117 protein-coding genes, 1 tRNA gene, 1 other RNA gene and 1 riboswitch (1 of these 120 cut by a window edge) are annotated in these 111,928 nt (G+C 59.0%); of the genes, 57 read left to right on the forward strand and 62 right to left on the reverse strand.

Going from position 1 to position 111,928, the window contains the following annotated elements:
• The coding region (locus AC0TOF_RS03915; protein WP_473767295.1) for a hypothetical protein at positions 1–299 on the forward strand (299 nt) is incomplete at its 5' end.
• Positions 300–313: 14 nt separating this feature from the next.
• Here the strand turns inward: AC0TOF_RS03915 and AC0TOF_RS03920 are convergent.
• Entirely contained in the window at positions 314–1,159 is an 846-nt protein-coding gene (locus tag AC0TOF_RS03920; RefSeq protein ID WP_473767296.1) for an IclR family transcriptional regulator, read from the reverse strand.
• A gap of 129 nt (positions 1,160–1,288) precedes the next feature.
• Here AC0TOF_RS03920 and AC0TOF_RS03925 point away from each other — a divergent pair, with 129 nt between their 5' ends.
• The 3 genes from AC0TOF_RS03925 to AC0TOF_RS03935 all read left to right on the forward strand — a co-directional run bounded on the left by AC0TOF_RS03925 (position 1,289) and on the right by AC0TOF_RS03935 (position 4,077).
• Positions 1,289–2,740, forward strand: a complete 1,452-nt coding sequence (locus AC0TOF_RS03925; RefSeq protein WP_122000388.1) for an NAD-dependent succinate-semialdehyde dehydrogenase — start codon at positions 1,289–1,291, stop codon at positions 2,738–2,740.
• A 133-nt stretch (positions 2,741–2,873) separates the two neighbouring features.
• Positions 2,874–3,464, forward strand: coding sequence for a YqaA family protein (locus AC0TOF_RS03930; RefSeq protein WP_473767297.1), 591 nt, complete (start codon positions 2,874–2,876; stop codon positions 3,462–3,464).
• Positions 3,465–3,555: 91 nt separating this feature from the next.
• Positions 3,556–4,077: a disulfide bond formation protein B gene (locus AC0TOF_RS03935; protein ID WP_122000386.1), complete on the forward strand. Its 522-nt coding sequence runs from the start codon at positions 3,556–3,558 to the stop codon at positions 4,075–4,077.
• 82 nt (positions 4,078–4,159) lie between these two features.
• Here AC0TOF_RS03935 and AC0TOF_RS03940 read toward each other — a convergent pair whose 3' ends face one another.
• Complete coding sequence (locus AC0TOF_RS03940) at positions 4,160–4,732, reverse strand: HNH endonuclease (protein WP_010661320.1); 573 nt, start codon at positions 4,730–4,732, stop codon at positions 4,160–4,162.
• 258 nt (positions 4,733–4,990) lie between these two features.
• The gene (locus AC0TOF_RS03945) at positions 4,991–5,635 is read right to left on the reverse strand and encodes a DNA-3-methyladenine glycosylase family protein (protein ID WP_473767399.1); all 645 of its coding nucleotides are present in this window, start codon (positions 5,633–5,635) and stop codon (positions 4,991–4,993) included.
• 74 nt (positions 5,636–5,709) lie between these two features.
• Here AC0TOF_RS03945 and gluQRS point away from each other — a divergent pair, with 74 nt between their 5' ends.
• The 5 genes from gluQRS (at position 5,710) to AC0TOF_RS03970 (ending at position 10,664) form a co-directional block, all read left to right on the forward strand.
• Positions 5,710–6,603: a tRNA glutamyl-Q(34) synthetase GluQRS gene (gene gluQRS, locus AC0TOF_RS03950; protein ID WP_473767298.1), complete on the forward strand. Its 894-nt coding sequence runs from the start codon at positions 5,710–5,712 to the stop codon at positions 6,601–6,603.
• Between the two features lie 139 nt (positions 6,604–6,742).
• Complete coding sequence (locus AC0TOF_RS03955) at positions 6,743–8,914, forward strand: malate synthase G (protein WP_473767299.1); 2,172 nt, start codon at positions 6,743–6,745, stop codon at positions 8,912–8,914.
• Positions 8,915–9,064: 150 nt separating this feature from the next.
• Positions 9,065–9,646 carry a helix-turn-helix domain-containing protein gene (locus AC0TOF_RS03960; protein WP_473767300.1) on the forward strand — a complete coding sequence of 194 codons (582 nt, stop codon included), beginning with the start codon at positions 9,065–9,067 and terminating at the stop codon, positions 9,644–9,646.
• Between the two features lie 11 nt (positions 9,647–9,657).
• The gene (locus AC0TOF_RS03965; protein WP_473767301.1) at positions 9,658–10,173 is read left to right on the forward strand and encodes a GNAT family N-acetyltransferase; all 516 of its coding nucleotides are present in this window, start codon (positions 9,658–9,660) and stop codon (positions 10,171–10,173) included.
• The gene (locus AC0TOF_RS03970; RefSeq protein WP_122000381.1) at positions 10,170–10,664 is read left to right on the forward strand and encodes a GNAT family N-acetyltransferase; all 495 of its coding nucleotides are present in this window, start codon (positions 10,170–10,172) and stop codon (positions 10,662–10,664) included. The genes AC0TOF_RS03965 and AC0TOF_RS03970 overlap by 4 nt, the downstream gene beginning before the upstream one ends.
• Positions 10,665–10,699: 35 nt before the next feature.
• Here AC0TOF_RS03970 and AC0TOF_RS03975 read toward each other — a convergent pair whose 3' ends face one another.
• Positions 10,700–12,052 carry an MFS transporter gene (locus AC0TOF_RS03975; protein ID WP_473767302.1) on the reverse strand — a complete coding sequence of 451 codons (1,353 nt, stop codon included), beginning with the start codon at positions 12,050–12,052 and terminating at the stop codon, positions 10,700–10,702.
• 243 nt (positions 12,053–12,295) lie between these two features.
• Here AC0TOF_RS03975 and mbfA point away from each other — a divergent pair, with 243 nt between their 5' ends.
• Entirely contained in the window at positions 12,296–13,279 is a 984-nt protein-coding gene (gene mbfA, locus AC0TOF_RS03980) for an iron exporter MbfA (protein WP_122000379.1), read from the forward strand.
• Positions 13,280–13,300: 21 nt separating this feature from the next.
• On the opposite strand, the gene AC0TOF_RS03985 is transcribed toward mbfA, so the two are convergent.
• A complete protein-coding gene (locus AC0TOF_RS03985) occupies positions 13,301–14,113 on the reverse strand; it encodes a class II glutamine amidotransferase (RefSeq protein WP_122000378.1) in 813 nt (270 codons plus the stop codon).
• Between the two features lie 14 nt (positions 14,114–14,127).
• Entirely contained in the window at positions 14,128–14,343 is a 216-nt protein-coding gene (locus AC0TOF_RS03990; protein ID WP_122000377.1) for a DUF6356 family protein, read from the reverse strand.
• 143 nt (positions 14,344–14,486) lie between these two features.
• Between AC0TOF_RS03990 and AC0TOF_RS03995 the strand changes: the two genes are divergently transcribed.
• The 3 genes from AC0TOF_RS03995 (at position 14,487) to dut (ending at position 16,321) form a co-directional block, all read left to right on the forward strand.
• Positions 14,487–14,957, forward strand: a complete 471-nt coding sequence (locus AC0TOF_RS03995; protein ID WP_473767400.1) for an Lrp/AsnC family transcriptional regulator — start codon at positions 14,487–14,489, stop codon at positions 14,955–14,957.
• Between the two features lie 38 nt (positions 14,958–14,995).
• Positions 14,996–15,736 (forward strand): SDR family oxidoreductase, encoded by a 741-nt coding sequence (locus AC0TOF_RS04000; protein WP_473767303.1) that lies wholly within the window; start codon positions 14,996–14,998, stop codon positions 15,734–15,736.
• Positions 15,737–15,862: 126 nt separating this feature from the next.
• Positions 15,863–16,321, forward strand: a complete 459-nt coding sequence (gene dut / locus AC0TOF_RS04005) for a dUTP diphosphatase (protein ID WP_473767304.1) — start codon at positions 15,863–15,865, stop codon at positions 16,319–16,321.
• A gap of 53 nt (positions 16,322–16,374) precedes the next feature.
• On the opposite strand, the gene AC0TOF_RS04010 is transcribed toward dut, so the two are convergent.
• The gene (locus tag AC0TOF_RS04010) at positions 16,375–18,105 is read right to left on the reverse strand and encodes a pilus assembly protein TadG-related protein (RefSeq protein ID WP_473767305.1); all 1,731 of its coding nucleotides are present in this window, start codon (positions 18,103–18,105) and stop codon (positions 16,375–16,377) included.
• A gap of 20 nt (positions 18,106–18,125) precedes the next feature.
• On the reverse strand, positions 18,126–18,611 hold the full coding sequence (locus AC0TOF_RS04015; protein ID WP_473767306.1) for a TadE/TadG family type IV pilus assembly protein: 486 nt from the start codon (positions 18,609–18,611) through the stop codon (positions 18,126–18,128).
• 501 nt (positions 18,612–19,112) lie between these two features.
• On the opposite strand from AC0TOF_RS04015, the gene AC0TOF_RS04020 reads away from it, so the two are divergent.
• Genes AC0TOF_RS04020 through AC0TOF_RS04030 form a run of 3 tightly spaced genes read left to right on the forward strand, consistent with a single transcriptional unit; the run spans position 19,113 to position 23,144 of the window.
• Positions 19,113–20,375 carry an efflux RND transporter periplasmic adaptor subunit gene (locus tag AC0TOF_RS04020; RefSeq protein ID WP_473767401.1) on the forward strand — a complete coding sequence of 421 codons (1,263 nt, stop codon included), beginning with the start codon at positions 19,113–19,115 and terminating at the stop codon, positions 20,373–20,375.
• Entirely contained in the window at positions 20,375–22,345 is a 1,971-nt protein-coding gene (locus AC0TOF_RS04025) for a MacB family efflux pump subunit (RefSeq protein WP_473767307.1), read from the forward strand. Before AC0TOF_RS04020 ends, AC0TOF_RS04025 begins: the two co-directional genes overlap by 1 nt.
• Positions 22,346–22,373: 28 nt before the next feature.
• Entirely contained in the window at positions 22,374–23,144 is a 771-nt protein-coding gene (locus AC0TOF_RS04030) for a phosphodiester glycosidase family protein (protein ID WP_473767308.1), read from the forward strand.
• Between the two features lie 52 nt (positions 23,145–23,196).
• On the opposite strand, the gene AC0TOF_RS04035 is transcribed toward AC0TOF_RS04030, so the two are convergent.
• From AC0TOF_RS04035 to exbB, 3 genes are read right to left on the reverse strand one after another with little or no spacing between them, the layout of a single operon-like run.
• Complete coding sequence (locus AC0TOF_RS04035; RefSeq protein WP_473767309.1) at positions 23,197–24,171, reverse strand: energy transducer TonB; 975 nt, start codon at positions 24,169–24,171, stop codon at positions 23,197–23,199.
• Entirely contained in the window at positions 24,168–24,671 is a 504-nt protein-coding gene (gene exbD, locus AC0TOF_RS04040) for a TonB system transport protein ExbD (RefSeq protein WP_473767310.1), read from the reverse strand. Before exbD ends, AC0TOF_RS04035 begins: the two co-directional genes overlap by 4 nt.
• A gap of 5 nt (positions 24,672–24,676) precedes the next feature.
• A complete protein-coding gene (exbB, locus tag AC0TOF_RS04045) occupies positions 24,677–25,645 on the reverse strand; it encodes a tonB-system energizer ExbB (protein ID WP_473767311.1) in 969 nt (322 codons plus the stop codon).
• A gap of 295 nt (positions 25,646–25,940) precedes the next feature.
• Here exbB and AC0TOF_RS04050 point away from each other — a divergent pair, with 295 nt between their 5' ends.
• The 4 genes from AC0TOF_RS04050 to AC0TOF_RS04065 all read left to right on the forward strand — a co-directional run bounded on the left by AC0TOF_RS04050 (position 25,941) and on the right by AC0TOF_RS04065 (position 28,118).
• Positions 25,941–26,099: a hypothetical protein gene (locus tag AC0TOF_RS04050; RefSeq protein WP_473767312.1), complete on the forward strand. Its 159-nt coding sequence runs from the start codon at positions 25,941–25,943 to the stop codon at positions 26,097–26,099.
• Between the two features lie 194 nt (positions 26,100–26,293).
• Positions 26,294–27,148, forward strand: coding sequence for a PRC-barrel domain-containing protein (locus AC0TOF_RS04055; protein ID WP_473767313.1), 855 nt, complete (start codon positions 26,294–26,296; stop codon positions 27,146–27,148).
• A gap of 176 nt (positions 27,149–27,324) precedes the next feature.
• Entirely contained in the window at positions 27,325–27,678 is a 354-nt protein-coding gene (locus AC0TOF_RS04060) for an ElaB/YgaM/YqjD family protein (protein ID WP_473767314.1), read from the forward strand.
• An 8-nt stretch (positions 27,679–27,686) separates the two neighbouring features.
• On the forward strand, positions 27,687–28,118 hold the full coding sequence (locus AC0TOF_RS04065; protein ID WP_122000364.1) for a hypothetical protein: 432 nt from the start codon (positions 27,687–27,689) through the stop codon (positions 28,116–28,118).
• Between the two features lie 80 nt (positions 28,119–28,198).
• On the opposite strand, the gene AC0TOF_RS04070 is transcribed toward AC0TOF_RS04065, so the two are convergent.
• The gene (locus AC0TOF_RS04070; protein WP_473767315.1) at positions 28,199–29,401 is read right to left on the reverse strand and encodes an MFS transporter; all 1,203 of its coding nucleotides are present in this window, start codon (positions 29,399–29,401) and stop codon (positions 28,199–28,201) included.
• Positions 29,402–29,406: 5 nt separating this feature from the next.
• Positions 29,407–29,763 (reverse strand): antibiotic biosynthesis monooxygenase, encoded by a 357-nt coding sequence (locus tag AC0TOF_RS04075; protein WP_122000363.1) that lies wholly within the window; start codon positions 29,761–29,763, stop codon positions 29,407–29,409.
• Positions 29,764–29,886: 123 nt separating this feature from the next.
• Between AC0TOF_RS04075 and AC0TOF_RS04080 the strand changes: the two genes are divergently transcribed.
• Positions 29,887–30,807 (forward strand): LysR family transcriptional regulator, encoded by a 921-nt coding sequence (locus tag AC0TOF_RS04080; RefSeq protein WP_473767316.1) that lies wholly within the window; start codon positions 29,887–29,889, stop codon positions 30,805–30,807.
• A gap of 66 nt (positions 30,808–30,873) precedes the next feature.
• Here AC0TOF_RS04080 and AC0TOF_RS04085 read toward each other — a convergent pair whose 3' ends face one another.
• From AC0TOF_RS04085 to AC0TOF_RS04095, 3 genes are all read right to left on the reverse strand, one after another.
• The gene (locus tag AC0TOF_RS04085; RefSeq protein ID WP_473767402.1) at positions 30,874–32,280 is read right to left on the reverse strand and encodes a sensor histidine kinase; all 1,407 of its coding nucleotides are present in this window, start codon (positions 32,278–32,280) and stop codon (positions 30,874–30,876) included.
• A 167-nt stretch (positions 32,281–32,447) separates the two neighbouring features.
• Positions 32,448–33,020 carry an RNA polymerase sigma factor gene (locus AC0TOF_RS04090; RefSeq protein ID WP_006467673.1) on the reverse strand — a complete coding sequence of 191 codons (573 nt, stop codon included), beginning with the start codon at positions 33,018–33,020 and terminating at the stop codon, positions 32,448–32,450.
• Positions 32,992–33,219, reverse strand: a complete 228-nt coding sequence (locus AC0TOF_RS04095; protein ID WP_122000361.1) for a NepR family anti-sigma factor — start codon at positions 33,217–33,219, stop codon at positions 32,992–32,994. The genes AC0TOF_RS04090 and AC0TOF_RS04095 overlap by 29 nt, the downstream gene beginning before the upstream one ends.
• A gap of 236 nt (positions 33,220–33,455) precedes the next feature.
• Between AC0TOF_RS04095 and AC0TOF_RS04100 the strand changes: the two genes are divergently transcribed.
• The 3 genes from AC0TOF_RS04100 (at position 33,456) to AC0TOF_RS04110 (ending at position 35,943) form a co-directional block, all read left to right on the forward strand.
• Positions 33,456–34,250: a response regulator gene (locus AC0TOF_RS04100; RefSeq protein ID WP_122000360.1), complete on the forward strand. Its 795-nt coding sequence runs from the start codon at positions 33,456–33,458 to the stop codon at positions 34,248–34,250.
• A gap of 229 nt (positions 34,251–34,479) precedes the next feature.
• Complete coding sequence (locus tag AC0TOF_RS04105) at positions 34,480–34,644, forward strand: DUF1328 domain-containing protein (protein ID WP_006473348.1); 165 nt, start codon at positions 34,480–34,482, stop codon at positions 34,642–34,644.
• Between the two features lie 288 nt (positions 34,645–34,932).
• Complete coding sequence (locus AC0TOF_RS04110) at positions 34,933–35,943, forward strand: PAS domain-containing sensor histidine kinase (RefSeq protein WP_162997273.1); 1,011 nt, start codon at positions 34,933–34,935, stop codon at positions 35,941–35,943.
• A 227-nt stretch (positions 35,944–36,170) separates the two neighbouring features.
• On the opposite strand, the gene AC0TOF_RS04115 is transcribed toward AC0TOF_RS04110, so the two are convergent.
• From AC0TOF_RS04115 to AC0TOF_RS04130, 4 genes are all read right to left on the reverse strand, one after another.
• Positions 36,171–36,596, reverse strand: a complete 426-nt coding sequence (locus tag AC0TOF_RS04115; RefSeq protein ID WP_122000405.1) for a ferric uptake regulation protein — start codon at positions 36,594–36,596, stop codon at positions 36,171–36,173.
• Positions 36,597–36,668: 72 nt separating this feature from the next.
• Positions 36,669–36,935 (reverse strand): hypothetical protein, encoded by a 267-nt coding sequence (locus tag AC0TOF_RS04120; protein ID WP_122000359.1) that lies wholly within the window; start codon positions 36,933–36,935, stop codon positions 36,669–36,671.
• Positions 36,936–37,022: 87 nt separating this feature from the next.
• Positions 37,023–37,097, reverse strand: a tRNA-Glu gene (locus tag AC0TOF_RS04125).
• Between the two features lie 198 nt (positions 37,098–37,295).
• Complete coding sequence (locus AC0TOF_RS04130; protein ID WP_122000358.1) at positions 37,296–37,772, reverse strand: hypothetical protein; 477 nt, start codon at positions 37,770–37,772, stop codon at positions 37,296–37,298.
• 167 nt (positions 37,773–37,939) lie between these two features.
• Here AC0TOF_RS04130 and AC0TOF_RS04135 point away from each other — a divergent pair, with 167 nt between their 5' ends.
• From AC0TOF_RS04135 to AC0TOF_RS04145, 3 genes are all read left to right on the forward strand, one after another.
• Positions 37,940–38,944, forward strand: a complete 1,005-nt coding sequence (locus AC0TOF_RS04135; protein WP_473767317.1) for an RluA family pseudouridine synthase — start codon at positions 37,940–37,942, stop codon at positions 38,942–38,944.
• A gap of 311 nt (positions 38,945–39,255) precedes the next feature.
• Positions 39,256–40,167, forward strand: a complete 912-nt coding sequence (gene rpoH / locus AC0TOF_RS04140) for an RNA polymerase sigma factor RpoH (protein ID WP_122000356.1) — start codon at positions 39,256–39,258, stop codon at positions 40,165–40,167.
• Between the two features lie 239 nt (positions 40,168–40,406).
• Complete coding sequence (locus tag AC0TOF_RS04145; RefSeq protein ID WP_122000355.1) at positions 40,407–41,009, forward strand: inorganic diphosphatase; 603 nt, start codon at positions 40,407–40,409, stop codon at positions 41,007–41,009.
• 161 nt (positions 41,010–41,170) lie between these two features.
• Here AC0TOF_RS04145 and AC0TOF_RS04150 read toward each other — a convergent pair whose 3' ends face one another.
• The 23 genes from AC0TOF_RS04150 to AC0TOF_RS04260 form a co-directional block, all read right to left on the reverse strand.
• Positions 41,171–42,598 carry a transcriptional regulator gene (locus tag AC0TOF_RS04150; protein WP_473767318.1) on the reverse strand — a complete coding sequence of 476 codons (1,428 nt, stop codon included), beginning with the start codon at positions 42,596–42,598 and terminating at the stop codon, positions 41,171–41,173.
• A 268-nt stretch (positions 42,599–42,866) separates the two neighbouring features.
• Complete coding sequence (locus AC0TOF_RS04155; RefSeq protein ID WP_122000353.1) at positions 42,867–44,156, reverse strand: adenylosuccinate synthase; 1,290 nt, start codon at positions 44,154–44,156, stop codon at positions 42,867–42,869.
• A gap of 410 nt (positions 44,157–44,566) precedes the next feature.
• Entirely contained in the window at positions 44,567–45,076 is a 510-nt protein-coding gene (locus tag AC0TOF_RS04160) for a GNAT family N-acetyltransferase (protein ID WP_473767319.1), read from the reverse strand.
• A 4-nt stretch (positions 45,077–45,080) separates the two neighbouring features.
• Positions 45,081–46,682, reverse strand: coding sequence for a phosphoglycerate dehydrogenase (gene serA / locus AC0TOF_RS04165; protein ID WP_122000350.1), 1,602 nt, complete (start codon positions 46,680–46,682; stop codon positions 45,081–45,083).
• Positions 46,683–46,820: 138 nt separating this feature from the next.
• Positions 46,821–47,996, reverse strand: a complete 1,176-nt coding sequence (locus AC0TOF_RS04170; protein ID WP_473767320.1) for a phosphoserine transaminase — start codon at positions 47,994–47,996, stop codon at positions 46,821–46,823.
• A 150-nt stretch (positions 47,997–48,146) separates the two neighbouring features.
• On the reverse strand, positions 48,147–49,103 hold the full coding sequence (locus AC0TOF_RS04175) for a bile acid:sodium symporter family protein (RefSeq protein WP_473767321.1): 957 nt from the start codon (positions 49,101–49,103) through the stop codon (positions 48,147–48,149).
• A gap of 142 nt (positions 49,104–49,245) precedes the next feature.
• A complete protein-coding gene (locus AC0TOF_RS04180; protein WP_473767322.1) occupies positions 49,246–49,935 on the reverse strand; it encodes an outer membrane protein in 690 nt (229 codons plus the stop codon).
• 142 nt (positions 49,936–50,077) lie between these two features.
• On the reverse strand, positions 50,078–50,896 hold the full coding sequence (locus AC0TOF_RS04185) for an outer membrane protein (RefSeq protein WP_473767323.1): 819 nt from the start codon (positions 50,894–50,896) through the stop codon (positions 50,078–50,080).
• Positions 50,897–51,096: 200 nt separating this feature from the next.
• Positions 51,097–52,452, reverse strand: coding sequence for a phosphoglucosamine mutase (gene glmM / locus AC0TOF_RS04190; protein ID WP_473767403.1), 1,356 nt, complete (start codon positions 52,450–52,452; stop codon positions 51,097–51,099).
• A gap of 307 nt (positions 52,453–52,759) precedes the next feature.
• The gene (gene ftsH, locus AC0TOF_RS04195) at positions 52,760–54,688 is read right to left on the reverse strand and encodes an ATP-dependent zinc metalloprotease FtsH (protein WP_122000345.1); all 1,929 of its coding nucleotides are present in this window, start codon (positions 54,686–54,688) and stop codon (positions 52,760–52,762) included.
• A 279-nt stretch (positions 54,689–54,967) separates the two neighbouring features.
• Complete coding sequence (gene tilS, locus AC0TOF_RS04200) at positions 54,968–56,338, reverse strand: tRNA lysidine(34) synthetase TilS (protein WP_473767324.1); 1,371 nt, start codon at positions 56,336–56,338, stop codon at positions 54,968–54,970.
• A gap of 213 nt (positions 56,339–56,551) precedes the next feature.
• Positions 56,552–58,030, reverse strand: a complete 1,479-nt coding sequence (ybgF, locus tag AC0TOF_RS04205) for a tol-pal system protein YbgF (protein ID WP_473767325.1) — start codon at positions 58,028–58,030, stop codon at positions 56,552–56,554.
• A gap of 293 nt (positions 58,031–58,323) precedes the next feature.
• Positions 58,324–58,833, reverse strand: coding sequence for a peptidoglycan-associated lipoprotein Pal (gene pal / locus AC0TOF_RS04210; RefSeq protein ID WP_122000341.1), 510 nt, complete (start codon positions 58,831–58,833; stop codon positions 58,324–58,326).
• A gap of 368 nt (positions 58,834–59,201) precedes the next feature.
• Entirely contained in the window at positions 59,202–60,533 is a 1,332-nt protein-coding gene (tolB, locus tag AC0TOF_RS04215; RefSeq protein WP_122000339.1) for a Tol-Pal system beta propeller repeat protein TolB, read from the reverse strand.
• A gap of 58 nt (positions 60,534–60,591) precedes the next feature.
• Positions 60,592–61,662 (reverse strand): hypothetical protein, encoded by a 1,071-nt coding sequence (locus AC0TOF_RS04220; protein WP_473767326.1) that lies wholly within the window; start codon positions 61,660–61,662, stop codon positions 60,592–60,594.
• Positions 61,663–61,669: 7 nt separating this feature from the next.
• Complete coding sequence (gene tolR, locus AC0TOF_RS04225; RefSeq protein WP_006467713.1) at positions 61,670–62,122, reverse strand: protein TolR; 453 nt, start codon at positions 62,120–62,122, stop codon at positions 61,670–61,672.
• 46 nt (positions 62,123–62,168) lie between these two features.
• Positions 62,169–62,879: a protein TolQ gene (gene tolQ, locus AC0TOF_RS04230; RefSeq protein ID WP_121983322.1), complete on the reverse strand. Its 711-nt coding sequence runs from the start codon at positions 62,877–62,879 to the stop codon at positions 62,169–62,171.
• Between the two features lie 332 nt (positions 62,880–63,211).
• A complete protein-coding gene (locus tag AC0TOF_RS04235) occupies positions 63,212–63,661 on the reverse strand; it encodes a YbgC/FadM family acyl-CoA thioesterase (protein WP_473767327.1) in 450 nt (149 codons plus the stop codon).
• Positions 63,658–64,698 (reverse strand): Holliday junction branch migration DNA helicase RuvB, encoded by a 1,041-nt coding sequence (gene ruvB, locus AC0TOF_RS04240; protein ID WP_411505937.1) that lies wholly within the window; start codon positions 64,696–64,698, stop codon positions 63,658–63,660. Before ruvB ends, AC0TOF_RS04235 begins: the two co-directional genes overlap by 4 nt.
• A 55-nt stretch (positions 64,699–64,753) precedes the next feature.
• A complete protein-coding gene (gene ruvA, locus AC0TOF_RS04245) occupies positions 64,754–65,371 on the reverse strand; it encodes a Holliday junction branch migration protein RuvA (RefSeq protein ID WP_473767328.1) in 618 nt (205 codons plus the stop codon).
• 6 nt (positions 65,372–65,377) lie between these two features.
• Positions 65,378–65,896 (reverse strand): crossover junction endodeoxyribonuclease RuvC, encoded by a 519-nt coding sequence (gene ruvC, locus AC0TOF_RS04250; protein WP_010661380.1) that lies wholly within the window; start codon positions 65,894–65,896, stop codon positions 65,378–65,380.
• A 91-nt stretch (positions 65,897–65,987) separates the two neighbouring features.
• Positions 65,988–66,494, reverse strand: coding sequence for a protease adaptor protein RcdA (gene rcdA / locus AC0TOF_RS04255; RefSeq protein WP_473767404.1), 507 nt, complete (start codon positions 66,492–66,494; stop codon positions 65,988–65,990).
• 493 nt (positions 66,495–66,987) lie between these two features.
• A complete protein-coding gene (locus tag AC0TOF_RS04260) occupies positions 66,988–68,184 on the reverse strand; it encodes an OpgC family protein (protein ID WP_473767405.1) in 1,197 nt (398 codons plus the stop codon).
• 415 nt (positions 68,185–68,599) lie between these two features.
• Here AC0TOF_RS04260 and AC0TOF_RS04265 point away from each other — a divergent pair, with 415 nt between their 5' ends.
• From AC0TOF_RS04265 to AC0TOF_RS04290, 6 genes are all read left to right on the forward strand, one after another.
• Positions 68,600–69,265, forward strand: a complete 666-nt coding sequence (locus AC0TOF_RS04265; RefSeq protein WP_122000335.1) for a thiamine phosphate synthase — start codon at positions 68,600–68,602, stop codon at positions 69,263–69,265.
• 28 nt (positions 69,266–69,293) lie between these two features.
• On the forward strand, positions 69,294–70,328 hold the full coding sequence (locus tag AC0TOF_RS04270) for a tetratricopeptide repeat protein (protein ID WP_473767406.1): 1,035 nt from the start codon (positions 69,294–69,296) through the stop codon (positions 70,326–70,328).
• 188 nt (positions 70,329–70,516) lie between these two features.
• Positions 70,517–71,077: an elongation factor P gene (gene efp, locus AC0TOF_RS04275; protein ID WP_122000334.1), complete on the forward strand. Its 561-nt coding sequence runs from the start codon at positions 70,517–70,519 to the stop codon at positions 71,075–71,077.
• Positions 71,078–71,269: 192 nt separating this feature from the next.
• Complete coding sequence (locus tag AC0TOF_RS04280; RefSeq protein ID WP_473767329.1) at positions 71,270–72,061, forward strand: inositol monophosphatase family protein; 792 nt, start codon at positions 71,270–71,272, stop codon at positions 72,059–72,061.
• A gap of 157 nt (positions 72,062–72,218) precedes the next feature.
• Entirely contained in the window at positions 72,219–73,256 is a 1,038-nt protein-coding gene (locus AC0TOF_RS04285; RefSeq protein ID WP_473767330.1) for a flagellar motor protein MotA, read from the forward strand.
• Between the two features lie 6 nt (positions 73,257–73,262).
• Positions 73,263–74,294 (forward strand): peptidoglycan -binding protein, encoded by a 1,032-nt coding sequence (locus tag AC0TOF_RS04290; RefSeq protein ID WP_122000331.1) that lies wholly within the window; start codon positions 73,263–73,265, stop codon positions 74,292–74,294.
• A 30-nt stretch (positions 74,295–74,324) separates the two neighbouring features.
• Here AC0TOF_RS04290 and AC0TOF_RS04295 read toward each other — a convergent pair whose 3' ends face one another.
• Positions 74,325–76,253, reverse strand: coding sequence for an ABC transporter transmembrane domain-containing protein (locus tag AC0TOF_RS04295; protein ID WP_473767331.1), 1,929 nt, complete (start codon positions 76,251–76,253; stop codon positions 74,325–74,327).
• Between the two features lie 69 nt (positions 76,254–76,322).
• Between AC0TOF_RS04295 and rpmE the strand changes: the two genes are divergently transcribed.
• Complete coding sequence (rpmE, locus tag AC0TOF_RS04300; protein ID WP_002964804.1) at positions 76,323–76,544, forward strand: 50S ribosomal protein L31; 222 nt, start codon at positions 76,323–76,325, stop codon at positions 76,542–76,544.
• Between the two features lie 124 nt (positions 76,545–76,668).
• Here the strand turns inward: rpmE and AC0TOF_RS04305 are convergent, their stop codons facing one another.
• Complete coding sequence (locus AC0TOF_RS04305; RefSeq protein WP_122000329.1) at positions 76,669–77,415, reverse strand: YebC/PmpR family DNA-binding transcriptional regulator; 747 nt, start codon at positions 77,413–77,415, stop codon at positions 76,669–76,671.
• A gap of 226 nt (positions 77,416–77,641) precedes the next feature.
• Between AC0TOF_RS04305 and AC0TOF_RS04310 the strand changes: the two genes are divergently transcribed.
• The 3 genes from AC0TOF_RS04310 to AC0TOF_RS04320 all read left to right on the forward strand — a co-directional run bounded on the left by AC0TOF_RS04310 (position 77,642) and on the right by AC0TOF_RS04320 (position 79,531).
• Positions 77,642–78,322: a GntR family transcriptional regulator gene (locus AC0TOF_RS04310; protein ID WP_122000328.1), complete on the forward strand. Its 681-nt coding sequence runs from the start codon at positions 77,642–77,644 to the stop codon at positions 78,320–78,322.
• Positions 78,323–78,515: 193 nt separating this feature from the next.
• A complete protein-coding gene (locus tag AC0TOF_RS04315; RefSeq protein WP_473767332.1) occupies positions 78,516–79,085 on the forward strand; it encodes a biotin transporter BioY in 570 nt (189 codons plus the stop codon).
• The gene (locus AC0TOF_RS04320) at positions 79,082–79,531 is read left to right on the forward strand and encodes a DUF1284 domain-containing protein (protein WP_473767333.1); all 450 of its coding nucleotides are present in this window, start codon (positions 79,082–79,084) and stop codon (positions 79,529–79,531) included. The genes AC0TOF_RS04315 and AC0TOF_RS04320 overlap by 4 nt, the downstream gene beginning before the upstream one ends.
• Before the next feature lie 24 nt (positions 79,532–79,555).
• Here the strand turns inward: AC0TOF_RS04320 and AC0TOF_RS04325 are convergent, their stop codons facing one another.
• The 7 genes from AC0TOF_RS04325 to AC0TOF_RS04355 form a co-directional block, all read right to left on the reverse strand.
• A complete protein-coding gene (locus AC0TOF_RS04325; protein WP_473767334.1) occupies positions 79,556–80,302 on the reverse strand; it encodes a TerC family protein in 747 nt (248 codons plus the stop codon).
• 137 nt (positions 80,303–80,439) lie between these two features.
• Positions 80,440–81,264 carry a TIGR00282 family metallophosphoesterase gene (locus AC0TOF_RS04330; RefSeq protein ID WP_122000324.1) on the reverse strand — a complete coding sequence of 275 codons (825 nt, stop codon included), beginning with the start codon at positions 81,262–81,264 and terminating at the stop codon, positions 80,440–80,442.
• Positions 81,265–81,273: 9 nt separating this feature from the next.
• Positions 81,274–81,870 (reverse strand): 5-formyltetrahydrofolate cyclo-ligase, encoded by a 597-nt coding sequence (locus AC0TOF_RS04335; RefSeq protein ID WP_473767335.1) that lies wholly within the window; start codon positions 81,868–81,870, stop codon positions 81,274–81,276.
• Between the two features lie 60 nt (positions 81,871–81,930).
• A complete protein-coding gene (locus tag AC0TOF_RS04340) occupies positions 81,931–82,926 on the reverse strand; it encodes an SRPBCC family protein (RefSeq protein WP_473767336.1) in 996 nt (331 codons plus the stop codon).
• Positions 82,927–83,023: 97 nt separating this feature from the next.
• A non-coding RNA gene (gene ssrS, locus AC0TOF_RS04345) (6S RNA) lies at positions 83,024–83,182 on the reverse strand.
• 113 nt (positions 83,183–83,295) lie between these two features.
• Positions 83,296–83,661: a cell division protein ZapA gene (locus tag AC0TOF_RS04350; RefSeq protein ID WP_121983340.1), complete on the reverse strand. Its 366-nt coding sequence runs from the start codon at positions 83,659–83,661 to the stop codon at positions 83,296–83,298.
• A gap of 9 nt (positions 83,662–83,670) precedes the next feature.
• Positions 83,671–83,943 (reverse strand): DUF4164 domain-containing protein, encoded by a 273-nt coding sequence (locus AC0TOF_RS04355; protein ID WP_006473231.1) that lies wholly within the window; start codon positions 83,941–83,943, stop codon positions 83,671–83,673.
• A 393-nt stretch (positions 83,944–84,336) separates the two neighbouring features.
• Here AC0TOF_RS04355 and tkt point away from each other — a divergent pair, with 393 nt between their 5' ends.
• The 4 genes from tkt (at position 84,337) to AC0TOF_RS04375 (ending at position 89,265) form a co-directional block, all read left to right on the forward strand.
• Positions 84,337–86,328, forward strand: coding sequence for a transketolase (gene tkt, locus AC0TOF_RS04360; protein ID WP_473767337.1), 1,992 nt, complete (start codon positions 84,337–84,339; stop codon positions 86,326–86,328).
• A 110-nt stretch (positions 86,329–86,438) separates the two neighbouring features.
• On the forward strand, positions 86,439–87,446 hold the full coding sequence (gene gap, locus AC0TOF_RS04365) for a type I glyceraldehyde-3-phosphate dehydrogenase (RefSeq protein WP_021588015.1): 1,008 nt from the start codon (positions 86,439–86,441) through the stop codon (positions 87,444–87,446).
• Between the two features lie 9 nt (positions 87,447–87,455).
• Complete coding sequence (locus tag AC0TOF_RS04370; RefSeq protein WP_473767338.1) at positions 87,456–88,025, forward strand: putative glycolipid-binding domain-containing protein; 570 nt, start codon at positions 87,456–87,458, stop codon at positions 88,023–88,025.
• Positions 88,026–88,074: 49 nt separating this feature from the next.
• Positions 88,075–89,265, forward strand: a complete 1,191-nt coding sequence (locus tag AC0TOF_RS04375) for a phosphoglycerate kinase (protein ID WP_473767339.1) — start codon at positions 88,075–88,077, stop codon at positions 89,263–89,265.
• 41 nt (positions 89,266–89,306) lie between these two features.
• Here the strand turns inward: AC0TOF_RS04375 and AC0TOF_RS04380 are convergent, their stop codons facing one another.
• Positions 89,307–90,455: a PQQ-dependent sugar dehydrogenase gene (locus AC0TOF_RS04380; RefSeq protein ID WP_473767340.1), complete on the reverse strand. Its 1,149-nt coding sequence runs from the start codon at positions 90,453–90,455 to the stop codon at positions 89,307–89,309.
• 223 nt (positions 90,456–90,678) lie between these two features.
• Here AC0TOF_RS04380 and AC0TOF_RS04385 point away from each other — a divergent pair, with 223 nt between their 5' ends.
• Positions 90,679–91,704 (forward strand): class I fructose-bisphosphate aldolase, encoded by a 1,026-nt coding sequence (locus AC0TOF_RS04385; RefSeq protein WP_473767341.1) that lies wholly within the window; start codon positions 90,679–90,681, stop codon positions 91,702–91,704.
• A 9-nt stretch (positions 91,705–91,713) separates the two neighbouring features.
• On the opposite strand, the gene AC0TOF_RS04390 is transcribed toward AC0TOF_RS04385, so the two are convergent.
• The gene (locus AC0TOF_RS04390; RefSeq protein WP_286167637.1) at positions 91,714–91,908 is read right to left on the reverse strand and encodes a hypothetical protein; all 195 of its coding nucleotides are present in this window, start codon (positions 91,906–91,908) and stop codon (positions 91,714–91,716) included.
• A 230-nt stretch (positions 91,909–92,138) separates the two neighbouring features.
• Here AC0TOF_RS04390 and AC0TOF_RS04395 point away from each other — a divergent pair, with 230 nt between their 5' ends.
• The 4 genes from AC0TOF_RS04395 (at position 92,139) to AC0TOF_RS04410 (ending at position 95,916) form a co-directional block, all read left to right on the forward strand.
• The gene (locus tag AC0TOF_RS04395; RefSeq protein WP_473767342.1) at positions 92,139–94,049 is read left to right on the forward strand and encodes a propionyl-CoA synthetase; all 1,911 of its coding nucleotides are present in this window, start codon (positions 92,139–92,141) and stop codon (positions 94,047–94,049) included.
• A gap of 68 nt (positions 94,050–94,117) precedes the next feature.
• Complete coding sequence (locus tag AC0TOF_RS04400; RefSeq protein WP_473767343.1) at positions 94,118–94,909, forward strand: SDR family NAD(P)-dependent oxidoreductase; 792 nt, start codon at positions 94,118–94,120, stop codon at positions 94,907–94,909.
• Positions 94,910–95,021: 112 nt separating this feature from the next.
• On the forward strand, positions 95,022–95,207 hold the full coding sequence (locus AC0TOF_RS04405) for a hypothetical protein (RefSeq protein ID WP_473767344.1): 186 nt from the start codon (positions 95,022–95,024) through the stop codon (positions 95,205–95,207).
• A 7-nt stretch (positions 95,208–95,214) separates the two neighbouring features.
• Positions 95,215–95,916, forward strand: a complete 702-nt coding sequence (locus tag AC0TOF_RS04410; RefSeq protein ID WP_006467756.1) for a helix-turn-helix transcriptional regulator — start codon at positions 95,215–95,217, stop codon at positions 95,914–95,916.
• Between the two features lie 82 nt (positions 95,917–95,998).
• Here AC0TOF_RS04410 and AC0TOF_RS04415 read toward each other — a convergent pair whose 3' ends face one another.
• Together AC0TOF_RS04415 and AC0TOF_RS04420 are read right to left on the reverse strand one after the other, a co-directional pair.
• On the reverse strand, positions 95,999–96,688 hold the full coding sequence (locus AC0TOF_RS04415) for a DUF1013 domain-containing protein (RefSeq protein WP_122000313.1): 690 nt from the start codon (positions 96,686–96,688) through the stop codon (positions 95,999–96,001).
• 121 nt (positions 96,689–96,809) lie between these two features.
• On the reverse strand, positions 96,810–97,814 hold the full coding sequence (locus tag AC0TOF_RS04420) for an NAD(P)H-quinone oxidoreductase (RefSeq protein WP_473767345.1): 1,005 nt from the start codon (positions 97,812–97,814) through the stop codon (positions 96,810–96,812).
• 168 nt (positions 97,815–97,982) lie between these two features.
• On the opposite strand from AC0TOF_RS04420, the gene AC0TOF_RS04425 reads away from it, so the two are divergent.
• Both AC0TOF_RS04425 and AC0TOF_RS04430 read left to right on the forward strand, forming a co-directional pair.
• The gene (locus tag AC0TOF_RS04425) at positions 97,983–98,174 is read left to right on the forward strand and encodes a DUF1192 family protein (RefSeq protein ID WP_473767346.1); all 192 of its coding nucleotides are present in this window, start codon (positions 97,983–97,985) and stop codon (positions 98,172–98,174) included.
• Positions 98,175–98,323: 149 nt separating this feature from the next.
• A complete protein-coding gene (locus AC0TOF_RS04430) occupies positions 98,324–99,562 on the forward strand; it encodes an MFS transporter (protein ID WP_122000310.1) in 1,239 nt (412 codons plus the stop codon).
• 301 nt (positions 99,563–99,863) lie between these two features.
• Here the strand turns inward: AC0TOF_RS04430 and AC0TOF_RS04435 are convergent, their stop codons facing one another.
• Complete coding sequence (locus AC0TOF_RS04435) at positions 99,864–100,046, reverse strand: YdcH family protein (protein ID WP_180350104.1); 183 nt, start codon at positions 100,044–100,046, stop codon at positions 99,864–99,866.
• Positions 100,047–100,388: 342 nt separating this feature from the next.
• On the opposite strand from AC0TOF_RS04435, the gene AC0TOF_RS04440 reads away from it, so the two are divergent.
• The 5 genes from AC0TOF_RS04440 to AC0TOF_RS04460 all read left to right on the forward strand — a co-directional run bounded on the left by AC0TOF_RS04440 (position 100,389) and on the right by AC0TOF_RS04460 (position 103,351).
• Positions 100,389–100,592, forward strand: a complete 204-nt coding sequence (locus tag AC0TOF_RS04440; protein ID WP_122000309.1) for a DUF465 domain-containing protein — start codon at positions 100,389–100,391, stop codon at positions 100,590–100,592.
• Positions 100,593–100,678: 86 nt separating this feature from the next.
• Positions 100,679–101,173: a 5-(carboxyamino)imidazole ribonucleotide mutase gene (purE, locus tag AC0TOF_RS04445; RefSeq protein WP_140021971.1), complete on the forward strand. Its 495-nt coding sequence runs from the start codon at positions 100,679–100,681 to the stop codon at positions 101,171–101,173.
• A 1-nt stretch (position 101,174) separates the two neighbouring features.
• Positions 101,175–102,263, forward strand: a complete 1,089-nt coding sequence (locus tag AC0TOF_RS04450; RefSeq protein ID WP_473767347.1) for a 5-(carboxyamino)imidazole ribonucleotide synthase — start codon at positions 101,175–101,177, stop codon at positions 102,261–102,263.
• 235 nt (positions 102,264–102,498) lie between these two features.
• A complete protein-coding gene (ykgO, locus tag AC0TOF_RS04455; RefSeq protein ID WP_010661422.1) occupies positions 102,499–102,624 on the forward strand; it encodes a type B 50S ribosomal protein L36 in 126 nt (41 codons plus the stop codon).
• A 37-nt stretch (positions 102,625–102,661) separates the two neighbouring features.
• Positions 102,662–103,351 (forward strand): tetratricopeptide repeat protein, encoded by a 690-nt coding sequence (locus AC0TOF_RS04460; protein ID WP_473767348.1) that lies wholly within the window; start codon positions 102,662–102,664, stop codon positions 103,349–103,351.
• Between the two features lie 338 nt (positions 103,352–103,689).
• On the opposite strand, the gene pyk is transcribed toward AC0TOF_RS04460, so the two are convergent.
• Positions 103,690–105,126: a pyruvate kinase gene (gene pyk, locus AC0TOF_RS04465; RefSeq protein ID WP_121983356.1), complete on the reverse strand. Its 1,437-nt coding sequence runs from the start codon at positions 105,124–105,126 to the stop codon at positions 103,690–103,692.
• On the reverse strand, positions 105,123–105,584 hold the full coding sequence (locus AC0TOF_RS04470) for a DUF1036 domain-containing protein (RefSeq protein ID WP_122000305.1): 462 nt from the start codon (positions 105,582–105,584) through the stop codon (positions 105,123–105,125). Before AC0TOF_RS04470 ends, pyk begins: the two co-directional genes overlap by 4 nt.
• A gap of 256 nt (positions 105,585–105,840) precedes the next feature.
• Between AC0TOF_RS04470 and AC0TOF_RS04475 the strand changes: the two genes are divergently transcribed.
• The 3 genes from AC0TOF_RS04475 to AC0TOF_RS04485 all read left to right on the forward strand — a co-directional run bounded on the left by AC0TOF_RS04475 (position 105,841) and on the right by AC0TOF_RS04485 (position 108,138).
• Positions 105,841–106,659, forward strand: coding sequence for an N-formylglutamate amidohydrolase (locus AC0TOF_RS04475; protein ID WP_122000304.1), 819 nt, complete (start codon positions 105,841–105,843; stop codon positions 106,657–106,659).
• A 183-nt stretch (positions 106,660–106,842) separates the two neighbouring features.
• A complete protein-coding gene (locus AC0TOF_RS04480; RefSeq protein WP_002964837.1) occupies positions 106,843–107,103 on the forward strand; it encodes a DUF2312 domain-containing protein in 261 nt (86 codons plus the stop codon).
• Between the two features lie 87 nt (positions 107,104–107,190).
• A complete protein-coding gene (locus tag AC0TOF_RS04485) occupies positions 107,191–108,138 on the forward strand; it encodes an aldo/keto reductase (RefSeq protein ID WP_473767349.1) in 948 nt (315 codons plus the stop codon).
• 24 nt (positions 108,139–108,162) lie between these two features.
• Here the strand turns inward: AC0TOF_RS04485 and AC0TOF_RS04490 are convergent, their stop codons facing one another.
• The 3 genes from AC0TOF_RS04490 to AC0TOF_RS04500 form a co-directional block, all read right to left on the reverse strand.
• The gene (locus AC0TOF_RS04490) at positions 108,163–109,980 is read right to left on the reverse strand and encodes an ABC-F family ATP-binding cassette domain-containing protein (RefSeq protein ID WP_473767350.1); all 1,818 of its coding nucleotides are present in this window, start codon (positions 109,978–109,980) and stop codon (positions 108,163–108,165) included.
• A 160-nt stretch (positions 109,981–110,140) separates the two neighbouring features.
• The gene (locus AC0TOF_RS04495) at positions 110,141–110,425 is read right to left on the reverse strand and encodes a glycine zipper domain-containing protein (protein ID WP_121983360.1); all 285 of its coding nucleotides are present in this window, start codon (positions 110,423–110,425) and stop codon (positions 110,141–110,143) included.
• A gap of 143 nt (positions 110,426–110,568) precedes the next feature.
• Positions 110,569–111,216 carry a thiamine diphosphokinase gene (locus AC0TOF_RS04500; protein ID WP_122000301.1) on the reverse strand — a complete coding sequence of 216 codons (648 nt, stop codon included), beginning with the start codon at positions 111,214–111,216 and terminating at the stop codon, positions 110,569–110,571.
• Between the two features lie 95 nt (positions 111,217–111,311).
• Positions 111,312–111,475, forward strand: a riboswitch (TPP riboswitch).
• 41 nt (positions 111,476–111,516) lie between these two features.
• Here AC0TOF_RS04500 and thiB point away from each other — a divergent pair.
• Positions 111,517–111,928: the 5' end (the start) of a thiamine ABC transporter substrate binding subunit gene (thiB, locus tag AC0TOF_RS04505; protein WP_473767351.1), read on the forward strand. 593 nt of this gene lie beyond the right edge of the window; only the first 412 of its 1,005 coding nucleotides appear in the window; it begins with the start codon at positions 111,517–111,519; its stop codon lies beyond the right edge, outside the window.

Raw genomic sequence — 111,928 nt, forward strand, 5'->3', positions numbered from 1 at the left:
CCTGTCAACCACTTTTTTCGAAGAAAATCACAAACTTAATCGAAGCTCTTTTCTTCCTACATCAACAAGACTTCCGTCCCGTCAACGCCGCCAGCCTACTCAAATCAAACATCGCTGCCCAACTCTTTCAACCAACTCCAAAGACGCATCAGCCTGCCGCTTGCGGCGCCGCCGCCCTCGTTGTGGCGCCATATAGACCCCACCAAGCAAAACTGTCAACGACCAATCATAACTTTTTTCAAAATTTCTTTCCACAGGCACCAAGTCAAAAGGACCGATCAAAGCGGCCCTATATATAAGCGTCGCTCCGGCTTCACGCAGAGAGCCATCCCATACGGTCCGCGACATCATTGGCAAGTGCCCGCACACGCCTTCCCATGTCTTCTACAATGTCGGGGCGAGCCTCCGCCGCCATCATCGACAGGGCAATACCGGCGGTTGGATGAAACGGCCGGTCGCAGATCGCAGCCCCTATGCAGAACATGCCTTCGCGCAACTGGCCATTATCCAGTGAATAGCCTCTTGCCTTCACTTCTGCCATTTCCGCTTCCAGAACTTTGAATGAAGGCGCGCTGGCCGGGGTGACCAGTTCCGGCCATTCGGACGGCAGATGACGGGCCAGTTCCTGCGGGGACATCGCGGCCAGCATGGCCTTGCCGGTCGCGGTAAAGACAGCCGGAACCCGCATGCCGATGCGAAATGTGATTCCGAGCGGCGCCGTCGAGTTGCGGCAGGAAAGATAAATGACATCCGGACCTTCCAGATGCGAAAGCGTCAATGTGTGCGCGCCCAGCCCATCGGCCTCCGCTACAGCTTCATGAAACGCATCGACAATGTCGCTGCCTGCCATGAACACATTGGCCCAGCGCACCGATTGCGATCCCATGGTGAAGCTTCCGTCGCTGTTGAGCTTTAAAAGCTTGAGATGCACCAGCGTCTGGCAAAGTCCGTGCACACTGCTTTTCGGCAAGCCGGTCCGGCGCGCAAGATCGGAAAGCTTGAGTCCGTCCCCAGTCCCCTTGCCCCCAGTCCCTTTGCCCGCAGTCCCCTTGCCGCCTTCCTGCGCGCATTTCGCGATCTGATCGAGAATTTGCGCCGCGCGCATGACTGCCGGAACCAGTTTCTGGGAACTCTCTTCGTCGCTCGCCGTTTTCGTCATAGCTTCACCTGATCGACCGCCTGATTAACCGTTTGACTTTGGATGTTGCGGCCTGTTTAATTCGAAATATCGTAAGCTGTTCAATATACTGAACAAGCTTTCTCTGCAAGACCGGGATGGAAAACCACTATGCTCGCTTTGAAAGACCCTTCGCTGCTCAAATCGCAATGCCTTGTTGACGGGCGCTGGATAGACGCCACGGACGGCGCCAAGATCGACGTGACCAACCCGGCAGACGGTTCGGTCATCGGCACGGTTCCCTCCCTTTCTGTCGCGACCATCAAGGAAGCCATCGACGCTTCCGCCAAGGCTTTTCCGGCATGGGCCGCCAAGACCGCCAAGGAGCGCGCGGCTACCTTGCGCAAATGGTTCGATCTCATCGTTGCCAATGCCGACGACATTGCTCTTATCATGACATCCGAACAGGGCAAGCCGCTTGCTGAGGCGCGCGGCGAGGTTCTCTATGCGGCATCCTTCATCGAGTGGTTCGCCGAAGAAGCAAAGCGCGTCTATGGCGACACCATTCCTGCCCCGCAGGCCGGGCAGCGCCTGACCGTCATCCGCCAGCCGGTCGGCGTCACGGCAGCAATCACGCCATGGAACTTCCCGGCTGCGATGATCACCCGCAAGGCGGCACCTGCCCTCGCCGCCGGTTGCACCATGATCGTCCGCCCCGCAGACCTCACGCCGCTGACGGCGCTGGCGCTCGGTGTTCTCGCTGAAAAGGCCGGCATCCCGGCAGGCGTCCTGCAGATCGTAACCGGCAAGGCGCGCGAAATCGGCGCCGAGCTGACGAGCAATGAAACGGTGCGCAAGCTCTCCTTCACCGGGTCGACGGAAGTTGGCCGCCTGCTGATGGCGCAGTGTGCCCCGACGATCAAGCGCATTTCGCTGGAACTGGGCGGCAATGCGCCGTTCATCGTCTTTGATGATGCCGATCTCGATGCCGCCGTTGATGGCGCCATGATTTCCAAATACCGCAATGCGGGCCAGACCTGCGTCTGCGCCAACCGCATCTATGTGCAGCGCGGGATTTACGACAAGTTCGCCGAAAAGCTCGCGGCCAAGGTCAAGGAGCTCAAGGTCGGCAATGGCACCGAACCGGGCGTCGTCATCGGCCCGATGATCGAGCCGAAAGCCATTACCAAGGTCAAGGCGCATATTGACGATGCCGTTTCCAAGGGTGCGAAGCTCATCACCGGCGGCAAGGAACTGGGCGGCCTGTTCTTTGAACCCGGCGTGCTGACGGGCGTAACCACCGACATGATCGTGGCCAGGGAAGAAACTTTTGGCCCGCTGGCTCCGCTCTTTGCCTTCGATACGGAAGAAGAAGTCATTGCCATGGCCAATGACACGATCTTCGGTCTGGCCGCTTATTTCTATACGGAGAATTTCAGCCGCGCGATTCGTGTCAGCGAAGGGCTGGAATACGGCATGGTCGGGCACAATACCGGCCTCATTTCCAACGAAGTCGCGCCGTTTGGCGGCGTGAAGCAGTCGGGCCTTGGCCGTGAGGGTTCGAAATACGGCATCGAGGAATATCTCGAAACCAAATACATTTGCAGCGCCTACAAGCGCTAGCAAACACTGCTTTCCATACCGTTCCCCTGAAAGCAGTATCAAAGAAGATGGCGCGCATTGTTCGCGCCATCTTTTTTATCTATAGACGGTGCGATCACTAATATGGCTTCGGCCAAGGAATTCCGGAAAATATATGCTGCGCCGCCTTTACGACTGGACGATTTCGCTTGCCGCAAGAAAATCCGCCGAATGGTGGCTTGCCATCATCGCCTTTGTGGAAAGCTCGGTCTTTCTTGTTCCCGCCGATGTCCTGTTCCTGCCCATGGCGCTTGCCCGCCCGGAGCGCGCCTGGCGCTATGCCTTCATCGCAACGGTTGCCTCCGTCCTCGGCGGCATTGCGGGCTGGTATCTCGGCTATCATGCCTATGAGCAGATCGCCAAGCCGGTACTCGAAATGTACGGCAAGCTTGACTCGTTCGAGCATTTGCGCGGCACGACCAGCGCCGACGCCATCCTGCTGATGCTGATCACCTCCGGCCTGGCGCATCTGCCGCCGATCAAGGTGGTGACAATCCTGTCAGGTGCGGCCGGGATCAATATCTGGCTCTTTATCGCATCCGCAATCGTTGCCCGCGGCGCGCGTTTCTATTTTCTGGCCTGGCTGCTGCGCCGTTATGGCGAGCCGATCCGCGATTTCATCGAAAAGCGCCTCGGCCTGATTGCAAGTCTCGTCGCGGTGGTCTTGATCGCGCTCTTCTTTGCTGTGAAATATCTTCATGCCTGAGCGGTTCGCCCAATCCCGGTCAAAATAAATTGCTTGGAGACAAGCTGGCAGTTTGCCTTAAGAATAAGAGAGCCTTTGCAAGGAAACCCATATGGCGTTTGCACTCAATAATCCGGTCGGCAAGGTACAGGCATGGACCGCAGGCATAATGACCATCGGCCTTGCCGCGACTGTCGGCACGGCGCTGGGTTTCGAACATCTGGCTGGCTTCATGCCCTGCAAGCTCTGCCTCGAACAGCGCACGCCTTATTATATCGGCGTCCCGGTTCTGGCGGCGGCGTGGGTGTCCTACGGCCTGAAATGGCCACCGATCCTGACGCGCGGCCTGATCCTGATCGGCGCGCTGCTGATGACCTTTGGGCTGGCGCTCGCCATCTACCACACCGGCGTTGAACTGAAATACTGGCCGGGGCCGATTGATTGCAGCGCGGCGACGATGAAGGTCACGCTTGATGCGGGCAATCTCCTGAACGAGCTCAACACGCATCCGCCTGCATGCGACAGTGCGCCGGGGCACTTCCTCGGCCTGTCCTTTGCCGGATGGAACGTCTTGGCAAGCCTGCTCTTTGCAGCCATCGGCTACTACGGCGCTTTTGCGAAAAGTGGGAAATAGGAGCGGAAAACTGTAGGGGCTGTTTCTTCTTTTATCGCATGTTGTTATCGCAAAACCGCTGCGCATTTTTGCGCAACATGCTTTACGGCTCCAGTTCGACATCCCAATAGAGAAAATCGAGCCAGCTATCGTGCAGATGGTTGGGCGGGAAAAGGCGGCCATTATTGTGCAGATCCTGCACGGTCGGCATGGCCGGCTTCTGGCGCGGCCACATATGCGCGACGGCAGGCATCATGCCGCCCTTGCGCAGATTGCATGGTGAACAAGCGGCGACCACATTTTCCCACGTCGTCTCGCCGCCATGGCAACGCGGGGTAACGTGATCGAAGGTCAGGTCATGCGGCGAGCCGCAATACTGGCACTCGAAACGATCACGCAGGAAAACATTGAAGCGCGTGAACGCGGGGTAGCGCGGCGGCTTCACATAATCCTTCAGGCAGATGACGCTCGGAACGCGCATGGAAAACGATGGCGAGGATACGATGTGATCGTATTCCGCCACGATATTCACGCGTTCGAGAAACACCGCCTTGATCGCATCCTGCCAGGACCAGAGCGACAGGGGATAATAGCTGAGCGGGCGGTAATCCGCATTCAGCACCAGCGCGGGCAAGCCACTGGTCGAGACGGTTCTGGGCGAGACGGCAACAGTCAAGGGCGCACCTCCTTCAGAGCAACTCCGAAAAAGGGCGAAATGGCTCTCCATGCGGAATTGCGCTTTTCATCGAAGCGCCGCGCGTCCATTCTGGGCGCAACAACGACGCTCCAATCTCGTGAGGACGGGACTGCAATCAGCAGAAAATCAAGCTTCTGCGAATCGAAATTCCATCATCAGCCGATGCGGATAATGTAAGCCCGACGTGACAGGATTGTGAAGCGGAAACGCAATTGTGATTCGGGAAACACGCAACATTTACAGAAGCGGCGCCGCCTCGCGTCCCTTGATGGCCGCATAATAGGCCCAGAACAGCCGCGCCGCCACGCCACGCCATGGCGCCCAGTCTTCCGCCAGCTTGCGAAGGGCAACGGCATCGGGGCGGATTTCATGGGCGAAGGCATGGCCAACAGCCGTCTGCAAGGCCACATCGCCCGCCGGAAATACATCCGGATGACCGGCAGCAAACAGAAGATAGACCTCCGCCGTCCACGGGCCGATTCCCTTGATCGCCGTAAGCCGGGCAATCGCCTCCCCGGCAGGAAGATCGCAAAGCCCGTGCAGGTCGAGGCCATCTTGGGCAAGCGCTTGCGCGACCGCCAGAAGCGTTCTCTGCTTGGGCCGCGAGAGACCGGCAAAACGCCAGGCCTCCTCCCCGCCCGCAATATAGGCTTCCGGCGTCAGCGGATCGATGGCCTGTTTCAGCCGCGCCCAGATTGCGGCAGCGCTGGCTGTCGAAACCTGCTGCGCGACAATGATGGAGGCCAGACTTTCAAATCCGGGTTCGGACCGGCGCAGCGGCACCGCATGGGAGCGGCTGCGAATATCGGCGAGCCGCGTATCAGCAAGGATCAAAGCCTCCAGCCCCGCCTCAATATCGCTCAATGTATCGATCCGCCGCATCCCTTGGCCTTTCATTCTCTTGGCGCACAACGTACCAATGGAATCAGATGACATTCAACTGACAACAAGCTGCCATGACCGTACCTGTGTTCCGCTTCGCTCCCAGCCCCAATGGCCAGTTGCATCTCGGCCATGCCTATTCCGCGCTTTTGAACGCGGATATGGCCAAACAAAGCGGCGGCCGCTTCCTGCTGCGCATGGAAGACATCGACACGGCGCGCTGCACGCCTGCACTGGAACAGGGCATTTATGACGACCTGCGCTGGCTTGGCCTCACATGGGAGACCCCTGTGCGCCGCCAGTCGGAACATTTCGGCGAATATCGCAACGCCCTCACCAAACTTGCCGACAAGGGGCTTGTCTATCCGGCCTTCCTCAGCCGGGGGGAGGTGCGCGAGCGTATCGGCGAAGCTTTCGCCAAGGGGGATGACTGGCCGTCCGACCCGGACGGCACGCCGCTCTATCCGCAGGGCGAACGCGATCTGACCGAAAAGGAACAGATGGAGCGCATCGCCTCGGGCGTCCCCTATGCCTGGCGGCTCAATATGGACAAGGCGCTTGCCACCGCTGGCGAGCCGCTGTTCTGGAGCGAAAGCGGCGCAGGCCCGGATAGCGAGAGCCTGAATCAAAAAACGCCAGGGCGCATTGCCGCCGACCCCGCCCGCTGGGGCGACGTGGTGATTGCGCGCAAGGACACGCCGACCAGCTATCATCTTTCAGTGGTGGTGGACGACGCATTGCAAGGCATTACCCATGTCGTGCGCGGGCGTGATCTGTTTCACGCGACCTCCGTGCACCGGCTCTTGCAGAAACTGCTCAACCTGCCGGAACCGCTCTACCATCATCATGATCTGGTGCTGGGCGACGACGGGTTGAAACTGTCGAAAAGCCGCCAGGATACGGCGCTCGCATCCTTGCGCGAACAGGGCGTGACGCCTGCCGATATCCGCGCCAGACTGTCGTTATAAGCACTATTTTCGCCGCAGCGTCACAGATGATGTGCCCGCGCACTGATTGACGGGAGCACGGCAAAAGGGTTGAAAGACCGCATGGAGCCGCATTGAAAAATGCGGCAATGTATTCGTTTATTCTGAAGGAGGCCAAGCAATGAGCAATTACGTCGAGATCGAAGGTCTGCGTGTTGCCCCTGAACTCGTGGAGTTTCTGGCCAGGGAAGCCGCGCCCGGTACCGGCGTGGAGCCGGAAAAGTTCTGGAAGGGCCTCGCCGCCATCATCCGCGATCTGGCACCGAAGAACCGCGCCCTCCTTGCCAAGCGCGACGACCTGCAAGCCAAGATCGATGCCTGGTACAAGCAGAACCGTGACAAGGGCTACAGCCAGGCCGATTACCAGCAGTTCCTGAAGGATATCGGCTATCTCCTGCCGGAAGGCGGGGAGTTTTCGGTTTCGACCACCAATGTCGACCCGGAAATCACCCATATTGCCGGTCCGCAGCTCGTCGTCCCGGTCATGAACGCCCGCTATGCACTCAATGCCGCCAATGCGCGCTGGGGTTCGCTCTACGATGCGCTCTACGGCACCGATGCCATTTCGGAAGCCGATGGCGCGGAAAAGGGCAAGGGCTACAATCCGAAGCGCGGCGAGAAGGTCATTGCCTGGGCAAAGAACTTCCTCGACGAAAGCGCGCCGCTCGCGGCTGGCAAATGGGCCAATGTCGCCGGTCTCGCCGTCAAGGACGGCAAGCTTGAAATCAGGCTGACCGACGGATCGGCAACCGCATTGAGGGATGAAAGCCAGTTCAAGGGTTATAATGGCGATGCCGCTGCCCCGACGAATGTGCTTCTCGCCAAGAACAATATGCATGTCGACATCGTCGTCAATGCGGATCACCCGATCGGCAAGACCGATCCGGCGCACATCGCCGATGTGGTTCTGGAATCGGCTGTCAGCACGATCCAGGATTGCGAGGATTCCATTGCCGCCGTCGATGCCGAAGACAAGGTTGCCGTCTATCGCAACTGGCTCGGCCTGATGAACGGCAAGCTGGAAGATACGTTCGAGAAGAACGGCAAGCAGATGACGCGCCGCCTCAACGGCGATCGCACCTACAAGGCTGCCGACGGTTCCGATCTGACGCTCAAGGGCCGTTCACTCATGCTGGTGCGCAATGTCGGCCACCTGATGACCAACCCGGCCATTCTCGATGCCGAAGGCAATGAAGTGCCGGAAGGCATCATGGATGCGGCCTTCACCAGCCTGATCGCGCTGCACGACATCGGCCCCAATGGCCGCCACATGAATTCGCGCGAAGGCTCCGTCTATATCGTCAAGCCGAAGATGCACGGTCCGGAAGAAGTGGCTTTCGCCAACGAGCTTTTCACCCGCACGGAAGAAATGCTCGGCATGAAGCCCAACACCCTCAAGATGGGTGTGATGGACGAGGAACGCCGCACGACCGTCAATCTCAAGGAGGCGATCCGCGCCGCCAAGGATCGCGTGGTCTTCATCAATACCGGCTTCCTCGACCGCACCGGCGACGAAATCCATACCTCCATGGAAGCAGGCCCGATGATCCGCAAGGGCGACATGAAGCAGGCCGCATGGATCGGCGCTTACGAGCAGTGGAACGTCGATATCGGTCTGGAATGCGGCCTTTCCGGCCATGCGCAGATCGGCAAGGGCATGTGGGCCATGCCTGACATGATGGCCGCGATGCTGGAACAGAAGATCGCGCATCCGAAGGCTGGCGCCAACACCGCCTGGGTGCCGTCGCCGACCGCCGCCACCCTGCATGCGACCCACTATCACCAGATCGACGTTGCCGCCGTTCAGGAAAAGCTGAAGAGCCGCCCGCGCGCCAAGCTCGACGATATCCTGTCGGTGCCGGTTGCCGTGCGCCCGAACTGGACGCCGGAAGACATCCAGAAGGAAATCGACAACAACGCGCAAGGCATTCTGGGCTATGTCGTGCGCTGGGTCGATCAGGGCGTCGGCTGCTCCAAGGTGCCGGACATCAACAATGTCGGCCTGATGGAAGACCGCGCAACGCTGCGCATCTCGGCACAGCACATCGCAAACTGGCTTTATCACGGCGTTGTCACGGAAGCGCAGGTGATGGAAACCATGAAGCGCATGGCAGCCGTCGTCGACAAGCAGAACGAAGGCGACCCGCTTTATCGCCCGATGGCTGCCGACTTCGACAAGTCGATTGCGTTTCAGGCGGCCTGCGATCTGGTCTTCAAGGGCCGCGAACAGCCGAACGGCTATACCGAGCCGGTCCTGCATCGCCGCCGCCTGGAGCTGAAGGCGCAAGGCTGATCGGTTTGGAGCGCAAAGGACGGGGGAAGAGGCCGCGGCCAAAGCTTCAGACTTTATTGTGCAGAGAGATTGATTGCGGCGGGAGAAATCCCGCCGTTTTCGTTTCCGAAATCGCTTGACTCCATTATAATAGATATTATTTCTAACATAATGGAAAAAGCAATCGAGCAGCTCGATAACGCCATTGGCGAAAACCTGCGCCGCCTGCGTCTGGCGCAAGGCATGACGCTGGATGCCCTGGGCGATGCGTCCGGGGTCAGCCGCGCCATGATCTCGCGGATCGAACGCGGCGAGACAAGTCCGACCGCCCAGCTTCTGGCGCGCATTTGCGCTGCCCTTGGCACATCACTTTCAGCCTTTTTCAGCGATGCGGAAGCGCCCCCCTCGCCACTGCTTGTCCGCGACCGCCAGCCAATTTGGCGCGATCCCGACACCGGCTATGTGCGCCGGTCAGTTTCTCCGCCCGGCACCGGTTCAAATGTCGATCTGATCGAGGTCGAGTTTCCGGCGGGCGCCAAAGTGGCTTTCGCCCCGCAGACTGCCAATGCCGGTATCACCCAGCATATGTGGCTGTTTGCTGGTGAGATGGAAATGACTGTCGGTGACACGCGATACAACCTCCATCCCGGCGACTGCCTCTATATGCCCGTCATGGCGGGCATCACCTTTCACAATCCCGGCTCGACCCCTGCGCGCTACGCCATTGTGCTCGAACGCCGCGGCGCTCTCTGAAAGACAGACCGATGATCCACGTTCTTGATGCCGAAGAAGCAAGGCGCGCCATTTCCGCGCTCGCCGAAATCCTGGCCGATTGTGTCATGGGTGGCGCATCGGTCGGTTTTATGGCGCCGTGCGAACCGCAGGATTTCACCCCTTACTGGACCCGCATTGCTCATGAAATCGAGAGCGGCGACACGCTGCTCCTCGTTGCCGAACATGACGGCGAAATCGTCGGAACGGTGCAGCTTGGCCTCGCCCAAATGCCCAATCAGCCGCATCGCGCCGACCTGAAAAAACTGCTCATCCACCGCAAGGCGCGCGGCCTCGGCCTCGCGCGCAAGCTGATGGATGCGGCGGAAGCGCAGGCCCGCATGCATGGCAAAACGCTGATCTGCCTCGATACCGCCACCGGAAGTCCCGCCGAAGCGATCTATACGCATCTCGGGTGGCAACGTGTCGGCACCATTCCCAATTATGCGCTCTTTCCCGACGGCAGCCCCTGTGCCACCACGCTCTTTTACAAAGGCCTCTCACAATGACCCTCCTCATCCGCCACGCGACGGAAGCCGATCTTCCTGCCCTGCTCGCCATTTATAATGACGCGGTGGAGAACACGCTTGCCATCTGGAACGAAACGCTCGTCGATTTGGAGAACCGCCGCCAGTGGCTGAAAGCCCGAAACCGCGACGGCTTTCCGGTACTTGTTGCCGAGCGTGACGGCGCTGTACAGGGATATGCGAGCTATGGCCCCTTCCGCCCGTTCGAGGGGTTCCGCCATTCCTCCGAGCTTTCGATCTATGTGGCGAGCGATGCGCGCGGCGGCGGCATCGGGCGCGCCCTTCTGGCCGAGCTGGTGGAGGAAGCACGCGAACGCCAGGTACATGTGCTGATTGCCGGCATCGAGGCTGGCAATGCCGCCTCCATCGCGCTGCATCAATCGCAGGGTTTTGAGGATTGCGGCACCTTGAAGCAAGTCGGCCAGAAATTCGGGCGCTGGCTCGATCTCACATTCATGCAGAAGATACTCTGATCGATATGAGAAGAGCCGCTTTCGCGGCCCTTTCATCAGTTTGCCTGTGGAACAGCGGTTCCGGTCGGTAGTGCCGTCAGGCCGATCTCGCCTTCGAGCTGGTCGCTGCGGGCCATCAGGTAAAGGCCAAGCCCGCAGGTCAGCGCGGCGATGAATACAAGATACCACGCATGGGCCATCGGATTGACCGCCAGAAACGAGGTCACGATCACCGGCGTCAGCCCGCCAAAAACCGCGTAGGAAACATTGTAGGAAAACGACAGGCCCGAGAAGCGCACCGGGGCCGGAAAAGCGCGTACCATCACGTAAGGCACCGCGCCAACCATGCCGACCGAAAGCCCCATCACCGCATAAAGCGTGAAGAGGATGGGCAAGGAAACCGCCGCATAAGTGTAGAACACGAAGGTCGCAACACCGAAGAAAATACCGGCAACGGCAAAGAAGCGCCCGCTGCCGATGCGGTCCACGATGGCGCCTGCGGCAACCGTGCCGAACATCAGGAACAGCGTGCCGAAGCTTGTCGCGGCAAGCGATTGCAGCGGCGTGTAGCCGTAGAGCTTCTGCAGGAAGGTTGCCGTCATCAGCGTGGTAACGACGATGCCTGCCGACAATATCCATGTCAGCAGCACGGAAATGACGACGCCGTGCATGTGGTTGCGCAGCACCGTGCCGAGCGGCAGCTTGTCCTTCAGCAGATGGCTGTTCTTCATTTCGGTGAAGATCGGCGTTTCCGCCAGCCAGCGGCGCAGATAAACGGCGAGCAGGCCAAATATGCCGCCGATGAAGAACGGAATGCGCCACGCATAGGCAGACAATTCTTCCGGCGTGAAAATCCAGTTGATGGCAGTCGCGATCAGCGAGCCGATCATGATGCCGAGTGTCAGGCCCGAGCAAAGAAAGCCGCACGCCATGCCGACCCGGTTGGCCGGAACGTGTTCGGCCACAAAGGTCCACGCGCCCGGAACCTCGCCGCCAATGGCAGCCCCCTGCAACATGCGGAAGACAATCAGCAGGATCGGCGCGCCGACACCCAGCGTCGCATAGGTCGGCAGGCAGGCCATGGCCAGCGTCGAGATGGACATGAGAAAGACGGAGAAGGCGAAGACCCGCTTGCGCCCGAACTTGTCGCCGAAATGCGCCAGCACGATGCCGCCCACCGGACGCACCAGATAGCCCGCCGCAAAGATGCCGAAAGTCTGGATCGTCACCAGCCAGTCCGGCATATCCGGCGGGAAAAACAGATGGCCGATGACGCTCGCAAAGAACACGAAGATGATGAAATCATAAAACTCCAGCGCGCCGCCAAGGGCCGACAGGCCGAGCGTGCGGAAATCCTGCCGGTTGAGCGGACGCGGACTATTATTTGCGTGGAGATTCGTCGATGCCATCGATCCGATTCTTTCTATCGCATCGGCCGCAAATCATCGTCGATTTTCGGAAAGCGCGATGCGTGGTTTAGATGTTCAGAGCGCCCCTTGCATCCCGCCGGGGGCACGGCGCTCCAGTCGTCTGTCTGCGTTCCCCAATCTTTGGGGTGCGTTTTAATGCGCCAAATGCGCCAGTTCTGCAAGACTTGACTTCCGGGCGTCAAAGCATATCTTAGAATTATTCTAAACTAATGGATTTGATAAATGTTGAGCCGATTCTTCCGCAACGACCGCCGCCCATTCGATTCGCTTTCCGAACAGGAAATCCTGGCCCTTGCCATATCCTCCGAGGAGGATGACGCGCGCATCTATCTCGCCTACGCCGATGGCCTGCGCGATGAATTCCCGCAATCGGCGAAAATCTTCGAGCAGATGGCGGCGGAAGAACACGGCCACCGCGATGCGCTGATCGAACGGCACAAGGCCCGCTTCGGCGACCGGATTCCGCTGATCCGCCGCGAGCATGTCAGCGGCTATTACGACCGCAAGCCGGACTGGCTGGTGCGTCCGCTTGGCATCGACAAGGTGCGCGAAGCCGCATCGGAAATGGAAGAACAGGCCTATCGGTTCTATATCGAGGCCGCAAAGCGCGTCAGCGATGCCGACACGCGCAAGCTTTTGGGCGATCTTGCCCAGCAGGAAAAGCAGCACGAAGCAAAAGCCGAATCGCTGGAAAATACGCTGACCCCGAACCACGTGCAGGATGAGGAACGCGCGCTGGAGCGCAAGCAATTCATCCTCACCTATGTCCAGCCCGGCCTTGCCGGCCTGATGGACGGCTCTGTCTCTACGCTTGCCCCGATCTTCGCCGCCGCCTTCGCGACACAGGATACATGGCAGACCTTTCTGGTCGGCCTGTCCGCCTCGGTCGGCGCCGGTATCTCGATGGGTTTCACCGAAGCAATCCACGATGACGGCAAGCTGTCGGGCCGCGGATCGCCGGTCAAGCGCGGCCTGTCCTGCGGCATCATGACGACGCTGGGCGGTCTCGGCCACACCCTGCCCTATCTGATCCAGGATTTCTGGACTGCAACCAGCATCGCCGCGATCTTGGTCTTCTTCGAACTCTGGGCCATCGCCTTCATCCAGAACCGTTATATGGAAACCCCGTTTTTCCGTTCGGTGCTACAGGTGGTGCTTGGCGGCGGGCTGGTTCTGGCGGCAGGCATATTGATCGGCAGCGCCTGACACCGCTTCGCTTTTTCAAATTCACGCCCGCACGACAGCTTCCTGCGGGCGCGATACCGGTTCCTCGAAAGTCTCGATCGCGATGCGTCCCCGCCGCGAGACGGTGACGAAACTGTTGGCGGGAACGGCCATCCAGTTGGCAGATTCGCCGTCCAGCGGCTCCGACACCACGCATATACCCGAGGACCCGCCCAGCGTCGCCGTATAAAGCGTCGGCGCGAAGGCATCGGTCGCATAGCGGATGGCGTAAAGCTGGTCTCCATCGGAGAAGGCGGCGGTCAGCCGCAGAAATGGCGGCACGCTGGCGCAAACCGCTTCCTCGACAACCGTTGCCACCATGCGCTTCATCGCCAGAACCGGATCACTGTCGAGACCAAATTCCAGCAGCAGCAGAAAAATCAGTTCCGAATCGGTTGCGCCGTGTTTCTGGCCATAGATCGCATCGCTCAAATGGCTTTCCAGCCTGCGGCGCAGCCGGTCGAAATGACCGATCTGGCCGTTATGCATGAAGCTCCAGCGACCGGAAACGAAGGGATGGCAGTTGGAACGGCTGGTAAGCCCGCCGGTGGAGGCGCGCACATGCGCGAGAAAAAGGCGCGAGCGTATCTGCCGCGCCAGACTGCGGAGGTTCTGGTCCGACCATGCGGGAAGTATGTCCCGATAGAGGCCCGGCTCATCGCGATGCCCATACCAGGCAACGCCGAATCCGTCGCCATTGGTGCGCGTTTTGGCTTCATGCGCATCGTGGCTTTGCGCCACGAGCGAATGGCAGGGAGACGATATGATGTCTTCCAGATAGGTTTCAGGTCCGAGATAGGCGGCCCAACGACACATTTTTGATCCGGTTTTTACCGGCCCCGGTTATGCGTCCGCTCATAAAGCTGGCGAACGATCGTGCTCGCCGTCTTCTCGAATAAAAATGGCAAAATTGCATGGATCAGCGCGGCAAGCGCCGCTCCAAGCAATTTTGCCGAAAAACGTGATGCAAAAAGCATATGCTCAAAATAGGTTTCATCGACCGAAGAAGGATGGTCGGTGAAGAGGCGGGTAATACGTGTCGTCATCAAAAAACTCCCATATTGAGCAAATCGTTCCCGTTTATCGGACGCAGAAGCATCTTTCTGAAAAATCATTTTAACAAAACCCGCGGAGATGAAATCTCAAATTATCCTTGCATTCCGCCCAACATTGGGACAATCATCCCATGATGAGCGCAAATATGGATGATATGGACCGGAAAATTCTTGCCGAGCTGCAAAGTGACGGCACCCTGTCGGTCGATTCCCTTTCCGAAAAGGTCAATCTCTCGCGCAACGCCTGCTGGCGACGCGTGAAGCGCATGGAAGACGAAGGGATCATCAAGGGCCGCGTCGCCCTGGTCGACGCGGAACTTGCCGGATGCGGCCTTTCCGTCTTCATTCTCGTGCGCACGTCGAGCCACGATCCCGATTGGCTTGGCAAGTTTCGCAGCGCCATGGCGCGATTTCCGGAAATCGTCGGCGTTTATCGCATGACGGGCGATCTGGATTATGTGCTGAAAGCCCGCGTTTCGGACGTCAAGGCCTATGACCGCCTTTACCAGCGGCTGATTGCCAGCGTGCCGCTCTCGGACGTTTCGGCCTCTTTCGTGATGGAAGAGATCAAGGAAACGACAGCCGTGCCGCTCGATACGGTTTGAGTGCTGCGCGACCGCCACGCAACAGCAAGGACATCCAGATGAGCAGATTTCACAATAAACGCATTTTGATCACAGGCGGAACGAGCGGCATGGGCTTAGCGGGTGCCCGCAGGATCATTGCTGAAGGCGGTCATGTTGTTCTGACCGGTATGAACAATGAACGAATTCACTCAGTCCGTCAGACGCTCGGTGAGAAGGCTAAAGTCATTCGCAATGACGCTGCCGATCCTGATGCAGCAAACAGTCTCGCTGAAGCGGTGAAAGCCATTGGTCCGCTTGATGGGCTTTGGCTGAATGCAGCCTTTGCTTCGCTGGGAGCGCCTGAAGAAATCACGGCTGCGGATTTCGATGCCATGATGGCAACCAATGTTCGCGGGCCAATGCTCCAACTGGCCAGCCTTTCGCCATATCTCAATCAGGGCAGCTCGGTCGTCGTCACATCGTCCAGCTCAACCTATGAAGGCACTGCGGCCACCAGCCTTTATGCTGCAACCAAAGGTGCGGTCATTGCCATGACACGCTCTTGGGCGTCCGCGCTCGCACCCCGTGGCATCAGGGCCAACGTCATCGTGCCCGGACCAATAGAAACGAACTTCCGGCATTTTCTGCCCGATGAGGCCCGAAGCGGATTTGAACGTTTTGTCGTCGATCAAGTGCCACTCGGACGTGCAGGTACGGCTGATGAAGCGGCAGCCGTGGCTCTTTTCCTGCTTTCTGATGACGCATCCTATGTTACCGGCAGCCAGTATGCTGTGGATGGCGGGCTCATTAAATACTGATCCATCAGCAAAAAGCATGATCCTGTGCCGCACTATCATTGCAAAACCGAAAATAGGCGGTACACCTTTCATGTGTTTTCACGTATGAGCGTCGCCAATTTAACTTCGCGTAGGAAAGGCCCCCTCATGACAGCACCAACGCTCGGCATCATTCGCCTTGAACATGCGGAAGGCCTTGAACTCCCCGCTTACGAAACGTCCGGTTCCGCTGGCATGGATCTTCGAGCCGCCGTTGCCGAAGACCGTCAGATTGTTCTCCTGCCGGGACGCCGCACACTGGTGCCGACCGGATTGATCTTCGAGATTCCGGCAGGCTTCGAGGTGCAGATTCGCCCGCGCTCCGGCCTTGCCTTCAAGAACGGCATCACCTGCCTCAATACGCCCGGCACCATCGATTCCGACTATCGTGGCGAGGTGAAGGTGCTGCTTATCAATCTCGGCGACGACGATTTCCGCATCGAACGCGGCATGCGCATCGCACAGGCCGTCTTCGCGCCGGTCGTCCAGCCGAAGATTGAAGAGCGCGCTGAAGTGACCGATACGGCGCGCGGCGCCGGCGGCTTCGGTTCGACCGGCACGGCATAAGCCCCATATCGCAGGAAAAGCCCGGTTCGCCGGGCTTTTTATTGCGGTTTTTCTCACTGTGTAAGAACGGCGCGCTGGCAGAGGACACCGGTGACCTGAACGTCGGCTTGTCCGATCTTGACGCCGAGCAGATCCAGCACTCCGAAAAGCAAGCCATCCACCGTCGGGCCCAAAGGGGTGAGCAATGTGCCCAAAAGCTGGGTCAACCCACTCAGGGGTAGAGGCAAGGGCAAGAATCCGAGCAGAACAACCTCAAGATCGAGCCCCTTTACCAGCCCGACAAAAAGCGATCCGGCAAGTTGGTTGGTCCCCACGGTTTTGATCCGTTTGGCGGCAATATCGGCAGGCGTGAAGGTCACAATTTCCTGCTTGGGGTTGCCGAGCGGCAATTCGACACGACCGCGAAGCTCGGCGATGTCTGCGACCAGCAATTTCACTGTAGCGATCGCTGTCTTCCTGACAACCGGCGTTTTGCTGAAATTCTTCATCAGATTTATATCGGTATCGCCAAGATAAACACCGGCCAGGCCCGGTTTGACGGCGAGTTTCACCGTGGCACTTCCAGGGCCCTGCGGACAGCTTATGCTTTTCAGTTCAGCCTCGCCGCTCGCCACGTCGATGAAGATCGGCACGTGAACATTGGCCAGATAGGAAACAAGCCCGTCATTGCCGACCTCAAGCGTCAAAAGCAGGCGTATCTGCGCAGTGCGCACCAAGGTACCTGCTCCGCCCACGGTAAAGAACGGGGTCTTTTGCACGGGCTCTCCAACTGCGACATCCAGTTTGAATGCCAGCACTCCCGGCAGTTTCAGCCCGGTGCCAAGTTGAAGTTGATGATCGCCTCCCAGCATCGCTGCCGCTGAAATCAATTGCAGGACATTGGCCGTGATATTGTAATTACTGGCCGATCCAAGCGATGCATCGGCGATCGACCCAAGCCCGAGCAATTTTCCAACCGGCAGTTTCGCAGCAAGGGCTGCTGCATCCTTGCCCAGAATACCGAGTGCTGCCTTGGCTGTCGGATTGTTCGTCACCACCTCGGCCAGCACAGTCGCCAACATGCCGACTGAAACATCCGTATTCAACAACTGGTCATAGGTTCCAGCCGTCAGCCCTACTTTCGGAGCAAGCTTGTCCAGAAAGCCGAGCAGGTTGATATCGGTCGCAGCCAGGGCATTGTAGTCAACAAGCTTCAGGTTGAGGGAGGTTCCCAGAAGCCCACCCAGAAGGCCATTCAGCACGCTCTGGTCGGTGTTCAGGCTCAACAATCGCGAACCGATCGAAAATGCCGCTTCCGCTTTCGTCGCGGCCATGCCGGTTGCGCCAAGCGCGGGCCGGTCGATGAAGGACTGGCCGAAATAGAGATTGCCGGGGCGCGCCAGCCGGACGCGAACCGCATCCGGGTTTGCACCGCCCGCCACGAAACGGTTTTCCACCGCGCGGTTCTTGTCGGGAAAATAGTTGCCCTTCTCTACCCAGACCCGCGTTTTGTCGTCGGTCTTTCCGTCGACAACGGACGGGTCGTAGCTGCCGCTCATCAGCACCGGATCGACGCCATTTGCCCGCAATTGCCGCAGCACCGCATCATCGGCCTGCGAAAGAGAGGAAGCACCGGCGACGGCCGCAAGATCGGCCATGTTCTGCAACTGGCGCCGCTCCAGAAACAGTGAACTCGTGTCCACGCAAAATGCCGCCACTGCCAGGAACAGCGGGGAGACCAGCGCCGCCATCGTCGCCAGATTGCCGCCCCGCGCCCGCAGGAAACGCGATACAAAACCCCGCATGACTTATCCCCCGCCCCGTCTCAGATTCCGCCGAGCCTGATTGTCGATGCCCTTGTGATGGTCGTGTCCGGAAGCGGCAGGCCCGTCATCAGGTTCCAGATCGGCAGGTTCTCCGCATTATATTGGATCGTCACGGTAAACTGGTTCGGGTCGGACTGGGCATTGTCGACATTCACCTGCATCTTTTCAGGATCGATCAGCGAATATTTCGCTGCGTTTTTCTGGATATAGCTGGTCGCCAGCGCGAGCCGCTCCGGCGGATCGATGCCTGCCAACGCCGTCCGTGTTGCGTCAGCCGCAAGCTGCTGCACGGCGTTCGCCACGCCCAGATAAAGGCCGAACGCAATCATGCCCATCAGGATCAGAAGAAAAACCGGCGCCAATATTGCGAACTCGACCGCCGCAGTACCGCTTTTATTTCGATTTAAAAACAACAATAATGGTATTCTTCGAAACCTGTTCGTTACGAATGAAAACCTTTTTCGCCCCATAATAAGGTAAGCCATTTGCCCTCCCGTCCAAGAGCATCGAAACCTTATTCCCATGCCATTTCCAAGCAACATGCATCATGCATGCGCCGACCACCCGCCTTTGCGGACAGATCACGTTCCGGATTATTATTTCTACTTTTAGATTGTGCTTTTCCGGCCTTATTTAACCGATAGATAATTTAAGAACACTTAATTTGACTAATAATTGGGCTGCATCCGTCAAAACTGAAAAGAATAACCGCAAGTTGTATCTTGACGTCAGCTTTTCTTCACTGCATCGCCTGCGTGGAGTGAATTGGCAATGGCGCTGGCGAACCTCCAGCCACTGTGCCGACGGCAATTATTGCATGACAAATAATTAAGATGAAATCCTGAGCCGGGAAGCATAGATATCCGGATGCACTGTGCCATCCGAGCGCGCGCTGTCCCGCTTTGGTTGCATGGGGCAAAAATTATGCGGGACACAGTTATGAATCTCCGATGAGCGGCGGTTCTGAAAGTTTTGAGGGTTTGACGGTGCTTACATCTTCCGATTCGTCCAAAACCGGGCAGCGCAAGGCACCGTCGCCGAAAAGCGCGCGCCGCTGGTGGCTCTGGCTTGCGCTGGCGGCAATCGCTGCGGGCGCGGGCTGGTATTTTTACGGCTCGGGCGAAGCAGGCGGCCAGAAGACGAACTATCTCGCCGAAACGGTCACGCGCGGCGACATCGAAAACGCCATTACCGCCGTCGGCACGCTCAGCGCGCTGCGCAGCATCAATGTCGGCGCACAGGTTTCCGGCCAGCTTAAAAGCGTGAAGGTCGAGGTGGGCGATCAGGTCAAGCAGGGCCAGTTGATCGCGGAAATCGACCCGTCGCCCTTCGAGAAGAAAGTGGAAATCGCCAGCGCCCAGCTCGACAATCTCAAGGCGCAGCTTTTGAGCAAACAGGCGCAGCTCACGCTCAAGAAAGCCAATGCGGCGCGCCAGCGCTCGCTTCTGGCCACGCGCGGCGTGTCGCAAGCCACCGTCGATCAGGCCGATGCCGATCTTGCCATGGCCGAGGCCGACGTGAAGGCGCTCGGCGCGCAGATCCGCCAGCAGGAAGCCCAGCTTGCCAGCGACAAGGTCGATCTCGGCTACACCAAGATTTACAGCCCCATGGAAGGCACGGTCGTCGACCAGGCCGCCAAGGAAGGCGAAACGCTGAATGCCGTGCAGAGCGCGCCGACCATCGTCACCGTGGCCGACCTCAAGGTGATGACCGTGGAAGCGCAGGTTTCGGAGGCTGATATCGGCAGGCTCAAGCCCGGAATGCCGGTCTATTTCACCTTGCTCGGCCAGCCGGAAAAACGTTTCGCCGGCACGCTGCGCCAGATCAAGCCGACGCCCGCGACCGAGAACAATGTTGTTCTCTATTATGCGCTGTTCGACGTTCCGAACCCGACCGGCGAACTGATGATCAATATGAGCACGCAGGTCTATTTCATTCTCGACGAGGCAAAGGACGTGCTAATCGTCCCCTCCTCGGCGCTGAACTACAAGCGTGCCGACCAGAACCCGAAAGGCCAGAACCAGAAAGGCCAGAACCAGAAAGCCAAGCCACAGATTTCGGTCAAGGTCGTGAGCGACAGTGGCGCGGTCACCGAACGTCAAGTCGAAATCGGCGTGCGCAATCGCGTGCAGACCGAGATCAAAAGCGGCCTTGAGGAAGGCGACAAGGTCATCGTCACCAGCGCTTCCAGCGGTGCCGAAGCCGCCGCAGGGCAGCGCGGCCGCAGGCCCGGCATGCGCCTGTTCTGATGAGCCGCCCCATGACCGACAATCTCAAGTCCGGCACGCCGCTCATAAGACTGGATGATATCCGCAAGACCTACCACAATGGCGATCTCGCCGTTGAGGTGCTGCACGGCATCACGCTCGACATTCAGGCTGGCGAATTCGTCGCGATCATGGGCGCGTCTGGCTCCGGCAAATCAACGCTGATGAATATTCTGGGCTGTCTCGACAGTCCGAGCGGCGGGCAATATCTGCTCGATGGCGAGGATGTGTCGACACTGGATGCCGATGCGCTTGCCGCATTGCGCCGCCGCACTTTCGGCTTCGTCTTCCAGAGCTACAACCTCATCTCGACCTCGACAGCACAGGAAAACGTCGAGGTTCCGGCGATCTATGCGGGCCTGCCCGCATCCGAACGCCATGCACGCGCCGCCGAACTGCTCAACCAGCTGAAACTCGGCGACCGCCTCGACCATCGCCCGAACCAGCTTTCCGGCGGCCAGCAGCAGCGCGTTTCCATCGCCCGCGCGCTCATGAATGGCGGGCGCATCATCCTTGCGGATGAGCCGACCGGCGCGCTCGACAGCCAGAGCGGAGAAGACGTGATGGAACTGCTCCGCTCCATGCACCAGCAGGGTCACACGGTCATCGTCATCACCCATGCCCGCGAAGTGGCCGAACGCGCCGACCGGCTGATCGAAATCCGCGACGGGCAGATTCTTTCCGACACGGTCAAGCGCGCCATCCCCGATACGCAGGCTCCCTTCCGGCTGCAGGAGAGCCTTGAAGGCAATTCCGCCCGCATCGCCGATGTTTCGGAAGCGGTGAAGATGGCGATGCGCGCGCTGAAGGCCAACATCTTCCGCACCATCCTCACCCTGCTCGGCATCATCATCGGCGTCAGTTCCGTGGTGACGATGCTCGCCATCGGCACCGGCGCGCAGAATTCCATTCTCGACCGTATCAATGCCATGGGCACCGATCTCATTCTGGTTCGCCCCTCCATGGCTGGTTTCCGTGGAACAGGCTCGATAGTGACACTGGTCCCCGAAGACGCCACCGCAATTCTGGAACTGCCGAACATCAAGACCGCCGTCCCGGAAGTCACCGGCACGGTGACGCTGCGGCGCGGCAATGTCGATTACCAGTCGCAGGCAAATGGCACTGTTCCCGCCTTTTCCGAAGCCAAATCGTGGAAGGTGGCGACCGGCGATTTCATCAGCCAGAGCGATATCAACAATTACGCGCCCGTTGCCGTGCTCGGCAAAACCGTCGTCAACACCTTGTTCCCGGACGGCAGCAATCCTATCGGCCAATATATCCTGATCCAGAAAATTCCGTTTCAGGTGATCGGAACCTTGGAGCCGAAGGGCGCCGGCTTTGGCGGTTCGGATCAGGACGATGTGGTGGTCGTGCCGCTTTCGACCGGCAATCTGCGGCTGTTCGGCCAAAAATATGTGCGCACCATCACCGTGCAGGTGAAGGATTCCGATCTCATCAACACGACGCAGGAACAGATTCAGGACCTGCTCGACCAGCGCCACAAGAAGCGCGACACGATGATAACCAACATGTCCTCCATCCGCGAGGACGCGACGGCGATGGGCAACACGATGACCCTGTTTTTGGGGTCCGTGGCGGCGATCTCGCTTCTGGTCGGCGGCATCGGCGTCATGAACATCATGCTGGTGAGCGTGACCGAGCGCACCCGCGAGATTGGCGTGCGGATGGCAACCGGCGCAAGGCGGCGCGATATCCTGCTGCAATTCATCACCGAGGCGCTGACCGTCTCGGCCATTGGCGGCGCATTTGGCGTCGTGATCGGGCTCGGCGCTGCGGCCATCGCGGGCTGGGCCGGTCTTTCGGTCGGCTACAGCGTCGGGCCGGTCCTGCTGGCCTTCGCCTGCGCTTTCGCCACCGGCCTGATCTTCGGCTTCCTGCCGGCGCGCAAGGCTTCCCGCCTGCTTCCCGCTGTGGCACTGTCGTCCGAATAGCAAAACACTGACGGGAGGCAGCACAGCGATGATTCGCTTCAAGAGACACCTGTCCGCAGCTGCCCTGACATTTGCTGCAACGCTCGCCCTGGCACAATCTGTCCGGGCTGAAGCATGCAACAGCCAAACCTTTGAAAACACGAACTATATCATCTGCGAGGCAAAGGCGGATGGCTTGCGCCTGTTCTGGAAGAATGCGGATGGCGAGCCCTATCGCAATTTTTCAAAACTGGCCGATGCTGCCGCAAGCCGGGGCAAAAATCTGGTTTTCGCGCTCAATGCCGGAATGTATCAGCCTGATTTCGCGCCGATGGGCCTTTATGTCGAGGATGGCCGCGAGCTTCGCCCCGTCAGCAAGGCCACACCGCCGCGCGGCTCCGGCCCTGTGCCGAACTTCTACAAGAAGCCGAACGGCGTCTTCTATCTCGACGACAAGGGCGCTGGAATCCTGCCGACGGACCGTTTCGTGAAACAGCGGATGAAGCCGCGTCTGGCAACCCAGTCCGGCCCGATGCTGGTCATCGGCAACCGGATCAATCCGATTTTTATTCTTGGCTCAACGGACAAGACCCGACGCAGCGGCGTCGGCGTTTGCGATGGCGGCGCGATCCGCTTCGCGGTCAGCGAGGACGCGGTCAACTTCCACGACTTTGCAAGATTGTTTCGAGACCATCTTGAATGCCCGAACGCGCTGTTTCTGGATGGCGGCGGCGGCGCAGGCATCTACGTCCCGGCGCTGGAGCGCAACGATATATCCTGGCATGGCGGCTATGGCCCGATGTTCGGATTTGTGGAGTAATCGCTGACAATGAAAAGGCCGGTTTCGTGACCGGCCTCCTTTAAACTATACACTATTCAAACTTCATAGGCACCAAGACTGGGTTCCGGGGCTGAGCCAAAGCAGCGGGAGGTGCGGGCAAAGGGGAAGCGCGTTTTGTCGCCTCTAGGGCAAGCTGGTCCAATTTTGGATTGCCCGATGATGCCGCCAGCTTCGCGGAAAGGATGTTTCCCGAAGGATCTACGACAACGTGAAGCTGCAAGACGCCCTTGGCGTCCCTTCCCAATTGTCGTTTCAGGTAACGAGTACGCCTTAAGATGTGCGAATAAAGTTTGGACTTCCATTTGTCGGAACTCACTCCCTGTACCGCAGCATTCTGTCCGCGCCGGCTTGCAGTCGTTTTTGCCCCGCTGTCAGCATCCATCTGCGGCGCAGCGGCCTGACGGGTTTCCGGTGCCTTTTCAGCCTTCTTTGGCTTCGGCTTTTCGGCCTTGGGCTGCTTGGGCTTTTCCGGCTTTGGCTTCTCGACCTTTTTCGGTTCCGGCTTCGGCTCGCGTTTGGGCTCCGGCTTCACTTCCGGCTTTTCAACCGGCATGGGCACCGCAACTTCCGGCTTTTCGGCCTCGACCACATCCGGGATAACTTCTTCCGGTTCCTGAACCGCCTGCGGTTCCGGCGCAGGCTCGGGCGGCGTCACCTCTTCCGGTTCGGGCGGCGTCGGTTCTTCCTGCACGGGTTCCGGCTGCGGGGCAGGTTCCGCCTGTTCCTGCGGCGCTTCAGCGGTTTCCGGCTGGGCTTCTTCCGCAATCTGCTCTTCCATCGGCGCTTCCGGCTCCGGCGCAAGTTCCACCACCATGGCGGCAACCTGCGTGCCATCGGGCTGGTCTTCCTCCTGTGCCATGTGGACGGCATAGGCACCGGCGGCATGAACGGTCAGAACAAGAATGCCCGCGCCGAGCCAGCGCCCTGCATCATGCCAGAAGGAATGATGGTGAACGTCGGCTGAAGCCACCTTTATCGGGGGATGCTCGGGCGGGAGTGCATTCATTGCGCGGCTCCCTGCGGTGCCCGCGAGGAAGGTGCCGTTCCCGGTGTCGCAGCCGCCGGAGCCGTTCCGGTGGCGTTTGCGCCGACGGTTTCAAGCCCCACCAGCGCGATCTTCAGATAGCCCGCTTCACGCAGAAGGTTCATCACCCGCATCAGCTCGCCGTAACCGACATTCTTGTCGGCACGCAGGAAGATGCGCGCTTCCTTGTTTTTTTCCGACAGGACGTCGAGCGCTCCGCCGAGGCGCTCGCGCTCCACCACATCGTTGCCGACACTGACGCTGAGGTCTTCCTTCAGGGTCACATAAAGCGGCTTGTCGGGACGCGGCGCAGGCGCTGCCGTCGAGGCAGGCAGGTCCACCTTCACGTCAACCGTGGCCAGTGGTGCCGCCACCATGAAAATGATGAGCAGAACCAGCATGACGTCGATGAACGGCGTCACATTGATCTCGTGGTTCAGCTCGAGATCGTCGCCGCCGCCTTCGCGAAATTTACCAGCCATGGCGCCTACTCCGCTGCGTGCAGCGTGCCTTCACGCACACCGGCCGTTCTGAAGTCGAGATCGCGGCTGACAAGGCGCTCCACACCTGCCGAAGCATCGGCCAGCAGCGCACGGTAGCCGGTGATCGAACGTGCGAACACGTTATAGATCACCACAGCGGGAATAGCCGCGACGAGGCCAACGGCCGTTGCAAGCAGGGCTTCCGCGATACCCGGCGCCACGACAGCGAGGTTGGTCGTCTGCGCCTGGCTGATATTGATGAACGAGTTCATGATGCCCCAGACCGTGCCGAACAGGCCGACAAAAGGCGCGACCGAGCCGATGGTCGCCAGAATGCCAGTGCCCTTGGAGAGGCTGCGTCCAGCCTTGGCTTCGATGCGCGACAAGCGCGAGGAAACGCGTTCCTTGAGGCCTTCGCCGCCAGCGCGGGCAAGCGCCGGACCCGAAAGCCGAACCTCGTCTTCCGCGGCGCGGACCAGAACCGCACCCGGTCCCTTGGCATCTTCCAGCGCGCGGGCAGCTTCGGCAAGCGTCGCCGAATGGCCGATGATTTTCAATGCCTTGCGGGCACGGCTGCGCGCTCCGGCCAGCTCCAGCGACTTGGCGACCCAGACCGTCCATGTGGCAAGCGAAGCCAGCGCCAGACCGATCATCACCGCTTTCACGACCCAGTCGGCAGCCATGAACATGCCCCATGGCGACAGGTCGTGCGGGAGGATCAGGCCATTGTCGCTCTCAACAGATGCAGCCGTCTGCGACTGGACCAGTTCAGGCGAAGGCGATGCAGCCGGAGCGGGACCGGAAGGCGCTTCAACAGCCGAGGCATTCGTCGGAGAGGATGCATCTTGCGCCGTGTTTTGCGCCAATGCGGAAGTTGCGCCCAGCAAGCCGATGACCATAGCCGCAGCCATGAAGCCTTTTCGCCAGAAACCAGTCATTTTGTTCGCCTTTTGATTGTTCAAATCCGCGCGCACATGACCAAACCTTCATGCAGGCCGTCGCGCCGCCTGTTGGGTTTCTTCTTAACTCCCAATAACATGATGACGCAAGTCATGTTTTTGTTTTGGAGGCATTTTCATCATGCCAAATTGGGGTCCGGGAAGATTTTTCGGCTCCCGCCCTTTTGCCAGTTGCACATTCGCGTCAAATCAGACCTGATAGGGTGACCGAAGCGCTTCGGGATTGGTTTTAAAAACAAATTCCGGCGCGGGGGAGGATATGCAGTTCCGCGCGAAGTGGAATTGAGCCGGAATCTGGAGGGACATGCCAATGATGCTCAAGGATATCCAGACGCTTGAACATGCGGCGCGCACTGCCATGGCAGGAAATGACGATCCGCTGCCGGTACAGCCGCGCTCGCTGAAGCCGAAGCATGTCGGACTGGCCTTCATCATGCTGGCTGGAGCGGCCTATCTATTGCTCGCCTGAATAAAGGCAAAATATCAATCATAGGTTGCTGTCGTCACATTTTTGCCATGAAAAAGACGGTAGATTCATAATTTTGACGCTCGAATAACACGGAATTTGAGCGGAACTGTATACGTTTCCCCTCGTTTTTTCTCCTGTTGACGGCGAGATTGGCTCTCGCCTTCGGTTTGCCTTAATTACCGACAGGAGTTTTCATGAAACGATTTCTCGCCTCCACGGCTCTTGCCGCGCTGATCGCCCTGCCCGCTTTTGCCCAGGACCGTTCGCCGATTTTCTCCAATGAGAAACAGGAAAAGCCGATCGCCAGCGAGAATGGATATTTCGTTGCATCGCCGGGCCAGCTTCTTGTGTCGGGCTTCATCGGGCAGGCGGTCTATAACGGTCCCTCGGACAATGCCGCCAATATCGGCACGGTCAATGACGTGATTCTCGGCGCGGATGGCAGCCCGCAGGCGGTGGTGATCGGGGTCGGCGGTTTTCTGGGCGTGGGCGAAAAGGATGTCGCCATCGGCTTCGACCATCTGTCCTGGGTGGTCCGTGGCGACGGCGAGCGCTGGCTGATCGTGGATGCCACCAAGGAACAGCTCGAAAAGGCACCGGCCTTCGACCGCAATGCGGCTTTCGCAGCAGATGGCGCGCCGCGTGCCGAACCGCCCGCCGCCGAAAAGACGATTACGACGCAAAAGGCCGACAGGCTCATGCCCGAGGGCATGAAGCCGGTGCCGTCGGAAGGGCTGAGCGCCGACAAGCTGATTGGCGCGACGGTTTTCGGCGCGGATGAAACAAAGATCGGAACGGTGGGCGATGTGCTGATGTCCGCCGACGGCCAGACCGAGGCTTTCGTGGTCGACGTGGGTGGTTTCCTTGGCATCAATTCCAAGCCTGTGGCCGTTTCCATCGCCAATCTCGACGTGGCGACCGGCAAGGACGACAAGGTGAATGTCTTCACGCAGTTCACCAAGGAACAGTTGCAGGCGCAGCCCGCCTATTCGGAAGCAGCCTACAAGAAGGACCCCGAAAGCACGATCCTGCACGGCGAAGCGGAGTGACACCCCGATTTAGTCCCCCTGATTTACGCCGTGATTTACCCCCTGATTTACCATGACTTGCAACAGGCGGCTGGCCGTGTTGCCGCCACTGGCTTCGCATGCAACCATTAGGCCAGCCGCACGTTATCCGGACAACCCATCCGAACGATAACCCGAGAATGAACAGGAGAGCCCATATGGCGCGTGCATCCGCGAAAACGAGCAGGATCGAAGACAAGATCGAGGAAGCGCTGACCGATGCCAGCGCGCAAGACCTTCAGGCGCAGGTCGAGCAACTGAAGGAAGATATTGCCGCCATCGCGGCGACACTTGCCAATCTCGGTTCACAGACGGTCCGCGACGCCAAACGCAGCGCGAAGGAAACCTACAAGAGCGCTTATATCCAGGGCGAAGACGCAATCGATGATCTGCGCAACAAGGCGCAGGATCTCGAAGCCCAGCTGACGGCAACGGTGCGTGAGCGCCCGATCACCTCGCTCGCCACCGCACTCGGCATCGGCTATCTGCTGGCCCTGCTCTCCCGCCGCTGAGGCGCGCCATGCTGAAAGCCCTGATGCCCCTGTTGTCTGCTATGGCAGGCGAAGAACTGAAATTCGTCGCGGGTCAAACGAAACGCGCGGCGATTTTCGGCGCAGCCATCGCGATCTTCGCGATCATCGCAATCACCTTTTTCTGTGTTGCCGCTTTTCTGGCGCTTGCGCAAAGCTATGGCGGACCGCTGGCCGCGCTCATTCTCGCTGGCCTGTCGCTGATCGTGGCGCTGCTCATCCTCGCGGTGCTGAAAATTCAGGCGGCTGCCGAGGCGAAAAAGCGCAAGCAGAAAATGGAAGCGGACAAGTCGGCCATGATGGCGGCGGCGGCAATCGCAACCGTACCCGCCATCCTCAAGCGGCCCATACTGGCCGCCGCCTTGCCGCTTGCGGGCATCGCTCTGGTTTCGCTGCTGTCGGACAAGAAGAAGCGGGATTAGAAATCAGTCCAGTGGACTGATTTCCCCGCATAGGCGTTTCCCACTTTTGGCTCGGAAACGCCCTCGGCGCATCACAGGGCTCAGTTGCCCGGCGGGAAGGCCGTGTCTTTTGCCGCGAAAGCGATCCAACAGGCGGGCAGCAACAATGCCAAAACCGACCAGGGGAGCCAACCGATATCGGCGTGCTCGAGCAACAGGCCGCCGACGATGCCTCCACCCGCAATCGCCAGATTCCAGACTGTGACGATCATCGACTGCGCTACATCAGAAGCCCGCCCCGAAGTATTGGCGGCTGCCGTCTGAAACAGGGTGGCGGCGCCTCCGAACGCCAATCCCCACACGCCCGCCGCCAGCCACAACAGTGCGGGCACCTCGCCCCCGATGCCAAATATGAATGCGGCGGCGGCGAACAGCATGATGCTGGCAAGCACCAGCGCCCGCAGCCATCGGCCGACCAGATAACCGACAATAACGATCCCTGCGATTGCCGCCAGCCCAAACATCAGCAGAACGACGTCGAGTTTCCGCTCCAGCCCGGCAGGAACCACGAGCGGGGCGATGTAGGTATAAAGGATGTTGTGGGCCAAGACGAACAGCAGGGTAACCATCAGCACCGACTTGATTCCACCGATTGCCAAAGTGCCCCTGATGGAAGACCGGTCATTGATCGCCGTGCCCGGATAAGCGAGCACCTTTGCCTGGACCCACCCTATCAGAACCGCGGTGAGCGCGGTCATCAGCAAAAATGTACTGCGCCACCCGATGACGGACCCCATCAGGGTTCCTGCCGGAATTCCCAGAGACAAGGCCAGTGGCGTACCCACCATCGCAACTGCGATGGCGCGCCCTTTTTGCTGGTCTGGAACCATGCGCGCCGCATATCCGGCGATCATCGCCCACAACAGCCCGGCGCAAACGCCTGCAAAGAAACGTGCCAGGAGCATGATAACGAAGCTCCCGGTGATCGCCGTTATCGTGTTGACCACCGCAAAGCCCGCAATGGCGCAAAGGAGAAGCGGCTTGCGCGGGAAATGCTGGGTAGCCGCGGTTAGCGGCATGGCCGCCACTAGCGAGCCGATGGCGTATACCGTGATGAGTTGGCCGGCAACGGAGGGGGTGACGCCCAGCTCCGCGCTCATTTGCGGAAGAAGCCCCGCTGGCAGGGCCTCTGTCAGGATGGTGATGAAACCAGCCATGGCAAGGGCAAGAAGAGCTGACATCGGAAAGCGAGCATCGTCCGCCCCTTCGCTCACCGTGCGGTGGTCCAGAGTCGAATGGGCCATGGCGTTCAACCCTTCTGCCCGCGTTTGGGCAGAACCAGATCGCCGACGCTATAGGTATGAAATTCGCTGGTTGAGACGGCATCCAGCTTACGGAATTTTTCAACGAAAACCGGATCGGAAAAGAACTCGTCTACATTGCCCGCACCCTGAATTGCTTCAATGTTGACCACGGTCAGCCCGTCGGTGCTCTTGGCAAGATTGCTCCAGAGAAACCCCGACTTTCTCTCCGCCACGTAGTGGACCACGTCCTGAATGATTTGAAACGCTTCATCCTGCTTGCCCGGATGGGCATGAATGACGTTGACGATAAAAGTGGTTGGTTCGGGTGAGGCGCAAAATCCGGCGGCGAACTTCATATCCATGTGTCTTCCTCTGATGAAAACCGGCATTGGCTGCCGTGAGAGGCTTGATATGGACTGTGCGATACGGGATAAATGGTCTGGTATTCCAGTAAGAGCGGAAAATTATTCCTTAATAGGATAGACATGGACAAGCTTGGTGCGTTGGGCATTTTCGTTCAGGCGGCGGAAGGCGGCAGCTTTGTCGCGGCCTCACAGCGGCTGGGTCTCTCCAGCTCGGCGGTTGGCAAGGCAATCGCGCGTCTTGAACAGGAGATGGGGGTGCGCCTCTTCCATCGCTCGACGCGCAGCATGACGCTGACGGAGGAAGGCAGCTTTTTTCTTGATACCTGCCGGCGTATTCTGTCTGAACTGGATGTGGCGCAGGCGCAGCTTTCACGGTCCCGCAGCAAGCCTCATGGCCTGTTGCGCGTGAGTTTTCCGCTGACGGGCGTGCTGCTGATGCCGGCGATATCGGCATTCATGAAAGCCTACCCCGAAATCACCCTCGACCTCGATTTCACCGACCGGCTGGTCGATGTGATCGAAGAAGGTTTCGATGCCGTTGTCCGCACCGGTGAAATGCGTGACACGCGATTGATGAGCCGCAAACTTGGCTCCTTCCGGCACCGGATAGTGGCCTCGCCTGAATATCTACAAAGAGAAGGCGTGCCGCTGGCGCCTGAAGACCTGCGACGTCATCGCTGCATGCACCACCGATATGCCAATTCGGGCAAGCTGGAGCCATGGCCGCTGGCCAGGGACGGCAAAGACCTGCGTGTCACGCTGCCAACAACGACGGTGGCCAGCACGCTTGAGCCGCTGATCCACCTTGCCGAGAACGGTTTTGGCATAACCTGCTTGCCCCATTTCGCAGTGGCCCAACAGATAAAAGAAGGGAAGCTGGTATCGATCCTCGACGGCTTCACGGCAGAGGCGGGTATCTTCCGTATTCTTTGGCCGACGAGCCGTTATCTGTCACCGAAGATTCGTGTCTTCGTGGACTTCATGGCTGATAATTTGTTCACGATGGAGCGAGCCGGGCTTGCGAGCGAGAAAGCAGAGTGAAACACCAATCCGTCGCTTCGCTCTCTACCGAGACTACCTGTTGAGGCTCCACATCGGACGTGGTGCCTATGTGCCGACCGACCTTTCGCCTTCTCCAAGGAGCGACGACAGGCGGACGATCACTCTGGTTCCCACCCCATCATCCGTCTTGCAGTAAACCGGCTTTTCGCCGAACTGCATGCAAAGCTGCTCGATGACCAGCGTCCCCAGACCGTTCTTTTCGCCCGACTTTTGCTGATCCGCGTCCAGGCCCACGCCGTCATCTTCCACAATCAGCACCGGGACAGTCTCTTCACCCGGCTTCAGGCTGATGCGGATATGCCCTTCCGGACGGCCCTTGAAAGCGTGCTTGATCGCATTGGTGACAAGCTCGCCCAGAATGATGCCGATGGTCGTCACGTCGCGCGCCTTCAGATCGAGCGGCGCGAAATCGGTGGAAAATTCGATCCTGCGGTCCTGACCGACAGCATTTCGGATGTCATCGATGACGGTTTCCAGAAACTCGTCGAGGCGAGCTGTTTCCATATCCTCGCCCAGACGCAGGCGCCGATGCGCCGTCGATACGGTCTGGACACGGTCGCGGGCGGCGGCAAGGGCGGCACGGGCATCCTCGCTGCGCGTCTGCCGCATCTGGAGACCAAGCAGGGATGAAACCGTTGCCAGCGAATTGCCGATGCGATGGTTGGTGTCCTGCAACAGAAGCTCGACCCGCTGGCGCTCGCGCTCGGCAATGCGGCGCTCTTCTTCAAGCTCGGCGGTGCGTTCCTTCACGCGCTGTTCCAGCAATTGCTTTTCCGACAGAAGCGCCGTCTGCCCCTCGAACATGGATCGCGCATAGCGCTGCACGCGGCTGAACAGCAAAAGCGCCAGCATGGCAGCCGATGCCAGCGCCACGATGGAGGTCGCCGTCATCCAGTAGCGCATGCGGTTGATGCGCTCGTTGCGTTCCAGAAGCTGCTGTTCCTCCGCGTCGATGAATTGCGTCACCGTGCTGGCAAGCTGGTCCATCAGCACCTTGCCCTCGTCGCCGCGTACTTTTTCAACCGCCGCCGCCACATTGCCCGACCGGGCAAGGTCGACCGTCTCGCGCACATCTTCCTGTCCGCGCTCGACCAGCGCCCGGATCTGCTTCACCCGCTCATCCTGCACCGGGCTCTGGCCGGTCAGGGCTTCCAGCGCTTCCAGCGTGTTGTCGACGCTCAGGATCGTGTTGCGATAGAGATCGAGATAGCTCTCATCGAGCGTGAGAAGATAGCCGCGCCGGCTCATCTCCATATTGCTGGCAAGGCGCGCAACCTTGTCGACCTGCTGGCGCAGGGCGTAGTTGCGGGAAATATCGACGACCTGGTGGTTGACGCCGGACGACAGAAACAGCGTCATGATCGCCGACAGCAGCACAAGGCCAAGCGACACGATAACCGCAACCGGCTTCGATGACGATCGGAGCAGTTTTTGCAACAAGGCCGATGGCAAGGACGCAACCCACAAACAGACAATCACTTTGCCGACATGAAATATCAGCAAATACTAACCTACAGTTGACTGAATAAAAAGCAATCGCCGCAGGCAAAAACAGCAGGCTCGGCCCGCTGCACTTCAAGCCCCCTTTCCGGTGGGAAAGAGGGCGAAATTATCGGGGATTACGCAAAACTTCGCAAGGTCGCACGCGATGAATCGGCATCGGGACCGTAATCGCTTTCGCCCTCGATCTTGAGAATTTCCTGCAAGCGCGTGCGGGCGCGGCTGACACGGCTCTTGATGGTCCCGACCGCACAGCCGCAGATTTCCGCAGCTTCCTCATAGGCAAAGCCCGACGCGCCGATCAGAATGATCGCCTCGCGCTGATCGTCAGGCAACTGCTCCAGCGCGGCACGGAAATCCTGCAAGTCGAGCGTGCCATATTGCGAGGGATGCACGGCGAGCTGTTCGCTGAACACGCCATCGGTGTCCTGCACCTCGCGGCCGCGCTTGCGCATCTGCGTGTAGAATTCATTGCGCAGGATGGTGAAGAGCCATGCTTTCATATTGGTCCCCATCTCGAAGGACTCCTGCTTGGCCCACGCTTTCATGATCGTATCCTGGACGAGATCGTCCGCCTTGTCATGCTGGCCGATCAGCGACACCGCAAAGGCGCGCAAACTCGGCAGCGAGGACAGAAGTTCCCGCTTGAACTGCGCGTTGCTTTCAACCGACGGACCGGGTGCTGTGTTCACGCATACTCTCCTGTTCAGCCTGATCGAGTTTTTCAAGAAGATCGAGGAAGCGATCCGGGATCGTCTCGTCCTGTATCGAGGCGTACAGTGCCTTCAGTTTCAATCCGACTTCACAATTTGGTCCCAATACATCCTTCTGAACGCGGCGGGGTGACCTGACCCCGGCTCCGTTCATGTGAAGGTTTTCTTTTTCTGCCATATCTTGATCGTTCCGGGCTGACTGCCCTACCCTATTAATCTAAGCCCCTGCTTCAGCGGGAAATGCGCAGGTTTCCAAAAAGTTCCCGAATATATTTCTCCGTCACGGAACTTTTTTCCAAACGTCCCGTTTAGAGTACCATAATGCTGCGCTCAAGGCATGGGTGGAGAGGGCCGGTTTCGGTCCGCCCGAAATGCATAAATGAACGAAAGCGGCAGTTGAGGAGTTCCATTACCATGACGTTATCGACGCGTATCGCGCCGCATCTTCCCTATCTTCGTCGTTTTTCCCGCGCCCTTACCGGCTCGCAATCGTCCGGGGACGCCTATGTGGCGGCTGCCCTTGAAGCCCTGATTGCCGATGTGAGCATATTTCCGGACGCTTCATCCGACCGGATCGGGCTCTATCGTCTTTTCTGCGATCTCTACAAGACGGCCTCGGTCCGCGTGCCGGAACCGGCATCGGATTTTGCATGGGAACAGCGTGCGGCAAGAAACCTTTCCAATATCGCCCCCTTGCCGCGTCAGGCATTCCTGCTTGTGGCGGTGGAAGGCTTTTCCGACCGGGAAGCCGCCGAAATTCTCGAACTGGACGACGCTGAACTGAGCCGCGTTCTCTCGGTCGCATCGGCTGAAATCTCGCGCCAGGTGGCAACGCGCATCATGATTATCGAGGACGAGCCGCTGATCGCGATGGATATCGAGCAGATGGTGGAAAGCCTTGGTCACGAAGTGGTGGGCATCGCGCGCACCAGGGATGAGGCGCTGGCGCTCTACAAGCAGGAAAAGCCGCGCATGGTGCTGGCTGATATCCAGCTTGCCGATGGAAGCTCGGGCATCGATGCGGTGAACGAAATCCTGCAAAATGACACCATACCCGTCATTTTCATCACCGCCTTCCCGGAACGGCTGCTGACGGGCGAGCGCCCCGAGCCGACCTTCCTCGTCACCAAGCCGTTCAATCCCGACATGGTGAAGGCCCTGATCAGCCAGGCGCTCTTTTTCGAGGAAGCCTCGCAGGTCGCGGCCTAGAGCATTTCCGAGCAAAACTGTGAAACGGTTTTGCGTGCGCAAACACTCCCGAAAGGCAAAGAACTTTCGGGAGTTCGATTGCGGGTTTCGCCATCTATTCGCCCGGTCACGCCGCCTTACGGCACGTCATGAGTATTTAGAGTTGTGAACGCGTTAATTCTCCCGGAAGCACGGAACAAATACGGTCTTGATCCCGTTATTCTTGCACACAATAAAGAGGAGACCGAACATGCTTTATTATGCGCTCGTATTTCTTGTGGTAGCACTTGTGGCAGGTGCGCTCGGGTTCGGCGGCATCGCCGGTGCGTCGGCTGGCATAGCGCAGATTCTATTCTTCGTGTTCCTTGCCCTGCTGGTGATTTCGCTCATCGCCTCGGCGATCCGCAAGGCATAACCGGCACAAAATCAAAGGCAGTTTTTGACCTCCTGAAGCACCAGCCTATATTACGTCTCAATGGAAATAACCGCCGCATGAGCCATGCGGCGGTTTACCGGTTTCAGAATTCGGGCCAGCCAAAGTCGGCAAGTCCAGGGATCGAATGATGATTGCTCGACCGAGATCCGTCAGCCTGTCAGTGAAAATGGACACCATGGCACGTAAACTTCCAATCAGCATTTCCGGGGTTTTAGGGGGGGTGCCCATGGGCGGATCGAGTGCGGTTGCGGGATAATCGAGGCAGACATGGCGGCTGGCGCAAAATTCAACCTGCAAGAAACCGAACCGGACGCAGCCCGTTTGCGGGCGCTGTTGCGGGCCGTGCGCAACAGCAATGTCTGCGTTCTCTATCAGCGGCCCGATCTCCTCTATTCATGGGGGGAAAATATCCCGCTCTACTGGCAGGAAAAGTGGAAAGTCGGCGGAAGCGACTGCGATTTCATCTTTTCCGCCGCCCTGCACAAGCTCGACAGCGCCAAGCAAGCGGCGCTGGCCACGGGCGAAGCGCAGAATGTGGAAATCGCCATCAATGACGGCGACAAGCTGCGCTGGATCGAGTTTCACGTCGACTGCGACCGCGACGACGAGGGCAATATTCTGGGCCTCGTCACCACCGCCATCGAAATCAGCGAGTTAAAGCGGCGCGAACAGGTGCTGAAGACGCTCTTGCGCGAAGTGAGCCATCGCTCCAAGAACCTGCTTGCCATCGTGCAGAGCATCGCCAGCCAGACCGCGCGCTTCACCGACTCCATCGATGATTTCCTGCTGAAATTTCGCGGACGCATCCAGTCGCTATCCTATTCGCAGGATTTGGTGACCGATTCCAACTGGCGCGGCGCGTTGTTTCGCGATCTCGTGCATTCGCAGGTCGAGAAATATATCGACGTTACCGATGAACGCGTGAGCATCGAGGGAGACAACCCCTATCTTTTCCCCGGCGCGGCGCTGCATGTCGGCCTCGCGCTGCACGAGCTGGTGGTGAATGCCACCTCCTTCGGCGGCCTGTCCATACCCTATGGCCGGGTGAGGATTTCCGCCAGGGTCACGCATGTGGCCAGCGGCGATGACAGGCTGGAATTCCACTGGGAAGAGACCAATCCGGCAATGCCCGAGGTTTTCGAGCACGATCCGCGCTTCGGCAGCGCCGTGCTGCAGCGCATCGTTCCCGCCTCCGTCAACGGCCATGCCGATTATCGCATCGATGGAACCGGCGCTATTTATTCCCTCATCATCCCGACAGAGCAGTTCGACGCCTGATAGAACCCGATCGAAATGAAAAAAGCCGCCATGGTCCGGCGATCAGCCTGAACCACAGCGGCTTGCTCTGAATTTGCGGAACGCCTGCTGCTTGATGTTGACATCAGCGCGGCATTCTCGCCGCTCGCCTCGTGCGGGGAGGTTGAGGCGAACTGTGAAGGCCGCGTTGTGGGGGCGGGGTCACGACCTTCATGGGCGCTAAACGCGGCAGACGAAACTTGGTTCCATCAGTTTTGAATTTTTTTGCAATAAAGTTCGAGCCGGTGATGCACGATCTCGTAACCGAGCGACCGGGCGATTTCTTCCTGCAGTTTTTCGATCTTGTCGGAGCGAAATTCCACCACATCGCCGGAATCCATGTCGATGATATGGTCGTGATGCGCGCCGCTCGCCTGTTCAAAACGCGACGGCCCTCCGGCAAAGGCGTGGCGGTGGATAGCGCCGCGCTCTTCCAGTAGCTTCATCGTGCGATAGACGGTCGACAGCGAAATGCTGTCATCGATCTCCACCGCCCGGCGAAAAATCTCCAGCGCGTCGGGGTGATCTTCCGTTTCGGTCAATATGTTCAGGATGATCCGGCGCGGCCGCGTGATGCGGACGCCTGCCTGGCGCAGTTCCTGTTCATAATCGGGTTTCTTGTACGATTCACTCATGGTTCGATTATGCACCGTCTCGCCGCCAGTTGCAATTTTTTGCAACTGGACATGCGCCGATCTCCCCAGCCGTTATCGTGAATGCGCGCACTGATCCGGCTCGGATGCCGTCGCCCTGTCGTTCAGATGATATTGTCCCCTGCCCACGCGCACGAAAAGCGCATGGCCTTCCGGTTGATTGGCGGTGCAGTTTTCGGCAAGAAACGAGAAGTATCGGGAGTAAGGCCAGCCCGGAGCGACGCGCCGCACGTCTCGCGGCGTGAAAGGCTCGGCAAGAATGCCTTTCACCCTGACCGCATTATGGATTTGAGGATAGATATTCGACCCAATTTTCCACATGCCTGAACAATACCACCACCATACGCGGCATTCATATCCCGCAAACACGGGATGATTGCAGTTTGTTCAGGCAGGATTGAATTATGCTGGTACGCCCAAGGGGAATCGAACCCCTGTTTGCGCCGTGAGAGGGCGCCGTCCTGACCGCTAGACGATGGGCGCTTGGAGCACGAGCCGACCGGAGTGAAACAGGATCGACAAGCTTATGCTTGAAACACGAGAACCGGGAGCACAGATTTGATTCAATCAAATCGAAACGCGCTCCAGGCCACATCGCTGATATAAGCGCCAAAAGGAAAAAGCGCAATCCTCGAAGACAGAACAAATGGGCGGCAATCATGCCGCCCTGATCAGTTCGCCCTACTCGACATTGCCGAGCTTGATGCGGCCGATGATGCGCGACTCGCGATAATCATAGATGATGAGTTCCGTGCCGCCATCGGGCAGCAGCGTTTCCAGCGAAAGCTCGTTGCCCGAAAGGCTTTGCGAAAGAAGGCGGGTGCCCGGCGTCAGGTTGATCTGCGATTCGATCAGCTTCGGCGGCTCCGGCTTTGCGGGTACCGGCGCGGCCTGTCCGGGAATATCGGACCGAGCTTCGTCAACCGGGGTTTCCGGCGCGCGATTGATCTTGTAGACAACGGCGACAAGCACCGCCATAAGACCGATCAGCATGACACCGATGGAGACGGCCAGAAGCCGGATCATTTTGCGGCGCACACGTTCCATGGCTGGATCAAGCGGGGGCTCGGCCTGTTCATCGGGGTAATAGCCCTGCTGATAGTCCTGATAGCCTGAATCCTGATGATTCTGGTATCTGGGATAGTGTGGATCCTGCATTCAACGACTCCGGTTCGAACTTCGCCGTGTTAAGGCGTGTGCGGGTGATAGAGCATTTTGCGGCCAAATGGAAACATTTGAGGCCGCATAAATGCGGTAAAATCTAGAGACGGGGCAGTTCTGACGATTTCGTCACGGCAGAACAGCTCTCAAGAAGGAAAACACGAGTGAAAGAGCTTACGACCGACTCCGATGCCACAGGCAAGCGTCTCGACCAGTGGCTGGCCGCAGCATTGGGGCCGGAACTCTCGCGCAGCCGCGTTCAATCCCTCATCGCCGAAGGCCATGTGACCATCAACGGCGCGCCCGCCCGTGAAGCCAAGCAGAAGCTGCGCGAAGGCATGACAATCGCCATCGTGCTGCCTGAGCCGGAGCCAGCCGAGCCGATTGCCGAGAACATACCGCTCGATATTCTTTACGAGGACGACGATCTCATCGTGATCAACAAGCCCGCCGGGCTTGTCGTTCACCCCGGCAACGGCAACTGGACGGGAACACTCGTCAATGCCCTCATATATCATTGTGGCGATAGCTTGTCGGGCATCGGCGGAATCCGCCGCCCGGGCATTGTGCATCGTCTCGACAAGGATACGAGCGGCGTCATGGTCGTTGCCAAGAACGATCTTTCGCACCGGCATCTGAGCGAACAGTTTGCCGACCATGGCCGCACCGGCGATCTGGAGCGCGCCTATCTCGCGCTCGTCTGGGGCATGACCGAACGCCCGCAGGGCTATATCGACGCTCATCTGGGGCGCTCGCATCGCGACCGCACCAAGCAGGCCGTTGTCAATGAAGAGCGGGAAGATGCCCGCCACGCCGTCACCCATTATGCCACGGTCGAAAAATTCGGGCCCCGCGAAGACGCGACCGCGCTCGCCTCGCTCGTCGAATGCCGCCTAGAGACAGGCCGGACACACCAGATCCGCGTGCACATGGCCCATATCGGCCACCCGCTTGTCGGCGACATGGATTATGGCAGCGCCTACAAGACCAAGGCCAACAAGCTGCCGGACCCCTTGAAAGAGGCCGTGCGCGGTTTCCATCGGCAGGCATTGCATGCCTGGCTGCTCGCCTTCACCCATCCGTCCACCGGGGAACTGATGCGTTTTGAAGCCCCGGTGCCGGAAGATATGGAGCACCTTCTGGAAAATTTCCGCAAGCATTCTATATAATACTGGCAACTATCATGGTTGGCGAAAGAATGGATTGCTGATTAATCTCGGCTTTTCAGTATCAGGACCGGGGGCGCGGTCGCGGTGAAAGCCGCTCTCTCACAACACGCAATTCATTTCAGACGATTTCACGAAACCTTTGACCGGGAGCTGCGTTCACATTGTAGTGACAGTTTGTTTCATGAGTTAAAGGATCGTGTTTTCGCCAAAATCATGCCTATATATGGAGGCTCGCGAGAGGGAAGTGCAGGAGGCAGCCCCCGCGACAGGTTCGCCAAACGGGAACCTGAAATCATAAAGGAGGGTGCTCTATGGCCCAGATGAATCTCCCAAGCATCACGTCAGGTGACGGTGGCCTTACCCGTTATCTGGAAGAAATCCGCCGTTTTCCCATGCTTGAGCCGCAGGAAGAATATATGCTGGCCAAGCGTTATCACGAACATACCGACCCCAAGGCCGCCCACAAGCTGGTGACGAGCCATCTGCGTCTCGTGGCCAAGATCGCCATGGGTTATCGCGGCTATGGCCTGCCGATCGGTGAAGTCATTTCGGAAGGCAATGTCGGTCTCATGCAGGCCGTCAAGCGTTTCGAGCCTGAACGCGGTTTCCGTCTTGCCACCTATGCCATGTGGTGGATCAAGGCTTCGATCCAGGAATATATCCTGCGCTCGTGGAGCCTTGTGAAGATGGGGACGACCGCCAATCAGAAGCGCCTGTTCTTCAATCTGCGCAAGATGAAGAGCAAGATTCAGGCGCTCGACGACGGCGATCTCAACCCCGATCAGGTCAAGCAGATCGCGACCAAGCTCAATGTCAGCGAGGACGAAGTGGTTTCCATGAACCGCCGTCTGTCCGGTGACGCTTCGCTGAATGCGCCGCTGCGCGCTTCCGAAGGCGAATCCGGCGAATGGCAGGACTGGCTGGTCGATGACAGCAGCAGCCAGGAGCAGATCCTGATCGAGCAGGACGAACTGGAAAACCGCCGCTCCATGCTGGAACAGGCGATGGATACGCTGAACGACCGCGAACGCCGCATTTTTCAGGCCCGCCGCCTTTCGGATGATCCGATGACGCTGGAAGATCTTTCCAGCGAATTCGACATCAGCCGCGAGCGTGTGCGCCAGATCGAAGTGCGCGCGTTTGAAAAGGTGCAGGCGGCGGTAAAGGCCGCCGCTTTCAAGCAGCAGAAGGCGCTGAATCAAGTCGAGGAAGCGCACGCTTAAACAGTTGCTCTATTGATCCTTTTACTGCCGCAAGATGGGAACACCATTTTGCGGCAGTATTGTTTGGGGCAGCAAAAATGGAAATCGGTTTTGCAGGAAGGTCGGCATCAGCCCGGCAGCGTATCGCGAGGCGCCTCCTCGCCGAAACCGTCATGCAACCGATATAAAACCGTCAAACAACTGTAATGGATTGGCTTTAGGGACGAGGGCGTGTTTCACCCAAGCTTCAAGGCCATTCCATGAAAAAGCTCCTGCTCGCCGCAGCTCTTGCGCTTACCGCCGCCACTGCCGCATCTGCTTCCGACTATGTCTCCTTCCTCGATTATCCGCAGAAGGAGCAGGACGGGAAGGAGTTCTTCACGGCCATCGAAATCCCGCAGGGCAGCTTCACCAAATATGAAATCGACGACAAGACCGGCCACATCGTCGTCGACCGCTACCAGTCCATGCCGGTGATCTATCCGGCCAATTACGGCTCGATCACCAGCACGCTTGCCGGTGACGGCGATCCGCTCGACGCAATCATCTATACGCGCGAACCGATTGTTCCGGGCGCGATCATCAAGGTTCGCCCCATCGGCGTGCTCAAGATGATCGACGGCGGCGACCAGGACGACAAGATCGTCGCCGTGCCGACCACGGACATCGATCCGACCTATGACAACATCAAGGAAATCACCGACCTGCCGAAGATCGAACAGCAGCGTCTGGAAGCCTTCTTCCGCGTCTACAAGCAGTTGCCGGAAGGCCGCAAGGTCGTTGAACTGGCTGGCTTCGACAGTGCGCAAGCTGCACAGAACGAAGTCGCCAAGGCTATCAAGGCCTTCGCTGAAAAGAAGTAATCCTCGACTGCCCGCCAACAAAAAGGCCGCTCGAAGCGGCCTTTTTCGTTTCGTGGCGGGTTAGAGCGCATTCTGAAAAGTGTGAAACGGTTTTCGGAAAAAATGCGCGGTAAAATAAATAGTTAGAGCGCCGATCTGATCCAATCAGATCGAAACGCGCTCTAATTCGTACCCAGAACCTCGTTGAATACCTTCTCGCCCGGCACGCCTTTTTCCAGACTGATAAGCGCGCGACGGCCATTGCGGTAGGAAATCGGAATGTCGATCCACTGCAAACGACGCATCAGCGAAAGATTGGTGTCCTGCGCGGTGCGGGCGTCGTTCAGCCATACGATGAAGAAGTTGTCGCCGATCTTCGATGGCACGGCGACCAGCGGATTGCCCGCCGCCTGTTCCGTATCCTTGAAGGTGACGCGCTGCACATTATCCACCACGCCGCCGGGGAAGCCTTCCGGCACGGTGAAGACCATTTCGATCAGATGGCTCGCCGGGATGGACTGGTCCGTATTCTTGCGGATCGTCATCTTCAGCTCGACTTTGCTGGTCGGCATCGTGACCGTGGCGCGCACGGCGGGCTGGGCAGGCTGGCCGTCTTCCGGGCTTTCCTCGATCGTCGACCAGACCACATTGCCGCGCTCGACCGAATCCGACCCCGCGCCGCCGCGTTCTTCATAAAGAAGGGCCTGCTGGCCAACGGCGACGGTCTGGTTCTGTCCGGGCTGCGCGCCCGTCGGCGGATTCGTTTCGGCAGGGGCCGGGGTGGAAGCGGCGGTCGACGTGCCCTCCCCGATGCCATTCGCGCCACCGGCAGGCCCGCTATCGGTTTCGCTGCCATCCGGCATCAACCGCTGCGTCAGCTTCGGTTCGCCCGCAGGCTGCTGCGGTTGTTCCGGCTTCTGTTCGCCGCCCGTGGTCGCCGTATTGCTGTCGGCTGGCGGCGTCGTGCCTTCAGGATGTGTTTGGGTGTCGGAACCGGTCGCAGGCGCATCGCTGCGCCCAAGGCTCGATGCCAGTTCCTGAATCTTGTCCTTGTTGTTCCAGACAACGTAGCCGGCGGTTCCGAGAGCAAGAACTGCGATCAACGCGACAACCAGCCCCTTATAGGAGCGCTGTTCTTTGCGGGCCGTGCGCTCGATATATTCGCTGCGGCGGGCCTGCGCCTTTTCCTTGGCGCGGTCCAGCTTCCAGTCATCGTTGCGCTCGGCCACGAAAGCCGGTGCATCCTCATCGTCGCTGGTGCTGTCGCGGCGCTCACCCCGCGGCGCGTGGGAAAATGCAGGCTCGTCGTCATCATGGGGCGGGGAGCGGTCTTCCGCGGCGCGATTCGCCTCCTGCAGAAAATCATCCAGCGCATCCTCGACCGGCGGCTCCGGCACGGCGGCTGGCGGCGCATAAAAGGCTTCAACCTCGGCAATGGCGTCTTCTAGGATATTGCGCTGGCGGACAGCCACAGCCTGCGAGGCATTTGCCGTGACAAGCTTCTGCTCGATCGTGGCGCGCGCTTTCGCATAAACGCGCTGGCGCAACTCCGGCGATTTGTCCGCCTGCGCATCGATCGTCTTTTTCAGTACCGCTACAAAATCCGCCATTCCGTCTTACCCGGTTTCCGCCCGTCCAGATGAACAATAAGCACAGGATGCAATAAATGTCCCAATAATCACAATAATCAAGGGAAAGCAAAGTCTCCGGCTACGATTTAGCGAAGACTTTCAAAACGATGCGGTAAAATAGTGGCAAAAATCACCCTGTTTCGAAGCTTTATGCAGCCGATCGCGTTCCTTGTCCGGCGGTCAAAACAAAATCGGAGCAGCTCTTGGCAAAGCTGCTCCGAACCTTTCGATCAGCTATTACAGCCGGTCAGTCGTGGAACGGATCGGTGACGAGAATGGTGTCCTCGCGTTCCGGGCTGGTGGAGAGCATCGCCACCGGCGCGCCGATCAGTTCTTCGATGTGGCGGACATATTTGACCGCCTGCGCCGGAAGATCGTTCCACGAACGCGCGCCTGCGGTCGTCTCCGACCAGCCGGGCAGCGTTTCATAGATTGGCTTCACGCGTGCCTGCGCGCCCATGGACGACGGCAGATAATCGATGCGCTTGCCATCGAGTTCATAGGCGACACAGATCTTGATTTCGTCGAGACCATCGAGAACGTCGAGCTTGGTCAGCGCGATGCCGGTAATGCCGGAGGTGCGAACCGTCTGGCGCACGATCACGGCGTCGAACCAGCCGCAGCGGCGCTTGCGGCCCGTCACCACGCCGAATTCATGGCCCTTGGTGCCGAGGAATTCGCCGATCTCGTCGTTCAGCTCGGTCGGGAACGGACCTTCGCCGACGCGGGTCGTATAGGCCTTGGTGATACCCAGCACATAGCCGATGGCCGTCGGGCCGAGGCCCGAACCGGCGGCAGCCTGACCGGCAACCGTGTTGGAGGAGGTCACAAACGGATAGGTGCCGTGGTCGTTGTCGAGCAATGCACCCTGCGCGCCTTCGAACAGGATGCGGTCGCCAGCCTTGCGGCGTTCGTCGAGCACGCGCCAGACCTGATCGATATAGGGCAGGATCTGATCGGCAACCGAGGTCAGTTCGGTCAGAATGGTTTCGACCGCGATTTCCTCAAGACCCATGCCGCGACGCAGCAGATTGTGGTGCGCAAGCAGGCGTTCGACCTTCGGCTCCAGCGTTTCCGGCTCGGCCAGATCGATGACGCGGATGGCGCGACGGCCAACCTTGTCTTCATAGGCAGGGCCGATGCCGCGCTTGGTGGTGCCGATCTTGAGGCCCGAATTGGAGCCTTCGCGCATGGCGTCGAGATCGCGATGGATGGAGAGGATGAGCGGTGCATTTTCGGCAATGCGCAGCACGTCCGGATTGATGTCGATGCCCTGCGCGCGCAGCTTCTCGACTTCGGCGACGAAATGATGCGGATCGACAACGACGCCGTTGCCGATGACGCTGAGCTTGCCGCGCACGAGGCCGGATGGCAGCAGCGAAAGCTTGTAGCTGATGCCGTCGATGACCAGCGTATGACCTGCGTTATGCCCGCCCTGGTAGCGCACGATGACATCGGCGCGTTCGGACAGCCAGTCAACGATCTTACCCTTGCCCTCGTCGCCCCATTGCGACCCGACGACAACCACATTTGCCATTGAAGAAACTCCTTGGCTTCTATTTGAAAATCCAAGGATCGAAGCGGCCCGGTCATCGCCATCAAGGGCAACGGGGTGCTGATCCCTCGTCTCTATACAGATTGAAACCGGATTACGCGACTCTTTCGTGCAAGAAATTCGCGATTTTTGAACACCTCTTGAACGAAGGGCGCTTAGGGTCGGTAGAGATTCAGTCTCTGGGGAGGCGAAAATGGTGATCTTTGAGAACCGGCGCGCAGCATAGCCCGAAAAGTCGCGAACTTTTCGGACAAGACTATGCGCCTAGGAAATCGACGTGAGCACCGGAAGCGAAAAATCGGGCCATTTGCAGACCGCCAGAAGCGGAATATCCGCGAGTTTTTTAACGCACATCTGATCCGAAAACCGGTTCCCACTTTTCGGGATGTGCTCTAGCCGGCGCGGACCATATAGAGCGCATCCTCCGAATAGCTTTTCAGCTTTTCTTCAAGTGCCGGAAGGTCGCGGACGACAAAGCCCTTCTTTTCCCAAAAACCCTGCGAGCCGTTGACGGCAACGAGAGACATGGTGACGAAGCCGTCGCGTTCGGCTTGCGTCGCCATCAGTTCGACGACGCGGGTCGCCGCCCCGCTGGAGCGGGCTTCGGGCAGAAGCGCGATATCGTGGATGTAGTAGGTGTTGGTATCTTCCGGCAGTTCGCCCAGAACGGCGTTGAGAGCAGGAACCGTATCGAGCTTCCATGGGTGGCTGACGCCATAGCCCAAAACCTCGTTCTCGCGGGCCAGCACGAAGCAGCCTGCGGGATAGAGCTTGAAGCGGTCCCGGAAGACCGCCTCATCTTCGAAGAAATCGAGATGGACAACATTGGCAACCGCAGTCACGCCCGCAATATCCTGCTCGTGCATGCGCCGCCATTCCGGCTGTACCATCTCTTCAACCATGTTCTCAAACTTCTCCGACGTTGAACTCAAGCGGTGTTGCCGCCTTGATTGCCTCTTGAGCCGTCAGTTCGTCAAGTGCCGCCTGTGGAATCTGTTCATCCACATAGAGCATGGCAATCGCGTCGCCACCCGGGTGGTCGCGTCCGAGCGAGAAGTTTGCGATGTTGATATTGTGCTTGCCGCAGATCGTGCCAAGCAGGCCGATCATGCCCGGAACGTCCTTGTTGGTGACGTAAAGCATGTGCGGGCCGACCTCGGCGTCGAGATTGATTCCCTTGATCTGGATGAAGCGCGGCTTGCCATCGGAGAAGCAGGTGCCTGCAATGGAGCGCTCGCGCAGCGTCGTCTTCACCGTCAGCTTGATATAGCCATCGAAAATGCCGGACTTGTCGCGCTTGACTTCCGAGACGATGATGCCGCGCTCTTTCACCATGATCGGCGCGGAAACCATGTTGACGTCGGCAACCTGCGGACGGATGAGACCGGCCAGCGCCGCACTCAGCAATGCGCGCGTGTTCATGGTGGCGGTGGCGCCATCGAAGAGCACTTCCACTTCCTGGATCGGCTCGTCCGTGACCTGACCGACGAAAGCGCCAAGCACATCGGCAAGCTTGACGAACGGCTTCAGGCGCGGCGCTTCCTCCGCCGTGATCGACGGCATGTTGATGGCATTGGAAACGGCGCCCTTCACCAGATAGTCCGACATCTGTTCGGCCACCTGAAGCGCGACATTTTCCTGCGCTTCCGCCGTCGACGCGCCAAGATGCGGCGTGCAGACGACATTGGGCAGCGAGAAAAGTTCGTTCTCGGTCGCCGGTTCCGTTTCATAGACGTCAATACCGGCACCTGCGACATGGCCGGATTTCAGCGCCGCCACCAGATCCTTTTCCACGATCAGGCCGCCGCGCGCGCAATTGACGATGCGCACGCCCGGCTTGGTCTTGGCGAGATTTTCCGCGTTGATGATATGCCGTGTCTTGTCGGTCAATGGCGTGTGCAGCGTGATGAAATCGGCGCGGGCGAGCAGCTCGTCCAGCTCGACCTTTTCCACGCCCAGTTCCTGCGCGCGGGCTTCGGACAGGAACGGATCGAAGGCGACCACATGCATTTTCAGGCCGATGGCGCGGGTCGCGACAATCGAACCGATATTGCCGCAGCCGACGACGCCCAGCGTCTTGCCGGTGATTTCCACGCCCATGAAGCGGTTCTTTTCCCACTTGCCTGCACGGGTGGATGTGTCGGCCTCCGGCAATTGCCGGGCGACAGCGAACATCAGCGCAATGGCATGTTCGGCGGTGGTGATCGAATTGCCGAACGGCGTGTTCATGACGATGATGCCGCGGCGCGAAGCCGCCGGAATATCCACATTGTCGACGCCGATACCGGCGCGGCCGACGACCTTGAGCTTCTTGGCGGCGGCGATCAGCTTTTCCGTGACCTTGGTGGCCGAACGGATCGCCAGACCATCATAATCGCCGATGACTTCGAGAAGCTTTTCCTTGTCCTTGCCGAGATCGGGCAGGTAATCGACTTCCACGCCGCGATCCTTGAAGATCTGGACGGCGGTGGGCGAAAGCTTATCGGATACGAGAACGCGAGGTGCCATTGAGGCCTCCTTCAAACATTTTCAAACCATGCATTTCCTGTGATGACGCAGACCGTTCTCATTCAGGAAATGCGCTGTAATGGGGGAATGCGGACCGTGGCCGCCCCAACGCGGACCACGGCGTCATGCATGAAATGCTCAGGCAGCAGCTTTCAGCGCAGCCTTTTGCGTTGCAAAAGCCCAATCCAGCCAATGCGTCAGCGCTTCCAGATCGGAAGCTTCCACCGTCGCACCGGCCCAGATGCGCAAGCCCGAAGGGGCATCGCGATAGGCGCCGATATCATAGGCAACGCCCTCCTTGTCGAGCGCGGTGACGATGCCCTTGGCGAAAGCGGCCTGCTCGTCGGCTGACAGGGCAGTGACTTCCGGGTCGACAATCGTCAGGCAGACGGAGGTGTTGGAGCGCGTTTCCGGCTTCACGGCCAGATTGGCGATCCACGGCGTCCTTTCCACGAAACCGTTCAGGACAGCGAAATTGGCGTCGGCACGCGCAACCAGCGCATCGAGACCGCCGAGCGACTTCGCCCATTTCAGCGCGTCGAGATAATCTTCCACGCAGAGCATGGAGGGCGTGTTGATGGTTTCGCCGACAAAAATGCCCTCGATCAGCTTGCCGCCCTTGGTCATGCGGAAAATCTTCGGCAGCGGCCAGGCGGGCTTGTAGCTTTCCAGCCGCTCCACCGCACGTGGGGACAGGATCAGGATGCCATGCGCGCCCTCGCCGCCCAGCACCTTCTGCCAGGAGAAGGTGACGACATCGAGTTTCGCGAAATCGAGACGCTGCGCGAAAGCAGCAGAGGTCGCATCGCAGAAGGTCAGGCCCTTGCGGTCAGCCGGAATGAAATCGCCGTTCGGGACGCGCGCGCCCGATGTGGTGCCGTTCCAGGTGAAGACTACGTCGCGGTCGAAATCGACTTGGCTGAAATCGACAATCTCGCCATAGGGCGCTTCAAAGGTGCGCACATCTTCGAGCTTGAGCTGCTTGGTCACGTCCGTCACCCAGCCCGCGCCGAAGCTTTCCCAGGCAACCATATCGACGCCGCGCGCGCCGAGCATGGACCACAGCGCCATTTCAACAGCGCCGGTGTCGGATGCGGGAACAATGCCGATGCGGTAATCGGCAGGCACCTGCAACACTTCGCGGGTAAGGTCGATGGCTTCTTTCAGCTTGGTCTTGCCGATTTTCGCGCGGTGCGAACGGCCAAGCGCCGCATCGACCAGCGCATTCAGCGACCAGCCGGGACGTTTTGCACAGGGACCGGATGAAAAATTAGGATTAGCCGGGCGAACTGCCGGCTTCGCAATCGTCGTCATGTTGTTTCTATCCTCTCAGATAGCACGCGTCTCGTTGGGGAGACGTGGCCCACTTACCGGGATAGCCGAAAGCGCATTCTTCCTCAATACGCCATTCGTGGAATATTTTTACCCAGCTCGCCCGGATTGCTCCGGGCGAGTGGAATTTCGTTATCGTGTCGCCGTCTGCGTTTCCGACGGCTCTTCTTCCATGCGCGCATAGTAGCTTGCAATCAGCGCGCCGGAGATATTGTGCCACACGCTGAAAACGGCGCTCGGCACCGCCGCCAGCGGCGAGAAATGCGCATTGGCGAGCGCAGCGCCAAGGCCGCTGTTCTGCATGCCGACCTCAATGCTGATCGCCTTGCGCTTGGCAAGCGACAGCCCCGCAAAACGCGCCGCAAAATAGCCGAGCAGCAGCCCGCAGCAATTGTGCAGCACCACGACCGCGAAAATCAGCAGGCCGGACTGCGCGATGGCCGCCTTGTTGACCGCGACCACGGCGGCGACGATCAAAACGATACCGATGACCGAGACGAGCGGCAGCATGGGCACCGCAGCCTTGACCACGCCCGGCACCAGCTTCTGGAGAATGAAGCCCAGCGCCAGCGGCACAAGGATCACCTTCACGATGCTGATGAACATGCTCATCGCATCGACTGGCAGATACTGGCTGGCGAAGAACCAGACGAGGAAAGGCGTGACCAGCGGCGCCAGCAGCGTGGTGACGCTGGTGCAGGCGACGCTCAGCGCCACATCGCCCTTCGACAGATAGGTCATGACGTTGGAAGCCGTGCCGCCGGGGCAGCAGCCGACAAGGATCACGCCCGCCGCCACTTCCGGCGACATGGGAATGATGCGCGTCAGCAACACGGCAAGAAGCGGCATGATGATGAACTGCGCCAGCACGCCGATGGCGACATCGAAAGGCCGCTTGGCGACTTCGGCAAAATCCTTGCCGGAAATGGTCAGGCCCATGCCGAACATGATGATGCCGAGCAGGACCACGATCCATGGCGCAAAAATGCTGAATGTGGATGGCAGCAGGAAGCCCAGAACGGCAAAGACAATGACCCAGACCGCGAAGGTGCGGCCGACGAAATCCGATAGTGCAGCGATTGCTTTCATAACCCTCCCCTTTTCAGGACACGTTTTCGACGCATTCGTTCACCTGTAAGGATTTGGGCCGTATATGAAAACCAAAAATTCGCCAGACCGAAACAATAACTGCAAGGCGGGCCGAAAGACCAATTCTCGATGAGACTTGGTCTTACCAGGTCGTGAAGCGCACGCCAGCACGCAACTGATGTGACCGGATGTCCTTGTCGCTCAGCGTACCCACTGCCGAACTTGCAATATCGGCACCCTCGATGACCCCATAGCGATAGCCCACATCGAGCTTGATATTGGATGTCACATCGATGCCCACACCCGCCATCAGCGCCCAGGCAAGACGATAATCATCGTCCGATTTGTATTCGCCATAGGCCGTATCGATGGAGTAGCGCACATTGGCAAAGCCGAGACCCGCGCCCAGATAAGGCGTGAAGCCGTAATAATTGCCGATATCGACATAGGCATTGGCCATCATGTCCCAGCTGCGCACATCGATGTCATAGTCGTCGAAGCTCTGTTTGGAATAGCCGAACGTCACGTCGCCGCGCAGATTATCCGTGAACTGATAGCCGACGCCGATGGAGGGCACGACATTCTTGTCCAGGTCAAAACTCTCGGACGCGCTCCCGAAAGGTGTCTCCACCTGAAGCCGGGCCTTGGAGGAGATGTTGTAGCCGATATCGCCGCGCAGATACCAGCCCGACCCGACCTCTACCGGCTGTTGCGCCGCAGCGCCCGGCTCATAGCTGATCATATCGAGATCGGCGGCAAATGACTGCGACGCAACGCACAGTCCGGCCAGCAAAGCAGCCGACGAACAGAAAGCACGCCATTGCATGGACATGATGAAACCCCCGCTTATGAATGTATCATCATGTATGAATGAACATGGTTAAGATCACATAAATATAGGGATATGTTTACCGTATTTCTAAACGAACAAAGGCCCGGATAACCGGGCCTTTGTTCGTTTCGGGATTTGCTTTTTACTTGTAAACCGGACTGTCCACGATGGTAGAAACCTGCTGCGGGGCATAGACGGGAGCCGCGCCGCCGAACATATAACGCAGGCCGACACGCACATCGTGAATGTCCATGCCCTTGTCGTAGCCATCGCCGAGACCGTATTTGCCGTCGAACATCTTGCCGCCATTGACATGGCGATATCGATAACCGGCATCCAGCTTCAGGTTATGCGTGAGATCGACCGACGCGCCCGCCATGAGGGCGTAGGTGAAACGCCAGTTGGCATCGCCGGGCAAGGCGCCGCCATTCGTTGTATCGACAAGGTCCGCCCATTTGATGCGCGTGCCGCCGATACCCGCGCCGACATAAGGCGTGACGCCGCCGAAATTGCCGAGATCGACATAGGCATTGGCGAGGAGCGACAGGGCCGACAGATGGCTTTCATCGCGCTCGCTGGTGAATTTCGCGCGCGTCATATAATCGAGCGTGAAATCCGTGCGGAAATAGTCCGTCACCTGATAGCCGATACCGCCGCCGATCAGGAAGGAACCCTTGAGATCACCGCCCTTGATGTCCTTTTTGTCGACGAAAGCAGTTTCATTGCCGCATGGGTCACATGCACTGCCGACAACCGAATAGTTCGCGCCTTTGAATTTATTCCACGAATAACCGATGTCGCCGCGCAGATACCAGCCGCCAACGGCAGGCGGAGCGACAACGACTTCCGGCACTTCCGGAACCGGCTCGATAATGTCGGCGGCCAGCGCGACGGGCGCCAAGACCGTGAGGGCAACCGATGCCGCCACACCGGCAAAAAGAGTTTTCGTAAGACTTTTCATAGGTCTGCCCCATCGAAGATTCGCGCCGCCAAAAGCGGCGGGTACGGATGTTTGAGGGGAAGACTATGCGGGAAAAGTTAAATACAACTTAACCTTGTTTTTTTACCATATTCATTAACATTTACTAATATACAAAAGGCAATCCAAACAAAAAGCGCGGGACAGAACCCGCGCCTTTGCTGAAACTGCGCTGGAGGCGATCAGGCCGCAGCGCTGCCTTCGGACGAGATCACGTCGATGATGTCGTTGACGACCTTTTCCACCAGACCGCGGTCGTCGCCTTCCGCCATGACGCGGATGAGCGGCTCCGTGCCGGACGGACGGATAACCAGACGGCCCTGCACGCCAAGGCGCTCGGTGGCCTCATCAATCGCGCTCTTCACGCGCTTGTTTTCCAGCGGCTTGCCGCCAGCGGTGCGCACATTCTTCAAAAGCTGCGGTACCGGATCGAACTTGCGGCAGACTTCGCTGATCGGCCTGCCCTGCTCCTGCGCGACGGCAAGAATTTGCAGCGCGGAAATCAGGCCGTCGCCCGTCGTCGCAAAATCGGACAGGACGATATGGCCGGACTGCTCGCCGCCGACATTGAAGCCATGCTCGCGCATATGCTCGACCACATAGCGGTCGCCCACCTTGGTGCGGGCCAGCGTCAGGTGACGGTCGGCAAGGAAACGCTCCAGTCCAAGATTGGACATGACGGTCGCCACGATGCCGCCGCCTTCGAGCCGGTCGGTAGCAGCCCAGCTTTCGGCGATCACAGCCATCAGCTGGTCGCCATCAATGACGGTGCCGTTTTCATCGACCAGCAACACGCGATCCGCATCGCCATCAAGCGCGATACCGACATCGGCGCGCACTTCGTGAACCTTCTTCATCAGGCCGATCGGGTGCGTCGAACCGCAATCCTCATTGATGTTGATGCCGTTCGGCTCGTTGTTGATGGTGATGACTTCCGCGCCCAGTTCCCACAGGGCGGCAGGGGCAACCTTGTAGCCCGCGCCATTGGCGCAATCGACAACGACGCGCAAACCGTTCAGGTCGATGTTGCGCGGCAACGTGCGCTTGGCGAATTCGATATAGCGATAGATGTCGCCATCGACGCGCTTGGCGCGGCCGACATCGCCATGGCTGGCGAGATATGGGGTCAGATCGCCTTCGATCATTGCCTCGATCTTCAATTCGATCTCATCGGAAAGCTTGTATCCATCCGGGCCGAAAAGCTTGATGCCGTTATCGTAGAATGGATTGTGCGACGCGGAGATCATCACGCCGATATCGGCGCGCAGCGAGCGGCAAAGCATCGCAACGGCAGGCGTCGGGATCGGGCCGAGCAGGAACACATCCATGCCAGCGGCGGTGAAACCGGCCACCAGCGCGTTTTCAAGCATATAGCCCGAACGGCGCGTATCCTTGCCGATCACCACGCGCGAAGCGTGACCCTTGCGGCGGAAGATGTGGCCAACCGCCATGCCGACTTTCATGGCGATTTCCGGGGTCATCGGGAAGCTGTTTGCCTGTCCGCGAATGCCATCGGTTCCAAAATATTTGCGTGCCATCTGTTTCGCCTTGCGCTGAGCCATGAACCGCTCTCTATGTCTTCCAATATATATGCCGCCTGAACTTGCAGGCAAACAATTGCTGTCGGCTGACCGGACAGCGGATTTTCGCTGTTCTTAACGCAAAAACCCTTACGAATGCAATTTCGCCTTTGGCAGAAGGTTCAACGCTCCCGAACCCAAAGTCGTAAGCTGGTGCAATATGATGCGCCGAAATCCTTAACGAGCCTTTGCGCCAAGTCCCCACAAAGCTGGATAACAAGAAAGCCGGGACAAGCCCGGCTTTCTCTGTTCACTTTTGAGCAGCTTATTGCGGCTGCGGCTCCATGCCCGGTTCGCTGCCGGGCTCACTGCCCTTGCGCTTGCGCGGACTTCCGGCCTTCGGCACGCCCGAACCGCGCGACGGCGTATCGCTGCCCTGATCGCGCGATGGCTTGTTGCCGGCAATCAGTTCCTTGATCTCATCGCCGGAGAGCGTTTCATATTCGAGCAGGCCTTCGGCAAGCGCGATCCAGTCCTTCTTCTTCTTGGTCAGGATGCGGGTCGCCTCGGCATAGGCCTCGTCGATCAGGCGGCGCACTTCGGCATCGATGATCTGCGCGGTTTCTTCCGAAATATTCTGCGTGCGGGACACCGAATGGCCAAGGAAGACTTCTTCCTGGTTGTCGCCATAGGCCACGCGGCCAAGCTTGTCGGAATAACCCCACTGCGTCACCATCGAACGAGCGAGCTTGGTGGCCTGCTGAATATCGGAGGAAGCACCGGAGGTGATGTTTTCCTTGCCGAATTTCAGCTCTTCCGCCACGCGACCGCCCATCATGATGGCAAGACGCGACACCATCCAGGTATAGGTGGCCGAATAACGATCACCTTCGGGAAGCTGCATCACCATGCCGAGCGCACGACCGCGCGGAATGATCGTTGCCTTGTGCACGGGGTCGGCCTTCGGCACGTTGAGCGCAACGATGGCGTGGCCTGCCTCGTGATAGGCCGTATTGGCCTTTTCTTCCTGCGTCATGGCGGAGCGGCGTTCCGCGCCCATCATGATCTTGTCCTTGGCGTCCTCGAATTCCTGCATGGTCACCAGACGCTTGTTGCGGCGTGCGGCCATGAGGGCAGCTTCGTTGACGAGGTTGGCGAGATCGGCACCGGAGAAGCCCGGCGTGCCGCGTGCGACAACCTTGAGATCGACATTGGGAGCAAGCGGCACATTGCGCACATGCACTTTGAGAATCTGTTCGCGACCGACGATATCCGGGTTCGGCACAACGACCTGACGGTCGAAACGGCCCGGACGCAGAAGTGCCGGATCGAGAACGTCAGGACGGTTGGTCGCCGCGATCAGGATGATCGATTCGTTGGCTTCAAAACCGTCCATCTCGACCAGAAGCTGGTTGAGCGTCTGTTCGCGTTCGTCATTGCCGCCGCCGAGACCGGCGCCGCGATGACGGCCGACCGCATCGATTTCGTCGATGAAGATGATGCAGGGCGCGTTTTTCTTGGCCTGCTCGAACATGTCGCGGACACGGCTTGCGCCGACACCGACAAACATTTCAACGAAGTCAGAACCGGAAATGGTAAAGAACGGCACATTGGCTTCGCCTGCAACGGAACGCGCCAGAAGCGTCTTACCGGTGCCGGGAGGGCCAACGAGCAGCACGCCGCGCGGAATCTTGCCGCCCAGACGCTGGAACTTCTGCGGATCGCGCAGGAATTCGACGATTTCCTCAAGGTCCTGCTTGGCTTCGTCCACGCCGGCGACGTCCTGGAAAGTCACGCGGCCATGCGCTTCGGTCAAAAGCTTGGCCTTCGACTTGCCAAAGCCCATCGCACCGCGCGAGCCGCCCTGCATCTGGCGCATGAAGAAAATCCACACGCCGAGGATCAGGATCATCGGCAGCCACGACAGGAGAATGCCAATCAGCGAGCTGGAACCGTCAGTTTCAGGGCGCGCGGTGATCGCGACGTCCTTGCCTTCAAGGCGCGAGACGAGACCCGTATCGCCCGGCGAATAGGTCTGGAAGGTCGAACCATTGTCGGCAAAAGTACCGGTGATCCGCTGGCCGGTGATCGTCACCGATTTCACGCGACCATTGGATACGTCGTCAATAAATTGCGAATAGGAAACTTCACGGGAATTGGAGCGCTGACCTGGGCTTTGGAACAGGTTGAACAGCGCGATCAAAAGAAGAGCAATGATCGCCCACAGGGCGAAGTTGCGATAGTTCGGATTCATATCGGGTCCAATCGATACCACGGCCATTCCGCGGGCACGGAACGATGTTGCAGTCTAACATAGGATCGAAGGATGGCCTTGCCAAGGCGCGTTTGACCCCGCATCCTCGATTCTTCGCACTCTGGTTTATAAAAAGAGCATTTCCCGCAAAAGTGCGAAGCGCCTGCGCGGGGAAATCAGTCCACTGGACTGATTTCTTACCCCGCTTCGATGCGCGGGATAATGCGTCAAAGCAAGGCTGGAGCTGTTCCCGGCGATTCTGTTGAATCGGGAACAGCTCTAGGACATTTCCGCACAGACGCGCCCGATACGAGCTTCAACGGCCCTTGCAAGGTCGAAATCATGTCCCGGCAACACGTGATCGAAAATCGCAAAATGCCGTTCGATATGAATGTCTTGCGGAACATTTCCATCCGGCAGGAACGGCAAGGCAAAAAGCCCCCCATCCCTGTAAATGGCTGGCGAAACCAGCAGGGCCTCACGTTTACGAGATTCGATCTCGATGTTCCGCGCCTTGAGGAAATCGGTCATCTCCTGCCGTCCTGGCGCAGCGACCTCGAAATCGATTGAGCCTTCATTCGAGAAACGGAAGCGCCCATCCCAGACGATCGGCTTGCCCGGCTCCAAGGGGAGCTTGGGGAGGTTACGTTTTTCGCGACGAAACCGGTGCGGCGAGCCGTCCGCGCCGCGCTCGATCAGCGCGCCGAAAACAGTCAGACGATGATGGTCATCCTCTCCCGAAAGAACCCGCTCGATGCGGGAGCGCTCGCTGTCGCCCGGCAGGAAACGGCGTCCCCCGGCAATGGCCGCCAGCAATCCGGAGAACAGCCGCCGCGCATTGTCGGCAAGCGCCGCAAAAAGCGGCGGATCGACCTGCAAGGTCCCGTTCGCATCGACGCGCAGGCTGGCCGGATCGGATAGCACGGCAATCAGCGCCGCATTGTCGCGCTCGCGCGCGGCTCCAGCTTCGGCAATCTGGTCGAGAACCGCCTGCCTGTCGGCCACCGCGGCAATACCCTGACGAATCCGCGGCCGTTCATATTGTGTGTTCGCATTGCTGGGATCGTCGACCCACTGGATGCCCCTGCCCCGCAATTCATCCCGCAACGCCGTGCGGGACACGGAAAGCAGCGGGCGGTCAAGTTCGATGGAGCCGTCTAGTCCCATGCCTTCCAGCCATGAGCGTGAGGACATCGCCGCAAGCCCCCGCGCCTCGGCATGGGCGCTGCGCTCCTTGCGCATGAGAAAAGTTTCGATCTGGTCGTCCTCGGTATGGCCGGTTGCGATGATGCCCGCACCTGCCTCATGCGCGGCCTGCACCAGCAGCCGATAGCGCGCCGTGCGCGCCGCAGCGGCAAGCCCGCTTGCGGGCTTCGTCTCATCCCAGACGAGAACCCGGTGCTCAATCCCGTATTGCCGGCAGAGCCGTCCGACATTCCGGGCTTCGGCCTCCGATTCGGCACGCAGCCGATGATCCACCGTCACGGCGATCAGCCGGGGTGGTTCCTGAAGCGTCGCCAGATAATCCCGAAGGAGAAAAAGCAGGCCGAGAGAATCGCTGCCGCCCGAAACGGCGGCGATAACGGCCTTGACCCGCTCAAATCCAAATGGCTGGAATAATCTGGAAATATTGGCCGGGCTAAGCCCCACGAAATAACTCCGTTATTAGAGCATTTCCAGCAAAAGTGCGAAGCGGTTTTGCGTAGGATAATGCATAAAAACAAAGACATAGAGCATTTCCAACGATTCAACTTAATCTGGATATGCTCTAGTGCATGTCTCCCGAAAGGGTGAACCGGTTAAAGACATGCGTAAAACCAAATGGATAAAGCGGTTCGAGGCCTGTGTTTCAACAGAACCGCTTTAGCATTTTGCGCGGCTGCGCTCGTCGGCAACGCGTTTCAATATGGCGGGCGCCGCCTTGGGGTAACGCTCGGGGATCTGCCTGAAGGTGGCGCAGGCAACATCGCGATTATCCATCTTTTCCAGCGTCATGCCGAGCTTGAACATGTTTTCCGGCGCACGCTTCGAATCGGGATAGTCGCGTTGCGTATCGATGAAAACCGTTGCGGCTTCTGGATAACGCCCCTGACCGTAAAGGGTTTCTCCGAGCCAGAAACGGGCTTCCGCCGTCATGGGATCGGCCGGATAACGCTTCACATGCTCGCGAAAGCCGGTTTCTGCCGCCTTGTAGTCGCCCGACATCAGATATTGATAAGATGCCTGATAGAGCGAATTGGGATTATCGTCGGTTGGAAGCGATGCAACCGCATCGCCTGCTGCCGTTCCGCCTGCGGCGGTTCCCGGTGCTGCGCCCGGCTGCACCGTGCGCGGCGTGGCGTCGAGTGTTTCGCCGATTACATTGCCATTGGCGTCGAAGCGGATGGAGCCCAGCGTTTGCGGCGGTTCGCCACGTGCCGGTCCACCCTGTGCGGGCGCATTCGAACCAATAGCCATGGAATCGGCGCCAGAAGGCTGGCTGGCGGCCGTCTGCGAAGCGCCTTCGGAAACCCCGCCATCGAGGTTTCCGCTGTTGCCCTGATTTGGATCGGCAGCGGCCAGCGACGTATCGCCGCCAGCCTGCTGAACATCCGTATCGGCGCGCTTGCCGGTTTCCAGAAACTGGAAGCGGTTTTCGTTTGCTTCCTGCATCTTCTGCATCTGATCCTGCATTTCGAGGATCTGGAAGTTCATGGCTTCCGCGCGCGCACTCAGCGCCTCGGCGATCCCGGCGGGATTGCCCATGCCCTGCGCGCAAAGATCAGCCCCCGGCGATGCCGCAACGGGCGCGGGCTGGGACCCACCGCCGGAAGCCGGCGAGGTAACGCCATTCTTCTTTTCCAGTTCTTCAAACCGGAACTCATTGTCTTCCTGCGTCTTTTGCAGCTGATTGTCGGTGAACGAAATCTGGGCGTCCACATCCTCGACCTTGCCGGTCAGGTTGCGCACCAGTTCCTGCTGCAAGCCGGGGCTTTGATAGCCGCCACCTTGCCCGCCGCCGCTGCCATTATCCCGCATGGCTTCGTCGAGAATTGCCGTCGAGCCGACGCTGACGTGTTTCTGCGCGCCGCCGCGACCCTTTTCCAATGCCTGGAAACGAGCTTCATTGTCGCGCTGGATTTTGAGCATCTTGTCGCGCAGCTGCAAGATGCGTGCATATGACTGGGCATTTTGATGCGCCAGATTGCAGACCTGCTGCGAAAACTGATCCCCGCCGGGAGCGCCTGCCTGCGCGAGCTGAATTTCCCCTTGCGAAGAAACAGATGCCGCCAGAGCCGGAGCACTCGCCAAAAGCGGCAGCATGGCAATTGCCAGCGTCACTTTCCTCATTGGTTTCCTCATTCCTTTGCCCCTGCAAATTCACCCATCCGGTTCATGCGAACTGGATGATCGAGTGCCGCGCCTGAACAGACGCTGAATGCGTTTGCCGCACGATCAGCTCCGCTTTTAGAGCATTTCCAGCAAAAGTGCGAAGCGGTTTTGCGCCGCAAAATGCGAAAAGCGAAGGCATCCTGACGCTCACTATGACAGGGGTGACTTCGGCCAAAGTTTGTCAAAACGCCCAAACAAGCGCCCCAACACGAAAAAAGCGGCCCGAAAGCCGCTTTTCCGTAACACTGTCAGGTGTTCGCAGATTAGCTGCCCGCACCGTTGAGAACGGTGACGGCGCGGCGGTTCTGCGACCAGCACGAGTCGGCATCGCAGACTGCGACCGGACGTTCGTTGCCGTAGGAGATGGTGCGCATACGGTTGGTCGGCACGCCGCGCGAAGCGAGGAAGTCGCGGGTGGCGGCTGCACGGCGCTGGCCGAGAGCGAGGTTGTATTCACGCGTACCGCGTTCGTCGGCATGGCCTTCGATCGTGATCGAGTACTGCGGATAACGCTGCAGCCACTGGGCCTGCTTGGAAAGCGTCTGCTGCGCATCGCCGCGGATCAGCGAAGAATCGAGATCGAAGAAGATGCGGTCGCCGACATTGACGGTGAAGTCCTGCGCGGAGCCGGGCGTTGCTGCGCCTGCACCACCGAGGCCAAGATCGCCGGCATTGTTCGGAAGGTTCTTCTTGGACGCACAGCCGGCAACGGCGAGCGACATGAAAAGGGCAATAGCGATCGGGCTACGTGCAATCGACTGGATACGGCGCATGGGCCGGAGCTCCTTAAGATTTGATGTTCCTGCGTAACCCCCCAATAATCATATTGAGGTTAAGACAGGCTCAAGAAGTATGGTTAATGAATTCCTGCTGTCCCAGCCCTTGGCGGCAAAATGCGGCAGAAACACGGCTTTCGGGCAAGGATTGTGGCAAATTTAGCATTTCCAGCAAAACTGCGAAGCGCCTGCGCGGCGAAATCAGTCCACTGGACTGATTTCTGATCCCGCTTCGATACGTGAGGATAATGCGATAAAACAACAAAGCGGTTCTCCGATTCCGGTTCAACGGGAGCCGCTCCAGCATAAAAAAGGCGCGAAACCGAAGCTTCGCGCCTTCGACTTTGGCAACGCTTTGCGCAAATCTATTCGAGCAGCGGCGACCATGCCGGGTCGGACGAGAAGTTCGGCGTCTGGATCTGGCGTTCGTTGCGGCCCGTCAGGTCGATGGTGAAGAGTTTCGGGCCACCGGCACCGGCTGCCTTGCGGAAGAACATCAGAACGCGGCCGTTCGGTGCCCAGGTCGGACCTTCATTGTGGAAGCCGGAGGTCAAGAGGCGTTCGCCCGAACCGTCCGTCTTCATCACGCCGATGGAGAACTGGCCCTGCGACTGCTTGGTGAAGGCGATGAGATCGCCGCGCGGAGACCAGACCGGCGTGTTATAGCTGCCGTCGCCCATCGAGATGCGGCGGGGATTGGAGCCATCGGCACCCATGACATAAAGCTGCGGACGCCCGCCCCGGTCGGAGGAGAAAACGATCTGCGAACCGTCCGGCGAATAGGACGCGCTCGTATCGATCGCCTGGCTGTTGGTCAGGCGCGTGGTCGAACGATTGCGCAGGTCCATCGAATAGATATTGGCGCTGCCGTCGTCCTGAAGCAGGCTCATCACCACTTTCTGGCCATCCGGCGAGAAGCGCGGGGCAATCGTCATGCCGGGGAAGTTGCCGACAAGCTCGCGCTGGCCCGTTTCGAGCTGCAGCAGATACACTTTCGGCGAGCCGCCTTCATACGACATATAGGTGACTTCCTGACGGTTCGGCGAGAAACGCGGCGTCAGCGAAATGGAGCGGCCGTCCGAAATGTAACGCACATTGGCGCCATCCTGATCCATGATGGCCAGACGCTTCACGCGCTTCTGTGCCGGGCCGGATTCATCCACGAAAACGACGCGCGTATCGAAATAGCCCTTTTCACCGGTCAGGCGCTCATAGATGGCGTCAGCGATGATATGCGCGACGCGGCGCCAGTTGTCCGGCGTGGTGAAGAACTGCTGGCCGATCATCTGCTGGCCGCCGAACGTATCCCACAGGCGGAACTCGGCCTTGAGACGGCCATCCGGCTGCTTGGTGATGCGGCCCGTGACCAGCGCCTGCGCGTTGATGACCTTCCAGTCCTCGAAACGCGGAGCCGCGTCCGGATTGGAAATCTTCTCGATGAAGGCGCCCTTGTCGATCGGCGCGAACAGGCCAGACCGCTCAAGATCGGCCGCGATGACCGAGGTGATATTCGGCCCGAGCTGGTCGGCCGAAAGGAAATCGGTGATGGCGATCGGCAGCGGCTCGATCACACCCTTGTTGATGTTGATTTCCACGACGGCGCGCGCCGGCATAGTGCAGACAAGGCTTGCGGCAATCATACACGCGAAAGCCGAAAAGACCGTCCGGATCTTTGTATTGATGATGCCGATTTTCATGTCTTCTGGGACCTCTTTGTCCTTGGCAAGTAAGTTTGGTTGGCGACCGGAAACCCGGTCAGAACATTTCGCTCGGGTCGAAAGTGACGATCACTTCCGACCATGTATCATATTTGTCGACTGGCAGATTGTACGGTGCGCAGCGTGCGACAGCGCGCTTGGCGCTCTCGGCTGCTGCACGACCCACACCATCACCGCCGCCGCCCGATGTCACTTCCGGAACGCCCTGAATGGAGCCATCCTGGTTGAGCTTCATCTTGACGGTCACGACCAGTCCCGGCGCGTCCGCCACACCGGCGGGAACGTTCCAGCACTTCGAAATCGCACCGCGCAGCGCGTCCATTTCGCTCTGGCTGAGCTTGGAGCCGCCGGTATTCTTCTTGCCGCCCAGCGATGCCTGATCGGTGGAACGCTTGGCGCCGCCACCGGACGCCTTCTGCTTGTTGAGAAGGGCTGCGACCTCATCGGCAATCGCATCATTTTTCGACTGCGAAGTCTGCGAGGCGCTTTGCGTCTTCTTCTTTTCTTCCGGCTGCTTGCGCTCGTTGGTCTTGGCGGTCTGCGCCTGCGGCGGTTTCGGCTTTGCCTCCGGTGCAGGCACCTTGTCCGGCAGCTTCGGCGCCTCGGCATCCGGTGCTTCAGCCTGCTTTTCGATGGCCTCGGCGACCGGGTCAGGCTTCACTTCCTGCTTCGGTTCGGGTTTGGTCTGAACTTCGGTCGCGGGAACGGGCGTCGGCTTTTCCTCGGGCTTCGGTTCCGGCTTGGGATCAGGCTTCGGCTCCGGCTTTTTCACCGGTTCCGGCTGCGCCTTCGGCTCCTCGGCCGCCTCAATCGGTTTCGCCTTTGGATCGGGCTTCGGGGGCGTCGTGGTGTCCACGTCCTGATCGCCGACATTCTGGGCGTCGGGAACGGTTTGCGGCTTCGTCGTCGGGATCGGCGCGGATTTTTCCTTCATGGGCGCTTTTTTGTCGCCCTGCTGGATTTGGGTTATCGACTCGATCGGTACGATATCGACCGGAAATGACTCCGAATCCTGCACGTCGAAAGCCTTCGGCGAGGAAAACGAAACCACTGCCAGCGCAACCGCAACGGCATGCAAGGCAACAGAAGATGTCAGGCCAGCCTTCATGATGGCGTCAGCTATCCTGCTCCTGGAGGGTCACAAGGCCGATATTCTTGAAACCGGCGGCGGAAATGCGGGCCATGACTTTCATGACGGTGCCGTAATCGGCAGCCTTGTCACCGCGCACGAAAATGCGCTCCTCATAGCCCGTCTTGGCGATGGCCTGGAGTTTCGGCACCACTTCTTCGATGGGGATTTCGGTTTCCTGCAGGTAGATCTTGCCCTCGCTGTTGACCGAAACGGTGATCGGCTGCGTGTCGGCATTCATGGCCTTGGCCTGCGTATCGGGCAGGTCAATCGGGACGCCAACCGTCAGAAGCGGCGCGGAAACCATGAAGATGATGAGGAGAACGAGCATCACGTCGACGAACGGCGTCACGTTGATTTCGCTCATGAGCGCCTTCTTGCGGCCGCGCCTGCGGCGTCCGCCCGACTGCATTCCCTGATTTCCGACCGACATGCCCATTGCAAGATTCCCGAAGGCTGAAACTACACTCGATGCTTGATGCCGCTTAATTACGCGGCGTCAGCTTCTCATCAATTTGGCGCGACAGTATGGCGGAAAACTCGTCCGCAAAACCTTCCAGCCGCCCGCCGATCTTGCCCGCATCCGCAGACAGCTTGTTGTAGGCGATAACGGCAGGAATAGCGGCGAGAAGGCCGATGGCCGTCGCCAGAAGCGCTTCGGCGATACCCGGCGCAACGACGGCAAGGCTGGTGTTCTTGGAAGCGGCGATGGCCTGGAACGAGGTCATGATGCCGACAACCGTGCCGAACAGGCCGATGAAGGGAGCAGCAGAACCGATGGTCGCCAGAAAGCCCAGTCGCGATTCCAGCTTTTCGCTTTCACGCGCCAGCGCGACATCCATGGCCTTGTCGATGCGCATCTGGAGACCGATGGGGGAGCGGGCGCCCTTTTCGAATGATTTCTTCCACTCGCGCATCGCGGCCATGAAGATGGATGCCATGCCGGTGGTGCGGCGTTCGCCGAGATTGCGATAAAGTTCTTCCAGCGACTGGCCGGACCAGAACGTCTGCTCGAAGCGATCAATCGCGCGCCGCGCACGTCCGTAGGCAATCGTCTTGTCCACGATGATAGCCCAGGTCCAGATCGAGGCGAACAACAGGCCAAGCATAACCAGCTTGACGACCCAGTTCGCCTGCATGAACAGGCCCCAGAGGGTAACATCGGCGGCGGGGGCCGCTAACGCAACATTTTCCATCGATCTACCGTCCTCGAATCCAAACGCCCGGCCACTTGACCGGGCGGTATCGCAAATCCGTTACCCAGCGTCTGAAAACAGACACTCTAACCTTGCGCAGCTTTTCAACGTGAAGCCGTACCTGCCCGACGAGCGGCCGACACTTCGCACCGCAACCGCCATCCCGGATTTCAACTTTAAATCCATCGGGCGCTTGTTACGGTTAATTTTGGTGAAAGGAAGGCGCTGCGCTTCAAGCCAGCCTCTCAACCGATTCCGTCAGGGTGATTAATGGGATATTATGGTTAAAGATGCGTTAGCGTTTGCATCCATCCTAAAAAAGTGGGAACCGCTCAGGAACCGGTAAAAGCTTCCCGCCATTCATCGGGAATGCGGCGCGGATGACCTGCCTTGGTTATCATGACGGCTTCAACCCTCGCTTCCGAAAGCAGGCGGCCCTCGCAGGTGATCTTCTGCGCCATGATGACCCGCGCGCCGCGAATTTCGCTGACGCGGGTTTCGATCAGAATGAGGTCGTCCATCTTCGCGGGCGATTTATAGTCGATCTCCATGCGGCGAACGACCCAGACCATTTCTTCGCCGAGCGCGCCTTCGGCCAGCTCGATATGGTGAACATCCTGCAAGCGCAGGAAGTCCGTGCGTCCACGCTCATAGAATTCCAGATAACGGCCGTGATAGACGAAGCCGGAAAAATCCGTATCGGCATAATAGATGCGGGCATAAAGAAGATGCGCGCCGTCTTTGATTTCGCCGGATACGGCCTGTTGCTGCTTGTCGGTCATTCGTCTTCCATGAAGAGGCCGTATTGCGACTGCTGGATGATTTCAGCGGGCGCAGGCAGTCCCAGATGCTGCCAGGCGACAGCCGTGAGCACCCGGCCACGCGGCGTGCGCTGCAGGAAACCCTGCTGGATCAGATAGGGTTCGATAATGTCTTCAATCGCGTCACGCGGCTCGGACAGGCCGGCAGCGATTGTTTCAATACCCACCGGACCGCCGCCGAAATTGCGCGCGATGATGTTGAGATAACGCCGGTCGAGCTGGTCCAGCCCGCGATTGTCCACTTCCAGACGCGACAGCGCCTCATCGGCGATCTTGCGATCGATGACATCAGCGCCTGCGACCAGCGCGAAATCGCGAACGCGGCGCAACAGCCGTCCGGCAATGCGCGGCGTACCACGTGAACGGCGGGCAACTTCCACCGCGCCATCCGGCGAAATGCCCATCTGCATGATGCGCGCGCCGCGCCGCACGATATATTCCAGTTCCTCGACCGTATAGAAGTTGAGCCGCACCGGAATGCCGAAGCGGTCACGCAGCGGCGTGGTCAGGAGGCCCAGACGGGTCGTTGCCGCAACCAGCGTGAACTTGGCCAGATCGATCTTGACGGAGCGCGCCGCCGGTCCCTCACCGATGATGAGGTCGAGCTGGAAATCCTCCATCGCCGGATAGAGAATTTCTTCCACTGCCGGGCTCAGGCGATGAATTTCGTCGATGAAAAGCACGTCACGCTCTTCGAGATTGGTGAGCAGCGCCGCCAGATCGCCCGCCTTGGCGATGACCGGGCCGGAGGTGGAGCGGAAATTGACGCCGAGTTCCTTGGCCATGATCTGCGCCAGCGTCGTCTTGCCGAGACCGGGAGGGCCAACGAACAGCACATGGTCCAGCGCCTCGCCGCGCACCTTGGCCGCTTCGATAAACACTTTCAGATTGGCGCGCGCCGCCGCCTGGCCGACGAAATCGTCGAGCGTCTGCGGGCGCAGCGTATTGTCTTCGTCTACGCGTCTATCTGCATCAATGAGAGGGTTGCGGTCGCTCATGCCTTCCTCCTCGCATGAACATATCGTTCAGGCAAGTCTCTCGCCCGGCAGTCCATCATCGGGAAAGTTCCTTCAAACCCAACCGGATGAGCTTTGCCGAATCGGCATCCTCGCCCGCCTCTTTCAGCGCAGCGGCAACCGCATTGGCAGCCTGATCGCGTGAATAACCAAGATTGGAAAGCGCAGATACCGCGTCAGCCACCGGCGCCGGTGCAGCGCCTGCACCAAGTTCCTGCTTGAGCCCGATCGTGCCGCTCGCATCACCGGCAAAGGCAGGAGCCTTGTTCTTCAATTCCGTGACGATGCGCTCCGCCACTTTCTTGCCGACGCCCGGCGCGCGCGACACCATGGCAATGTCGCGCAGCGCAATTGCATTGGCGAGTTCCGACGGCGACAGCGTGCCAAGCACGGCAAGCGCCACTTTCGCGCCGACGCCCTGCACGCTCTGCAACAGGCGGAACCATTCGCGCTCAAGCTGACTGGCAAACCCGTAAAGGCGGATCATGTCCTCGCGGACATAGGTTTCGATGAACAACACCGCCGCCTCGCCTGCGCCACCCAGATTGCCCAGCGTGCGCGCCGAGCAAAAAGCGACATAACCGACGCCATGCACGTCGATGACGACATGATCCTCGGCGATTTCATCGATCACACCCTTGAGTTTACCGATCATGGCCACCTACGCGATAAGTTGTTGCAACCGGCGCGCACTGGCGATGCTCTGCCGGTGATGCGCATGGCAAATGGCGATGGCAAGCGCATCGGCGGCATCGCTCGTATCGAAGGATGCGCGCGGCATCAGCACTTTCACCATCATATGAATCTGCTGCTTCTCACCATGGCCGACGCCGATCACCGCCTTCTTGACGGCATTCGGCGCATATTCGGCAACCGGCAGTCCGGCCTGCGCCGGGGCCAGCAGCGCAATGCCGCGCGCCTGACCAAGCTTCAATGTCGCCGTTGCGTCCTTGTTGACGAAGGTATGCTCGACCGCCGCCTCGTGCGGCATATATTCATGCAGGACTTTGGAAAGCCCTTCATGAAGCTGGCAGAGGCGCGATGCGAGATCCATCTCGGCATTCGAGGTTACGGTCCCCGAACCGATGAAATGCAGTGAATTGCCAAGCGATTCGACAATGCCCCAGCCGGTACGGCGCAGGCCCGGATCGATACCAATGATGCGAATCGTTTCTTTCATAAGCGAACCCTATCCTCAGACGGATTCACTTGACAGCAGAAAAGTGAACAAAAGAGAAACATGCGCCCCGAAGGGCGCATATGTTCAATGGTTATGAAGCGCCGAAAGCGGTTTTTAACAGCACAATCTGTTCGGAAACCGGGTTGCCGCGCGGGACGCCTTGCAACGAAACCACCTCGCCATAGACCTCACGGTCCATGCGGCGCACGCGGGCCTGCAGGCGCATGGACCGCTCAACCAGTTCCACGAATGCGACGGGAAGTTCGGACCAGCCCTGCGCGGCCTCACCCGCCGACGGCGTGTCGAGGCGCACCTTGGCCTTTTCGGCGGCAACCTGCTGGCGGGACATTTCTCCGCTGCGCGCCGCGCGCTGAAGCAGCAGCCAGGAGGCAATCTGCATGAGGCGCGTGGTCAGCCGCATCGATTCGGCGGCATAAAGCGTCGCGGCGACGCGCGACAGGTTGCGCGCATCCTCGCGGCCCTCGCCGTCAAGATAGCTTGCCGCTTCCTCGACCATATCCATGCCTTGCGTATAGATCGGCTTGAACGAATCCGAGAAGACCATGCGCTCCGCGAGGCTGATCATATTGCTTGGCATCTGACCCTGTTCGCTAATCACTGCTCTGCCACCTTGCATGACCGCCTGCATCGGCGGCCCATTCCGTTGCCGTATACGCCTGTGGGATTTTCCAGACGGATACGAATGAAACCATTGAACCGCTGTTCGACCATGGGGGAGGCTGAGACGGAACAGCTACGCTAAACAAGTCCACGACAAACTGCACCTTCATGCACGGTCGCGCAAGTTTATGTTTAACGTTCGGTTAATATTTTCGACGGGTTTTTATGAAGACGCGGCAAAAAGCGCATAAAAAAAGAGCCGCAAGGGCGGCTCTCAGGAGTTTAACAGGGAGGCGTCAAACAGAGTGGCTAAACCACTCGGTAAGAATCCAGCCGAACTGGATGTAAACCATTTAACACCGTTAAGATTAATGAATGGTTAATTTCGGTTCCGCACTGTGGATATTCTCACGCGGGACAGCACTTCCCCTCAAGGAAAAGCCGCCCGAACCGGGGCGGCTTATCACTGCTCAATAACGCTGCATCGCAGGCTTGGTGCCGGATGCAAGCTGCATCTTGACCGGTTCGGCAGCGGGCACGGCGGGCTTTGCCGTAGCGGGCGCTCCCTTCTTGCTCCAGCCGATGGTCGGCAGCCATTCCAGATAATAGGCCAGCGCAAACTGCATCACGATGCCGGTTGCGATCAGCAGCGTATCATATGGCAGGCCGCCGGGATTCACGAGCTTCATCACCTGCGCAACCATAGCCAGCAGCGTACCGGCAATGAAGACCGGCAGCGAATGCTTGCCGAGAATGGCGAGCGGATTATCCGGTGCGGTGCGGGCAATGTTGTTCAGCGTCGGAACGACGGCAATGAGATAGGCAATCGCCAGCACGTGCAGCAGGCGCGGACCCGACAGGAAGGTCTTGTCGAAGCCGGTAATGACCATCGGCATTCCCATCGATGCATCGATGCCCCACAGCGGGATACGCACCCACGCCAGCGCCAGCACCAGATAGCCGACGGCGAGGCCGATGAGCAGCGGATGCTTCGGCAGTTCGCCGCCGCGACGCACATGCATCACGCCTGCGATACCGATCGCAAACAGGAATTGCCACGACAGCGGATTGAGGAACCAGACGCCCTCAGTCGGATAATTGACGGGTGCCACATGATAGAGGCCCGAAAGAAACCACACCGTGCCGGAAACGCCAAGCATCAGCGGCAGGCTGACGCGCGCCAGGAGAAGCAGGATCGGCGTGAGGACCAGCATGACGGCATACATGGACAGAATGTTGTTATAGCCGAGCTGGTGGCCCATGGTAACGATGCCGAACAGCGCCTCGACCGGGTGCTTGACCAGCGGAGCGATGTTGATCTGCGTCAGCAATTCCGAACGCTTGAGGAAGATTGCGGCGGCGGCGAAAATGGCGATGGTCGCCATGGTGGTCATGATATGCGTTGTATAAAGCACACCGGCGCGGCGCCACATCTTGAGCGACAGAAGCAGGCGACTGCCGGGAGCGAACTTCGATCCATAGGCCAGAGCCACGGCCATGCCGGAAATCAGCACGAAGGCTTCTGCCGAATCGGAAAAGCCGAGATTCTTGTGTGTAAGATGCTCGTAGATCGTGCCGGGCACATGGTTGATGAAGATCGTCAGCAGCGCGAGCGCACGAAACACGTCAATGCGCGTGTCGCGCATTTTTACGGTCGGTGCGGGCATCGCCTTTCCAGCGGTCGCAATATTCATTACCAGCCTACCTGTCATTGACGGAAAGCACCTGCACTTGGGATTGCAAGGCTTTCCAATCTTCTTCGTGTCATTTCCGGACGGGTGATCCGGAACGGTTTCACACGTTTGTCGGGCCATCCAGTGCCCCGATCTCAGTGCGGGTTATATACGCTTAAATCCGAGCAGAACCGGGTTGGTTCCGATCAACTTTCGTTCCAGTGGATAACATTATGCCAGCCCGGACAGACGCCGACCGAAGGGTGCTTAGCCAATGAATACTTGCCGAAGCGCGGTTGCGTCGCATAAATGCGGCAAAACAAATAGATAGAGCGCGGCTTCCGTTTCCGGTAAACACAGTGCTTCTATTGCCCGAATTCCATCACGTTTTTCCCGTTAGGCTTCGTTCATGAACACGCCCGCTCACCAGACTGAAACAGACCGCTGCCGCATCGTGCTGGTTGCGCCCCCGCTTGCCGACGGCGCGGCGCTCGCAAAGCTTTTGACGGCTGCGCTCTCGGGCGGCGACGTTGCGAGCGTCATTCTCGACACCGGCGATCTCGACGAAGCCACTTTTCAGGCCGCAGCCGAAAAGGCCATCCCCGTCATTCAGGAAAAGGGTGCTGCCGCGCTTATCCTCAATGATACGCGCATCGCAGGCCGCGTCGGGGCCGACGGCATTCACATCGAAGGCAAGGCCGCCGATCTGGCCGAGGCGATAGAAAAGCATACGCCGAAGATGATTGTCGGCACCGGCAATCTGCGCGACCGCCATGGCGCAATGGAAATCGGCGAATTGCAGCCCGATTACGTGTTCTTCGGCAAGATCGGTGCGGACAACAAGCCGGACGCCCATCCGCGCAACCTGTCGCTGGCCGAATGGTGGGCGCAGATGGTGGAAATTCCCTGCATTGCGCAGGCCGGAAGTGCGCTGGAAAGCATTATCCCCGCAGCCGAAACCGGCGCGGATTTCGTTGCGCTCGGACGCGCCGTCTTCGATGCGGAAGATCCGGCGAAAGCCGTCGCCGAAGCCAACCGGCTGCTTGATGAACAAGCGCCGCGCTTTGAAAACTGATCCCTTCGTCAAGGTCTTGCCGATGCCCATGAAGAACGAAATTCTTCTCGCTGCTGTTCTGACATTCGCTCTGCCGGTCCTGCCTGCCTCGGCAGCAAACGAGCCTGCGCACAGTCAGAAAAGCAGCCAGCAGGGCAAGAAGGCCGACAAGCCGTCCAAGCCGGTCATGCTGCCGCAACCGGCAACCACGGAACCGGTGCCGCACATCGATCCGAGCCGTTTCGGCGACAAGCCGGCAGACGAGGCTTTCGGCGCGTTTCAGCGTGGTCTTTATCTGACCGCATTCAATCTGGCCAAGCCGCAGGCTGAAAAAGGCGACCCGGCATCGCAGGCGCTCGTCGCGGAAATTTATGCGCGCGGCCTTGGCATTCCCGCCAATCAGAAACTGGCGGCGGAGTGGTATGAGAAAGCGGCCAATAACGGTGTTGTCGAGGCGCAGTTCCGCTATGCCGCCCTTCTGCTTCAGGGCACCTATACCAGGAAGGACCCCGTCAAGGCCGAAGAGCTGATGAAGAAGGCTGCCGAGGGCGGCAACGCCATGGCGCAGTTCAACTACGGCCAGATGCTGATGGTGAAGACGCCGGGCAAACCCGGCATCGATCTCGCCTTTCCCTGGTTCGAGAAAGCAGCCGAGGCCAAGCTTGCCGACGCTCAATATGCACTCAGCCAGATTTACGCCAATGGCACCCCCACTATCCCGCGCGACGACAAGAAGGCGCGTGTCTATCTCCTGCTCGCGGCCGCGCAAGGATACGACACCGCGCAGTTCGACCTTGGCCGCTGGCTGATCGAAGGGCGCGGCGGCGACCGCAATTATGAACAGGGGTTCGGCTGGATGCAATTGGGCGCGCAGCGCGGCATGGTGATGGCGCAGGCGTGGCTCGCCCGCCTCTATCGCGACGGCATCGGCACCGAGGGCGATCAGGTCAAGGCGGCAGCCTGGTATATCGTCGCCCAGCGCGCCGGTTTCCGCGCGCCGGACCTCAACGACATGATGGACGGACTGGCTGACGACCAGATCAAGCAGGCTATCGAAACCGCCAACAGTCTCCGCGTCCGCTGATTTTGGGCGAATTATCAGGCCAGACCTGCTCTCTTTTCGTGGTCAGGCTTGCGTCAGACGCAGTTTTATGGTCTTGGAGACGCGATTATCGCGGTTCGAACATAGGGCAGGTGCGCAATCTCTCGAGATTGCCTTTTCGTCGTCGCCGAACCGCACATGGTTTCACATTTTCATTCCGGATCAAGCTCATGAAGATCAATGGTAACGAAATCCGCCCCGGCAATGTCATCGAACATGCTGGCGGCCTGTGGGTTGCGGTCAAGACCAATGCCGTCAAGCCCGGCAAGGGCGGCGCCTATAATCAGGTCGAACTGAAGAACCTCATCAACGGCACCAAGCTCAACGAACGTTTCCGCGCCGCTGAAACCGTCGAGCGCGTTCGTCTGGAACAGAAGGATTTCTCGTTCCTCTACGAACAGGGCGAAGCGCTGATCTTCATGGACACCGAATCCTACGAACAGCTTGAGCTGGCCAAGGATTTCGTTGGCGACCGCGCAGCCTTCCTGCAGGACGGCATGATGGTCACCGTCGAACTTTACGAAGAAAAGCCGATCGGCATTCGCCTGCCGGACCAGGTCACGCTCGCCATCACCGAAGCCGATCCGGTCGTCAAGGGCCAGACCGCTGCCTCGTCCTACAAGCCGGCTGTGCTTGAAAACGGTATCCGCATCCTCGTTCCGCCATTCATCGAATCGGGCGAACGCGTGATCGTCGACACCAACGAACTGACCTACGTCAGCCGCGCCTGAACCGCGCAATAGCTGCGGCGTCCCACGGGGCGCCGCATGTCGCATCCTTGCGACCGTTCTTTCTCAGATCGCTCAATTCCCCGACCGTCCACCGCCCATGTTTGCGGCTGGATGTTCGCCCTCTCTTTTTAACTAACTGCGTGATCCCTCTCCAAATCCACGCTTCGGGATCGTGCTTACAAGGACAATGAAATGGCCCGCTCAGCCCTTCTCAACGTTATGGTACAGGCCGCTATGAAGGCCGGCCGCAGCCTCGCCCGCGATTTTGGCGAAGTCCAAAATCTTCAGGTTTCCCTCAAGGGCCCCGGCGACTATGTCAGCCAGGCAGACCGACGCGCTGAAAAGATCGTCTACACGGAATTGAGCCGCGCCCGCCCGGATTATGGCTTCCTGATGGAAGAATCCGGCGAGGTTGAAGCCAAGGACGGACAGCATCGCTGGCTGGTCGATCCGCTCGACGGCACCACGAATTTTCTGCACGGCATTCCGGTCTTCGCAGTCTCCATCGCGCTTGAGCGCCAGGGACAGATCGTCGCCGGCGTCATCTACAATCCGGCCATGGACGAGCTTTACACCGCAGAACGCGGTGGTGGCGCATTCCTCAACGACCGTCGCCTGCGCGTCGCATCGCGCAACAAGCTGGTCGATTCCGTCATCGGAACGGGCATCCCGCATCTGGGTCGCGGCCATCACGGCCATTATCTGGTCGAACTGCGCAACGTCATGGCCGAAACCGCAGGCATTCGCCGTATGGGCGCTGTCGCGCTCGACCTGGCCTATGTCGCAGGCGGTCGTCTCGACGGTTTCTGGGAAGACGGCATGCATCCCTGGGATCTCGGCGCGGGCATGCTGTTGATCCGCGAAGCCGGTGGCTTTGTCTCCGACAAGAAGGGCGGACAGGATATTTTCGGCACCAAAACCATCGTTGCAGGCAATGAAATCATTCAGAAAGCCTTGCTGAAGACGATCAACAAGCCGATCTGATTTCTGACTGCGGGCGTTTCAAATCAGCGCGTCGCATGAAAGCGGCGCGCTTGAGGCCCAAATCATTTTTGCCTTCATTTTTTCCCTCCAGACGATTCCGCTTCACGAATTAATGAAGTAGGCTCCTGTTCACACACGCGACCATGGAGCGCAACGCATGAGCGATTTGAGACTTTCCCGGGAACGTCTGGATGAGGAACGCGATTACGACCCCTACCGCCTGTCGAGCCCGCGTGTCGTCATTCTCTCCATGGTGATCTTCCTCATCATCGTCGCCTTTCTGGCTGCGGTCCTGATGCGCCAGATCCATACGTTTTTCATCACCAATCCCGGCCTCAACGGGCTTATCCTCGGCGTTCTGCTGGTCGGCATTCTGCTCGCTTTCGGGCAGGTGCTGAGGCTTCTGCCTGAAATCCGCTGGGTCAATTCCTTCCGCGAGGGCGACCGCGACGACACCACGCGACCGCCCGTCCTGCTTGCGCCGATGCGCGCCCTGATCGGCCGCCGCCAGTCGATGGCGCTTTCCACCGCATCCATGCGCTCGATTCTCGATTCCATAGCGACACGCCTTGATGAAAGCCGCGATATATCACGCTATCTGATCGGGCTTCTGGTGTTTCTGGGCCTGCTCGGCACCTTCTGGGGGCTTCTGGAAACCGTCGGCTCCATCGGGCGCACCATCCAGACCCTCGACCCCAATTCTGGCAGCACCGGCGACGTTCTCGATGCCCTGAAAGCCGGGTTGCAGGCCCCGCTTTCCGGCATGGGCACGGCATTTTCGTCGTCGCTGTTCGGTCTCTCGGGTTCGCTGATCCTCGGCTTCCTCGATCTTCAGGCGGGCCGCGCGCAAAACCGCTTCTATACGGAACTGGAAAACTGGCTTTCCTCCGTCACTGACCTTGGTTCGGACCTGTCCGGCGATCATCATGGCGGCACGGAAGAAATCCGCGTTCTGGCCGACCGGCTGCAAAACCTGCATGGCGGCGATGCATCCACCCAGCGCACCACTGCAGCTCTTGCCAATCTCGCCGAAGGCATACAGGGCCTCGTCAAGAACATGCGCAACGAACAGCAGATCATGCGTGACTGGGTGGAAAAACAGGCGGACGAGCAGAAGGCCATCCGCCATACGCTCGACCGCCTGACCAAGGCCATCGGCGAGCGGCAGCACAATCGCAGCGACAAGCCGGAGTAAGACGCCATGGCTCTTGCCCGCAACCGCCGCACACAAAGGCATGTCGATTACTGGCCGGGCTTCGTTGACGCGCTGACGACGCTGCTCCTGGCAATCATGTTCCTGCTGACCGTCTTCGTGCTGGCGCAATTTCTGCTCAGCCGGGAAGTGAACAACAAGGACAGCGTTCTTGCGCGCCTCAACAGCCAGATACAGGAACTGACGCAGCTCCTGTCGCTGGAGCGCAGCAATTCGCAGGACATGCAGGACACCATCGCCAATCTGCAAGCGTCGCTTTCCACCGCCGAAAGCGAGCGCTCGCGCCTGCAAAGCCTGTTGAACGAAGGTAGCGGAGCGGGTGCCGCCGCTGAAAAGCGCGCCGGTGAACTGTCCGAAAGTCTGGATGCCGAAAAGCAGGTCAGCGCTCGCGCGCTCAGCCAGGTGGAATTGCTCAACCAGCAGATTTCGGCGCTTCGCCGCCAGATCGCGGCGCTTGAAGATGCGCTCAATGCTTCTGAAAGCCGCGACCGCGAATCGAATGCCAAGATCGCCGATCTCGGTCGCCGCCTGAATGTTGCTCTGGCACAGCGTGTGCAGGAACTGAACCGCTACCGCTCGGACTTTTTCGGGCGTCTGCGTGAAATCCTGTCGGACAAGGAAAACATCCGCATCGTCGGCGACCGTTTCGTCTTCCAGTCGGAAGTGCTGTTCCCGACAGGTTCGGCGGATATCAATCCGGCCGGTCAGGACGAAATGAAGAAACTCGCCGATGCGGTCAACCAGCTCAATCAGGAAATACCCGACGACATCAACTGGGTGCTGCGCGTCGATGGCCACACGGATAACGTGCCGCTGGCAGGCACCGGACGCTTCCGCGACAACTGGGAACTTTCGTCAGCCCGCGCTACCGCAGTGGTCAAATTCCTGATTGCAAATGGCGTCCCGGCCAACCGGCTCGTTGCCGCGGGCTTCGGGGAATATCAGCCGCTCGACGCCTCCGACACGCCGGATGCCCGCGCCAAAAACCGGCGCATCGAGCTGAAACTGACCGAACGATAGGATGAGAACGGGAAGGCAAAGCCTTTCCCGTCATTTCATGGCAAAGGCTCCCGCGCCCGCATCGAATTGCAGCCTGGCGAGGCGGGCATAAATACCGCCCTTCTCGACAAGGCTTTGGTGCGTTCCCTCTTCAACGATGCGGCCATGGTCGAGCACGAGGATGCGGTCGGCCTTGAGCACGGTCGCAAGGCGATGCGCGACGACAAGCGTCGTACGGTCAGCCATCAGACCGTCGAGGGCCTTTTGCACCAGCATTTCGCTTTCGGCATCGAGCGCCGATGTAGCTTCATCGAGCAACAGGATGGGCGCGGCACGCAGGATTGCCCGCGCAATGGCGATACGTTGGCGCTGGCCGCCTGAAAGCGTCACGCCGCGTTCGCCCACTTCCGTATCATAGCCCTTGTCGAGCGCCATGATGAAATCATGCGCCAGGGCGGCCTTTGCCGCCGCGACGATTTCCTCGTCGCTCGCTCCCGGCCTGCCGAAGGCGATGTTTTCGCGCACGCTTGTTGCGAAGATCGCCACATCCTGCGGCACGGTTGCAATCCGCGCGCGAACGGCCTGCGGATCGGCATCCGGCAAGGCCACGCCATCGATCCGTATCCTGCCCGACTGCGGATCGTAATAGCGCATGACGAGCGAGAAGATCGTGCTTTTGCCTGCGCCGGACGGACCGACAATGGCAACCGTCTCACCCGGCTTCACCGTGAAGCTGACACCGTTCAGCGACGGCGCGTCAGGCCGCGTCGGATAGGAGAAGTGCACTGAATCGAACACGATCTCGCCGCGCGGCGGCACCGGCATGGCAACCGGCTTCAGAGGCGCGGCAATACCCGGCTGTTCGTCGAGAATCTCGACAAGCCGCTCCGTCGCGCCTGCGGCCTGCGCCAGTTCACCGCCCACTTCCGACAAAGCCCCGAAGGAACTGCCTGCGAACACGGCATAAAGCACGAACTGGCCAAGCGTGCCGGCGGACATCGTACCGGCCAGCACGTCACGCGAACCGAACCACAGCACGGCCACGATACTGGAAAAGATCAGGAAAATGGCGAAAGCCGTCAGAATGGCCCGCGCCTGAATGGAGGAGCGCGCCGCCTGGAAAGATTTTTCCACCGCGCTGCCAAACCGCCCCACCACCATCTTCTCGTTGGTGAACGCCTGCAAGGTGCGCATCGCGCCAATCTGTTCGCTGGCATAGGCATTGGCCCTCGCCAGCATGTCCTGCGTCATGCGCGAGCGCCGCCGCACGGAGCGTCCGAAGGCGATCAGGGGAACAACGATGACCGGGATCGCCGCGATAACCAGCGCGGAAAGTTTTGGGCTCGTGACAACCATCATCGCCAGCGCGCCGACGCCCAGAATCATGTTGCGCAGCGCCACGGATGCCGTAGCGCCAACCACGGACTTGATCTGCACCGTGTCGGAGGAGAGGCGCGACACGATTTCTCCCGACTGCGAGCGGTCGAAAAATTCCGGCGAAAGCGCCGTCACATGTGAAAAGACCGCATTGCGCAGGTCTGCCACCACCCGCTCGCCAAGTGAGATCACGAAGAAGTAACGCAGGCCTGAAGCCAGTGCCAGAATGAGCGCCAGCGCCACCAGCATGCCGAAGTAATTGTTGACGAAGATCGCATTCGAGCCGGTAAATCCATGGTCGATCATGCGCCGCAGCGCGACCGGCACGGCAAGGGTTGTCACCGCAGCCAGCACCAGCGAAAAGAGCGCACCGGCAACCAGTCCCTTGTAAGGCGCGAGGAAGGGCGCCATTCTCTTGAGCGGCTTCAGCGAGCGGCGTTTGCGATTTTCTTCTGCAGTCAATTCGTGATTCATATCAATTTCAGTATCCCGGTCGGCCATTCTTGTGTTTGCGCCCTTGTTATTGCCGTGCGCCTGATGTATAGGCTCGCCAACCCTTTTGGAAGCCGTTGCCGGTAGGTAATGGGTCTTCATATCTGCCATTGGGCGAAAGTGCCGCAGTTTCGATAGTCAAGGCTGCGCTTTTCACCCCAGACTTTCAGGATTGAGAAGATGAAAGCCAATATCCATCCCGACTACCACACCATCAAGGTCGTGATGACCGATGGCACCGAATACATGACCCGCTCGACCTGGGGCAAGGAAGGCGATACGATGAACCTCGATATCGACCCGACCACCCATCCGGCCTGGACGGGCGGCTCGCAGACCCTGCTCGACCGCGGCGGTCGCGTTACCAAGTTCAAGAACCGTTTCGGCAATCTCGGTATCTAATCCGGTTTGCATAGTTCAAAAAGCCCCGCTTCGGCGGGGTTTTTTATTGCCTGAAATTTGCCAGCCAGCATAAAAAAAACTCCCGGACAAGCCGGGAGTTTTGAAAATCCGTGAGCGTCAGAAATCAGGCGCTCAGCTTTTCCATGACTTCGTCGCTGACTTCGAAGTTGGTGTAGACGTTCTGCACGTCGTCATCGTCTTCAAGCACGTTGAGAAGCTTGAGAACCGAACGGGCCTTTTCCTCATCCAGCTCGGTATTGGTCTGCGGCTTCCAGATCGTCTTGATCGATTCGGCTTCGCCGAGCGAAGCTTCCAGAGCCTTCGACACGTCGCCGATATCCTCGAAGGCGCAGATGATGACATGTTCTTCTTCGCCGGACTGCACATCGTCGGCACCGGCTTCAATCGCCGCTTCCATGACCTTGTCGGCGTCGCCGACAGCGGCCTTGTAGATGATTTCGCCAACGCGGTCGAACATGAAGGACACCGAACCGGTTTCGCCCAGTGCGCCGCCCGACTTGGTGAAGGCTGCGCGCACGTTGGATGCCGTGCGGTTGCGATTGTCCGTCAGCGCTTCGACAATGACCGACACGCCGCCCGGACCGCGACCCTCGTAGCGCACTTCATCGTAATTCTCGCCGTCATTGCCGGCGGCCTTCTTGATGGCGCGTTCGATATTGTCCTTCGGCATGGACTGCGCCTTGGCGTTCTGGATCGCCAGACGCAGGCGCGGGTTCATCGCAGGATCAGGCAAACCCTGCTTGGCGGCGACGGTGATTTCGCGCCCGAGCTTGGAAAACATTTTCGACCGCACCGCATCCTGACGGCCCTTGCGGTGCATGATATTCTTAAACTGTGAATGGCCGGCCATGGCACCCCTGTTCTGTTTAAAATGCTGCGCACGGAAGCGTCACGCATGAAACAGAGATCAAGCAGAGAAGGGCCGCATGTCGGGCCACAGTGCTTTCCGTGCAGAATGGCCGCGTTATAAGGAATTCAGGCCCATTCGTCCAGCAAAAGCGCCGCTGCCCTCGAATCTCTGTCAATAAAGGCAATATCGCTCGACCCGCCCGACAAAGCAGATTATCTATAAATTCATGATTCAGCTTGCCCAGAACACTCCCGGCGAAACCATCGCAGCCCGCATCAGCCGTATCCTTGCCGACCGCATCATTGCGGGCGAGATCGAACCCGGCACAAAACTGCGACAGGATCACATTGCCGAAGAATTCGAGACCAGCCATGTGCCGGTCCGCGAAGCGTTCCGGCGGCTTGAGGCTCAAGGCCTCGCTGTGTCTGAACCGCGGCGCGGCGTTCGTGTCGCGTCCTTCGATATCAGCGAGATCAGGGAAGTGGCAGAAATGCGGGCCGCGCTGGAGGTTCTGGCGCTGCGCCATGCCGCACCGCACATCACGCAGGCAACGCTCGATGCTGCCGAACAGGCAACGCTGGAAGGCGACAAGTCTCGCGACGTTCGAAGCTGGGAAGATGCCAACCGCCGCTTCCACCGGCTCATCCTCGAACCGTGCAAAATGCCGCGCCTGCTCGCTGCCATCGATGATCTTCATGCCGCCAGCGCACGGTTTCTTTTCGCCACATGGCGTTCGGAATGGGAAGCCCGTACCGACCACGACCATCGCGCCATATTGCAGGCGCTGCGCCAGAACGATGTCGACAGCGCCGCCACGATCCTCGCCCGGCACGTGCAATGGATCGGGCACCGCCCGGTCAAGACAGCATCGGGCAAGACGCGCGATTCGTTTGCGATCGTCGGCTGACACCACCGCACCCTGCAATCCCCGCCTTAACCGACTTCGATTCCGCACGCAGATTTCAGGCGGCGGGATCGGCTTTTGCGTAGAACTTGCACCGCAACGCGGAGTGCTTTTTGTTCCGCCTCTTGCGTTTATCGTCAGGAGCTTTAAAAAGATATAGATCGAATCTCAATTTTATCTATAATTTGAGGAAACCATGACCACCATCACTCAGACGCGCCCATCCTTCAGCCCGCTTAATCTGGAAGCCCGCTCCCCTGCAATGCGCCTTGCGGCCGTTGCATTCGGCACGCTGGTTCTCGCTGTCTCATCGCAGATCGAAGTTCCGATGATCCCGGTTCCGATCACGCTGCAGACCCTGATCGTTCCGCTGATCGGCGCGCTCTATGGCTGGCGTCTTGGCATGGCCACGGTTCTGGCCTGGCTCGGTGAAGCCATGATGGGCCTGCCGGTTCTGGCTGGCGGCGCGGGCGGCATCGCCCATTTTGCAGGCCCGACCGCCGGCTATCTCGTATCCTTCCCGATCATCGCTGCCCTCACCGGCTATCTGGCAGAACGTGGCTGGAACGGTAATCGCGTCGGTCTCGCCTTTGTTTCGTTCCTTGCAGCCAATGTGATCTGCCTTGCCATTGGCGCGGCCTGGCTCGCCAGCATCATCGGCGCCGAAAAGGCCATCGCCTTCGGCGTGACGCCCTTCCTCGTCGGCGGCCTCATCAAGTCGGCCCTTGGCGCTGCGATCCTCAAGGCGGCAGCACCGAACCGGTGACCATACGTCTGCGTGGCCATCATCTTCTTTGCATGCTGACTTATGTCGGCAAGGGCTACAGCCCGGCTTTCGTGGAAAACTACGACGCGATTGCCGGGCGGCTGAGCCAGGGAGAAGATATTTTTCTGGTCGATGGCCCGGATGACATCTGTGCGCCCCTGCTCTGCGGGGGCGCCGAGGGCAATTGCCATTGCTACGAAACAAGTGTCCGGATACGCGACCGGCTTGCGATGGAGGCAGTGGGCGAACTTTTCGGCCAGACGCTTTCCACGCAAAACGCATTCGATCTTGACGCGGAGCGACTTGCCGCGTTGCGCCGTGCATTTGCAAAAGGCACATTGCGCAAAGCCTGCGAGGGTTGCGAATGGTCGGACCTCTGCACGCGAATTGCCACAACAGACCAGTTTCACGGCGTTAAAATAACAAGGCCACCCAACCCTGCGTGAGATGGGTGGCCTTTTTGCAGAACCTTACTGCTGGCTCTTGCGCTTTCGCCGCGCCAGCATGTTGAGCGCCTCGACCAGCGCCGAAAAGCCCATGGCCGCATAGATATAGCCCTTCGGCACATGGAAGCCGAAACCGTCGGCGATCAGCGTCATGCCAATCATCAGCAGGAAACCCAGCGCCAGCATGACGATGGTCGGGTTGGCCGCGATGAAGCGCGACAGCGGATCGGCTGCAAGCAGCATGACGGTGACGGCTGCGACCACGGCAATGACCATGATGGCGATCTCGTCGGTCATGCCGACGGCGGTGATGATCGAATCAACCGAGAAAACCAGATCGAGAATGAGAATCTGCACGATGGCGGCGCCCATGGTGAGCTGCGCCACCTTGCCGCCGATATTTTCCTTGCCATCATCGGGATCGACCGTGTGGTGAATTTCCTTGGTCGCCTTCCAGACAAGAAACAGGCCACCGGCAATCAGGATGATGTCGCGCCATGAGAAGCCGTGACCGAACGCCTCGAAAATCGGGTCCTTGAGCTGGACGATGATCGAGATGGTGAAAAGAAGCGCCAGACGCAGAATGAGCGCCGCACCGATACCGATGCGCCGCGCACGCGCCTGCTGCGAAGCGGGGAGCTTGTTGGTGAGGATCGAGATAAAGATCAGATTGTCGATACCGAGGACGACTTCCATCGTCACCAGCGTAACCAGCGCGGCCCAGCCGGCGGGGGTCGAAAGAAATCCCAGATACTCGGTAAGAAAATCCATCAGGCGGCGTCCCCTTGCAAAAAAACTCGTTGCAAGGAGATAGGAACGCGAAAAGCCCGTTCAACGGGCAGAAAGCCGCCGGACGACAATAGAGGGCCGCCAGCAGATAACATCATGCTTCAACTGAAAATAAGACGTTATCGCCAGAACGCCGGAACAGTTTCTTCCAGATGAGGACCGATGCGCAAGGGAGCAGCCTTTTCGGCCAGTCCTGTACGGTCCGAAATCTCTATGCCGACGCCGCAGACAGTCGCCGGACCATTGGCCGCCTCGAAACGTCCTTTCGGCACTTTCGACAGGAAACGGTTGAGCGGCTCTTCCTTGTCCATGCCGAGCGATGAATCATAATCGCCGCACATGCCCGCATCCGACATATAGGCGGTGCCATTGCGCAATATCTGGCAATCTGCCGTCGGCACATGCGTATGGGTGCCGACAACCGCGCTGGCGCGACCATCGACAAAATGACCGAAACACTGCTTTTCGCTCGTCGCTTCGGCATGGAAATCGAAAAAGACGGCATCGGCCTGCTCACCGAGCGGACAGGCTTCCAGAATTTTCTCGGCCGCGATGAACGGATCGTCGAGATCGGGATGCATGAACACGCGGCCCATCACATTCGACACCAGAACGCGCGCGCCGTTTTTGGCGATATAAAGTCCCTCGCCTTTTCCGGCTGTGCCTTTCGGGAAATTTGCCGGGCGCAGGAAGCGATCTTCGCGGCGGGAGAAATCCAGCGCCTCGCGCTGATCCCAGACGTGGTTACCGGTCGTCACCACATCGGCGCCGGCCCGAATGGTGTCGTGGAAAATCTCTTCGGTAATGCCGAATCCGCCCGCGGCGTTCTCGCCGTTGACGATGACGAAATCCAGCTTCAGATCGGAAATCAGCCCTGGCAGTTTTTCATATACTGCGGTGCGGCCCGACCGGCCCACCATATCACCAAGAAAAAGCAATCTCATGAAACCGCCTTATAAACCTGCGCCAAGCGAACGCAAGCCGCTTTCAGTCAAGATCTGGTTGAGCGCGATATCATGCGACTCATCGGGCACATGCTCGACTTCCTGACAGTCGAAGGCCATGCCGATCAGAAGCGGCTGCAAGCCGCGCTGCGTGAAACGCGCCAGCGCGCGGTCGTAATGCCCGGCGCCGTAGCCAAGCCGATGCCCGCGTCGGTCGAAGCCCGCAAGCGGCATCAGCATGATCGCCGGATCGACCACCGGCGCATCGTCTCCCGGCCCCATCGTGCCGAAGCCGGTCTGCACCAGCTCGGCATCCGGCAGATATTCACGAAAGGCAATCGTTTCCTTGTCCAGAACGACGGGGAGGCAGAGACGTGCGCCCCTGGCGCGAAAGGCCGACAAGAGCGGGCGCGGATCGATTTCAGACCGGATCGGCCAATAGCCCGCGATCAATGTACCCTTGGGAACATCGATTGCGGCTTCGCCGATTTTCGCGGCAGCCAGTGAGGCCTCGTAATGAAAGCGGGGATCAAGCGCATCGCGAATCGCCAGAACCCTGCGCCTGAGTTCCTGCTTTTGAATGGGATCGCGCTCCGCTGCCGTCATTCCAAGCCACTCCCTGCTGCCGTGTTTCGTCATGCAGTGGAACCGCAATATGACAATCCGTCAAGTGACTCCGGTTGCCCCTTGAGCGATCTTCTCGGAACGGTCGCGAATGACCTTCAAGACAACGCCATGGAAGTCGTTCAGGAACAGTTTGCCCCACAGGTCGCAATAGAAATCGATCGGCGTTGCGATCCGGTAATGGGTCGTCAGTGTAAGGCGCGTATGGCCGTTCGCCAGCGGTTCAAGACTATAGTTGCCCTGCGCAAGCTTCAGATAGGTGCTGTCGACCTTGATATGCGCTTCCACCTCGGGCGGGATGGAACCGGGACCGAAGCGGAAGTCCCATGCCAGCAACCGGTTTTCCTCCCAGCGCGTGACGATTTCCTGAAAGTTCACCCCGCGTGTCCACCGAAGCTGGCGCACAGCCCCGACGCCCTCCCCTTCCAGCCGCGCATCGACCGGCTGCGGCACGCCCAATATGCCGTGGCTGAATGTCCACGACAGTTCCTCCGGGCGCACATTGCGAATCTCGACCGTCTGCCGCCACACCACCTCCGGCGGGGCCGCGATTTCGACTATTGTCGTGACGAAGCTGTCATGCGGAGCGTAAGTGATCTGAAGTTCGGCGGGCAGCACAAGCAGCGGCAGCGCAATGACCAGAGTGGTCGAGCGGCGGGAGCGAAACTGGCGGATAATCCATAAGGTCACGGCCGACCCCAACGCCGAGAACACCATGAAGAACGGAGCAGCCATGGCCACGCAAATGCCGGCCTCATGGAAAAGGACCATGCTGGTGATGACGAGTCCAGCAATGATGGCCCACCCCATGCGGACATGCCGCCATAGGCTCTTTTGCGCACGCGGATCGGACAGGCAGGAAGCAAGGCTTGCAACCGCCATCGGCAGCAGCGCCATCCCGGCAATGACCGGCATCGCGTCCATGTAATGGCGCGACCAGATCATGAGATAAAGCAGAAGCCCGTAGACGAATGCGACGGGTATCGCGACGGCCAGTCTTTCCGATGTTACGGGCGATGCTGTTTCGGGAGATTTCATCAGGAAGCGCAAATTGTTGGAGTTTGCGCCTGTTTACGAACAAATTGTCCGTTAGATCAAGCTCATAGAGGAGCTGTGGCAAATCGAGAGTAGAAAGCGGCGACCACGACGACCGATGGTAGTGATTGATCCCGGGAACCTACAAAGTAGGTGGGCGCCATATGCGAAAGCCCGCAAGCCTTCACAGGGACAGCTCCCTTAGAGATCAATAAGGCCCCGGGGATGCTGTTACACCTGTCGGGAAGCGCAGTTCGCCAAGAGCCAATATAGTATCTGCCGGACGGGAACGCCAGTGGCTTGCGCTGGCTTGACAGGAAATCTTTTCAGAAAAATCCGGACGGCGATCAGGGCAGGATCATGGCCCTGACCCTAGCTGTTACGCGGCGCAATGCGCGACGCCACCTGCTCGATGCGCGATGCCACTTCCGTCAGCAAGCCGGTCAGGGCGGCATCATTGCTGTCGGCGCGCCCCAAAGCCTCGTCACGCGAACGGCGCAGCGTTTCCGCCTCGTTCTCCAGCCCCGTGATGCGCTTCTGCATCTCGGCCAGCTCATCCATCACCATGATGCCCGCCATGACGGTCAGGCGCAGATCGCCGATTTCCCCGAAGGACGATTTCAGATGGGTCACATACTGGTCGAAGCGGTCGGCAAGCCCGGACAGATGCTCCTCCTGCCCCTCGTCGCAGGCCATGCGGTAAGCTTTGCCATCGATGGTAACGGTAACGGTCGCCATGGTAGCCTCCTATCGGTCCAGAACAGCGCGGATTGTCTCCATGGCGGTCACGAGACGGCGCGAAACCTCCCGGTTGGCGGCTTCAAGCCGCTCGGCGCGCGCTTCGGACTGATCGAGTTCCTGGGCAAGACGGCTGCGATCCGCATTCATGCGCTGCACCTCTTCCTCGGCTTCGGCGAAATCGCCTTCCTTGTCCAGCCGCAGATCGACCGCTTGTTCAAGCGCGTTGAGTGCCTTTTCGAGCCGTTCCAAGACTTGCCTGAGGGTCGTATCGGGTGCCATCCATGTCCTTTCCAATGCCAATCGCAAGCCCTATTCAGGGACATCGAATCGCGCCTGCGGGACGGGCATCTTTGAAAAGATTGTAATAATCGACTGCCCGATAAGCAACAAATGAGGGGCATATACGAGCGTTCATACACCGTTATCGGTGCAAAAACGGCTTTTCGGTGGTTGCAATTAAGCTGTCGGCGCTACTCAATCGATTAGTCGCGGACAGTTTATTGCCCAAAACTCATCGGTTTATTGACTCCTTATGTGCAGGTGCTATGTGTCCCGGTGCCTTCTGGAGCGTGATCCTAAAACGCATGAAACCGTTCTCGATACGGATCGTGCTCAGGCAAAAGGCATCGCCGCAACCCCGTTAACCCCTCCCAAGGAAAGACGGCTGAGACCATGACCAATTCCGACAAACAAAACCAGATGGCAAACGCAATCCGCTTCCTCTCCATGGACGCGGTCGAGAAAGCCAATTCGGGCCATCCCGGCCTGCCGATGGGCGCAGCCGATATAGCGACGACGCTTTACACCCGTTTCCTCTCGCACGACCCGCAGAACCCGCATTGGCCGGATCGCGACCGTTTCGTGCTGTCCGCAGGCCACGGCTCGATGCTGCTTTATTCGCTGCTCTATCTTTCGGGCTACGAAGACATCACCATCGACGAGATCAAGAATTTCCGCCAGCTCGGCTCGCGCACGGCAGGACATCCCGAATATGGCCACGCCGCCGGTATCGAAACGACGACCGGCCCGCTCGGCCAGGGCATCGCCAATGCCGTCGGCATGGCGCTTTCGGAGCGCATCCTCAACGCGCAGTTCGGCGACAGCCTCGTCAACCACTATACCTATGTGATCGCCGGTGACGGCTGCCTCATGGAAGGCATCAGCCAGGAAGCAATCGCGCTTGCCGGTCACCTGAAGCTGAACAAGCTGATCGTGTTCTGGGATGACAACAACATCTCGATCGACGGCCCGGTCACGCTTTCCGACAATACCGACCAGCCTGCCCGTTTCGCCGCTTCCGGCTGGAACACCATGGCTGTCGATGGCCATGACCAGGACGCCATTGCCAAGGCCATCGAGCTGGCCAAGGTTTCCGACAAGCCGACGCTCATCGCCTGCAAGACGACCATCGGCTTCGGCGCACCGAACAAGGCTGGCACCAACAAGGTGCACGGCTCGCCGCTTGGTGCTGAAGAAATCGCCGCCACCCGCAAGGCTCTGGGCTGGAGCGCTGAACCTTTCGTCGTTCCGGCTGAAGTGCTGGACGCATGGCGTGTGGCTGGCCTCAATGCAGCCAAGAAGCGCCAGGAATGGGAAAAGCGCCTTGCTGCCGCCGACGCTGAGACCCGCGCTGAATTCGAGCGCCGCATGCGTGGCGACCTGCCTGCAAACTTCGATGCAACCATCATCGAATACAAGAAGAAGCTTTCCGCCGACAAGCCGAAGGTCGCGACCCGCAAGTCTTCGGAAATGGCGCTGGAAGTCATCAATGGCGTTGTGCCGGAAACCATCGGCGGCTCTGCCGACCTCACCGGCTCCAACAACACCAAGACGAGCCAGACCAAGGCTGTGACGCCGGAAGATTACGGCCAGCGTTACGTGCATTACGGCATCCGCGAACACGGCATGGCTGCCGCCATGAACGGCATGACGCTGCACGGCGGCCTCATCCCTTACGGCGGCACCTTCCTGACCTTCTCGGATTATGCACGTCCGGCCATGCGTCTTTCCTCGCTGATGGGCATCCGCACCATCTATGTCATGACGCATGACTCCATCGGTCTTGGCGAAGACGGTCCGACCCACCAGCCGGTCGAGCATCTGGCTGCGCTGCGCGCCATTCCGAACCACAATGTGTTCCGTCCCGCCGACGCGGTCGAAACCGCCGAATGCTGGCAGATCGCCCTGCAATCGAAGAAGACCCCGTCGACGCTGGCGCTCACCCGCCAGAACCTGCCGACGGTCCGCACCGAGCATCGCGACGAAAACCTGTCGGCTTACGGCGCCTATGAGCTTGCTGGCGCAAGCAAGGACGCCAAGGTCACGATCTTCGCAACCGGCTCCGAAGTGGAAATCGCACTCAAGGCCCGCGACCTTCTGGAAGGCAAGGGCATCGCGACCCGCGTCGTTTCCGTCCCCTGCTTCGAGCTTTTCGAACAGCAGAGCGACGCCTACAAGACGGCGACCATCGGCGATGCGCCCGTGAAAGTGGCCATCGAAGCGGCAATCTCGCTCGGTTGGGAACGCTTCATCGGCGAAAACGGCATCTTCATCGGCATGAAGGGCTTCGGCGCTTCGGGTGAGATCAACGATCTCTACAAGCATTTCGGCATCACGGCAGAACATGCCGCCGAAGCTGCGGAGAAGAAGCTCAACGCCGCATGATTTAGAAAAACGCCGGCGCCCCAAAAACGCCGGCGTTTGAGTTTTTGAACGTATCAGTTCGAATGAGACGCATCGCAAGATGCAGAACCCCATCGGGAGATTAAGAGAAAATGGCAGTTCGCGTCGCAATCAACGGCTTTGGCCGCATCGGTCGTAACATCCTCCGCGCCATCGTCGAGTCGGGCCGCACCGATATTCAGGTCGTCGCCATCAACGATCTCGGCCCTGTCGAAACCAACGCGCATCTCCTGCGCTATGACAGCGTTCATGGCCGTTTCCCCAAGGAAGTGAAGGTTGCAGGCGATACCATCGACGTCGGCTATGGCCCGATCAAGGTTCACGCCGTCCGCAACCCGGCTGAGCTGCCGTGGAAGGAAGAAGGCGTCGATATCGCTCTGGAATGCACCGGCATCTTCACCTCGCGCGACAAGGCCGCCATGCATCTGGAAGCAGGCGCCAAGCGCGTTATCGTTTCGGCTCCTGCCGATGGTGCCGACCTGACCGTCGTCTATGGCGTCAACCACGACAAGCTGACCAAGGATCATCTGGTCATTTCCAACGCTTCGTGCACCACAAACTGCCTTGCGCCGGTGGCTCAGGTCCTCAACGATGCCATCGGCATCGAAAAGGGCTTCATGACCACGATCCATTCCTATACGGGCGACCAGCCGACGCTGGACACCATGCACAAGGATCTCTACCGCGCCCGCGCCGCAGCTCTTTCCATGATCCCGACCTCGACGGGCGCAGCCAAGGCTGTCGGCCTCGTTCTGCCGGAGCTCAAGGGCAAGCTCGACGGCGTCGCCATCCGCGTGCCGACCCCGAACGTCTCGGTCGTGGACCTGACCTTCATCGCCAAGCGCGAAACGACTGTCGATGAAGTCAACAATGCGATCCGTGCCGCCGCCAATGGCCGCCTGAAGGGCATCCTCGGCTACACGGACGAGCCGCTCGTCTCGCACGACTTCAATCATGACTCCCATTCCTCGGTCTTCCACACGGATCAGACCAAGGTCATGGAAGGCACCATGGTGCGCATCCTGTCGTGGTACGACAATGAGTGGGGCTTCTCCAGCCGCATGGGCGATACTGCTGTCGCCTTCGGCAAGCTGATCTAAGCTCCGATCATGTTTCGCGCCCTTCTCCCCACCGTTGCGCGCTGGCGTCCGCTGGAAGGAGAAGGGCTCGAACATCTCAATCTCGGCCTCACGGGCCGCACGATCCGTGCTGAAAGCGTGGTGATTGGCGATCGCGGCGGCGCCCGTTATGGCGTGCGCTACAGCATCGACTGCAACAGCGCCTGGCATGTCCTCCATTTCCTGATCGAAACCACGTCCGGCCACCGGCTGGAGCTTGTTTCCGACGGCGAGGGCCGCTGGAACACGATGGCGGGCGATGCACTGCCCGAATTCGACGGCTGCATCGATATCGATCTGGCGGGAACCCCCTTCACCAACACGCTGCCCATCCGCCGCCTTGGCCTGACACCGGAAAGCGGCACCGTTCAGCTCGACATGCTTTACGTGCCGTTTGACAGTTTCCGCCCGCTGCGCGACCAGCAGCGCTATACCTGTATCGAGGAAGGACGGCGCTATCGTTACGAGGCAGCTGACCGCACCTTCACCGCCGAATTGCCCGTCGATGAGGACGGGCTTGTCACCGACTATCCAACCCTTTTCCGGCGCCTGCCTGTCTGAGCGATCCCCGCTCCACCGGCACCCGAAAGACAGTTATGGGAGAAAGACCATGAGTTTCCGCACTCTCGACGATGCCGACGTCAAGTCCAAGCGCGTACTGGTCCGCGTTGATCTCAACGTGCCGATGGCGAATGGCGAAGTCACCGACCTGACCCGTATCGAGCGCATCGTGCCGACTATTGCCGAACTTTCCCGGAAAGGCGCAAAGGTCATCCTGCTCGCCCATTTCGGTCGTCCCAAGGGCGTTGCTTCGGATGAAAACTCGCTGAAGCATGTCGTGAAGCCGCTCTCCAAGGTTCTGGGTCACGGCGTTCATTTTGCTGAGGACTGCATTGGCGACAAGGCCAAGGCCGCTGTCGATGCGCTCAAGGACGGCGACGTTCTGCTTCTGGAAAACACCCGTTTCCACAAGGGTGAGGAAAAGAACGATCCGGAATTCGTTGCAGCTCTCGCGGCCAATGGCGATCTTTATGTGAATGACGCCTTTTCCGCCGCCCACCGCGCCCATGCCTCGACCGAAGGTCTGGCGCATGTCCTGCCTGCTTTCGCAGGCCGCGCCATGCAGGCCGAACTTGAAGCGCTGGAAAAGGGTCTCGGCAATCCGGCCCGCCCGGTTGTCGCCATTGTCGGCGGCGCGAAGGTCTCGACCAAGCTCGACCTCTTGTCCAACCTGATCGAAAAGGTCGATGCGCTCGTCATCGGCGGCGGCATGGCCAACACTTTCCTTGCAGCCAAGGGATACGATGTCGGCAAGTCGCTCTGCGAACACGAACTCGCTTCGACCGCCCGCGAAATCATGGCCAAGGCCGAAACCACCAAATGCGCGATCATTCTGCCGGTGGATGCCGTCGTGGGCTGGCACTTTGCAGCCGACACGCCGAACCAGACCTATGGCGTCGATGCAGTGCCGAGCGACGGCATGATTCTCGATGCGGGCGCGCTTTCGACCGACCTGATCGCCTCGGCTATCGATGACGCCGCCACCCTTGTCTGGAACGGCCCGCTCGGTGCTTTCGAACTGCGCCCGTTCGACACCGCCACGGTCAAGACCGCCAAGCACGTCGCAGCGCGCACCAAGGCAGGCAAGCTGGTTTCGGTCGGCGGCGGCGGCGATACGGTCGCAGCGCTCAACCATGCAGGCGTTGCCGACGACTTCACCTACATTTCGACCGCAGGCGGCGCCTTCCTCGAATGGATGGAAGGCAAGCCGCTTCCCGGCGTCGATGTGCTGAAGAAATAATGCGATAAATCATCTTCTCATGAGCCCGGTTGACGCCGGGCTTATTTTTTGGGCGTCAGTTTCAATAACCGGCCCGGATTGTCATCCTCGATCAGCCAGATGGCACCGTCCGGCCCGACGGCCACGTCACGGATACGGTTTTCCATTTCAAAGCGCTGGGCTTCATCCGCCTTGCCGTCCTTGTCGATTGCCACCCGCACCAGCGCCATGGAGGCAAGCCCTCCGATCAGCGCCGAACCGCGCCATTCGGGAAACATGTCTCCCTCGTAAAAGGCAAGCCCGGCCGGGGCGATCACCGGCGTCCAATAGACCAGCGGCGGCTCGAATTCCGGGCGTGTGCTATGGCGCGGGATCGGCCTGCCGCTATAATTGTCGCCATTGGAAACAACCGGCCAGCCGTAATTGAGACCGGGCTTGATGAGATTGAACTCGTCACCGCCCCGCGGCCCCATCTCATGCTCCCAGAGTTTTCCGTCGGGACCGAAGGCCAGCCCGTAGGGGTTTCGGTGGCCGGTGGTCCATGTCAGCGCCCGCACCCCTTCCGCATCGGCGTGAGGATTATCCTTCGGAACGGACCCATCGAGGTTCATGCGGAGAATTTTCCCCATAGGTGCCGCATCGTCCTGCCCGGTCGCAGGCAACATGCGATCACCGACGGAGAAGAACAGATGCTTGCCGTCCGGCGCAAAGGCGATAATGCCGCCAGGCTGTCCGCCGCGAGCCTCAGCATCCTGTTTCCAGATCGTGGTCCTGTTCTTCAGCGCGGCCTTGCCGTCGCCTTCCTCCAACACGGCACGTGCCAGAACGACGCTGCTGCCATTCTTCGCCGGTTCGTTATAGGAAAAATAGACCGCCCTGCTCTTTTCGAAGTCGGGCGCGGGCGCAATATCGAGCAGACCGTTCTGGCCGCTAAAGGCGACTTCCGGCACACCATCGACGGCAGTTTTGTCACCCGTTTGCGTGACGACGAAAATCTTGCCGCCCTTCTCCGTCAGTAAAAGCCTGTCATCAGGCAGGAATGCAATCGCCCACGGCGTATCGAATTCGGCAACCGGCGTTACCACAAACGGAGCATTTGCTGCGGCCTGCCTGCCGCCAGCGTTGATGCTCTCTGCCGAAGCGTTCAGCACCGGCAGGGCAACCATCGATGCGGCCAGTACAAAAGGCAGGCTAAAAAGGACGCGTCGCATATTTTCTCCTCAAATCCGGACAAGAGAAACGGGCGGGGTTTCCTCACTGGTTTCTTACATGGGGTTTGGCCCCCGGACATAAAACCTGTTTCGGCAAAAACCTGCGACAGGAAGTATGGATACCTAAACCGTTTGAAAAATATTTCAATCGTTTCAAAGGCTTGCGCTTGCCACAGTTTTGACCAACACTCCCTCATCGCCTTGATAGAAGGAGCGTTGCATTATGACTGAACGTCTTGAAGATATTGCGATTGCACTGGTGACGGCGGGAAAAGGCATTCTCGCCGCCGATGAAAGCTCAGGCACCATCAAGAAGCGGTTTGACGCGATCCATCTGGAGTCCACCGAAGACTCGCGCCGCGACTATCGCGAGATGCTGTTCCGCGCCGACGATGCGATGAAGAACTATATTTCCGGCGTCATTCTCTATGATGAGACCATAAGGCAGAAAGCACGCGACGGCACGCCGCTTGTCGAGATCATCCGCAATGCTGGCGCTGTTGCGGGCATCAAGGTGGACGCGGGCGCAAAGCCGCTTGCAGGTTTCGCGGGCGAAACCATCACCGAAGGTCTGGATGGCCTGCGGGAACGGCTTTCCGAATATTACGGTCTTGGCGCCCGTTTCGCCAAATGGCGCGCAGTGATTTCCATTTCCGATGGCCTGCCCACATGGGGCGCGGTGAAACAGAATGCGCAGGCTCTCGCCCGCTATGCAGCGCTTTGTCAGGAGGCGAACATCGTCCCCATCGTCGAGCCGGAAGTGCTGATGGATGGCAAGCCGGGCGATCACACCATCGACCGCTGCTATGATGTGACGCAATGGGTCCTCAAGACGGTATTCAGCGAGCTCTACGATGCCCGCGTCAGGCTGGAAGGCATGATCCTCAAGCCGAACATGGTTATCGACGGCAAGAACGCCCGCAAGGCTTCCGTCGAGGAAGTGGCGGAAAAGACTGTCCGCTGTTTCCGCAATACGGTTCCGGCGGCGGTTCCGGGCATCGCCTTCCTCTCTGGAGGACAGACCGGCGAGGAAGCGACAGCCCATCTTTCCGCGATGAATGCGGGCTTCGACATGCCGTGGAAAATGACTTTTTCCTATGGCCGCGCATTGCAGGCGGCGGCGCTTGAGGCATGGGGCGGTAAGGAAGAAAATATCGCAGCCGGGCAGCGGGCTTTCGCGCATCGCGCAAGGATGAACGGCCTTGCCGCAACCGGCGGCTGGAAGAAGGATATGGAAAAGGCGGCCTGACCCGCCTTTTCATCCTTCGTGGAAATGGAAGCCTACTGCCAGCGCCATGGCCAGAATGGAAATCACGCCGATTTTCCAGAAATCGCTGCGTCGCTTCAGTCCCGGCAAGCCGAACGGTTTGATGATGTGCAGCCCCATCAGGAGAACCAGCAATACGGGCAGGATTTTGGTCACGACGCACCTCTCTGTCTTCTTGTGGCGCAGTCAGGCCCCTGCCGCAAGGCTTGGAAACGCCAAACCGTTCCGCCTCCTTCTTAAGTTTCATGGACGAGCTGCAACCCGGCGGCGTAAACTGCGTTTCTGGAGGAGACGAACGCGCATGGAGGAGATGGGCCGGAGGAGGCCGATCTTGCGTTTTTGTCACCGGATAATCACCACGCGACGACCGCCCTCTGTCGGGGCGGGGTTTGGCGCGTGCTTCTGGGAGGAACAGCATGACTTCGAAATATGCCGAAACCTATGCCGCATGGCAGAACGATCCTGAAGGCTTCTGGGCGGATGCCGCGGCGGCAATTGACTGGTTCAAGCCGTGGGACCGGGTTTTTGCAGGCGACGAAGGCGTCTATGGCCGTTGGTATGTCGGAGCCGAATGCAATACCTGCTACAATGCGCTTGACCGCCATGTCGCCAATGGGCGCGGCGACCAGGTCGCGCTGATCTACGAAAGTCCTGTCACCGGAAAGGTGCGCAAGTTTACCTATCGCGAACTGCTGGAAGAAGTAGAGGCGCTTTCCGCCGTCATGCTCGACAATGGCGTGAAGAAGGGCGACCGCGTCCTCATCTATATGCCGATGGTGCCGGAAGCAGCCGTCGCCATGCTGGCATCGGCGCGCATTGGGGCCATTCATTCCGTCGTGTTCGGCGGCTTTGCCGCCAATGAGCTTGCAACCCGCATCGACGATGCAAAGCCCGTCATGATTATTGCAGGCTCCTGCGGCATCGAGCCGACACGCGTCGTTCCCTATCAGGCCATGCTCGACAAGGCGATTTCGCTTGCGCGCCACAAGGTCAATCATTGCATAATCCTGCAGCGCGAACAGCACCGGCACGAACCTGTGGCTGGCCGTGACATCGACTATCGCGAAGCTGTCGACGCCGCGCGTGGCCGTGCTGTGCCTTGCGTGCCAGTGGCCGCGACCGACCCGCTCTATGTGCTTTACACCTCCGGCACGACCGGCGAGCCGAAAGGCGTCGTGCGCGACAATGGCGGGCATATGGTGGCGCTGCTGTGGTCGATGAAAAATGTCTTCGGCGTCGAACCGGGCCAAGTCTGGTGGGCGGCATCCGATGTGGGCTGGGTCGTCGGCCATTCCTATATTGTCTATGCGCCCCTGCTTCTTGGCGCGACCAGCGTCCTGTTTGAAGGCAAGCCCATCGGCACCCCGGATGCTGGCGAATATTGGCGCATTATTGAAGAACACGGTGTTGAGGTGATGTTCACCGCGCCGACCGCGCTGCGCGCCATCAAGAAGGAGGATGCGGACGGCCATTTCGTCCGCCGCCATGATCTCTCCGGATTCCGCGCCCTTTATCTTGCGGGCGAGCGCGCCGATCCCGATACGATCCACTGGGCTGAGGACCTGCTTGGCTGTCCCGTGATCGACCATTGGTGGCAGACAGAAAGCGGCTGGCCCATGGTCGCAAATCCGCTCGGCCTCGGTCTTCTGGAAACCAGATATGGTTCTCCCGCCGTCTGTCTTCCGGGTTACGACATTCGCGTGCTGGACGATGAAGGCCATGAACTCGAACGTGGCCAGCTCGGCAATATTCTCATCAAGCTGCCGCTGCCGCCGGGTTGCCTGCCGACGCTCTGGAATGCGGACGAGCGCTTCCGCAAGGCCTATCTGAACGAGTTTCCGGGCTACTATAAAACCGCCGATGCGGGCTATATGGATGAGGACGGTTATCTCTACATCATGAGCCGCACCGATGACATCATCAACGTCGCTGGCCACCGCCTGTCGACGGGCGCGATGGAAGAAGTGCTTTCCAGCCATCCCGACGTCGCCGAATGCGCGGTGCTGGGTATTTCCGATCCCCTGAAGGGACAGGTTCCCTGCGGTTTTCTGGTGCTGAAATCCAACATCGAACGCGATCCGCGGGAGGTGGAGAAGGAATGCGTCAGCATGGTGCGTGACGTTATCGGCCCGGTTGCAGCCTTCCGGCTGGCGCTGACCGTGAAGCGCCTGCCCAAAACCCGCTCCGGCAAGATATTGCGCTCCACCATCCAGAAGATCGCCGATGGGGAAGAATGGAAGATGCCCGCGACCATTGATGACCCGGCAATTCTGGACGAAATCAGCACCGTTCTGCGCGAGCGGCACACCGGCCTTGCCTTCGCCTGATCGGGGCTCCTCGGCTATTGACCGGCGGTTGCCGCCGGTCCACTCTCCACGCAAACTGGAGATCGATCATGCAATTAGAAGGCAAGGTGGCAATTGTCACCGGCGCTGCCCGCGGTATTGGCTACGCCATAGCAAAGCGCTTCCTGATGGACGGTGCGAGTGTCGTCCTGTCCGACATCGACAATGCCGCAGCCGCGCGCGCTGCCAGGGATCTGGAACAGTTCGGTCCGGTGCGCCACATGGCGGCGGATGTGGGCGACAAGCTCGACGTCCACAATCTTCTGACTTTTACCGTCACCAATGTTGGAGAGATCGACATTCTGGTGAACAATGCCGGTATCGTGCATCAGGCGGATTTCCTCGATCTCAAGGAAGAAGATTTCGACCGCGTGATGCGGGTCAATCTCAAAGGCGCATTTCTCTGCGGGCAAGCCGTGGCCAGGCGCATGGTGGAACGGGTCGAATCGGGCGGCGAACCCGGCACGATCATCAACATGTCATCGATCAACGCCATCTATGGCCTGCCGGAACAGCTCGCCTACTCCGTTTCCAAGGGCGGATTGAACCAACTGACACGCACTATGGCAGTAGCGCTCGCGCGCTGGGGGATTCGCGTCAACGCTATCGGCCCCGGCTCCATTGAGACGGACATGCTTTCCGCCGTGAATACCGATGCGGAATCCCGCAACAGGATATTGTCCAGAACTCCGCTCGGGCGCATCGGCCAAGCTTCTGAAATTGCTTCGATAGCGTCATTTCTGGCGTCGGAGGATGCAAGCTATGTGACGGGCCAGACCATCTATGCAGATGGCGGGCGCCTGCCTCTCAGCTATATGGCTGAGCCGCGCTACAAGGCATGATGTTGCGATCCCGCCTTAACAGGATGATAATAAAACACGCATTCGCTCCTGACAGATAGCTGTCAGGAGGGGTGTGCGATACTGCGTACCCAAGGATGAGGGAGTTTTCACCATGGCACTCGCAATCGCACCATTGATCGCAATTTTGAAGGAATACAGGCGCAGGCAGGACGAACGCCGCCGGTTTATCCGCACCCAGCGCGTCATCGACGGTCTGCCAAAAGACCTGCGCAAGGATCTGGGCTGGCCGGATCGTTATCTGGAACAGCGTAGCACCAATTATTGCAGCGGAGAGTAAGACCGGAATGCGCCGCGCGGACCGCCTTTTCCAGATTGTTCAGCACCTGCGCGGTGGCAGGCTTGTCACCGCGCGCCAATTGGCCGAACGGCTGGAAGTCTCCGAACGCACCATCTATCGCGACATTTCCGATCTGCAATCGACCGGCGTCCCCATCGATGGCGAAGCCGGCGTCGGTTATATTCTGCGGCAGGGCTTTGAACTCCCGCCGCTGATGTTCACGCGCGACGAAATCGTGGCTCTTGTCGCCGGGGCGCGCCTCATCCGCGCATGGGGCGGCGTTTCCATGGCGCGCGGCGCGGAAGAGGCTCTCGTCAAGATCGAAGCCGTTCTGCCCAAGGAAGAGCGTGCCCGCATCACCAGCACGCAGATTCACGCGCCGACGGCGCGTATCAGCATGGACGAACGCCGCATCATCGACGCGGTGGAACGCGCGGTCGATCAGGGCAATGTACTCAATATCCGCTATCGCGATCTGGAATCGCGTGAAAGCGAGCGCGATATTCGCCCGCTCGGCCTTTGGTTCTGGGGCAAGGTCTGGACGGTTATCGGCTGGTGCGAATTGCGCAACGCCTTCCGCACATTCCGCACCGACCGCATCGTGGAAGCGAGCGACGCTGGTCGTCTCTTCCGGGCGGAACGCGGCAAGACGCTGGCGGATTTCTACCGCCTCATGGAACTGAGCGAATATAACGCCTTCAAGGACTGAGTACCTCCCAAGGCAAAAGAAAAAGCCCGGCTGATAAAACCGGGCTTTTTTGGCATTTCTGTAAAGCGATTTCTCGTCCAGACTATTCTTCTTCGTCTTCGTCCGGGGTCGAACTCTTGAGCGAAGAGAGCTTGGCGAAAACCTTGTCCGCGTCGAGTTCGTCTTCCGCGGGCTGCTCATCACGATAGTCGAAATTCTCGGTCGCGGAAGCTGGAAGCAAGGTGCTGTCCGCTTCCGGCGTGGCCGGACGATTGCGCGACGCGCGTTCGACTTCGATGTCGAGATCGATCTGCGAGCAAAGACCAAGCGTCACCGGGTCCATCGCCGTCAGATTGGCGGAGTTCCAGTGCGTGCGATTGCGAATCTGCTCGATGGTCGACTTGGTCGTGCCGATCAGGCGGGAAATCTGCGCATCCTTCAGCTCAGGATGATTGCGCACCAGCCAGAGAATCGCATTCGGGCGGTCCTGACGCTTGGAAAGCGGCGTGTAACGCGGGCCCTTGCGCTTGGCTTCAGGAACGCGAACCTTCGGTTCGGAAAGCTTCAGGCGATAATATGGGTCCTTTTCGCCCTTCGCGATTTCTTCACGCGAAATCTGGCCAGTGATGACCGGGTCGAGACCCTTGATGCCCTGCGAAGCTTCACCGTCGGCAATAGCCTTCACTTCCAGCGGGTGCAGCTTGCAGAAAGCGGCAATCTGGTCAAACGACAGAGCCGTATTATCGACAAGCCAAACGGCCGTTGCCTTCGGCATAAGAAGCTGGGTGGCCATTAGATATAATCCTTCTGTTCGTCCGCTCCGGTGGCGCGGGACGTGGGCAAAACCACAATTTCCGGGAAATCACGGCCTATATATCGTTTTTTTATCGCCAGAGCAAGAATGGCTCTCAGGCTTAAGCAATATCGAGTACGATCTTGCCGATATGCCTTCCCTCCTCCATGCGCTCATGCGCACGCCAGGCGTCTTTCAGCGAAAAGATCATATCCATCACCGGCGCAACACGGCGCTGCGCCAGAAGCGGCCAGACCTTCGCCTCCAGTTCGCGCGCGATGCCAGCCTTGAAATCGACGGGCCGCGGACGCAGCGTGGAGCCGGTATGGGTCAGACGCTTGGTCATCAACAGCGCGAAATTGGCCGTGGCTTTCGCACCATTGAGAAAAGCGATCTGAACGATGCGACCATCTTCAGCTGCAGCCTTGTAATTACGGTCCACGTAATCGCCGCCGACCATGTCGAGAATCACATTGGCACCCCTGCCGTTGGTCACTTCCTTTACGACCTCGACAAAATCCTCGTCGCGATAGTTGACGGCGCGATCTGCCCCGAGCTTCAGGCAGGCGTCGCATTTTTCCTTCGAGCCGGCGGTTGCAATCACGGTCGCGCCAAACGCCTTGGCCAGTTGGATGGCCGTCGTGCCGATCCCGGATGAGCCGCCATGAACCAGAAACGCCTCACCCTTCTTCAATCCTCCGCGTTCGAACACATTGTGCCAGACGGTGAAGAATGTTTCCGGGATCGCAGCCGCTTCGATATAGCCATAGCCGGAAGGCAGGGGCAGCGCATTGGTTTCATGCACGGCGGCATATTCGGCATAGCCGCCGCCGGCCAGCAATGCGACCACCTGATCGCCGGTCTTGAAACGCTTCACCCCGCGGCCGACGGCAACGATATCACCGGCAATCTCCAACCCCGGAATATCGGAGGCGCCGGGCGGCGGCGCATATTGTCCCAGCCGCTGCAAAACATCTGGCCGGTTGACCCCAGCCGCGCGCGCACGCACCAGAACTTCACCCTCCCCCGGTTCCGGCACCGAGCGCTGAACCGGGCGAAGCATATGCGGTCCGCCCGGTGCAGAAATTTCGATAGCGGTCATTTGGGAAGGCAGGTCGGCCATCATCTTCAAAACTCCATTCAGATTTCTAGCCCTGCGCGTCGTCGCAGAAATGCCGCATGACGGATGCAAGACGCCACGTTAGGGAAATCGTCATCGATTTTCCCAAATATATATGCGACGATTCAAGGTGTTAAATCTTTTCTGAGCCATCATTGACCACGGAGGACGGCTATGAGCGGTTTTGATGAGGATGTGGTGAAGCCCCGCAACAGCGTGACGCTAAGCGAAGAGGAGCTATCGTTGCTTTCGGTCACGGAGATCGATCAGCGCATTGCCCTGCTGCAATCCGAAATAGAGCAATTGAAGACAGAACGCCTCAAGAAGGGCGATAGCCGCGCCGCGGCAGAAGCATTGTTTCGATAGGAATGAAGTCGTCGACGGGAATGGTTGCCGAGACAAACAGCCGGAACCATTTCCGGACGACGGGCTTTAGGAACAACAGTCATTGATCGCAAAGATCACGCATCGGTCTCAACACTGACAATCCGGCTTCAGATTTCGGGAATAGAATTTTGCGCATTTACATTCAGGTTCTGGCCCTTCTCTGCGGCACAGCTTTCCTCCTCATGGCTTCGGGACTCCACGGCCTTCTGCTGCCGCTGCGCGGCGGCGCGGAAGGTTTTTCAGTAACCTCGCTTGGCATGCTCGGCACAACCTGGGCCGGAGGTTTCGTGGCTGGCTGTCTGTTTGCGCCGCGCCTTGTGCGCCGCGTCGGCCATGTGCGGGCATTCGGCTGTTTTGCCGCGTCGGCAGCGATCATCGCCCTTCTGTCCGGCATCTTCGTGGACGCCACCATCTGGGTGATCCTGCGCGCGTTCACCGGCTTTTCCATGGCCGGCGCCTTCATGGTCATCGAAAGCTGGCTGAATGAGCGCGCAACCAACGAATCGCGCGGCAAGATTTTCGGCATGTACATGATGGTCAACTATGGGGCTACCATGACCGGCCAGATGCTGGTGGCGGCAGGCGATGTGCGCTCCGACCACCTGTTCATGATAAGCGGCGTCTTCTTCTGCCTGGCCCTTATCCCGACCGCGATTTCCACCGCCGTCAGCCCCAAGCCGCTGACGGAAGTGCAACTCGATCTCAAGGCGCTCTATAATAATTCGCCCGCCGCCTTCGTCGGGTGCATCCTGATCGGCATCGCCAATGGCGCCTGGGGTACGCTTGGAGCGGTCTTCGGCGCGAAATCCGGCATTTCCACCACTGAAATCGCCCTGATGGTCAGCGTCACCATCGCAGCAGGCGCCCTGATGCAGATTCCGATCGGGCGTATTTCCGATCTGGTCGACCGGCGTTTTGTGCTGGCAAGCGTGGCGGCGCTGGCGGCCCTCGTCGGTCTCATCGCCTTTCTCGTCGCCCCATCCAGCGGTCCTGTCATCATTACAATGACCGGCTGTTATGGCGCACTCGCCTATGCCCTCTATCCCGTTGCCGTCGCCCATGCGAACGATCACGCGACGTCGGAAAGCTTCGTGAAAGTATCAAGTGGGCTTTTGCTGCTTTACGGCTTCGGCACAATGCTCGGGCCGTTGCTGGCAGCCGCCGCCATGGATATTTTCTGGCCGTCCGGCCTCTTCGCCATCACCATGCTGGCGCATATTTCCATCACCGGCTATGCATTGTTCCGGTCACGCAAGCGCGCATCCGTCCCGAAAGAAGAGAAAGACCAGTTCAAGAGCATGCCTTCCGAGCGCAGTGCAACGCCGGAAGCGCTCAATCTTGATCCGAGAGCCGAGACGGATGGCTAAAGCAATTCTCCCAAAAGTGGGAACCGCCTTCGCGGGGAAATCAGTCCACTGGACTGATTTCTGATCCCGCCACGATGGGATCAAGACATACGTGAAAACAAAAGCTTAAAGCCTGTCGTATGAACGTGATAAAATGCGATACGCTTTAAGTTGCGTTGGGCGCGGCGGCGTTGTGATCAATTTTCTTTTAAATAATTGAATCAATATGTTCGGCGGCTGTGTCACAGCCGCCAAGACCGCATTTTTGTGTCTATGGCTTGAGACGCCGTATCGAACCGCGAACAAAGCGCGGCTGTTCCCATTAGTGACGGGTTACCTGAGATCTCAATTTTTCAATCTGCTCCTTAAGCATAAGCTTCTTGCGCTTCAGAGATGCAACATGCAGATCATCCATTGCCGGTGACGCAATGGCTTCGGAAATTTCCTGTTCCAGAGCGCCGTGCTTCTTTTCAAGCGTGGCAAGATGGGACTCAATAGCCATCATCAGATCTCCTTTGGTTGATTTCCCTGGTTTGCGGAGCAACCTGGACCTTGCTTGCCCGCTGCCCCGCCATTCAGCCTGCATGAACGCCCGGTACACCTCCTGTATTCCGGGCCAGACACACAGTCCCGGCTGCCAAGACGCGGTATTTTTGTCGCCTTCGACAGCCGCATCCATGACAGAACCATGACAGTTTGGCACGAGTTTGGTGCAAAGTCGATTTTGTCGTGGTAGCATTTTCCTGACGCGAAAAATGTGATAAGGGCTTCGCCTGAAACGGGCTGATGCCGCGCCTTTTTAGGGTTCGGTGCGGCCCGTAAAACTATTCAACGAAACGGGGTTCGCATGTCCGATCAGGAACAGGCCGAAATCAGATTGGCCGTCGCGCGTCTGAAACAGGAACACGCGGATTTCGATGCGGCTATCAACGCCATGATAGCAACGGGCTGCGACCAGTTGCGCGTCCAGCGCATGAAGAAGAAAAAACTCGCAATCAAGGACAAGTTGCAGGAGATGGAAGATCAGGTCATCCCCGACATCATCGCCTGAACGCTGAAAACGATACATGAGAGAGCCGGGGTCCGCCCGGCTTTGTCGTTTTGACACCACGAATGAAAACCGGAGCAGAAAGATCAATGAGCGTTACTGCCGACGTCGCCATCATCATGGGAAGCCAGTCCGACTGGGAGACCATGCGCCATGCAGCAGACACACTGGAGGCGCTCGGCATTTCCTTCGATGCCCGGATCGTTTCCGCGCACCGCACCCCTGACCGGCTCGTCGCTTTCGCCAAGGGCGCGAAAGCTGAAGGGTTTAAGGTCGTTATCGCCGGTGCGGGTGGCGCAGCCCACCTGCCCGGTATGGCCGCGGCCATGACCCCACTCCCGGTTTTCGGCGTTCCCGTTCAGTCCAAGGCGCTTTCAGGCCAGGATTCGCTTCTCTCCATCGTGCAGATGCCAGCAGGCATTCCTGTCGGCACGCTGGCCATCGGTCGCGCCGGTGCGGTCAATGCCGCCCTCCTCGCCGCAGCCGTTCTGGCGCTTTACGATGAAGCGCTTGCAGCCCGCCTCGACGAGTGGCGCAAAGCGCAAACGGAAAGCGTGGCTGAGCGCCCTTCCAACGAGGCCTGACATGAAAAATTCTCCACTTCAGCCTGGTGCAACCATCGGCATTATCGGCGGCGGCCAGCTCGGCAGAATGCTGGCCATGGCCGCAGCGCGTCTTGGCTTTCAAACCGTGATTCTGGAGCCGCAGGCCGATTGCCCCGCAGCACAGGTCGCCAATCGCCAGATCGTCGCAGCCTATGATGATCCGAAAGCGCTTGCGGAACTTGCCGCTGCGTCCGATGTCATCACCTATGAATTTGAAAACGTGCCGGTCAGCGCCGCCGACAGGCTGGCCGAAACCGCGCTGGTTCTGCCACCGCCAGCCGCGCTGGAAGTCTCGCAGGATCGCTTTACGGAAAAGCAGTTCCTCAATGAAAGCGATATCGAGACAGCCCCATGGCGCCTCGTGGACGATGAAGAGACCCTGATCGCAGCCTTGGGCGCATTGGGCGAACGCGGCATCCTCAAGACGCGGCGCCTGGGCTATGACGGCAAGGGACAGGTCCGCCTGACCTCGCTCGACGAGAACGATGCCCACAAGGCGATTCTTGCCATCAATCGCGCCCCCGCAATCCTCGAAGGCTTCGTCGATTTCGAGCGGGAAGTCTCGGTCATCGCAGCGCGTGATCGCAGCGGCAACGTCGCCATTTTCGATATTGCCGAAAACGTGCACAAGGACGGCATTCTTGCAACTTCAACCGTACCGGCTGCCATTTCCGACAGCACGGCGGAATCTGCCCGCAAGGCCGCAGCAAAGCTTCTGAACGCACTGGATTATGTCGGCGTGCTGGGGCTTGAATTCTTCGTCCTGAAGGACGGCACGCTTCTGGCAAACGAATTTGCCCCGCGTGTCCACAACTCAGGCCACTGGACGGAAGCGGCCTGCGCCATTTCGCAGTTCGAACAGCATATCCGCGCCGTCGCCGGGTTGCCTTTGGGCAATACCGACCGGCATTCGGATTGCGTGATGGAAAACCTGATCGGTGACGACATCGAGAAGGTACCCGCGATTCTCTCTGAAAAGGATGCGGTGCTGCATCTTTACGGCAAAAAGGAAGCGCGCCCGGGCCGTAAAATGGGTCATGTGACGCGCATTCACCCCCGCCACAAATAATGTTCATCGGGAATCCTCCCGATTCCCGATGAATCTTCGACTGCCTGCCAAGAATTTCAGCGCCAGCCCCCTGAATCTGCGGCTCAGCAGTTGACATTTGCCTGAAACCTTGTGTATTTCGGCCAACCCTTCGGGCATCTAACAGTGCCTGTAATCAATTGGCGCCTGAGGCGCCTGTTTTTATGAAGCCCCGCGGCATCTGCACGTCAACGGGCCAACAAGACCGGTGATTGACATGAAGATCAAGAACTCGCTTAAAGCGCTTAAGGGCCGTCATCGCGACTGCCAGCTGGTCCGCCGCAAGGGCCGCGTTTACATCATCAACAAGACCGCCCCGCGCTACAAGGCTCGTCAGGGCTAATCTTATTTTTGATTTTGCATTTGACGTTTCGCTGCGCATGATAAAATCTATGCGCATGCGGAACGTTTTTGCATTTCTGGTTTCTTCTTCTTTGTTCGCATCGCCTGCTGCGATTGTTCCATCGGCTTATGCCGAAGTAGCACCCGGCAAAGTGCCGCTCACGGCACCGCTGACGCCGGTTCAGACCGGCCCCGACAGTGAACAGAAGCCTGCCTCGAAACCAGCTGCGGATGCAGCCCAGACACCTGAAGAGCGTCTCGACAAGCTCTTTGCCGATCTTCGCCGCACGACGGACGAAGCCAAGGCGCGGCGCATTGCTTCACAGATCAATACGCTGTGGTCGCAGTCTGGCAGCGCCACAGTCGATCTCCTGATGCAATGGGCGAACACCGCGATGCTGGAGCGGCGCTATCCGTCGGCAATCGATTTCCTCAATGAAGCAATCGCACTCGACCCGGAATATGCGGAAGCATGGAACCGCCGCGCTACGGTCTATTTCCTGCAAAAAGACTATGCTCATGCCATGTACGACATCAATCGTACGCTGGAGTTGGAACCCCGCCATTATGGCGCGCTGACCGGCATGGCAGCCATATTGCGCCTGCGCGGCCTCAAGGAACAGGCCTTGAAAGCCTATGAACAAGCGCTCATCGTCTATCCGATGATGCGCGACGCCCAGAAGAACTTCAATGATCTGGCGGACGAACTCACAGAGACGCGCACTTAGATCCTGCTCCAGAAGTCGCTCCTGCGTAGCTGCAAATGACAATTTGTCTGCGCTTCAGTGCTCGAAAATCACCAATTTCGCAGACACATGACGCTTTTTGATTCAGGCTCTTAAAGCAGCCCCCCGCCTCCACCAATTCATCTTTATTCAAAGCAAAACGCGCCCGAAGGAGCGCGTTTTTTGGGATGCCGAGCACCATGACTGGATGAGATTCTGGCTGTGACGAGTCGAAAATGGTGGGGTTTGAGAACCGGAGCGGAATGTACTTTTGGGTACATGAGCACCGGAAGCGCAAAACAACGCCATTTGCAGGCCGTCACGGCCGGAATATCGCCAGCCTAGATGCCTGATTTGCCGTCGGGACCTATATAGGCGATGCGCAGCATGTTGGTCGCGCCGGGCGTTCCGAACGGGACACCGGCGGTGATGATGACGCGGTCGCCCGCCTTGCCGAACTCTTCATGGAAGACGATTTCGCAGGCATGGTTGACCATGTCTTCCAGATCATGCGCATCGGCGGTCACAACGCAATGCAGGCCCCAGACGAGCGACAGTTTGCGCGCGGTATCGACGACCGGCGACAGGGCGATAATCGGCGTGCGGGGACGCTCGCGGGCGGCACGCAGGCCGGTCGTGCCGGAAGCGGTATAGGTGACGATGGCCGAAAGCTTCAGCGTTTCCGCGATCTGGCGCGCGGCAAGCGAGATTGCGTCGGCGCCCGTCGGCTCCGGCGCTGCGCGCTGCGCATCGATGATGGTCGAATAGGTCGGCTCCTTCTCCACCTGCTCCGCGATGCGGTTCATGGTGGCCACGGCTTCGACCGGATACTGGCCGGAAGCGGATTCTGCCGAAAGCATGATCGCGTCGGCGCCTTCGAACACGGCGGTCGCAACGTCGGACACTTCGGCGCGGGTTGGGACCGGAGCGGTGATCATCGATTCCAGCATCTGCGTGGCGACCACGACCGGCTTGCCGGCGCGGCGTGCCTTGCGGGTGATCTGCTTCTGGATGCCCGGAACGCTTTCAAGCGGCATTTCGACGCCGAGATCGCCGCGCGCAACCATCAATGCGTCGGAAAGCTCGATGATTTCATCGAGACGCGTCACAGCCTGCGGCTTCTCGATCTTCGACATCAAGCCGACCTTGCCGCGCGAAACCTTGCGCACTTCGGCCAGATCTTCCGGACGCTGGATGAAGGAAAGCGCAACCCAGTCGATTTCTTCCTTCAGAACGGCATCTAGGTCCTTGCGGTCCTTTTCCGTGAGCGCGCCGACGCCGAGCGTCGTATCCGGGAGGCTGACGCCCTTGCGATCCGAAATGCGCGTTCCCGAAATCACCTTGCAGCGGATCGACTTGCCGTCGCTCGCCTCGGCGACGAGATGCAGCTTGCCATCGTCAATCAGCAGGCGATGGCCCGGCTCGACAGCTTCGAGAATTTCCGGGTGCGGAAGATAGACGCGGGTGTCATCGCCAGGCGCTTCGTTGTTGTCGAGGGTGAAGGTCTGGCCGGGAACGAGATCGACCTTGCCGTCCTTGAACTTGCCGACGCGCAGCTTCGGCCCCTGAAGATCGGCCAGAATGCCGATCGGACGGCCAAGTTCCTTTTCCACATTGCGAATGCGCTTGACGAGGGTACGCATCAGATCATGGTCGGCATGACTCATGTTGATGCGGAACACATCCGCGCCTGCCTCAAACAGCTTGCGGATGACGGCTTCCTCGCCTGACGCCGGACCTAGCGTGGCGAGAATCTTGACCTTGCGGTTGCGCTTCATTGACTATTCGTTCCTGTAACAGTGGGGTTTTCTGTCGGCGTTTCATCGGTGAGCTGAACCATCCAGCTCGATTGTTCCCCGGTGTCGTATTCCTGGAAGCCGTTGCGCTGGAAACCGCGCGCGAAGCAATCCTGGACGCCAGTAATACGGAATTCTTTCTCGGCCACGCACATGTTGACCTTGCCCTCCCAGCGCCCGCCGCCCTGGGCGTCTTCGGCGTAGAGGTAGTAGTAGCGGGATGAAAGCGGGCCTTCGAGCAGCGTTTTGCAGGCAGCGCCTTCAATATGCCACCAGCCTTCCGTCACCCAGCCGGTCTTGGCCCGGTAACCGATCGCAACGCCGACCAGGTTCTGGGTTGCGTTACATACGCGGAAATCCGCCTTTGCCTCTATGGATGTCATGCCCAGCGCAGTTATCAGCACACCGGCAAACAAAACTAGAGATCGTGGAAGTCGCATACGCAGAACCCCTTCAGCCCGCTATCGGTTTTATCGAACAATTTATATTGCACAAGGAAATCCATCTCGGGGACATCCCGTTTCGGGTCGCTCTCTTTTCGGCAGTTTCGCCTTTGATGTCAACGCAAACCCATTGATTACAGGTACTCTCGATCAAAGAATGATCGTTGCAATCCCGGCTTTCTCATGACAGACCTGAAACAGCTTCCCGCACAACACAGAAATAATTTCACAGTTCAGCCTCGGATTTCGCCCTATGCCGCTTCAATCCGGTTCAACCGCTTCGACGCCGTTCTCGCCAGCACACACTATCGATGGCGATTTCAGCCTTGGCCTGCTCCTGACCGCCGACCATGCGCGCCGCGATGTTCCAGCCGAATATGGCACGCTTGGTTTGCAGACAAGTGAATTCGACCGGCATATCGCTTATGATATCGGCGTCGAGAATTTGACGCGCAGGCTTGCCAGCCGTTTGAACGCGCCAGCGGTCCTCGGCGGTTTTTCGCGCCTCCTGATCGACCCCAATCGCGGAGAGGACGACCCGACGCTTATCATGCAACTATCCGACGGTGCGGTCATCTCCGGCAATTACCCAATGTCGGCAGGCGAGCGCGAGGAACGCCTCCAACGCTTCTATCGCCCCTATCACGATGCAGTCGCGCGGGCGAGCCAACGCGTAGCGGCGGAAAGCGGGGCTGCACCCTTCATCGTTTCGGTCCATTCCTTCACCCCGCGCTGGAAGGACAAGGCCCGCCCCTGGCAGATCGGCCTTCTCTGGGACAAGGACGACCGTGCCGTAAAGCCTCTGCTGGCGCTGCTGCGCGAAAATCCTGACCTGACGGTTGGCGATAACGAACCCTATGACGGCGCACTCAAGAACGACGCCATGTACCGGCATGCGACCGCGAAGGGCTTCGCCCATGTCCTGATCGAAATCCGCCAGGACCTGATTGCCGATGACAAGGGTGCGGCTGAATGGGCCGAGAGGCTCGCGCCGATGATCGCGCAGATCAACACCTTGCCCGGCATTCATGCGGTGCAGTATTTCGGCTCGCGTGCCGACAGGAGCAGATAACGGGCCTGTCAGGAGATGCTTTACCCGCTATCCACAGGGCTTGACCCGTCAAACCGGGTCGTGCATCGAAAAAGGCTCTTAATTTTGCCTGCGACTCGCGGGAAAAACAGTCCAGACTTTCGATAAGCGGTTTCGCGCAATGCGTGTCCGCGTCATCATAGAATTTGAATTGGAGAACTCCTCGTGAGCGACGACATTACCAGCGAAGCCCAAACGATTGCTGTCGGCCAGTTGCGCGCTTTCATCGAGCGCATCGAGCGCCTGGAAGAAGAAAAAAAGACCATCGGCGACGACATAAAGGAAGTTTACGCGGAATTGAAGGGATCGGGGTTTGACAGCAAGGTCGTGAGGACCATTATTCGTCTGCGTAAAAAAGAAGACCATGAACGTCAGGAAGAAGAAGCCATGCTGCAGCTCTATATGGATGCGCTTGGCATGAGCTGATTTCGGCTCCTCTCGGAGCCTTCCTTCTTCTTCCTGAAATCGAAACCCGATGAATCATTCGCGATTCGTATTCAGAGGAAGAGGTCTATGGAATTCAGAAAGCTCGGACGGACCGAACTCAATGTCTCGCCGCTGTGCTTCGGCGGCAATGTATTTGGATGGACGGTCGACGAAGCGACGTCATTTTCGCTTCTCGACCGTTTTATCGATGCGGGATTCAATTTCATCGACACGGCGGATGTCTATTCCGCCTGGGCGCCCGGCAATGCGGGCGGCGAATCCGAAACCATTATCGGCAACTGGCTGAAATCCCGTGGCCTGCGCGACAAGGTCGTCATCGCCACCAAGGTCGGCGGCGAACTGGGCCCTGACGAAAAGGGCCTCTCCCCGGCCTATATCCGCAAAGCGGTCGACGCCTCCCTCAAACGGCTGCAGACGGATTACATCGATCTTTATCAATCGCACTGGGATGACCCGGAAACACCGTTCGAAGACGTACTCGGCACCTATAAGGAGCTGATTGACGCTGGCAAGGTGCGGGCCATCGGCGCATCCAATCTCACGCCGGAGCGGCTGACCGAGGCGCTGAAGGTTGCTCGTACGCATGATCTGCCGCGCTATGAAAGCCTGCAACCGCTTTATAATCTCTATGATCGCGCGGATTTCGAAAACGGGCTGGAAAAAATCTGCCGAGACAACGAGCTTGGCGTTATTTCCTATTATTCGCTGGCTGCGGGGTTTTTGACCGGGAAGTACCGTTCCGCTGGCGATCTCGGGCAAAGCGCACGCGGAAAATCAGTTGAAAAATATCTGACGGATCGTGGTTCGCGCATCATTGCGGCATTGGATGATGTGGCCCGCAATCTCGATGTCACGCCTGCACAGGTCGCAATTGCATGGCTCATCGCACAGCCGTCAGTCACGGCCCCCATTGCCAGCGCCACGCGCTTGGCCCAGCTTGGCGAACTGATCGCCGCAGCCGAATTGAAGCTTAGCGACGATGAAATCGCCTTGCTGAACAAGGCGAGCAGCTAAATTTCAAAGCATCGAAGGGTAGCCTCACCCTTCGATTTCCTCGCGCAGCATTTCCAGTTCCAGCCATTCCTCTTCCATGGCCGCATTTTCGGAGCGCTTTTTCTCAAGCAGATCGGCGGTCTTGGCAAACAGCGTCGGGTCTTTGGCATAAAGCTGCGGGTCGGCAAGCTTGCCTTCTAGCACTGCAATTTCCTTGGCCAGCGCGTCCATCTTGCCGGGCAGCGTTTCAAGCGCGAATTTCTGCTTGTAGGAAAGCTTGCGCTTTTCGTCCCGTCTTGGCTGGGGTGCGCTTTCTTCTGCCCTGCTGTCGGCATTTGGACCGGATGCCTTGACCGAGCGCCGGTTCAGGGCCTGTTCCTTGCGTTGCGCCATCATGTCCGCATAGCCACCCGCATATTCCAGCCAGCGCCCGTCACCTTCCGGCGCAATGACCGAAGTAACGGTGCGGTCCAGAAAATCGCGGTCGTGGCTGACCAGAATGACCGTGCCCGGAAAACCGGCGACCAGCTCCTGCAGCAGATCGAGCGTTTCCATATCGAGATCGTTGGTCGGCTCGTCGAGGATCAGCAGATTGGCGGGTCGCGCCAGAACGCGGGCCAGCATCAGGCGGGCGCGTTCACCGCCGGAAAGCTCGCGAATGGGCGTGCGCGCCTGCTCCGGCTGGAACAAAAAGTCCTTCATATAGGATACGACATGCCGCTGCTCGCCATTGACGACAAGGCTTTCTCCGCGCCCGTCCGTCAGATAATGCGCCAGCGTCTCGTCCAGATTGAGGCTTTCGCGCTTCTGGTCGAGTTCGGCCATTTCGAGATTGACGCCAAGCCGCAGCGTTCCTGAATCCGGTTCCAGTTTGCCGGTCAGAAGCGACAAAAGCGTCGTTTTCCCGGCACCGTTGGGACCAACAAGACCGATACGATCACCGCGCTGCACGCGGATCGAAAAATCCTTGACCAGTACGCGCTCGCCATAGGCCTTGTTCAGCCCCTTGGCTTCAATCACCAGCTTGCCGGATTCCTTGGCATCGCTTGCCGCCAGAACCGCCGTCCCTTGCGCCTTGCGATGATTGCGGAAATCGGCACGCATGGAGTGCAGTTCACCGAGGCGGCGCATATTGCGCTTGCGGCGCGCCGTGACGCCGTAACGCAGCCAGTGTTCCTCGCGCGCAATCTGCCGACCGAGCTTGTGGTGGTCGCGCTCTTCCTCTTCCAGCACCTTGTCGCGCCATTCCTCGAAATGGCCAAAGCCCTGCTCCAGACGGCGCGTGATGCCGCGATCCAGCCAGACCGTCGCCCGGCTGACATTTTCCAGAAAGCGCCGGTCATGCGAGATCAGCACGATGGCCGAGCGAATCTGGCGCAGCTCGCCTTCCAGCCATTCGATGGTGGTGAGGTCCAGATGGTTGGTCGGCTCGTCCAGCAAAAGCACATCAGGCTGCGGCGCAATTACACGCGCAAGGGCAGCGCGCCGCGCCTCACCGCCGGACAGATGATCCGGCTTTTCCTCACCAGTCAGCCCCAGATGTTCGAGAAGATAGGTGACGCGATGCGGGTCGTCGGTCGGCCCCAGCCCCGCTTCCACATAGGCGCGCACATTGGCGAAGCCATCCATATCCGGCACCTGCGGCAGATAACGGATGGTTGCACCGGGATGTTTGAAAACCTCGCCCGATGTCGCTTCCACCATGCCGGCGGCAATCTTGAGCAGGGTCGATTTACCCGAACCATTGCGGCCGACCAGCGCGATGCGGTCGCCCTCGCTCACCGAAAGGCCTGCGTCCTCCAGAAGCGGTGTGCCCCCGAAGGTTAGCTTGATCTGGTCGAGGCGAAGGAGTGGTGGTGCCATGGTTCTCTTCGATAAACAGGATTGAAAATTCCGCCCTGCTTGTCCGCGACAAAAGCCGTTCTGTCAAATGGAACGGCAAGAAAAGACCCGTGAAAACAAACAGGCCGGGTTTCCCCGGCCTGTCGGCAAACTGATTATCCAGCCATTACTGGCCAAGCTATTACTGGCAAGGCGCTTCGTATACGCGGCCATATGGATCGCGGTAACGGCAATACTGCACGCCGTTGCGGGTCTGGGCTGCACCAAGCAGCGTACCGGCAACCGCACCGATTGCGGCACCCGTGAGTGCACCGCGGCCATTGCCGCCGATTGCGCCACCGGCGAGAGCGCCCAGAGCGGCGCCGCCAACGCCGTAACCGGCCGTGCGCTGTTCATTCGTCGTGCATGCAGCCGTCGAGAACGCGAGCACGCCAGCAACAGCAATCATCGTAAGACGTGACTTCATTGAAACATCTCCTACAAGAGTTGAACTAATCACCGACTTTGCGTCCCCAACTTCGGCGTAAAGCAGATGACACCCGCTTGACCCATTTACAATACGTTTCACTTGTCAGCGTCAAGCTCTTTCGATTGGTAAGGTTAGCGGCCTCAGTGCGGTTGATCCTCCATCGCCAAATTGGCGACAAGTATCGCTAGTCCAGAATGCACAGTAACGCGAAGTGTTCCACGAACCACGTTGGAAACTGTCCATGAAGAGCCAAATGGCAGTGTCACATTATCTAACGGCCACTCCGCATTCGTGATCGAAAGGCCTTCGACAGTGCTGAAGTTAATCACACTGAACGGTGTTCCATCCGGGAAATCATAAACAAAGTCGCCGGGCGGCAGGGGCCAGGCTTCTTCATAACCGCTCGACAGAAGGACGTTCCGGCCCTTTGCGGCCTGCGCCGTCGCCATGGTCAGATGCAAAAGCGTATGGTCGGTGCGCTGCCCGCCGAAGGCTCCGCACAGGATGACCCGTTCCGCCCCCCGCGCATAGGCTTCCTCGAAAGCGAGTTCTCCGTCGGTCATGTCCTTGGCGGAAGGAAACGTCTTTTGCGGAATGTGACCATATTGAGCGCGAAGCTCCGGGGAGGTCGAATCGAAATCGCCGAGCCACAGTTCCGGTTCGACACCAAGTGCGGCAGCATGCCTGATCCCGCTATCGGCGGCGAGAATACGCGCGCCTGCAATTTGGCGTTTCAGGCGATCAGTCACGGTGAGATCGCCGCCGAGAAGAATGACGAATGTGCTCATAAGCCGCTCATAACACGGGCAAATCCGCGCCGGAAGCCTGCATTCGCTGCCATTGCCATCTCTTGCCCTTCCCGTTGCGAAAGATTATTGTCGCAACCGCTCTAACGGGGTGCCGTCTGCTTTCGCGGATGGCTGAGAGGCCCAAAGCATTTCCAGCAAAAGTGTAAAGCGGTTTTGCGTTCGGAAATGCCCGAAAAACGGCCAACCCGCTGAACCTGATCCGGTTTGCACCGGCGGAGGGATTAGACGCTCCATAAACGGCGCTCGATCCTCTTGTAACAAAAGAAAGGAAGTGCCGTGATGCGGCTTTTATCTTTGCTGGCCTTTTCATTTTCCGCAGCCGTTGCTTTCACGCCTTCTGCACAGGCGAAAGACAAGCTCACCGTCTACACCTATGACAGTTTCGTTTCCGAATGGGGTCCGGGGCCGAAGGTCAAGGAAAACTTCGAAAAGGAATGCAACTGCGAAGTCGACTGGATTGCGTCCGCCGACGGCGTTGCCCTGCTCAATCGCCTCAAGCTTGAAGGCGGCAATACCAAAGCCGACATCGTGCTTGGTCTTGATACCAATCTGACGACCGAAGCGCGTGCTACCGGCTTTTTCGCTCCAAGCGGCATCGACCAGAGCAATGTGAACGTTCCGGGGGGCTTCAAGGACGATATCTTCGTGCCCTACGACTATGGCTTCTTCGCCGTGGTCTATGATTCGGAAA

It is taken from the genome of Ochrobactrum sp. PL_is501, from assembly GCF_055816895.1.

Bases quoted from the DNA above. Each gene is read 5' to 3' on its own strand.
- AC0TOF_RS03920 (WP_473767296.1), bottom strand. From the start codon at position 1,159: ATGACGAAAACGGCGAGCGACGAAGAGAGTTCCCAGAAACTGGTTCCG.
- AC0TOF_RS03925 (WP_122000388.1), top strand. From the start codon at position 1,289: ATGCTCGCTTTGAAAGACCCTTCGCTGCTCAAATCGCAATGCCTTGTT.
- AC0TOF_RS03930 (WP_473767297.1), top strand. From the start codon at position 2,874: ATGCTGCGCCGCCTTTACGACTGGACGATTTCGCTTGCCGCAAGAAAA.
- AC0TOF_RS03935 (WP_122000386.1), top strand. From the start codon at position 3,556: ATGGCGTTTGCACTCAATAATCCGGTCGGCAAGGTACAGGCATGGACC.
- AC0TOF_RS03945 (WP_473767399.1), bottom strand. From the start codon at position 5,635: ATGCGGCGGATCGATACATTGAGCGATATTGAGGCGGGGCTGGAGGCT.
- gluQRS (WP_473767298.1), top strand. From the start codon at position 5,710: ATGACCGTACCTGTGTTCCGCTTCGCTCCCAGCCCCAATGGCCAGTTG.
- AC0TOF_RS03955 (WP_473767299.1), top strand. From the start codon at position 6,743: ATGAGCAATTACGTCGAGATCGAAGGTCTGCGTGTTGCCCCTGAACTC.
- AC0TOF_RS03960 (WP_473767300.1), top strand. From the start codon at position 9,065: ATGGAAAAAGCAATCGAGCAGCTCGATAACGCCATTGGCGAAAACCTG.
- AC0TOF_RS03965 (WP_473767301.1), top strand. From the start codon at position 9,658: ATGATCCACGTTCTTGATGCCGAAGAAGCAAGGCGCGCCATTTCCGCG.
- AC0TOF_RS03970 (WP_122000381.1), top strand. From the start codon at position 10,170: ATGACCCTCCTCATCCGCCACGCGACGGAAGCCGATCTTCCTGCCCTG.
- AC0TOF_RS03975 (WP_473767302.1), bottom strand. From the start codon at position 12,052: ATGGCATCGACGAATCTCCACGCAAATAATAGTCCGCGTCCGCTCAAC.
- mbfA (WP_122000379.1), top strand. From the start codon at position 12,296: ATGTTGAGCCGATTCTTCCGCAACGACCGCCGCCCATTCGATTCGCTT.
- AC0TOF_RS03985 (WP_122000378.1), bottom strand. From the start codon at position 14,113: ATGTGTCGTTGGGCCGCCTATCTCGGACCTGAAACCTATCTGGAAGAC.
- AC0TOF_RS03990 (WP_122000377.1), bottom strand. From the start codon at position 14,343: ATGACGACACGTATTACCCGCCTCTTCACCGACCATCCTTCTTCGGTC.
- AC0TOF_RS03995 (WP_473767400.1), top strand. From the start codon at position 14,487: ATGAGCGCAAATATGGATGATATGGACCGGAAAATTCTTGCCGAGCTG.
- AC0TOF_RS04000 (WP_473767303.1), top strand. From the start codon at position 14,996: ATGAGCAGATTTCACAATAAACGCATTTTGATCACAGGCGGAACGAGC.
- dut (WP_473767304.1), top strand. From the start codon at position 15,863: ATGACAGCACCAACGCTCGGCATCATTCGCCTTGAACATGCGGAAGGC.
- AC0TOF_RS04010 (WP_473767305.1), bottom strand. From the start codon at position 18,105: ATGCGGGGTTTTGTATCGCGTTTCCTGCGGGCGCGGGGCGGCAATCTG.
- AC0TOF_RS04015 (WP_473767306.1), bottom strand. From the start codon at position 18,611: ATGGCTTACCTTATTATGGGGCGAAAAAGGTTTTCATTCGTAACGAAC.
- AC0TOF_RS04025 (WP_473767307.1), top strand. From the start codon at position 20,375: ATGAGCCGCCCCATGACCGACAATCTCAAGTCCGGCACGCCGCTCATA.
- AC0TOF_RS04030 (WP_473767308.1), top strand. From the start codon at position 22,374: ATGATTCGCTTCAAGAGACACCTGTCCGCAGCTGCCCTGACATTTGCT.
- AC0TOF_RS04035 (WP_473767309.1), bottom strand. From the start codon at position 24,171: ATGAATGCACTCCCGCCCGAGCATCCCCCGATAAAGGTGGCTTCAGCC.
- exbD (WP_473767310.1), bottom strand. From the start codon at position 24,671: ATGGCTGGTAAATTTCGCGAAGGCGGCGGCGACGATCTCGAGCTGAAC.
- AC0TOF_RS04050 (WP_473767312.1), top strand. From the start codon at position 25,941: ATGATGCTCAAGGATATCCAGACGCTTGAACATGCGGCGCGCACTGCC.
- AC0TOF_RS04055 (WP_473767313.1), top strand. From the start codon at position 26,294: ATGAAACGATTTCTCGCCTCCACGGCTCTTGCCGCGCTGATCGCCCTG.
- AC0TOF_RS04060 (WP_473767314.1), top strand. From the start codon at position 27,325: ATGGCGCGTGCATCCGCGAAAACGAGCAGGATCGAAGACAAGATCGAG.
- AC0TOF_RS04065 (WP_122000364.1), top strand. From the start codon at position 27,687: ATGCTGAAAGCCCTGATGCCCCTGTTGTCTGCTATGGCAGGCGAAGAA.
- AC0TOF_RS04070 (WP_473767315.1), bottom strand. From the start codon at position 29,401: ATGGCCCATTCGACTCTGGACCACCGCACGGTGAGCGAAGGGGCGGAC.
- AC0TOF_RS04075 (WP_122000363.1), bottom strand. From the start codon at position 29,763: ATGGATATGAAGTTCGCCGCCGGATTTTGCGCCTCACCCGAACCAACC.
- AC0TOF_RS04080 (WP_473767316.1), top strand. From the start codon at position 29,887: ATGGACAAGCTTGGTGCGTTGGGCATTTTCGTTCAGGCGGCGGAAGGC.
- AC0TOF_RS04095 (WP_122000361.1), bottom strand. From the start codon at position 33,219: ATGGCAGAAAAAGAAAACCTTCACATGAACGGAGCCGGGGTCAGGTCA.
- AC0TOF_RS04100 (WP_122000360.1), top strand. From the start codon at position 33,456: ATGACGTTATCGACGCGTATCGCGCCGCATCTTCCCTATCTTCGTCGT.
- AC0TOF_RS04105 (WP_006473348.1), top strand. From the start codon at position 34,480: ATGCTTTATTATGCGCTCGTATTTCTTGTGGTAGCACTTGTGGCAGGT.
- AC0TOF_RS04110 (WP_162997273.1), top strand. From the start codon at position 34,933: ATGGCGGCTGGCGCAAAATTCAACCTGCAAGAAACCGAACCGGACGCA.
- AC0TOF_RS04115 (WP_122000405.1), bottom strand. From the start codon at position 36,596: ATGAGTGAATCGTACAAGAAACCCGATTATGAACAGGAACTGCGCCAG.
- AC0TOF_RS04120 (WP_122000359.1), bottom strand. From the start codon at position 36,935: ATGTGGAAAATTGGGTCGAATATCTATCCTCAAATCCATAATGCGGTC.
- AC0TOF_RS04130 (WP_122000358.1), bottom strand. From the start codon at position 37,772: ATGCAGGATCCACACTATCCCAGATACCAGAATCATCAGGATTCAGGC.
- rpoH (WP_122000356.1), top strand. From the start codon at position 39,256: ATGGCCCAGATGAATCTCCCAAGCATCACGTCAGGTGACGGTGGCCTT.
- AC0TOF_RS04145 (WP_122000355.1), top strand. From the start codon at position 40,407: ATGAAAAAGCTCCTGCTCGCCGCAGCTCTTGCGCTTACCGCCGCCACT.
- AC0TOF_RS04150 (WP_473767318.1), bottom strand. From the start codon at position 42,598: ATGGCGGATTTTGTAGCGGTACTGAAAAAGACGATCGATGCGCAGGCG.
- AC0TOF_RS04155 (WP_122000353.1), bottom strand. From the start codon at position 44,156: ATGGCAAATGTGGTTGTCGTCGGGTCGCAATGGGGCGACGAGGGCAAG.
- AC0TOF_RS04160 (WP_473767319.1), bottom strand. From the start codon at position 45,076: ATGGTTGAAGAGATGGTACAGCCGGAATGGCGGCGCATGCACGAGCAG.
- serA (WP_122000350.1), bottom strand. From the start codon at position 46,682: ATGGCACCTCGCGTTCTCGTATCCGATAAGCTTTCGCCCACCGCCGTC.
- AC0TOF_RS04170 (WP_473767320.1), bottom strand. From the start codon at position 47,996: ATGACGACGATTGCGAAGCCGGCAGTTCGCCCGGCTAATCCTAATTTT.
- AC0TOF_RS04175 (WP_473767321.1), bottom strand. From the start codon at position 49,103: ATGAAAGCAATCGCTGCACTATCGGATTTCGTCGGCCGCACCTTCGCG.
- AC0TOF_RS04180 (WP_473767322.1), bottom strand. From the start codon at position 49,935: ATGTCCATGCAATGGCGTGCTTTCTGTTCGTCGGCTGCTTTGCTGGCC.
- AC0TOF_RS04185 (WP_473767323.1), bottom strand. From the start codon at position 50,896: ATGAAAAGTCTTACGAAAACTCTTTTTGCCGGTGTGGCGGCATCGGTT.
- glmM (WP_473767403.1), bottom strand. From the start codon at position 52,452: ATGGCACGCAAATATTTTGGAACCGATGGCATTCGCGGACAGGCAAAC.
- ftsH (WP_122000345.1), bottom strand. From the start codon at position 54,688: ATGAATCCGAACTATCGCAACTTCGCCCTGTGGGCGATCATTGCTCTT.
- ybgF (WP_473767325.1), bottom strand. From the start codon at position 58,030: ATGAGGAAACCAATGAGGAAAGTGACGCTGGCAATTGCCATGCTGCCG.
- pal (WP_122000341.1), bottom strand. From the start codon at position 58,833: ATGCGCCGTATCCAGTCGATTGCACGTAGCCCGATCGCTATTGCCCTT.
- tolB (WP_122000339.1), bottom strand. From the start codon at position 60,533: ATGAAAATCGGCATCATCAATACAAAGATCCGGACGGTCTTTTCGGCT.
- AC0TOF_RS04220 (WP_473767326.1), bottom strand. From the start codon at position 61,662: ATGAAGGCTGGCCTGACATCTTCTGTTGCCTTGCATGCCGTTGCGGTT.
- tolR (WP_006467713.1), bottom strand. From the start codon at position 62,122: ATGGGCATGTCGGTCGGAAATCAGGGAATGCAGTCGGGCGGACGCCGC.
- tolQ (WP_121983322.1), bottom strand. From the start codon at position 62,879: ATGGAAAATGTTGCGTTAGCGGCCCCCGCCGCCGATGTTACCCTCTGG.
- AC0TOF_RS04235 (WP_473767327.1), bottom strand. From the start codon at position 63,661: ATGACCGACAAGCAGCAACAGGCCGTATCCGGCGAAATCAAAGACGGC.
- ruvB (WP_411505937.1), bottom strand. From the start codon at position 64,698: ATGAGCGACCGCAACCCTCTCATTGATGCAGATAGACGCGTAGACGAA.
- ruvA (WP_473767328.1), bottom strand. From the start codon at position 65,371: ATGATCGGTAAACTCAAGGGTGTGATCGATGAAATCGCCGAGGATCAT.
- ruvC (WP_010661380.1), bottom strand. From the start codon at position 65,896: ATGAAAGAAACGATTCGCATCATTGGTATCGATCCGGGCCTGCGCCGT.
- rcdA (WP_473767404.1), bottom strand. From the start codon at position 66,494: ATGCCAAGCAATATGATCAGCCTCGCGGAGCGCATGGTCTTCTCGGAT.
- AC0TOF_RS04260 (WP_473767405.1), bottom strand. From the start codon at position 68,184: ATGCCCGCACCGACCGTAAAAATGCGCGACACGCGCATTGACGTGTTT.
- AC0TOF_RS04265 (WP_122000335.1), top strand. From the start codon at position 68,600: ATGAACACGCCCGCTCACCAGACTGAAACAGACCGCTGCCGCATCGTG.
- AC0TOF_RS04270 (WP_473767406.1), top strand. From the start codon at position 69,294: ATGAAGAACGAAATTCTTCTCGCTGCTGTTCTGACATTCGCTCTGCCG.
- efp (WP_122000334.1), top strand. From the start codon at position 70,517: ATGAAGATCAATGGTAACGAAATCCGCCCCGGCAATGTCATCGAACAT.
- AC0TOF_RS04280 (WP_473767329.1), top strand. From the start codon at position 71,270: ATGGCCCGCTCAGCCCTTCTCAACGTTATGGTACAGGCCGCTATGAAG.
- AC0TOF_RS04285 (WP_473767330.1), top strand. From the start codon at position 72,219: ATGAGCGATTTGAGACTTTCCCGGGAACGTCTGGATGAGGAACGCGAT.
- AC0TOF_RS04290 (WP_122000331.1), top strand. From the start codon at position 73,263: ATGGCTCTTGCCCGCAACCGCCGCACACAAAGGCATGTCGATTACTGG.
- AC0TOF_RS04295 (WP_473767331.1), bottom strand. From the start codon at position 76,253: ATGGCAGATATGAAGACCCATTACCTACCGGCAACGGCTTCCAAAAGG.
- rpmE (WP_002964804.1), top strand. From the start codon at position 76,323: ATGAAAGCCAATATCCATCCCGACTACCACACCATCAAGGTCGTGATG.
- AC0TOF_RS04305 (WP_122000329.1), bottom strand. From the start codon at position 77,415: ATGGCCGGCCATTCACAGTTTAAGAATATCATGCACCGCAAGGGCCGT.
- AC0TOF_RS04310 (WP_122000328.1), top strand. From the start codon at position 77,642: ATGATTCAGCTTGCCCAGAACACTCCCGGCGAAACCATCGCAGCCCGC.
- AC0TOF_RS04315 (WP_473767332.1), top strand. From the start codon at position 78,516: ATGACCACCATCACTCAGACGCGCCCATCCTTCAGCCCGCTTAATCTG.
- AC0TOF_RS04325 (WP_473767334.1), bottom strand. From the start codon at position 80,302: ATGGATTTTCTTACCGAGTATCTGGGATTTCTTTCGACCCCCGCCGGC.
- AC0TOF_RS04330 (WP_122000324.1), bottom strand. From the start codon at position 81,264: ATGAGATTGCTTTTTCTTGGTGATATGGTGGGCCGGTCGGGCCGCACC.
- AC0TOF_RS04335 (WP_473767335.1), bottom strand. From the start codon at position 81,870: ATGACGGCAGCGGAGCGCGATCCCATTCAAAAGCAGGAACTCAGGCGC.
- AC0TOF_RS04340 (WP_473767336.1), bottom strand. From the start codon at position 82,926: ATGAAATCTCCCGAAACAGCATCGCCCGTAACATCGGAAAGACTGGCC.
- AC0TOF_RS04350 (WP_121983340.1), bottom strand. From the start codon at position 83,661: ATGGCGACCGTTACCGTTACCATCGATGGCAAAGCTTACCGCATGGCC.
- AC0TOF_RS04355 (WP_006473231.1), bottom strand. From the start codon at position 83,943: ATGGCACCCGATACGACCCTCAGGCAAGTCTTGGAACGGCTCGAAAAG.
- tkt (WP_473767337.1), top strand. From the start codon at position 84,337: ATGACCAATTCCGACAAACAAAACCAGATGGCAAACGCAATCCGCTTC.
- gap (WP_021588015.1), top strand. From the start codon at position 86,439: ATGGCAGTTCGCGTCGCAATCAACGGCTTTGGCCGCATCGGTCGTAAC.
- AC0TOF_RS04370 (WP_473767338.1), top strand. From the start codon at position 87,456: ATGTTTCGCGCCCTTCTCCCCACCGTTGCGCGCTGGCGTCCGCTGGAA.
- AC0TOF_RS04375 (WP_473767339.1), top strand. From the start codon at position 88,075: ATGAGTTTCCGCACTCTCGACGATGCCGACGTCAAGTCCAAGCGCGTA.
- AC0TOF_RS04380 (WP_473767340.1), bottom strand. From the start codon at position 90,455: ATGCGACGCGTCCTTTTTAGCCTGCCTTTTGTACTGGCCGCATCGATG.
- AC0TOF_RS04385 (WP_473767341.1), top strand. From the start codon at position 90,679: ATGACTGAACGTCTTGAAGATATTGCGATTGCACTGGTGACGGCGGGA.
- AC0TOF_RS04395 (WP_473767342.1), top strand. From the start codon at position 92,139: ATGACTTCGAAATATGCCGAAACCTATGCCGCATGGCAGAACGATCCT.
- AC0TOF_RS04400 (WP_473767343.1), top strand. From the start codon at position 94,118: ATGCAATTAGAAGGCAAGGTGGCAATTGTCACCGGCGCTGCCCGCGGT.
- AC0TOF_RS04405 (WP_473767344.1), top strand. From the start codon at position 95,022: ATGGCACTCGCAATCGCACCATTGATCGCAATTTTGAAGGAATACAGG.
- AC0TOF_RS04410 (WP_006467756.1), top strand. From the start codon at position 95,215: ATGCGCCGCGCGGACCGCCTTTTCCAGATTGTTCAGCACCTGCGCGGT.
- AC0TOF_RS04415 (WP_122000313.1), bottom strand. From the start codon at position 96,688: ATGGCCACCCAGCTTCTTATGCCGAAGGCAACGGCCGTTTGGCTTGTC.
- AC0TOF_RS04420 (WP_473767345.1), bottom strand. From the start codon at position 97,814: ATGATGGCCGACCTGCCTTCCCAAATGACCGCTATCGAAATTTCTGCA.
- AC0TOF_RS04425 (WP_473767346.1), top strand. From the start codon at position 97,983: ATGAGCGGTTTTGATGAGGATGTGGTGAAGCCCCGCAACAGCGTGACG.
- AC0TOF_RS04435 (WP_180350104.1), bottom strand. From the start codon at position 100,046: ATGATGGCTATTGAGTCCCATCTTGCCACGCTTGAAAAGAAGCACGGC.
- AC0TOF_RS04440 (WP_122000309.1), top strand. From the start codon at position 100,389: ATGTCCGATCAGGAACAGGCCGAAATCAGATTGGCCGTCGCGCGTCTG.
- purE (WP_140021971.1), top strand. From the start codon at position 100,679: ATGAGCGTTACTGCCGACGTCGCCATCATCATGGGAAGCCAGTCCGAC.
- AC0TOF_RS04450 (WP_473767347.1), top strand. From the start codon at position 101,175: ATGAAAAATTCTCCACTTCAGCCTGGTGCAACCATCGGCATTATCGGC.
- ykgO (WP_010661422.1), top strand. From the start codon at position 102,499: ATGAAGATCAAGAACTCGCTTAAAGCGCTTAAGGGCCGTCATCGCGAC.
- AC0TOF_RS04460 (WP_473767348.1), top strand. From the start codon at position 102,662: ATGATAAAATCTATGCGCATGCGGAACGTTTTTGCATTTCTGGTTTCT.
- pyk (WP_121983356.1), bottom strand. From the start codon at position 105,126: ATGAAGCGCAACCGCAAGGTCAAGATTCTCGCCACGCTAGGTCCGGCG.
- AC0TOF_RS04470 (WP_122000305.1), bottom strand. From the start codon at position 105,584: ATGCGACTTCCACGATCTCTAGTTTTGTTTGCCGGTGTGCTGATAACT.
- AC0TOF_RS04475 (WP_122000304.1), top strand. From the start codon at position 105,841: ATGCCGCTTCAATCCGGTTCAACCGCTTCGACGCCGTTCTCGCCAGCA.
- AC0TOF_RS04485 (WP_473767349.1), top strand. From the start codon at position 107,191: ATGGAATTCAGAAAGCTCGGACGGACCGAACTCAATGTCTCGCCGCTG.
- AC0TOF_RS04490 (WP_473767350.1), bottom strand. From the start codon at position 109,980: ATGGCACCACCACTCCTTCGCCTCGACCAGATCAAGCTAACCTTCGGG.
- AC0TOF_RS04495 (WP_121983360.1), bottom strand. From the start codon at position 110,425: ATGAAGTCACGTCTTACGATGATTGCTGTTGCTGGCGTGCTCGCGTTC.
- AC0TOF_RS04500 (WP_122000301.1), bottom strand. From the start codon at position 111,216: ATGAGCACATTCGTCATTCTTCTCGGCGGCGATCTCACCGTGACTGAT.